At 61.5% G+C, this 113,832-nt stretch carries 106 protein-coding genes and 1 riboswitch (1 of these 107 running past the window's edge); of the genes, 75 read left to right on the top strand and 31 right to left on the bottom strand.

Translation table 11 applies throughout. From position 1 onward, the window contains the following. The 13 genes in view from tssE to HX811_RS22365 are tightly spaced (at most 33 nt apart) and all read left to right on the top strand, a layout consistent with a single transcriptional unit that may run on beyond the window. Positions 1–37: the 3' portion of a type VI secretion system baseplate subunit TssE gene (gene tssE / locus HX811_RS22425; RefSeq protein ID WP_177047463.1), read on the top strand. It extends 389 nt beyond the left edge of the window; 37 of the gene's 426 nt are visible here — the last part of the coding sequence; its start codon lies off the left edge, out of view; its stop codon occupies positions 35–37. Further along, positions 27–1,802 (top strand): type VI secretion system baseplate subunit TssF, encoded by a 1,776-nt coding sequence (gene tssF / locus HX811_RS22420; protein ID WP_177047461.1) that lies wholly within the window; start codon positions 27–29, stop codon positions 1,800–1,802. Before tssE ends, tssF begins: the two co-directional genes overlap by 11 nt. Next, positions 1,766–2,773, top strand: a complete 1,008-nt coding sequence (gene tssG / locus HX811_RS22415) for a type VI secretion system baseplate subunit TssG (protein ID WP_177047459.1) — start codon at positions 1,766–1,768, stop codon at positions 2,771–2,773. Before tssF ends, tssG begins: the two co-directional genes overlap by 37 nt. A gap of 12 nt (positions 2,774–2,785) precedes the next feature. Continuing rightward, positions 2,786–5,350 (top strand): type VI secretion system ATPase TssH, encoded by a 2,565-nt coding sequence (gene tssH / locus HX811_RS22410; protein ID WP_177047457.1) that lies wholly within the window; start codon positions 2,786–2,788, stop codon positions 5,348–5,350. Then, positions 5,350–6,882: a sigma-54-dependent Fis family transcriptional regulator gene (locus HX811_RS22405; RefSeq protein WP_177047455.1), complete on the top strand. Its 1,533-nt coding sequence runs from the start codon at positions 5,350–5,352 to the stop codon at positions 6,880–6,882. The genes tssH and HX811_RS22405 overlap by 1 nt, the downstream gene beginning before the upstream one ends. 33 nt (positions 6,883–6,915) lie before the next feature. Beyond that, on the top strand, positions 6,916–7,047 hold the full coding sequence (locus HX811_RS22400; RefSeq protein WP_003208049.1) for a hypothetical protein: 132 nt from the start codon (positions 6,916–6,918) through the stop codon (positions 7,045–7,047). An 18-nt stretch (positions 7,048–7,065) separates the two neighbouring features. After that, complete coding sequence (gene tagH / locus HX811_RS22395; protein WP_177047453.1) at positions 7,066–8,244, top strand: type VI secretion system-associated FHA domain protein TagH; 1,179 nt, start codon at positions 7,066–7,068, stop codon at positions 8,242–8,244. A 5-nt stretch (positions 8,245–8,249) separates the two neighbouring features. Beyond that, on the top strand, positions 8,250–8,732 hold the full coding sequence (gene tssJ, locus HX811_RS22390; RefSeq protein ID WP_023658927.1) for a type VI secretion system lipoprotein TssJ: 483 nt from the start codon (positions 8,250–8,252) through the stop codon (positions 8,730–8,732). A 1-nt stretch (position 8,733) separates the two neighbouring features. Beyond that, a complete protein-coding gene (tssK, locus tag HX811_RS22385) occupies positions 8,734–10,062 on the top strand; it encodes a type VI secretion system baseplate subunit TssK (RefSeq protein WP_177019434.1) in 1,329 nt (442 codons plus the stop codon). Between the two features lie 4 nt (positions 10,063–10,066). After that, complete coding sequence (gene icmH / locus HX811_RS22380; RefSeq protein WP_177047451.1) at positions 10,067–10,927, top strand: type IVB secretion system protein IcmH/DotU; 861 nt, start codon at positions 10,067–10,069, stop codon at positions 10,925–10,927. Positions 10,928–10,942: 15 nt separating this feature from the next. Continuing rightward, a complete protein-coding gene (tssM, locus tag HX811_RS22375) occupies positions 10,943–14,329 on the top strand; it encodes a type VI secretion system membrane subunit TssM (RefSeq protein WP_177047450.1) in 3,387 nt (1,128 codons plus the stop codon). Continuing rightward, positions 14,326–15,063 (top strand): PP2C family serine/threonine-protein phosphatase, encoded by a 738-nt coding sequence (locus tag HX811_RS22370; protein ID WP_177047442.1) that lies wholly within the window; start codon positions 14,326–14,328, stop codon positions 15,061–15,063. The genes tssM and HX811_RS22370 overlap by 4 nt, the downstream gene beginning before the upstream one ends. Further along, positions 15,051–15,929 carry a serine/threonine-protein kinase gene (locus HX811_RS22365; RefSeq protein ID WP_177008247.1) on the top strand — a complete coding sequence of 293 codons (879 nt, stop codon included), beginning with the start codon at positions 15,051–15,053 and terminating at the stop codon, positions 15,927–15,929. Before HX811_RS22370 ends, HX811_RS22365 begins: the two co-directional genes overlap by 13 nt. Here the strand turns inward: HX811_RS22365 and HX811_RS22360 are convergent. Further along, the gene (locus tag HX811_RS22360) at positions 15,926–16,255 is read right to left on the bottom strand and encodes a DUF6388 family protein (protein WP_087694170.1); all 330 of its coding nucleotides are present in this window, start codon (positions 16,253–16,255) and stop codon (positions 15,926–15,928) included. The genes HX811_RS22365 and HX811_RS22360 overlap by 4 nt on opposite strands. Before the next feature lie 27 nt (positions 16,256–16,282). Next, positions 16,283–17,578 (bottom strand): serine hydrolase domain-containing protein, encoded by a 1,296-nt coding sequence (locus HX811_RS22355; RefSeq protein WP_371132454.1) that lies wholly within the window; start codon positions 17,576–17,578, stop codon positions 16,283–16,285. Positions 17,579–17,832: 254 nt separating this feature from the next. On the opposite strand from HX811_RS22355, the gene HX811_RS22350 reads away from it, so the two are divergent. Further along, entirely contained in the window at positions 17,833–19,926 is a 2,094-nt protein-coding gene (locus tag HX811_RS22350; RefSeq protein WP_102604784.1) for an EAL domain-containing protein, read from the top strand. Here HX811_RS22350 and HX811_RS22345 read toward each other — a convergent pair. Continuing rightward, the gene (locus HX811_RS22345) at positions 19,904–20,770 is read right to left on the bottom strand and encodes a LysR family transcriptional regulator (protein ID WP_177047438.1); all 867 of its coding nucleotides are present in this window, start codon (positions 20,768–20,770) and stop codon (positions 19,904–19,906) included. The two genes, HX811_RS22350 and HX811_RS22345, sit on opposite strands and share 23 nt — an antisense overlap. 92 nt (positions 20,771–20,862) lie before the next feature. Here HX811_RS22345 and HX811_RS22340 point away from each other — a divergent pair, with 92 nt between their 5' ends. Next, positions 20,863–21,417: a DUF4865 family protein gene (locus HX811_RS22340; protein ID WP_177008281.1), complete on the top strand. Its 555-nt coding sequence runs from the start codon at positions 20,863–20,865 to the stop codon at positions 21,415–21,417. 40 nt (positions 21,418–21,457) lie between these two features. Here the strand turns inward: HX811_RS22340 and HX811_RS22335 are convergent, their stop codons facing one another. Then, positions 21,458–22,186, bottom strand: coding sequence for a CbtA family protein (locus tag HX811_RS22335; RefSeq protein WP_177047436.1), 729 nt, complete (start codon positions 22,184–22,186; stop codon positions 21,458–21,460). A 15-nt stretch (positions 22,187–22,201) separates the two neighbouring features. After that, complete coding sequence (locus HX811_RS22330) at positions 22,202–22,414, bottom strand: CbtB domain-containing protein (RefSeq protein ID WP_003208073.1); 213 nt, start codon at positions 22,412–22,414, stop codon at positions 22,202–22,204. A 31-nt stretch (positions 22,415–22,445) separates the two neighbouring features. Beyond that, positions 22,446–22,585: riboswitch (cobalamin riboswitch) on the bottom strand. A gap of 27 nt (positions 22,586–22,612) precedes the next feature. Between HX811_RS22330 and HX811_RS22325 the strand changes: the two genes are divergently transcribed. Genes HX811_RS22325 through HX811_RS22315 form a run of 3 tightly spaced genes read left to right on the top strand, consistent with a single transcriptional unit; the run spans position 22,613 to position 24,722 of the window. Beyond that, on the top strand, positions 22,613–23,176 hold the full coding sequence (locus HX811_RS22325) for a histidine phosphatase family protein (RefSeq protein WP_177047434.1): 564 nt from the start codon (positions 22,613–22,615) through the stop codon (positions 23,174–23,176). 58 nt (positions 23,177–23,234) lie between these two features. Continuing rightward, a complete protein-coding gene (gene cobF, locus HX811_RS22320; RefSeq protein WP_003208076.1) occupies positions 23,235–23,990 on the top strand; it encodes a precorrin-6A synthase (deacetylating) in 756 nt (251 codons plus the stop codon). Positions 23,991–24,002: 12 nt separating this feature from the next. Next, a complete protein-coding gene (locus HX811_RS22315; RefSeq protein WP_003208077.1) occupies positions 24,003–24,722 on the top strand; it encodes an alpha/beta hydrolase in 720 nt (239 codons plus the stop codon). Between the two features lie 145 nt (positions 24,723–24,867). Here the strand turns inward: HX811_RS22315 and HX811_RS22310 are convergent, their stop codons facing one another. Next, positions 24,868–25,446, bottom strand: coding sequence for a hypothetical protein (locus tag HX811_RS22310; protein ID WP_177047432.1), 579 nt, complete (start codon positions 25,444–25,446; stop codon positions 24,868–24,870). Positions 25,447–25,518: 72 nt separating this feature from the next. Further along, positions 25,519–27,327 (bottom strand): monovalent cation:proton antiporter-2 (CPA2) family protein, encoded by a 1,809-nt coding sequence (locus tag HX811_RS22305; RefSeq protein WP_102604789.1) that lies wholly within the window; start codon positions 27,325–27,327, stop codon positions 25,519–25,521. A 359-nt stretch (positions 27,328–27,686) separates the two neighbouring features. On the opposite strand from HX811_RS22305, the gene HX811_RS22300 reads away from it, so the two are divergent. From HX811_RS22300 to HX811_RS22290, 3 genes are all read left to right on the top strand, one after another. Next, positions 27,687–28,052: a type II toxin-antitoxin system RelE/ParE family toxin gene (locus tag HX811_RS22300; RefSeq protein WP_177047430.1), complete on the top strand. Its 366-nt coding sequence runs from the start codon at positions 27,687–27,689 to the stop codon at positions 28,050–28,052. Continuing rightward, a complete protein-coding gene (locus HX811_RS22295; RefSeq protein WP_003208085.1) occupies positions 28,045–28,350 on the top strand; it encodes an XRE family transcriptional regulator in 306 nt (101 codons plus the stop codon). The genes HX811_RS22300 and HX811_RS22295 overlap by 8 nt, the downstream gene beginning before the upstream one ends. Before the next feature lie 119 nt (positions 28,351–28,469). Beyond that, positions 28,470–29,366, top strand: coding sequence for a LysR family transcriptional regulator (locus HX811_RS22290; protein WP_256579771.1), 897 nt, complete (start codon positions 28,470–28,472; stop codon positions 29,364–29,366). Here the strand turns inward: HX811_RS22290 and HX811_RS22285 are convergent. Further along, positions 29,356–29,757 (bottom strand): RidA family protein, encoded by a 402-nt coding sequence (locus HX811_RS22285; RefSeq protein WP_003208087.1) that lies wholly within the window; start codon positions 29,755–29,757, stop codon positions 29,356–29,358. The genes HX811_RS22290 and HX811_RS22285 overlap by 11 nt on opposite strands. Positions 29,758–29,938: 181 nt before the next feature. Between HX811_RS22285 and HX811_RS22280 the strand changes: the two genes are divergently transcribed. Both HX811_RS22280 and HX811_RS22275 read left to right on the top strand, forming a co-directional pair. After that, positions 29,939–31,492 carry a DUF726 domain-containing protein gene (locus HX811_RS22280; RefSeq protein WP_177047428.1) on the top strand — a complete coding sequence of 518 codons (1,554 nt, stop codon included), beginning with the start codon at positions 29,939–29,941 and terminating at the stop codon, positions 31,490–31,492. Between the two features lie 41 nt (positions 31,493–31,533). After that, positions 31,534–32,853, top strand: coding sequence for an Nramp family divalent metal transporter (locus tag HX811_RS22275; protein ID WP_087694160.1), 1,320 nt, complete (start codon positions 31,534–31,536; stop codon positions 32,851–32,853). Positions 32,854–32,863: 10 nt separating this feature from the next. Here the strand turns inward: HX811_RS22275 and HX811_RS22270 are convergent, their stop codons facing one another. The 3 genes from HX811_RS22270 to HX811_RS22260 all read right to left on the bottom strand — a co-directional run bounded on the left by HX811_RS22270 (position 32,864) and on the right by HX811_RS22260 (position 34,680). Then, positions 32,864–33,241: a type II toxin-antitoxin system VapC family toxin gene (locus HX811_RS22270; protein ID WP_003208092.1), complete on the bottom strand. Its 378-nt coding sequence runs from the start codon at positions 33,239–33,241 to the stop codon at positions 32,864–32,866. Beyond that, positions 33,238–33,609: a type II toxin-antitoxin system Phd/YefM family antitoxin gene (locus HX811_RS32070; protein ID WP_003208094.1), complete on the bottom strand. Its 372-nt coding sequence runs from the start codon at positions 33,607–33,609 to the stop codon at positions 33,238–33,240. The genes HX811_RS22270 and HX811_RS32070 overlap by 4 nt, the downstream gene beginning before the upstream one ends. Before the next feature lie 138 nt (positions 33,610–33,747). Next, on the bottom strand, positions 33,748–34,680 hold the full coding sequence (locus tag HX811_RS22260) for a LysR family transcriptional regulator (RefSeq protein ID WP_023658922.1): 933 nt from the start codon (positions 34,678–34,680) through the stop codon (positions 33,748–33,750). A gap of 118 nt (positions 34,681–34,798) precedes the next feature. Here HX811_RS22260 and HX811_RS22255 point away from each other — a divergent pair, with 118 nt between their 5' ends. The 3 genes from HX811_RS22255 to HX811_RS22245 all read left to right on the top strand — a co-directional run bounded on the left by HX811_RS22255 (position 34,799) and on the right by HX811_RS22245 (position 36,007). Next, a complete protein-coding gene (locus tag HX811_RS22255) occupies positions 34,799–35,284 on the top strand; it encodes a DMT family transporter (protein WP_008437061.1) in 486 nt (161 codons plus the stop codon). 4 nt (positions 35,285–35,288) lie between these two features. Further along, complete coding sequence (locus HX811_RS22250) at positions 35,289–35,744, top strand: DMT family transporter (RefSeq protein ID WP_008437062.1); 456 nt, start codon at positions 35,289–35,291, stop codon at positions 35,742–35,744. Positions 35,745–35,836: 92 nt separating this feature from the next. Then, complete coding sequence (locus tag HX811_RS22245) at positions 35,837–36,007, top strand: metallothionein (protein ID WP_008437063.1); 171 nt, start codon at positions 35,837–35,839, stop codon at positions 36,005–36,007. Positions 36,008–36,124: 117 nt separating this feature from the next. Here HX811_RS22245 and HX811_RS22240 read toward each other — a convergent pair whose 3' ends face one another. After that, a complete protein-coding gene (locus HX811_RS22240) occupies positions 36,125–36,367 on the bottom strand; it encodes a DUF6555 family protein (protein WP_003208104.1) in 243 nt (80 codons plus the stop codon). Positions 36,368–36,483: 116 nt separating this feature from the next. Between HX811_RS22240 and HX811_RS22235 the strand changes: the two genes are divergently transcribed. From HX811_RS22235 to HX811_RS22225, 3 genes are all read left to right on the top strand, one after another. Next, positions 36,484–37,248, top strand: coding sequence for a helix-turn-helix domain-containing protein (locus tag HX811_RS22235; RefSeq protein ID WP_177047511.1), 765 nt, complete (start codon positions 36,484–36,486; stop codon positions 37,246–37,248). An 89-nt stretch (positions 37,249–37,337) separates the two neighbouring features. Further along, positions 37,338–37,511, top strand: coding sequence for a DUF1427 family protein (locus HX811_RS22230; RefSeq protein WP_003208108.1), 174 nt, complete (start codon positions 37,338–37,340; stop codon positions 37,509–37,511). A 30-nt stretch (positions 37,512–37,541) separates the two neighbouring features. Continuing rightward, positions 37,542–38,501 carry a zinc-binding alcohol dehydrogenase family protein gene (locus tag HX811_RS22225; protein ID WP_177047426.1) on the top strand — a complete coding sequence of 320 codons (960 nt, stop codon included), beginning with the start codon at positions 37,542–37,544 and terminating at the stop codon, positions 38,499–38,501. Positions 38,502–38,643: 142 nt separating this feature from the next. On the opposite strand, the gene HX811_RS22220 is transcribed toward HX811_RS22225, so the two are convergent. Together HX811_RS22220 and HX811_RS22215 are read right to left on the bottom strand one after the other, a co-directional pair. Then, the gene (locus HX811_RS22220; RefSeq protein ID WP_134326843.1) at positions 38,644–39,681 is read right to left on the bottom strand and encodes a purine nucleoside permease; all 1,038 of its coding nucleotides are present in this window, start codon (positions 39,679–39,681) and stop codon (positions 38,644–38,646) included. A 20-nt stretch (positions 39,682–39,701) separates the two neighbouring features. Then, a complete protein-coding gene (locus HX811_RS22215; protein ID WP_032899590.1) occupies positions 39,702–40,658 on the bottom strand; it encodes a nucleoside-specific channel-forming protein Tsx in 957 nt (318 codons plus the stop codon). Positions 40,659–40,882: 224 nt separating this feature from the next. On the opposite strand from HX811_RS22215, the gene HX811_RS22210 reads away from it, so the two are divergent. Next, complete coding sequence (locus HX811_RS22210; protein WP_177047424.1) at positions 40,883–41,692, top strand: aminoglycoside phosphotransferase family protein; 810 nt, start codon at positions 40,883–40,885, stop codon at positions 41,690–41,692. Here HX811_RS22210 and HX811_RS22205 read toward each other — a convergent pair. After that, positions 41,662–42,609, bottom strand: a complete 948-nt coding sequence (locus tag HX811_RS22205; protein ID WP_177047422.1) for an AraC family transcriptional regulator — start codon at positions 42,607–42,609, stop codon at positions 41,662–41,664. The genes HX811_RS22210 and HX811_RS22205 overlap by 31 nt on opposite strands. 265 nt (positions 42,610–42,874) lie before the next feature. Between HX811_RS22205 and HX811_RS22200 the strand changes: the two genes are divergently transcribed. Together HX811_RS22200 and HX811_RS22195 are read left to right on the top strand one after the other, a co-directional pair. Beyond that, on the top strand, positions 42,875–44,134 hold the full coding sequence (locus HX811_RS22200; RefSeq protein ID WP_371132453.1) for a sugar ABC transporter substrate-binding protein: 1,260 nt from the start codon (positions 42,875–42,877) through the stop codon (positions 44,132–44,134). A 22-nt stretch (positions 44,135–44,156) separates the two neighbouring features. Beyond that, positions 44,157–44,930, top strand: a complete 774-nt coding sequence (locus tag HX811_RS22195; RefSeq protein ID WP_003208119.1) for an L-iditol 2-dehydrogenase — start codon at positions 44,157–44,159, stop codon at positions 44,928–44,930. Positions 44,931–45,093: 163 nt separating this feature from the next. Here HX811_RS22195 and HX811_RS22190 read toward each other — a convergent pair whose 3' ends face one another. Next, on the bottom strand, positions 45,094–45,801 hold the full coding sequence (locus tag HX811_RS22190) for an NUDIX hydrolase (RefSeq protein ID WP_177047418.1): 708 nt from the start codon (positions 45,799–45,801) through the stop codon (positions 45,094–45,096). Between the two features lie 147 nt (positions 45,802–45,948). On the opposite strand from HX811_RS22190, the gene HX811_RS22185 reads away from it, so the two are divergent. From HX811_RS22185 to nadE, 3 genes are read left to right on the top strand one after another with little or no spacing between them, the layout of a single operon-like run. After that, positions 45,949–46,596 (top strand): nicotinamidase, encoded by a 648-nt coding sequence (locus HX811_RS22185; protein ID WP_003208124.1) that lies wholly within the window; start codon positions 45,949–45,951, stop codon positions 46,594–46,596. 10 nt (positions 46,597–46,606) lie between these two features. After that, positions 46,607–47,833: a nicotinate phosphoribosyltransferase gene (pncB, locus tag HX811_RS22180; RefSeq protein ID WP_177047416.1), complete on the top strand. Its 1,227-nt coding sequence runs from the start codon at positions 46,607–46,609 to the stop codon at positions 47,831–47,833. 1 nt (position 47,834) lies between these two features. Then, positions 47,835–48,650, top strand: a complete 816-nt coding sequence (gene nadE / locus HX811_RS22175) for an ammonia-dependent NAD(+) synthetase (RefSeq protein WP_177047396.1) — start codon at positions 47,835–47,837, stop codon at positions 48,648–48,650. On the opposite strand, the gene HX811_RS22170 is transcribed toward nadE, so the two are convergent. Both HX811_RS22170 and HX811_RS22165 read right to left on the bottom strand, forming a co-directional pair. Then, positions 48,630–50,060 (bottom strand): serine hydrolase, encoded by a 1,431-nt coding sequence (locus HX811_RS22170; protein ID WP_177047394.1) that lies wholly within the window; start codon positions 50,058–50,060, stop codon positions 48,630–48,632. The genes nadE and HX811_RS22170 overlap by 21 nt on opposite strands. A gap of 25 nt (positions 50,061–50,085) precedes the next feature. Further along, a complete protein-coding gene (locus tag HX811_RS22165; protein ID WP_003208132.1) occupies positions 50,086–51,000 on the bottom strand; it encodes a LysR substrate-binding domain-containing protein in 915 nt (304 codons plus the stop codon). A gap of 389 nt (positions 51,001–51,389) precedes the next feature. Here HX811_RS22165 and HX811_RS22160 point away from each other — a divergent pair, with 389 nt between their 5' ends. The 9 genes from HX811_RS22160 to HX811_RS22120 all read left to right on the top strand — a co-directional run bounded on the left by HX811_RS22160 (position 51,390) and on the right by HX811_RS22120 (position 63,814). Then, on the top strand, positions 51,390–52,949 hold the full coding sequence (locus HX811_RS22160; RefSeq protein WP_177047392.1) for an ABC transporter substrate-binding protein: 1,560 nt from the start codon (positions 51,390–51,392) through the stop codon (positions 52,947–52,949). 2 nt (positions 52,950–52,951) lie between these two features. Beyond that, positions 52,952–53,893 (top strand): ABC transporter permease, encoded by a 942-nt coding sequence (locus tag HX811_RS22155; RefSeq protein ID WP_177047390.1) that lies wholly within the window; start codon positions 52,952–52,954, stop codon positions 53,891–53,893. Then, positions 53,890–54,768 carry an ABC transporter permease gene (locus HX811_RS22150; RefSeq protein ID WP_102604802.1) on the top strand — a complete coding sequence of 293 codons (879 nt, stop codon included), beginning with the start codon at positions 53,890–53,892 and terminating at the stop codon, positions 54,766–54,768. Before HX811_RS22155 ends, HX811_RS22150 begins: the two co-directional genes overlap by 4 nt. Continuing rightward, positions 54,765–56,408, top strand: a complete 1,644-nt coding sequence (locus tag HX811_RS22145) for an ABC transporter ATP-binding protein (protein WP_023658920.1) — start codon at positions 54,765–54,767, stop codon at positions 56,406–56,408. Before HX811_RS22150 ends, HX811_RS22145 begins: the two co-directional genes overlap by 4 nt. Positions 56,409–56,520: 112 nt before the next feature. Beyond that, complete coding sequence (locus HX811_RS22140; protein ID WP_008437109.1) at positions 56,521–57,774, top strand: OprD family porin; 1,254 nt, start codon at positions 56,521–56,523, stop codon at positions 57,772–57,774. 207 nt (positions 57,775–57,981) lie between these two features. Then, entirely contained in the window at positions 57,982–59,100 is a 1,119-nt protein-coding gene (locus HX811_RS22135) for a succinylglutamate desuccinylase/aspartoacylase family protein (RefSeq protein ID WP_177047387.1), read from the top strand. A gap of 166 nt (positions 59,101–59,266) precedes the next feature. Further along, positions 59,267–60,460 (top strand): ornithine--oxo-acid transaminase, encoded by a 1,194-nt coding sequence (rocD, locus tag HX811_RS22130; protein ID WP_087694138.1) that lies wholly within the window; start codon positions 59,267–59,269, stop codon positions 60,458–60,460. Further along, a complete protein-coding gene (gene acnA, locus HX811_RS22125) occupies positions 60,457–63,108 on the top strand; it encodes an aconitate hydratase AcnA (protein ID WP_177047385.1) in 2,652 nt (883 codons plus the stop codon). The genes rocD and acnA overlap by 4 nt, the downstream gene beginning before the upstream one ends. After that, entirely contained in the window at positions 63,101–63,814 is a 714-nt protein-coding gene (locus HX811_RS22120) for a transporter substrate-binding domain-containing protein (RefSeq protein ID WP_177047383.1), read from the top strand. Before acnA ends, HX811_RS22120 begins: the two co-directional genes overlap by 8 nt. On the opposite strand, the gene HX811_RS22115 is transcribed toward HX811_RS22120, so the two are convergent. Then, positions 63,811–64,173: an NUDIX hydrolase gene (locus tag HX811_RS22115; RefSeq protein WP_032899596.1), complete on the bottom strand. Its 363-nt coding sequence runs from the start codon at positions 64,171–64,173 to the stop codon at positions 63,811–63,813. The genes HX811_RS22120 and HX811_RS22115 overlap by 4 nt on opposite strands. A gap of 141 nt (positions 64,174–64,314) precedes the next feature. Here HX811_RS22115 and HX811_RS22110 point away from each other — a divergent pair, with 141 nt between their 5' ends. Next, complete coding sequence (locus HX811_RS22110; protein WP_177047381.1) at positions 64,315–65,295, top strand: Gfo/Idh/MocA family protein; 981 nt, start codon at positions 64,315–64,317, stop codon at positions 65,293–65,295. A 36-nt stretch (positions 65,296–65,331) separates the two neighbouring features. Continuing rightward, entirely contained in the window at positions 65,332–65,970 is a 639-nt protein-coding gene (locus tag HX811_RS22105) for a ribonuclease T2 (protein WP_003214647.1), read from the top strand. Positions 65,971–65,976: 6 nt separating this feature from the next. Here HX811_RS22105 and HX811_RS22100 read toward each other — a convergent pair whose 3' ends face one another. The 3 genes from HX811_RS22100 to HX811_RS22090 are packed head-to-tail and all read right to left on the bottom strand — an operon-like array spanning position 65,977 to position 69,266. Beyond that, positions 65,977–66,819, bottom strand: coding sequence for a metal-dependent hydrolase (locus HX811_RS22100; protein ID WP_003214649.1), 843 nt, complete (start codon positions 66,817–66,819; stop codon positions 65,977–65,979). 15 nt (positions 66,820–66,834) lie between these two features. Beyond that, positions 66,835–67,734, bottom strand: coding sequence for an SDR family oxidoreductase (locus HX811_RS22095; RefSeq protein WP_177047379.1), 900 nt, complete (start codon positions 67,732–67,734; stop codon positions 66,835–66,837). Continuing rightward, positions 67,731–69,266 carry an NAD(P)/FAD-dependent oxidoreductase gene (locus HX811_RS22090; protein WP_177047377.1) on the bottom strand — a complete coding sequence of 512 codons (1,536 nt, stop codon included), beginning with the start codon at positions 69,264–69,266 and terminating at the stop codon, positions 67,731–67,733. Before HX811_RS22090 ends, HX811_RS22095 begins: the two co-directional genes overlap by 4 nt. A gap of 303 nt (positions 69,267–69,569) precedes the next feature. On the opposite strand from HX811_RS22090, the gene HX811_RS22085 reads away from it, so the two are divergent. From HX811_RS22085 to HX811_RS22040, 10 genes are all read left to right on the top strand, one after another. Next, complete coding sequence (locus HX811_RS22085) at positions 69,570–70,568, top strand: alpha/beta fold hydrolase (RefSeq protein ID WP_177047375.1); 999 nt, start codon at positions 69,570–69,572, stop codon at positions 70,566–70,568. 318 nt (positions 70,569–70,886) lie between these two features. After that, the gene (locus HX811_RS22080; protein WP_087694132.1) at positions 70,887–72,167 is read left to right on the top strand and encodes an alkane 1-monooxygenase; all 1,281 of its coding nucleotides are present in this window, start codon (positions 70,887–70,889) and stop codon (positions 72,165–72,167) included. Between the two features lie 146 nt (positions 72,168–72,313). After that, positions 72,314–72,808 carry an alkane oxidation protein activator PraA gene (gene praA / locus HX811_RS22075; RefSeq protein ID WP_008437144.1) on the top strand — a complete coding sequence of 165 codons (495 nt, stop codon included), beginning with the start codon at positions 72,314–72,316 and terminating at the stop codon, positions 72,806–72,808. A 132-nt stretch (positions 72,809–72,940) separates the two neighbouring features. Continuing rightward, positions 72,941–73,438 (top strand): alkane oxidation protein activator PraB, encoded by a 498-nt coding sequence (gene praB / locus HX811_RS22070; RefSeq protein ID WP_177019416.1) that lies wholly within the window; start codon positions 72,941–72,943, stop codon positions 73,436–73,438. Positions 73,439–73,592: 154 nt separating this feature from the next. Then, positions 73,593–75,008, top strand: a complete 1,416-nt coding sequence (locus tag HX811_RS22065; protein WP_177019415.1) for an outer membrane protein transport protein — start codon at positions 73,593–73,595, stop codon at positions 75,006–75,008. Positions 75,009–75,295: 287 nt separating this feature from the next. Next, positions 75,296–77,833 carry an acyl-CoA dehydrogenase gene (locus HX811_RS22060; protein ID WP_177047372.1) on the top strand — a complete coding sequence of 846 codons (2,538 nt, stop codon included), beginning with the start codon at positions 75,296–75,298 and terminating at the stop codon, positions 77,831–77,833. Between the two features lie 160 nt (positions 77,834–77,993). Then, entirely contained in the window at positions 77,994–79,337 is a 1,344-nt protein-coding gene (locus HX811_RS22055; protein ID WP_177047370.1) for a 3-oxoacyl-ACP reductase, read from the top strand. 2 nt (positions 79,338–79,339) lie between these two features. Further along, complete coding sequence (locus tag HX811_RS22050; RefSeq protein WP_177047368.1) at positions 79,340–80,230, top strand: MaoC/PaaZ C-terminal domain-containing protein; 891 nt, start codon at positions 79,340–79,342, stop codon at positions 80,228–80,230. After that, complete coding sequence (locus HX811_RS22045) at positions 80,227–81,525, top strand: acetyl-CoA C-acetyltransferase (protein ID WP_177047366.1); 1,299 nt, start codon at positions 80,227–80,229, stop codon at positions 81,523–81,525. The genes HX811_RS22050 and HX811_RS22045 overlap by 4 nt, the downstream gene beginning before the upstream one ends. Positions 81,526–81,556: 31 nt before the next feature. Next, on the top strand, positions 81,557–83,260 hold the full coding sequence (locus tag HX811_RS22040; RefSeq protein WP_003214676.1) for an AMP-binding protein: 1,704 nt from the start codon (positions 81,557–81,559) through the stop codon (positions 83,258–83,260). Positions 83,261–83,402: 142 nt separating this feature from the next. Here HX811_RS22040 and HX811_RS22035 read toward each other — a convergent pair whose 3' ends face one another. After that, positions 83,403–84,299 (bottom strand): MurR/RpiR family transcriptional regulator, encoded by an 897-nt coding sequence (locus tag HX811_RS22035; protein WP_003214679.1) that lies wholly within the window; start codon positions 84,297–84,299, stop codon positions 83,403–83,405. Positions 84,300–84,602: 303 nt separating this feature from the next. On the opposite strand from HX811_RS22035, the gene iolC reads away from it, so the two are divergent. From iolC to HX811_RS21960, 15 genes are all read left to right on the top strand, one after another. Next, the gene (gene iolC, locus HX811_RS22030) at positions 84,603–86,540 is read left to right on the top strand and encodes a 5-dehydro-2-deoxygluconokinase (RefSeq protein WP_177047364.1); all 1,938 of its coding nucleotides are present in this window, start codon (positions 84,603–84,605) and stop codon (positions 86,538–86,540) included. 148 nt (positions 86,541–86,688) lie between these two features. Continuing rightward, positions 86,689–87,582, top strand: a complete 894-nt coding sequence (gene iolE, locus HX811_RS22025) for a myo-inosose-2 dehydratase (RefSeq protein WP_177047362.1) — start codon at positions 86,689–86,691, stop codon at positions 87,580–87,582. Then, positions 87,579–88,373, top strand: a complete 795-nt coding sequence (iolB, locus tag HX811_RS22020) for a 5-deoxy-glucuronate isomerase (protein WP_003214687.1) — start codon at positions 87,579–87,581, stop codon at positions 88,371–88,373. The genes iolE and iolB overlap by 4 nt, the downstream gene beginning before the upstream one ends. A 22-nt stretch (positions 88,374–88,395) precedes the next feature. Then, positions 88,396–89,898 carry a CoA-acylating methylmalonate-semialdehyde dehydrogenase gene (locus HX811_RS22015; RefSeq protein WP_177047360.1) on the top strand — a complete coding sequence of 501 codons (1,503 nt, stop codon included), beginning with the start codon at positions 88,396–88,398 and terminating at the stop codon, positions 89,896–89,898. Positions 89,899–89,925: 27 nt separating this feature from the next. Further along, on the top strand, positions 89,926–90,741 hold the full coding sequence (locus HX811_RS22010; RefSeq protein WP_177047358.1) for a TIM barrel protein: 816 nt from the start codon (positions 89,926–89,928) through the stop codon (positions 90,739–90,741). Between the two features lie 10 nt (positions 90,742–90,751). Continuing rightward, positions 90,752–92,683 (top strand): 3D-(3,5/4)-trihydroxycyclohexane-1,2-dione acylhydrolase (decyclizing), encoded by a 1,932-nt coding sequence (gene iolD, locus HX811_RS22005; RefSeq protein ID WP_177047356.1) that lies wholly within the window; start codon positions 90,752–90,754, stop codon positions 92,681–92,683. Positions 92,684–92,702: 19 nt separating this feature from the next. After that, the gene (locus HX811_RS22000; RefSeq protein WP_177047354.1) at positions 92,703–93,713 is read left to right on the top strand and encodes a Gfo/Idh/MocA family protein; all 1,011 of its coding nucleotides are present in this window, start codon (positions 92,703–92,705) and stop codon (positions 93,711–93,713) included. A gap of 161 nt (positions 93,714–93,874) precedes the next feature. Continuing rightward, positions 93,875–94,111 carry a hypothetical protein gene (locus HX811_RS21995; protein WP_177047318.1) on the top strand — a complete coding sequence of 79 codons (237 nt, stop codon included), beginning with the start codon at positions 93,875–93,877 and terminating at the stop codon, positions 94,109–94,111. Positions 94,112–94,237: 126 nt separating this feature from the next. Beyond that, positions 94,238–95,278 carry a Gfo/Idh/MocA family oxidoreductase gene (locus tag HX811_RS21990; protein WP_177047352.1) on the top strand — a complete coding sequence of 347 codons (1,041 nt, stop codon included), beginning with the start codon at positions 94,238–94,240 and terminating at the stop codon, positions 95,276–95,278. 365 nt (positions 95,279–95,643) lie between these two features. Next, a complete protein-coding gene (locus tag HX811_RS21985) occupies positions 95,644–96,579 on the top strand; it encodes a sugar ABC transporter substrate-binding protein (RefSeq protein ID WP_177047351.1) in 936 nt (311 codons plus the stop codon). A 63-nt stretch (positions 96,580–96,642) separates the two neighbouring features. Next, positions 96,643–98,196 carry a sugar ABC transporter ATP-binding protein gene (locus tag HX811_RS21980; RefSeq protein WP_008437161.1) on the top strand — a complete coding sequence of 518 codons (1,554 nt, stop codon included), beginning with the start codon at positions 96,643–96,645 and terminating at the stop codon, positions 98,194–98,196. Positions 98,197–98,255: 59 nt separating this feature from the next. Continuing rightward, positions 98,256–99,293, top strand: a complete 1,038-nt coding sequence (locus tag HX811_RS21975) for an ABC transporter permease (protein WP_003214704.1) — start codon at positions 98,256–98,258, stop codon at positions 99,291–99,293. 402 nt (positions 99,294–99,695) lie between these two features. Next, on the top strand, positions 99,696–100,100 hold the full coding sequence (locus tag HX811_RS21970) for a TraR/DksA C4-type zinc finger protein (RefSeq protein ID WP_003214706.1): 405 nt from the start codon (positions 99,696–99,698) through the stop codon (positions 100,098–100,100). Positions 100,101–100,197: 97 nt separating this feature from the next. Then, a complete protein-coding gene (locus tag HX811_RS21965) occupies positions 100,198–101,868 on the top strand; it encodes a methyl-accepting chemotaxis protein (RefSeq protein WP_371132452.1) in 1,671 nt (556 codons plus the stop codon). A 125-nt stretch (positions 101,869–101,993) separates the two neighbouring features. After that, positions 101,994–102,197: a hypothetical protein gene (locus tag HX811_RS21960; RefSeq protein ID WP_003214710.1), complete on the top strand. Its 204-nt coding sequence runs from the start codon at positions 101,994–101,996 to the stop codon at positions 102,195–102,197. A 4-nt stretch (positions 102,198–102,201) separates the two neighbouring features. Here the strand turns inward: HX811_RS21960 and HX811_RS21955 are convergent, their stop codons facing one another. The 3 genes from HX811_RS21955 to HX811_RS21945 all read right to left on the bottom strand — a co-directional run bounded on the left by HX811_RS21955 (position 102,202) and on the right by HX811_RS21945 (position 103,148). Next, a complete protein-coding gene (locus HX811_RS21955; protein WP_003214711.1) occupies positions 102,202–102,438 on the bottom strand; it encodes a DUF2789 domain-containing protein in 237 nt (78 codons plus the stop codon). A gap of 83 nt (positions 102,439–102,521) precedes the next feature. Continuing rightward, positions 102,522–102,752 carry a hypothetical protein gene (locus HX811_RS21950; protein WP_003214713.1) on the bottom strand — a complete coding sequence of 77 codons (231 nt, stop codon included), beginning with the start codon at positions 102,750–102,752 and terminating at the stop codon, positions 102,522–102,524. Between the two features lie 141 nt (positions 102,753–102,893). Further along, positions 102,894–103,148: a hypothetical protein gene (locus tag HX811_RS21945; RefSeq protein ID WP_083853233.1), complete on the bottom strand. Its 255-nt coding sequence runs from the start codon at positions 103,146–103,148 to the stop codon at positions 102,894–102,896. A gap of 415 nt (positions 103,149–103,563) precedes the next feature. Here HX811_RS21945 and HX811_RS21940 point away from each other — a divergent pair, with 415 nt between their 5' ends. From HX811_RS21940 to HX811_RS21930, 3 genes are all read left to right on the top strand, one after another. Further along, complete coding sequence (locus HX811_RS21940) at positions 103,564–104,013, top strand: hypothetical protein (protein ID WP_003214715.1); 450 nt, start codon at positions 103,564–103,566, stop codon at positions 104,011–104,013. Continuing rightward, positions 104,013–104,210, top strand: coding sequence for a hypothetical protein (locus tag HX811_RS21935; protein ID WP_008437165.1), 198 nt, complete (start codon positions 104,013–104,015; stop codon positions 104,208–104,210). The genes HX811_RS21940 and HX811_RS21935 overlap by 1 nt, the downstream gene beginning before the upstream one ends. 123 nt (positions 104,211–104,333) lie before the next feature. Further along, positions 104,334–105,350, top strand: coding sequence for an ABC transporter substrate-binding protein (locus tag HX811_RS21930; RefSeq protein ID WP_177047350.1), 1,017 nt, complete (start codon positions 104,334–104,336; stop codon positions 105,348–105,350). A gap of 156 nt (positions 105,351–105,506) precedes the next feature. On the opposite strand, the gene HX811_RS21925 is transcribed toward HX811_RS21930, so the two are convergent. Both HX811_RS21925 and HX811_RS21920 read right to left on the bottom strand, forming a co-directional pair. Then, positions 105,507–107,633 (bottom strand): TonB-dependent siderophore receptor, encoded by a 2,127-nt coding sequence (locus tag HX811_RS21925; protein WP_177047349.1) that lies wholly within the window; start codon positions 107,631–107,633, stop codon positions 105,507–105,509. A 95-nt stretch (positions 107,634–107,728) separates the two neighbouring features. Next, positions 107,729–108,118: a DUF2946 domain-containing protein gene (locus HX811_RS21920; RefSeq protein ID WP_177047348.1), complete on the bottom strand. Its 390-nt coding sequence runs from the start codon at positions 108,116–108,118 to the stop codon at positions 107,729–107,731. A gap of 93 nt (positions 108,119–108,211) precedes the next feature. Between HX811_RS21920 and HX811_RS21915 the strand changes: the two genes are divergently transcribed. After that, entirely contained in the window at positions 108,212–108,649 is a 438-nt protein-coding gene (locus HX811_RS21915) for a DUF3995 domain-containing protein (RefSeq protein WP_003214721.1), read from the top strand. A gap of 88 nt (positions 108,650–108,737) precedes the next feature. Here HX811_RS21915 and HX811_RS32290 read toward each other — a convergent pair whose 3' ends face one another. The 3 genes from HX811_RS32290 to HX811_RS21905 all read right to left on the bottom strand — a co-directional run. Beyond that, a complete protein-coding gene (locus HX811_RS32290) occupies positions 108,738–109,148 on the bottom strand; it encodes a hypothetical protein (protein ID WP_371132451.1) in 411 nt (136 codons plus the stop codon). 155 nt (positions 109,149–109,303) lie between these two features. Beyond that, a complete protein-coding gene (locus tag HX811_RS21910; protein WP_177047347.1) occupies positions 109,304–109,939 on the bottom strand; it encodes a hypothetical protein in 636 nt (211 codons plus the stop codon). A gap of 3 nt (positions 109,940–109,942) precedes the next feature. Beyond that, positions 109,943–113,832, bottom strand: a 3,890-nt coding sequence (locus HX811_RS21905; protein WP_177047346.1) for an RHS repeat-associated core domain-containing protein, incomplete at its 5' end; no start/stop codon positions are given.

Below are 113,832 nucleotides of genomic sequence, written 5' to 3'. Positions count from 1 at the left end.
CGGCGCACGGGTCGAGGTCAAACCGGATGTCGTTTAACCGCTACTACCAGGGCGAGCTGAGCGCACTGCGACAGTTGGGGCGACGCTTCTGCGAGCGCAACCCGGCACTCGCGCCGTTTCTTGGGGACGCTGGCCAGGACCCGGATGTAGAACGGTTGCTTGAGGGTTTTGCATTCCTCACCGGTCGCCTGCGGCAGAAGCTTGATGATCAATTGCCGGAGTTGAGTCACTCGTTGATGCATCTGCTGTGGCCCAACTATATGCGGCCGCTGCCGTCGTTCAGCATGCTGCAGTTTGATCCGCTCAAGCGCACAGGGCCGGCCATCAGGGTCGAGCGGGATACACCGGTGGAAAGCATTGCGATCGACGGTGAACGCTGCCGTTTTCGTACCTGTTACCCGACGCAGGTCTTGCCGCTGCAACTGGCCGCCATGGAGTACTCGGTACAGGGTGAGGGCGCTTTGCTCTGCCTGCGTCTGGAGATGACGGCCGAGGGCAACTTCAGTGAGCTGGAACTGAACTGCCTGCGTTTGCATCTCGCGGGGGAGCAGCCCGTCAGCCAGGCGCTTTACCTGGGGCTTTTGCGTCACCTGGACGGGTTCGAGTTGCGGCCTTTCGGGCGCGACGGGCTGCCGGTCATCGGCGCCGACGGCGAGCCTGTTTCATTGCGTCTGTCCAGCAACGATATCAGTCCTGTGGGCTTTTCCGAGGATGAGGCACTGATCCCTTATCCGTTGAATACCTTTCGTGGCTATCGCCATTTGCAGGAGTACTTCGCCTTTCCCGACAAATACCTGTTTGTCGATGTGAGTGGCCTTGGCGCGCTGAGCAGGTTGCCTATTGACGTACTCAAGCAGGTACATGGCGTGACGTTACGCTTCGACATGCGTGGTCGCGGTATTGAGCGAATGGCGCCTACCCTGGACAACGTGAAGCTGTACTGCACGCCCATCGTCAATCTGTTCAAGCACGACGGCGTACCGATTCGCCTGGACGGCAAGCAGGACGAATACCTGTTGTTGCCTGGCGAATACGCCAGGGGGAACTGCGGTGTATTTTCCGTCGACAAGGTCACGGGATGGCGGCCGGGAGGCCTCGGGTACCAGGAATATGTACCGTTCGAATCGTTTGAGCACGATTTTGGCAGCGCCGCGCCCAGCTATGGCGTTCGCCAGCGGCCATCCCTGCAACATGCCGGCCTGGATACCTGGCTGAGTTTCGACCGGTGTCCAGTGCATGAACAGGAAACCCTGTCGATTGAACTGACCTGCACCAACCACAACCTGCCATGCCTGCTGCAGGTGGGCGATATCAATCAGGCGTGCGAACAGACGCCCGAGTTTCTCTCGTTTCGCAACATCACCGCGGCAACCCCCAGCTTTGCGCCACCCCTGGACAGCGACTTCCTGTGGCGACTGATCAGCAATATGTCGCTCAACTATCTGTCATTGACCGATATCAACGCCTTGAGGGTGATCCTCGAAACCTACGACCTGCCGCGTTATCACGACCGCCAGGTGGAAAAGGTCAGCAGGCGAAGGCTGGGCGCCCTCCGTTCGATCAGTCACCAGCCCGTAGACCGGCTGCACCGAGGCCTGCCATTTCGCGGCTTGCGGGTTGACCTCACCATCGATCCTGAAGGCTACCTGGGGGAGGGCGACGTGTTCGTCTTTGCCTCGGTGCTCAACGAGTTCTTCGCGCTTTACGCCAGCCTCAACTCGTACCACGAACTGCGAGTCATCAGCACACAAGGAGACGTGTACCTATGGCCACCCCGGATGGGCCAGCAGCCCCTGCTTTAACCGCACTGTCCCGAGTGATTCGCGAGTACTCGGTGTTTCAGGCGGTTGCGCAGATTATCGAGCGCCTGCGCGAGGCGCATCCCTCGCTGGACGATGAGGCGCTTTACGATCAATTGGAGTTCCAGGCCAACCCAGGCTTTGGCTTTCCCGGCAACGACATTGATCGTGTGGAGTTTTTTGTCGAGCACGGCCATTTGCGGGCACGGCTTCGCCTCAATGTGCTGGGCCTGTTTGGTACAGGGTCACCGCTGCCGGCGTTCTATGGCGAGCAAGCCTTTGCCGAGGTAGCGGGCGGTAATCCGACGCGGGAATTTCTTGATCTTTTTCACCATCGCCTGCACCGGCTGATAGTGCCGATCTGGCGAAAATATCGTTATCAGGCGAGTTTTCAACCGGGCGCCCGCGATCCCTTTTCCGAGCAGATGTTTGCATGGGTGGGCCTGGGTGGCAGCGCGATTCGCAGCGCGGCTCAACTGAACTGGAAACGCCTTTTGCCCTACCTGGGGCTGCTGAGCCTGCGCGTGCACTCCGCCGCGCTGATCGAGACCGTGCTGCGTTATTACTTCAAGCACAACCGGCTGGTCATCGAGCAGTGGGTCGAGCGCAGGGTAGTGATCGACCAGGAGCAGCGCAATGACCTTGGTCGCGCCTATAGCTCGTTGGGTTCGGACCTGGTGCTGGGGGAGTGCCTTATCGACCGCAGTGGCATGTTCAGGGTTCATGTATTGGCACTCGATTGGCAGCGTTTTCACGAGTTTTTGCCCACCGGGGCGGGTTACGAGCCGCTGTGTGCGCTGGTGCGTTTTGCCGCCCGGGACCCCTTGGAATACGACGTGCGACTGGTGTTGGCGGCGGGCGAGGTCCGGCCGTTGCACCTTGGCGAGCACAACGTCTGCCGCCTGGGCTGGACCAGTTGGCTGGGGCATGAGCGGGCAGACGGCGTGGTCATCCTGGCCAGTAAAAATCATTAGGGATTGATGGATATGATGAATGTGGATCTGCAACAACTTATCCAGGCATTGACGGCGTCCACACGGCGCGACCTGGAACGCAGCGCCGAGCGTTGTGTCACCCGGGGCGGCGGCGAGGTGCTGGTGGAAGACTTGCTGCTGACGCTCCTGGAGCATCCCGAGGGTGTTCTTATGCGAGCGCTGCAGGATGCGGGCGTGGATGCCGGGGAATTGCAGGCCGTGCTGCAACCTCGGGTCGACCAGAGCGCTTCCCGCAATCCGGTGTTTTCGCCCGCCCTGGTGCAATGGCTGCAGCAGGCGTTGCTGGTTGCCCATCTGGAGCTGGGCCGACGGGAAGTGGACCATGGCGCCTTGCTGCTCGCCTTGTTGCGCAACCCGATGCAGCACGCTGGCAGCCGTTACCAGGCGGTGATGAGCACGCTTGATGCACCGCGTGTGCTCGGATTTCTCTTGAGTGAAAACGCGCAGGCGGCTCCAGCTGAGGCGGGGAGTTCCTTGCTGGAGCGCTTTACCCATGACCTGACTCGCCAGGCCCGGGACGGGAAACTCGACCCCGTGCTCTGTCGCGATAACGAAGTCCGGCAAATGATCGATACGCTCGCGCGGCGGCGCAAGAACAACCCCATTCTGGTGGGCGAGGCGGGTGTCGGGAAAACCGCGATAGTCGAGGGCCTGGCCCTGCGGATCGTCAGCGCGCAAGTGCCAGAGGTGCTCAGGAAGGTGCGCCTGCTGACCCTGGACATGGGCCTGCTGCAAGCCGGTGCCAGTATCAAGGGTGAGTTCGAGCGCCGCCTCAAAGGCTTGATCGATGAGGTCAACGCCTCGCCGCAACCGGTCATCCTGTTCATCGATGAGGCCCATACCCTGGTCGGCGCAGGCGGCTCGGCCGGCAGCTCCGATGCCGCCAACCTGCTCAAGCCAGCGCTGGCACGAGGTGAGTTGCGTACCATCGCCGCGACGACCTGGTCTGAGTACAAGAAGTACTTCGAGAAAGACCCGGCGTTGGCGCGGCGTTTTCAGCCGGTGCAGGTGCACGAGCCGACGGTTGACGATGCCGTGACGATTTTGCGTGGGTTGGTCCCGGTGTATGAGGCCAGCCACGGAGTCTACGTGCGCGATGACGCCGTGGTCGCCGCCGCGCAGTTGAGTGCCCGCTACCTGGCCGGCCGCCAGTTGCCGGACAAGGCTGTGGACGTGCTGGACACCGCTTGTGCCCGGGTGCGGATCAGCCTGGTCACGGCGCCGGACGAACTGCAGCAGTTGCGCGCCGAACTGGCCGAGGGCACGCGCCAGCAACGTGCCGTGCGCAGGGATGCCGACGCGGGGTTGGCCATCGATGAACAGGTGCTGCAGCACCTCACCCGGAGACTGGAAGAAGTAGAAGTCGCACAGTTCCAGCTTGAACAACGCTGGACCCAACAGCGCGAACTGGCCGAGAAGGTGCTCTCGCTGCGCCAGCAACTGGCCGACGCCGGTAACCTTGGCGAAAGCACTGAGGCTCTCGCTCCGCTCCTGGCCCAGAACCATCAAGCGTTGCAGGCCATACAGCACGAACAGCGATTGGTCAGCTTCGAAGTATGCCCACGGTTGGTGGCGCAGGTTATCAGCGCCTGGACGGGTATTCCCCTGGAGCAGCTTGCCCGCGAACACAGCGCGAAGGTCCTGAACTTTGCGGATGATCTGCGTGGTCGCATCCTCGGCCAGGAAGGTGCCGTGCAGGTCCTGGACCGTTGCCTGCGGGCTGTCGCGGCCGGCGTGAACAGGCCTGATGCCCCCGTGGGGGTATTTCTGTTGGTGGGCCCCAGTGGTGTCGGCAAAACTGAAACTGCCCACGCCCTGGCCGACCTGTTGTATGGCGGCGAGCGCTTTGTCACCACGATCAACATGTCTGAATACCAGGAGAAACACTCACTGTCCCGGCTGATCGGTGCACCACCGGGTTATGTCGGTTACGGGGAGGGCGGGGTGCTGACTGAGGCGGTGCGGCAAAAGCCCTATTCAGTGGTGCTGCTCGATGAGGTGGAGAAGGCGGATCCGGATGTCCTGAACCTGTTTTACCAAGTGTTCGACAAAGGGGTAGCCAATGATGGAGAAGGACGTGAAATCGACTTTCGCAATACCCTGATCCTGATGACTTCCAACCTGGGCAGCGATCTTGTCACCGGGCTGTGCGCCGACAGTCAACGACCGGCTGTCGAAGTACTGCACGCCGCGATCCGGCCGGTACTGACAGCTCATTTCAAGCCGGCGCTGCTGGCCCGTATGCGAGTCGTGCCGTATTACCCGGTGGCAGGCGCGGTGCTGCACCAACTGATTGAACACAAACTTCAGCGACTGGGCCAGCGTCTGCTTCAGCGCAAGCTCGCATTCACTCACGCAGGGGATCTGGTCGCATACATGGCCGAGCACTGTAGCCACAGTGGGAGTGGCGCGCGGTTTGTCGACCAATGGATCGAGGAAAACCTGTTGCCGCAGGTGGTGGATCGCCTGCTGGATGCGATGGCCGTTGGCAAGTCCCTGCAGTTCGTCCATGCCAGGCTGGATGCCAATGGCACCGTAATCTGTGAGTTCAACTGATGGCGGACAATCCGTTTACCCAGTTGCCAAGCCCGCTGGACTACGCCGCTGCCTTGCTGGGATGGTTTACCCGGTTGGGCATCAATAGTGACGAATCGACATTGGCCGATGACTTTGCGGCAGGCGCCGCGCAACTGAGCGGCTGCGAGCTTGGCCAGTTGTACCTGCTCGACCAGGCCACCGGCCGCCTCGAACTGGCTGCCCAGTATTTGCCGGGCCTGTCGCCGCCAGGGGCGGTTGTGAGCTCGGGCGCGGATTTGCGGAACGAGCAACTGTTGCAGTACGTGCTGCAACAGAACCGCGTGTTCAACCTCACCGAGGCAGGCAGCAGTGTGTATGACACGGGGTTTCTGCCAGCGGTCGCGGCGTCCTGGCAATCACTCCTGTGCGTGCCGTTACCGGGGCCGAGCAAGCAGGTATCCGGGATGGTGTTGTGTGCCAGCCTGCGAGCGACGGAGCTGGCTGGCTATGGTGCGTCCCTGGGCCAATTGGGCAGTTTTGTCTTGAGCCAGTTGGCCCTGTTGCGGCGAATGCGCCGGACTCCCGGTGCGTTGAAGGTGGTTCGCAGCACCCGCAGCACCAGCGCCTACGGCTTGATCGGAAACAGCACGGCCATGGACGAGACGTGCCGCCTGATCGGCAAGGTGGTGCATAGCCCCTACACCGTGCTGCTCCGGGGCGAGACCGGCACCGGTAAAGAGGTGGTCGCCCGGGCCATTCATGCTGCCGGCCCGCGCAGCAGCAAGGCATTTGTGGTGCAAAACTGCGCAGCGTTTCCCGAAGGCTTGCTCGAAAGTGAGTTGTTCGGTTACCGCAAAGGCGCGTTCACCGGGGCCGAAAGAGACCACGCCGGCCTGTTTGACACCGCCCACGGCGGCACGCTGCTGCTCGACGAAATCGGTGATATGCCGCTCTCACTGCAGGCCAAGTTGTTGCGGGTCCTGCAGGAGGGCGAGATTCGGCCGTTGGGTGCCAACACGTCCCACAAGGTCGACGTGCGAATCGTCGCGGCGACCCACCGGGACCTCACCAGCATGGTGGCTGAAGGAAGCTTTCGCGAGGACCTTTATTACCGGCTGGCGCAGTTTCCTATCGAGTTGCCGGCGCTGCGCCAGCGGGACGGGGACGTGCTGCAACTGGCCCGGCATTTCGCCGACAAGGCCTGTGCATTGTTGGGGCGAGCCACGGTGGGCTGGTCGAGTGCGGCCCTGGATCAACTGTCCAGCCACCACTTTCCCGGCAACGTTCGTGAGCTCAAATGCATGGTGGAGCGGGCGGTGCTGCTGTGCGACGACGAGGTGATCCTGCCTGCGCATTTATCGCTGCCATCAACCCTGTCCGCGCCCGCTGTCGACGCAACGCTGCGCCAGCGCATGGAGCGAGTCGAGCGGGTAGTGCTGATCGACTGCCTGCGCAAGAACCGTGGCAATCGAACCCGCACCGCCCGTGAACTGGGCCTCGCCCGGCGCACGTTGTTGTACCGCCTTGCACGCCTGGACATTCCGTTTGGCGAAGTCCAGGGAGAGTGCTGAATGGCACACCCTTTCAATTCCGGGAGATACCTGATGCCTGTTAGTCAGTGGCAAGCCCTGGTGCTTGTGTTGTTTTTGCTGAGTGGCTGTAACACCAATCATGTCTTTGACGACGATGACTACCGTCCGCTGGGTGATCCACGGTCCACCGGTCGTGGCCTGTGAGCGCGGAGGAGTCCTGCCATGCAGCTAGTGTTTGAGGTGTGCCCTGCGGGGCCAGCAGAGTCCGCGCCGGCGCTGCGCAAAGTCTTTGACGGAGTGGGGGGCGTCATCGGCCGGGGGGCCGGTTGCGACTGGACCCTGCCTGACACCAGTCGCCAGGTTTCCGGTCGTCACGCGGTGATCAGTTATCGTGACGGCCGGTATTTCCTGACGGATATCAGCAGCAATGGAACCCGCCTGGCAGGCCGCAGTGAGCGTCTGCATGAGGGGCAGCAGCAACCGATAGATGACGGCGCGGTATTTCAGCTGGGGCCGCTGAGTATTCGCGCACGACTGGTCAGCCCACCGCTGGGACAGGGCCAGGACGGATTACACAGGCTGATTCCCGATGATGCATTCCTTGAGCTGGACCCACTGCGGGCAATGGCCAGCGAACTGCAGCGCGAGGACGGGTCGCAAGAGCTGGCGGCCCTGAACATGACCACCTACGAGACATTGCGCTGGACGGACCACGCGGCGGACCGGGATCACCTGACGGTTCCCGAGCTTGTGAAGCCTGCGCGCCAGGTTGCCCCAAGTCCGCAATCGCCCGTTCCAGGTCACGGCTCAGGGCCATTCTGGTTGGGGTTTGCGCAGGCACTCGGTATTGATCTGGGCGACCTCGATGAGTCGGCAAGAGAAGTCCTGGCGATCAAGGCCGCGAGCTTGCTCCGGCAAATGACTGAAGGGTTGCAACAGAGCCTGGGCACCCGTAACGAGCTCAGGCAAGAGCTGAAACTGGCACTCACCCAGACGCCGCTCCAAAGCCCCAACCCACTTAGAGACAGCGCAGACGCCAGTGCGGCCTTGGGGTCGCTGCTGGGTGTCGGGCAGCTGGGGCAGGTTTCCGCCGAGATGCTTGTCATGCGGGCGTACCGCGACATGCAGGCTCACGAGGTGGCCTTGCTGGCGGCCTGCCGCGCGGCAGTACGCGGCGCTCTGGCAGCCTTTGCGCCCGGCCATTTGCTGCTGTGCTTCGAACGCCAGGCAAGGCCGCCGCTGATTCCCCGGTGTGGCGCCCGCTGGCGCGCGTATCAGCGCCATTACCAGGCACTGATCGAGGACGAGCACTTGAGCGAGCGCCTGCTGGGCAGCGACTTCGCCAAGGCGTACGAGGAACAGATTCGTCTGATCTCAACCCTTCACCGTTATCCAGGATGATCTTCATGTCCCGAGTCACCGTTGCTTTGTTGTGCGCTGTAATGGGTTTGCTGGGTGGTTGCTCCCTGTCGCCCTTTTCGAAGTTGACCAAGCTGGACCTGACACTGACCGCCAGCGAACGGGTCAACCCTGATCTCCATGGTCGCCCGTCGCCGATCGTGGTGCACCTGATGGAGCTTCGACACCCCGTGGCTTTTGAAAATGCGGACTTTTTCAGCCTTTATGCTCATGCCGAGCACACGTTGCCCAAGGACCTGGTGAACCTCGAAGAGCTGGAGTTGCGCCCCGGCGATCACTCCACGCTCAAACTCAGCCTCGAGCCAGGCAGTCGTTATGTCGGTGTGCTGGCGGCGTACCGTGATTTGCCTCACTCGCAATGGCGCTATGTGTTGCCGGTGACCGCGCAGCGATTGACCGGCGCTGAACTGATCCTTGATCAGGCCGGCATTCGGTTGGTCAACCCGCAACCCGCGAAGGCGGGCGACTGACATGTACAGCCAAAAAGTCATCTGGCAGGAAGGCATGTTGTTGCGCCCTCAGCATTTCCAGCAAAACGATCGGTACCACGATCAGCAACTCACGCGCCGCACCCAGCTGTTGTGCCGTCACGCCTGGGGCTTCCTGGCCCTGGAAATCGATGTGCAATACCTCAATATGGGCAAGGTCGTTATCAGCCAGGCCAGCGGCATATTGCCGGATGGCAGCCTGTTCGAGCTGGGCGGCGCGATGGAGTCGCTGGTGCTGGAGGTTCCGGTCAATACCGGGAAGCAGTCGATCTACCTGGCCTTGCCGCTGGCCACAGGTAACTGTGTTGAAGCCCGTCGACCCGAGCAGATTGATGTGTTGGCGCGCTACAAGACTCTTGCGGTAGACGTCAGCGACTCCAACGCCGGGGAAGAAGCTCGTCGTCAGGTCAATTGCGGGCAGCTGGATTTTCGCCTGTTGCTGGGGGAGCAACACAGCGACCCGCATTACGTGAAGCTCAAGGTTGCCCAGGTGCTCAGTTGCACTGAGGAGGGCGTCAGCCTGGACCCCGATTTTATCCCGAGCTTCATTCACCTGCATGGCTCCGGCTACCTGCTGTCTTGCCTCAAGGAGGTGATCAGCCTGCTCGCTTACCGGGGGGATGCCATCGCCGAGCGGATTCGCGCCAACGGTACCGCCGCCGGCGCGGAGGTTGGCGACTTCCTGATGTTGCAATTGATCAATCGCACCGAACTGGTCTTGCGTCACTACCTGAGCCTGAGCCAGGTCAGCCCTGAAACGCTGTATCGAACATTGCTGTCGATCCTGGGTGAACTCGCGACGTTTGCCAGCGACAGCAAGCGTGCGCACTTCGAGGGGCATTACCGGCACAGCGACCAGGGCGCCAGCTTTCGTGGATTGATGGAGCCGATTCGCAGCCTGCTGTCGATGGTGCTTGAGCAGCATGCCATTGAGCTGGCGTTGCAGCCTCGCCAGTACGGGGTGCTGGTGTGCCCGGTGAGCGATCTCAACCTGCTGGGTTCGGCGACCTTCATTCTGGCCGCCAGCGCCCATTGTGACGCCGAGGAGCTTCGTCACCGGCTGCCGGCGCACCTCAAGGTCGGCCCCGTGGAGCGGATTCGCGAGTTGGTCAACCTGCAGTTGGCGGGCATCAAGGTCAAGCCGCTGCCGGTGGCTCCCCGGCAGATACCGTTTCATGCCGCCAACACCTATTTCATGCTTGAACTCGGTGCCCGGGACATTGAGCAGTTGAAGCAGTCGGGAGGATTTGCCTTCCACGTCAGCGGTGAATTTGCCGAACTGGAACTGAAATTCTGGGCCATCAGGAACTGAGACCATGGACAGGGAATACCCGCAGGACGAGAAAACCGTCCTGCTTGATCGACAGGGACGCGGACCGGCGCAGGGACCGATGACCGACTTCGCATCGCCGCCGCGTTTCGAACAACTGGAAGACCGGATGATCTACGCGGCCCGCTTGCAGGGCGCGGAGCATTTCGACATTGGCCTGAACAGTTTGGTAGCGCCTGCCTGGGAGCTGTTGTCCGAGGTGGTCCGCCTCAAGCGCAGTACCGCCGAGGAAAGCCTGCGCGCCCTGAATGAACGACTCTCGGCTGCAGTCACGTTGTTCGAGACGCGGGCCCGGCATGACGGGGCCCAGGCCAGCGAGGTCATGGCGGCGCGGTATGTGCTGTGCAGCGTGATCGACGAGGCAGTGGTCACCACCTCATGGGGCAGCCAGAGCGATTGGTCGAAGATGAGCCTGCTGAGCAGTTTTCACAACGAAACCTTCGGCGGCGAGAAGTTTTTCCAGTTGCTTGAGCGCATGTCGAGGGACCCCTTCAAGCACCTGGCGATGCTGGAGTTGATGTACCTGTGCCTGTCCCTCGGGTTTGAGGGCAAGTACCGGGTCATGGAGCGTGGGTTGCTGCAGCTTGAACAGGTTCGGGACGCGCTGTATCGGCAGATCCGGCATGTGCGGGGTGATACGCCTGCGGCGTGTGCGCCGTCGCCCAGGCCGGAACAGCCGCGCCGGAAACGGCTGAGGGTCGTGTCGCTCACCTGGATTGCAGTGTTTGTCGCCGCCAGCCTGTTGAGCCTGTATGCAGGATTTGCCTGGGTGCTGGGCCAGCAGCGTGAAGCGGTGTTGCAACCGTATCAACTCGTGGCGCCGGATATGTTCCGGGCGCCGCTCTAACGCAGGGAGCAACGCATGAACGCATTCTTCAGGAGCGCGGGCGCCGTGCTGGGCAGGGTTTGGGTCTGGAGCCTGCTGCTGGTGCTCGCGGTCGCAATGACCGTGTGGTTCTTCGGGCCACTGCTGGCTGTCGACGACTATCGATTCTGGCAAGCGGCGGCATCGCGCTTGCTGACAATCAGCGGGCTGTTTTTGTTGTGGGGCCTGGCGATGGTGTATGCCAATTGGCGCAGTATGGCCCGGCAATCAACCGTCGATGACGGCGAACCACGCCCGCGCAAAGGCCAGGTTGAAAACGAGCAGCGGCACCTGCGCGGTCGCTTCAAGGACGCTTTGTACACCCTGAAACACTCCCGGATTTATGGTGAACGCAGCCCGCGTTGGCGTAATGCATTGCCCTGGTATTTGCTGATCGGCAAGGAAGGCAGTGGCAAGTCCCGGATGTTGGCCGCCAGTGGCTTGCAGTTGCTCCAGGATCAGGGCGCGTCGGTAGCGACGCAGGGCGGTGCCACGCGGGACTGTAACTGGCATTTCGCCGAGGACGGCGTGTTGCTCGACGTCGCCGGCCGCTACCTTACCCAGCCTGACAGCCAGGTCGATGGCGCGGGTTGGTCGACGCTGCTGGAGCTGCTCAAGGTGCGGCGCCGGACACGCCCGCTCAACGGTGTGGTGGTGGCGCTGTCAACGGACACATTGCTCCATGGCAGCGAGCGTGAGCTGGAGAATGAGGCGCGGGCAGTCCAGAGTCGGTTGCTGGAGATCCGCCAGACGTTGCATGTGGAGGTGCCGATCTACCTGGTGGTGACCCAGGCCGACCGCCTGCCGGGGTTTGCGGAGTTCTTCGACCGGCCGTTGGGCGAAGGCAGTGATGCGGTGTTGGGCGAATCTATCGTCCCAGGCAAAGCGGGTATTGGCATTGCCCAGGTACGACAGGCGTTTGAAGCACTGCTGCAGCGCTTGAGCGGTGAGCTTGTGCAGCGCCTGCACCAGGAACGCAACAGTGATCTGCGCGGACGGATGCTCGACTTTCCCCATCAGGCGGCCCGGATTGGCGAGCGCCTGAGCCTCTATATCGACGTTGCTTTTTGCGGCCCGCGTTATCAGCACACTAACGGCTTTCGTGGTTTCTACTTGACCAGCGCCGACGGTGGCCCACAGGCACTTGAACCACGTTCGCACTTTATCCAGGGCTTGTTCAGCCGGGTGATTCTGGCGCAAGCCGACCTGGCGGACCTCGATAGCCAGGAGCGCCGTCGAATCCGCCGGCACCAGGGGGGGCTGGCCCTGGGCGCACTAGTGGTCGTCGTGGCGGCGGGCTTGCTGTGGACCCACAGTTACTCCTCCAATCATCAACGTCTGGAGCAACTGCAGGCGCTGGCACGACAGCCCGCACCCGTGCAGCCTGGGTCAGACGCTACCCAGGCACTCCTGCCGCTGCTGGACAGCCGCCTGGCGGCCACGCGGATTTTCCCCTTGCCGGGCGAAGCCAGGCTGGTTGAGCGGATGGGGTTGTATCAGGGCAGTATCAGCCGGCCGGTGCTGGAGCAGGCCTACGAGCGTGCCTTGGGCCGGCTGTTGCTGTCCCAGGTCAGCGAGATGCTGCAGGAACAGGTTCGCGGCAGCCTGGAAGATCGTGAGCGGCTGCTGGATAACCTCCGGGCGTACCTGATGCTCAACCTGCGGGAGCGGCGGGATGTCGGCTGGCTGCGTGAGCGGGTGGCGGGGCATTGGTCTGTACGGTTTGCCGGTGAGCCCTCCGTGCAAAACCGGTTGAATGAACATTTCGCGCGCTTGCTTGAGCAGCCGTTCGTGCAGCCGCTCGATGACGAGCTGGTGGCCCGCGCGCGCCACGTGTTGCGGGGCGAATCGCTGGTTGACGTGGTGTACCGGGTGCTGCGCGAACAAGCTCGCGGCCTTGAACCGTTGCGCCTTGCACACGGGCGGGTGTTTGAGGGGGGCGAGCGTTCCATTCCGGGGTTTTATACCCGCACGTACCAACGGCATTTTGAAGCGCAGGGCGCGCGGCTGGTGAATACCATCGTCCAGGACAACTGGGTGCTGGGAGAGGGCGCCGACCTGAGCGCCATGGATTTGCAACGGTTGATGGTGGAGCTTGAACAACGCTACTTCAGCGAGTATGCCGATGCCTGGAGCGAGGCGCTTGGGCAGGTTGGCCTGCGTGAAACTGAAAACTCCAGGCAAGGCGCCGAGCAGCTCGCCAGCTTGACGTCGGCCCAGTCGCCGTTGTTGCAGTTGTTGCAGCAGGTTCGTGACCACACGCGCCTGCCGTCGGCCAGTGAGCGCCTCGACGAGCTGGCTGCCAAGCTGCCTGGGCCTGCGGCAGAGCGGTTGCCGACCGCCGCCGGGCTGGTCAATGCCTTGCCCGACAGCGCACGGCGAGCCATGCAGCGCCGCTTCGAGCCCTTGCACCAGTTGCTGGACAGCCAGGAGAGCCCGGGGGCCGAGTTGACCGGCGTGTTACAGGCGCTCAACGACTTGCACCTGCAGTTGGCGAGCTTGAATCGCGAAGGCGCGCCGGAGCCGGTCGCGTTCGAGATGGTCAAGCGGCGGATCCAGGGGCAACAGGATGCGCTGAGTAACCTGCGCAACGTGGCCGCGCGTTTGCCGCTGCCGCTGGCGGGCTGGTTCGAAAGCCTGGCCGACGAGCATTGGCGCCGCCTGCTCGACCAGGCCTATCGGCATGTGAACCAGCGTTATCAGAGCGAGGTATATGGTTTCTACAGCAGGGCGATCAAGCTGCGTTTCCCGTTCAATGCCCACGCCAGCAGCGACGTTTCCCTCAACGACTTCCAGGAGTTTTTCAAGCCTGAGGGGATCATGGCGCGATTCTTTGACAGCTATCTGAAGCCTTTTGTCAGCGGTGATTCCGGGCGCTACAGGCTGCGTAGCCTGGATGGGCGCAGCTTGCCGATGTCTCGGGCGTTGCTCGACCAGCAGGCGAAGGTGCAGGTGATCAGGCGCGGTTTTTTTGCGGATGAGCCGGGGGACTTGCAGGTTCGTTTCACGCTCGCACCCTATAGCCTGGACCCGTCGGTGAGTCGTGCGGTCTTGCGTTTGGGTGGCCAGCAGATGGAGTACCGGCACGGGCCGATTGTCCCCATGGCGATGCAATGGCCAGCCGAGGCTGAGAATGGTCGCAGCAGCCTGGTGCTGGAGCGGGGCAGCGAGCGGGCGTTGGGGCTCGAAAAAAATACCGGGGCCTGGTCCCTGTTTCGCTTGTTCGACTTGATGCAGAGCGAACCCTCCAGCGGGCAGGATGAGCTGATCCTCAAGGCTGACCTGGCAGGCTTGCGCGCCAACTACCTGCTGACCAGCCGACGCACACCCAATCCATTCCAGATGGCGCAGTGGCGAACTTTTCGCCTGCCGGAGCAGTTGTGAGCCAACCTCGCGACCGCTGGCACAGCGCCGGTCGCACAGACCGTGGAAAGGTCCGTTTACGCAACGAGGATGCCTTTCTCGATTGCCCCGGGACGCGCTGCTGGGCCGTGGCGGACGGGATGGGCGGGCATCAGGCGGGGGATATCGCCAGCCAGCTGGTGGTCGATGGCCTGGCGTCATTGCCCGGCCAGGGCAGCCTGGATGAACGCGTCGAGGCGACCCGTCGTTGCCTGCAATGGCTCAACCGGCGGCTGGGCGATGAATTGACGCTGGCCTCCGATGGCGCCGAGGCCATCATGGGAAGCACGGTCGTGGCGTTGTTGCTTCAGGGCGATCGCGCTGCGTGTGTCTGGGCCGGTGACAGTCGTTGCTATCTGTGGCGCGGGCAGACGCTGTACCAGCTGTCGCGAGACCACTCGCTGTGTGAGCAATTGATTGACCAGCAGGTGAGCCCGGAACAGGCCAGGGCCCATCCAGACGCACGGGCCTTGACCCGGGCCATCGGCTCGCGGGCACCACTGAGCCCGCAGGTCCTGGAACTCGGTACCTTGGCAGGGGATGTGTTTCTGTTGTGCAGCGACGGCCTGTACCAGGCGCTTAGCCACTCTGAGTTAGGCCAGGCCTTGAGCCAGGGAAATCCGCAACGTGTCCTGGACCAGCTGTTTGCAGGTGTCTTGCGCGGCACGGCCGGCGACAACCTGACCGCTGTGGTGGTGCAGTCATGCGCGACCTGACCCACTTTGCCTTTGCCAAGGCCCCGGTAAACCCACCGCGCGACGGAGCCCCCGAGTTGCTGGCCGGGCGATACCTGATCGAGCGCGTGTTGGGCGCAGGCGGCATGGGCGTGGTCTATCGTGCGCGGGACCTGCTGCACGAACAGTTTGGCGAACCCTGCTCCAGTGTCGCGATCAAGGTGTTGGGCGAAGCCATCCGCGAGTCTGCGGATGCCCACGTGTTGCTGTACAACGAGTTTGCCCTGACCCGCAGCCTGCGGCATGAGCAGGTGGTGCGTGTGTATTCATTTGAAGTGGATGCTCCCGGCCAGATCGCATTCTTTACCATGGAACTGCTCCAGGGCATGACTCTGGACCGGTTGCTGCTGGAGTGCCCCGGCGGTTTACCCTGGCAAGCGCTGCAAGGCATCGCCATGCAATTGCTCGACGCGTTGCGCCATAGCCATCAGCAGGGTGTGCTGCACGGGGATGTGAAACCCGCCAATGTCATGGTGGGAGACGGCGGGTTGCGCTTGTTCGATTTCGGTCTGGGCGAGGCTTGCGGGCAGGCCCCGGCGGGTTCTCCAGGCTTGAGTCGCAGCCGCTTCAATGCCTGGACGCCCGCGTACGCCGCGCCGGAGTTGCTGGCTGGCGGAGCACTGTCGGCCAGCGCCGACCTGTATGCAGTGGCCTGTGTGTTGTACGAATTGGCACAAGGCCGGCGCCACGCCAGTGACAGGCCGGCCCGGCCCAGGCAACTGCCTCGTCATTGCTGGCCTGTATTGCGTACGGCGTTGACGGCTGACCCTGAACGCAGGGCCGTTACCCTTGATGAATTACGCGCGGTGCTCGCTGATCGCAGGAAGGGCCTGGGCCGCTGGTTCTAGACGGGCAAGTCGTGCAGCTGGCAATACTCGAACCAACTCAGGCCTGCCATTTGCGCCACCTCCTTGTGCACCTCAAGGCGTTGCGCCTCGAACTCCGCCGGGGAATGCGCCGTCAATTTCAGCGTCAGTTCCCAGGCGAACAAGCCCTGTTGCTCGGCTTCTGCCTCGAAGGCTTCATGCAGGCGCTCGGCGCGGTACTGCTCCATGGTTTCCCCTTTGGCCTGGGCCGCCAGGGGGTTCAATGTATTCAGTTCCGCGGCCAGGGCCGGGTGTTCACTCAAGAATCGGTCCAGGGCTAGCTGGTGGTTTTCGCCGGGTTGGGACAAAGGTTTACTCCACGGTAAGAGAGACGGTCAGTGTGGCTTGGACATTAAAAAAGCCGCCATGGCTGCATAGGCGGGCAAGGTCACCCCATCATTGGCGGCGTTGCCGGCCACCGGGTGGGAGGCATAGCGAACAATCACCATTTCGGCCTTGGGGTCGATGTAGATGCTCTGGCCATGCACCCCGCGGGCCATGAAGGCGCCGTCGGGATTGTGGGTTACCCACCACATGTTGCGATAGCTCCAGCCCTTCAATTGAGCGTAGCCGGCCTGGGCGAACGCCTGCTTGTCGCCGCCCTGGCGAATATCCGTCACCACGTTTTCGGGCACGATCTGCTGGCCATTGAAGCGCCCGCCGTTGCGCAGCATCTCGGCAAACCGGGCCAGGTCCCGCAGCCCGGTGTTCAGGCCGCCACCGGCGAAGGGTGTGCCGATGGAGTCAACGGTGAAGTAGGCGTCCTGTTCGGCGCCAAGCCGACTCCAGATGCGTTCGCTGAGCAGTTGCGCGACATTGCGCCCGGTCGCGCGGGCAATCACCCAGCCGAGTACGTCGGTATTGACGGTCTTGTAGCCGAAGGCACGCCCGTGTTCGCCGCGCTGCTTAACCGTTTGCAGGAACTCGTAGTAGCTGCGCGGCCCGGTGTAGTCCTTGGGTTTGGGCAGCGGGTTGCCGGCCTGAGCGTGGGCCCAGACTTCGGCGTTGGGGTCGGCATAATCTTCGCTGTAGTCCAGGGCGGTGGTCATGTCCAGCACCTGGCGCAAGGTGGCGCTGCCAAAGGCCGAACGGCCGAGTTCGGGCACATAGTCGACGATCTTTTTCTGTGGGTTCAGGGTGCCATCGGCCACCAGCATCGCGCCCAGGGTACCGATCACCGATTTGGTGACCGACATGGCCGCGTGTTGCCCATCCTCCTTGAGCACCCCGAAATAACGCTCATAAACCACCGTGCCGCGATGCATCACCACGATGCCATCGGTGTAGGTGGCGTCCAGGGCCTGGCGCCAGGTCAGCGGCTGGGCTGCACCCACTGGCTGCACGGGGATTGCATCGAGTGCCGGGTCGAGTTTGCGTGGCAATGCCAGCGGTGCGCCGAGCCCGCGGGAGACGTTCACCGTGGGCATCAATTGGCGAAAGTTGGCGACACTCCAGCGCATCGCCGGGAAGCGGAAATAGCTGCCGTCTTCAAAGCGTACGGTGCGGTCGGCCGGCGGCGGTGCGCCGACCATCCATTGCAGCCTTGCCGGGTCGCTGGCCTGGGCATCGGCGAAGGTCGGGGTGGCGGCGCCGGCCAACGGGCTGGTCAGCCCAAGCAGCGCACAGGCCATGAGGGGAGTGAATCGCAGCATCAGTCGAGTCCGTTCGAGGGGTGCGTCGTTTTTTACGACAACCAGTGTGCCAAAGGATGGGCCAACCCGAGCCAATCGACAAGCAGCAAGCCCCTGCGGTGATTCTGAATAAATGCGCCAGGGGCGGCAAAAGCCTTTCGCTTGCGGTGTCAGGGCGTGTAGCGTTACCCCGTGATAAGGCGACAGCCAGGTGTTATTTTGCGACCCTGGCATCAGGGACCGAGGGACAGGTGATGGCGCAAACGCTGTTCAAGCTTTTCTTCACCCAGCGGCTGGCGGCCCTCGCCAGTACCGAGTCGTTGCGGGCCATACGCGAGGGGCTGTTGTGGATCCTGCCGTGCCTGCTGGTATCGGCCGGTTTCCTGATCCTGTCCGAATGCGCCCGAGTGCTGGGTTTCGACCCTCAGGTGGTGGCCTTCCTGGCGGGGTTGCACAACCAGATCAGCTCGGTGATCCCGCTGCTGGTGGCAGCCTCCATCGGTTACATGCTCGCGATCCAGCACCGCCTGCCGCAACTCCCGGTAGCGTTCCTGTGCCTGGCCCATGTAGTGATCGCCACGTTTGTGCTGCGGGATTTTCCCCGAGCCTCGGCGACCTTCGTGTTGTTCATCGCCATCGCCTCACCGCTGATCAATGTGCCCGCCATCGCCTGGCTGCATCGGCGTCGCTGGACGCGGTTGATCAACGAAGACCTGGTGGGGCACAACCTCAAGGGCACCCTCAATATGGTGGTGCCGGGGGCGATCACGGCGCTCGGGCTGGTGCTCGTGCTGTCGTTGCTGTTGCAGATTCCGCAGGTGGCACAGCTTCAGGGGCCGCAGGTGCTCGATGCACTGGAGACGCCCTATGGCAGCGGCCTGTTTGTGACCCTGATGAATTCGCTGCTGTGGTTTTTCGGGATCCATGGGGTCTACGCCATGCAGCCGTTTTTTGATGTGCTGGACCAGGCGGTCGGGCTCAATAATGCGGCGGTGGCCGCGGGCGAGCCGGTCAAATATCTACTGAATGGCGGCTTGCTGGGTAGTTTCGCGTTTATCGGCGGTTCGGGTGGTGCCCTGTGCCTGCTGCTGGCGATCCTGCTGTTTTCCAAAAGCCGGTCCATGCGATTGGTGGCGATGGCGAGCCTGCCGTTGTCATTGTTCAATGTCAGTGAAGTGCTGTTGTTTGGCTTGCCGATCATTCTTAACCCGCGGCTGTTCATTCCCTTTCTGGTGGTCCCGGCGTTCAACGTGATACTGGCGTTGATGGTGGTGCAGATTGGCTGGGTGTCGCCTGCGGTGGTGAGCGTGCCATTTACCGCGCCGGTGTTGCTCAACGCCTACCTGAGCACCCACGGCGATCTCGCGGCAGTGTTGCTGCAGGTGGTGTTGCTGGGGGTTGGCATGCTGATCTATGCGCCCTATGTGCGCGCGATCAACCGCCAGGCCACGGAGGGCGGCACGGTGTATTTGAAGTCGCTGGACATGACCTTTCGCGGCCTGGAAGAAAAAGGCCGCTTGCTGGAGCTGGACCCGGTGATGGCGTCCCACAAGGCCCAGGCGCGCCAGGTCAGCGAGTTGAGCCATATCCAGCAGATCAGCGACTACGAGTTCTACCTCGAATTCCAGCCGCAGATTTCCACCCGGACCGGGCTATGCACCGGTTGCGAAGCGTTGATGCGGGCCCGGGACGCCGAAGGTACGGTGCATTCACCCTGGGAGTTCCTGCAATGGCTGGCCCATGCCAGGTTGATGCCCGACGTGGATGTGTGGGTGGCATCCCAGGCTGTGCGCCAGTACCAGAAGTGGCAGAAGGTCGGGTTTACGTTGCCGATGACGATCAATATCTCCAGCGCCACGCTGACTACCCCGGCGTATGGTGATCGGCTGGTGGAGATACTGGCCCAGGCCCACGGGCAGGTTTCGGTGGAGATCACCGAGGATGCGCTGGTGGGCGATATCCAGGGCACGCGGCAGATGATCGAGAAGCTCCAGGCGATTGGTGCCAAGGTGTATATCGACGACTTCGGCACCGGATTTTCAGCGCTGAGTTACCTGCACCAGTTCCCCGTGGATTTCATCAAGATCGATCGCAGTTTCGTGGTCGCCCAGCATGATCCAAAGGGCGCCCAGGTGTTGACCGGGATGCTGCGGTTCTGTGAGGCGTTGAACCTCGGGGTGGTGGTGGAGGGCGTGGAAACCGCCGAGCAACTGGCGTTTTTGCAGTCGGGCTCGGAGCTGATCATCCAGGGCTGGTACTTCAGCAAGGCGCTGCCGGGCGATGAACTGGAGCGGTTCGTGCGCGGGCGGTATACCCAGATGCAATCTAACGCTCCAGAACCCCTCTGAAGGTTGCGCTCAACGCCCGCAATGTCTCGCGGGAGCGGCCGTCGCTGATGCGGCTATGCAGCACGATTTCACTGACGGGCAATGCCGGTAATCCGTACTGTTCGCTGACGTCCACGGCGCCCGCCGGCGCCACTCGCCGGGCCAGCGCCGCCACACCCAGGCCGGCGCTGACTGCCGCACCCACCGCCATTACGCCGCCGCCGACAAACACTTCGGTCCAGTCAATCCGCGCCTCATCCAGCGCGCGTACCGCCAGGTGTCGCACGCCGCAGGGCGAGGCCATGGTTGCCATGCGCAGGGGCGTGCCGGGCGTGTGCTGCCAGGTAGGCGCGGCGAACCAGCCAAAGCGCTCCACCACCAATACCTCACCGTCCTGGCGATCGCCTTCGTTGCGCACGATCACCGCGTCCAGTTCGTTGCGGTCGAACGCCGCCACCAGGTCGCGGGACGATGCAATCCGCACCTCCAGGATCACCAGCGGGTCATAGGCGGCCAGGCGGCTGAGCCACAGTGGCAGGTCCGGCCCGGCCACGTGGTCGCTGATGCCGATCACCAACCGTCGCGGGGCGCCATTGCCCATGTCACCCAACGCCCGTTCGTGGGCATTGAGCAATGCGCGGGCGGCGACGATGAACTGCTCGCCCTGGGGCGACAGACGCACATGCCGCGGTGTACGCACCAGCAGGCGATAACCGAGGCGTTCTTCCAGGCGCTTGAGCTTGAGGCTGATGGCTGCCTGCGAGGTGTCCAGTGCCTGGGCCGCGCGGGTGAAGCTGGCGAAATCGGCGACCAGGACGAAGGCGTGCACGGTGTCGATATCCAGCGGCTTGAGTGTGTCGCTCATTTCAGTTCCTTATCACACCTATATCTGGTGATATCTTGCTGAAATCATGGGCACTGCGCAAGCTGGGCACTCATCTGAACAGGAGCGCCATGATGTTTGCCAAACAGTATTCACACCGCTTGCCAGCCGATTACGACATGGGTGTCATCCGTGAGCGGGCCGCTCGCCTGGGGCCGTTGTGGGATCATGCCGAGGGTTTGCTGTTTAAGGCGTTTATCGCCCAGGAGCGAGGGCAGGGGCCGGGGGTGGGTAACCTGTATTCGTCGGTTTATCTGTGGTCGGATCCTTTGCAGGCTGCGGATTTCTTGCTCGGCGAGCGCTTCCAGAAGGTCCTCGACAGTTTTGGCCAGCCGCACATTGAGTCCTGGTTACCGCTGGATGTGCAGCGAGGTCCGGCGCAAGACGCCTTGAGCCTGTATCGGGAGGAGTGGGCGCTGGCGCCGGGGGCGGACCGCGGGCAAATCCTCGCCGCAGAAAAGGCCCGCAACCAGCAGCTCGCGGACAGCAGCGATAACTTCGCGGTGTTTCTGGCGCTGGATGTGCAGGCGTGGAAGCTGGTGCGAATTACCTTGTCGGGCAAGGCGCTGGATGTGAACCATCCGGGCAATGGCTACGAGGTGTTCTACCTGGCGCGGCCCGGGGTGTGAATGCCGGTAGCCGCCGATGTGTCGGCGGCTACCTGTACCGTCAGGAGTTGAGACGCGCCCGAGGCTGGCTCAGTTTGCGCTCGGCCACGGCGCCGAACACCAGGCCCAGGGTGGTCCACAGCACCAGTTGAATCCCCAGGGAGGCCACGCGGAATTTCCACAGCAACACTGCCGAGAACTGTTCCGGCACTTCGTTGATGGTCGGGAACAAGCTGCCGGCCACCGACACGATCACGATATACAGCGCCACACCGAGGATCGCGCCTGCCCATAGGCCACGGCTGGCAATCAGCTTGCGCGCCGCGTTGATCCCAATCACCGCAGCCGCCACCGACACCAGCAGCATCAGGAAGAACAGCTTGGTGCGTTGCGCGATGGTGGCGGGGTCGCCCACCGATGGCGGGTTGGCCGGATACTTCAGCCCCGGCACCACGATGATCGTCACAAACGCCGCCAATGCCAGCAGCGCTGCCAAGCCACGGGGGCCGACCTTGCCGATGCGGCCCAGGGAGTAGGCGAACACCAGGGCGAAAATGCCACCCAGGGAGACGCTGTACACCACCACGCCGGTGAACAGGCCGAAGGTGCTTTGTACTTCGCGGCTCACCAGTTCTTCTTCCGGCGCGTCGCCGTGCATCTGTGCCATCTGATCTTCGAAGGCGATGGCCTTGTCGATCTGCGGCTCACCAAAGGTCTTGGCGAAGCCGAAGGCCAGGATGCCGGCGAGCAGGCCCACCAGCATCCCGCGAACGAGTAAATGCCCTGTCATGTCGTCACGCTCCAATCAATGGCAGGGGAAACCCAGCAGGTGGCGACCGTCATGCACAAACTCATGCACGTACATGCCTTTGAACACGGCCGTCGCGCCTTGCTCGGCGCCGACGAAGTAAATCGCGAGCAACAGCAGCAGGCCGCCGAAGATCGCCCAGGGCAGGATTTCGCCCAGGGGAATGGACGGTATTGAAACGTCGGAGCCAGTTGCAGCGGTATAAGCCATGAGAACCTCCAGGGATGACGCGTCCCGAAATGGATAGCGAGTTGGCTGAAACAGGGTCTGGCTTACGGCTAAAAGGCCGAATACAGTGGCGCGACCGCGCCGGCATTGAACCGGCTTCCTGTTGCAGAATAGTTGAAACATGTTGAAACAACTTCGCAAGTCTACGCTGACTGCACCTTAAAACCAGAGCGATTTGTCATGCAGGCCACCCGTTTGACCCTTGTTGCCCACGCCAGCACCCGTGCCCAGAAACAGGCACGCTTTGCGCTGGATGAGTCGGTGGAGATGGACTGGCAGCAGGCGGCGCGTTCCCAGGCGCAACGCTTCAAGCGTGCACCCCGGGTGCTGTGCGGCCCGGAGGCGCGTACCCGGCAGACGGCGGCGCTGTTTGCCGACGATGCTTTGGTTGAAACAGCCCTGCGCGATTGTGATTTTGGCCGCTGGCAAGGGTTGGCGATCGAGGAGGTTCAGCAGGCCGAACCCGAAGCGCTTCAGGCCTGGTTGACCGACAGCACCTCGGCGCCCCACGGCGGCGAGTCGGTAGTGCAACTGTGTGAGCGGATAGGGCAGTGGTTGCAGTCCCTCGAGCAATCCCCGGGGCATGTCGTGGCGGTGACGCATCCATTTGTGATCCGCGCAGCGCTGCTGCATGTCATGCAATGCCCACCCGCCATGTTCAACCTGATCGACGTGGAACCGCTGTCATCCACCGAGTTGCGCTTCAATGGGCGTTGGCGCCTGCGCCTGGAAACTCACGCCTGACGTCCCGAACATGGCAAAATCCGTTCCCCGCACCGAGACCCCCCATGAAGACTTTCCCATGAAACGCATCCTGATCATCGGCATTGGCGCCGGCAACCCTGACTACATCACGATGCAGGCGGTCAAGGCGCTCAACCGCACCGACGTGTTTTTCCTGATGGACAAGGGCCAGAGCAAGGACAAGCTGATCGACCTGCGCCGGGAAATCTGCGAGACCTACATCACCGATCACGCCTACCGCTTTGTCGAGGCCGATTGCCCCGAGCGGGTGCGTGGCGATATCGACTACACCACCGCCGTGAAGGACCTGAACCGCGACAAGCAGCAGACCTTCGAACGGATGATCAATGAAGAAATGGCCGACGGCGAAGTGGGCGCATTCCTGGCCTGGGGCGACCCCGCACTGTACGACAGCACCATTCGTATCCTGCAGGCGATCCTTGCCAGCGGCAGCTGCGAATTCGAATTTGAAGTGATCCCCGGGATCACCAGCGTCCAGGCCTTGGCGGCGCAGCACAAAGTGCCGCTGAACCGCATCGGTCGCTCCATCGAAATCACCACCGGGCGCCGGTTGGCGGCGGGGCAGGCGAGTGATGCCGACACCCTGGTTGTCATGCTCGATGCCGAAGATTCCTACCGCACCGTGGCCGATCAGGACCTGGATATCTACTGGGGCGCCTACCTGGGCACACCGGATGAAATCCTGATCAGCGGCAAAGTGGCCGAGGTTGCCGAAGAGATTGAACGTGTGCGCAAGGCGGCGCGCCAGGCCAATGGCTGGATCATGGATACCTATTTGTTGCGCAAACCCTAGAGGTTGATGCTCATGCTCAAACTGATTGCCCTGACGGTGGCGCTGTTTACCGGCGCCGCACAGGCCGAAGACGTATTGCACACCGACCTGCCGCTGCCTTACCTGGAACAGACCCAAAGCGATGCCCGCAACGAGCCGCTGGTGATCTTCCTGCACGGTTATGGCAGTGACGAGGCCGACCTGTTCGGGCTCAAGGACCGCTTGCCGTCGACCTGGACCTACCTGTCTGCACGGGCACCGATGCCGGTGGAGGGCGGTGGTTATCGCTGGTTTCGCAAGAAGCCGGGCGATGGCGATTTTGATGGCGAGACCGCCGACCTGCAGAGCAGCGCCAAGCTGATCGAAGCCTTCGTCGCCCAGGCCACCACCAAGTACCACACCCAACCTGAGCGGGTGTTTCTGGTGGGGTTCAGCCAGGGTGCGATCATGTCGTACGAAGTCGGGTTAAGACATCCCGAAACCCTGCGCGGGATTGCGGCGTTGAGCGGCAGCCTGCTGCCGGTACTCAAGGCCGAACTCAAGCCGGATGCGCCACTGGGCAAGCTGGCGATTTTCATCGGTCACGGGACGCTGGACCAGGCGCTGCCGTACTACTCGGCAACGCGGGCCAACGAGGTATTGCAGGGGATTGGCCTCACCCCGGAATTCCACGGCTACCCGGGGATGATTCATACCGTCGGTGAGGCGGAGTTGCTGGACTTGAAGCAGTGGCTGGAAAAGAGCCTGCGCTGAGTCCTGCGATGTGGACGCGATAAAAAATGTGGGAGCGGGCTTGCTCGCGAAGGCGGTATTTCAGTCAGCACATGTATTAACTGACCCACCGCATTCGCGAGCAAGCCCGCTCCCACATTGGATTTTCATTGCCAGATAAATCGGGTTATTTACCGCCGATAATTTGCTTCACCAACAGTGCATGACCGGCTTCATCATCCGCCCGGGAAATGGCCTGCACCACCAATTGGTGGCTGCCAGCGCCCGTCAGGAAGGTGGAACTCAGTGTCTTGCCACCGCCCATGGTCGCGGTGCTGTCGACCTGGCGCAGGGCCAGGCCTTTCACGGTGAGTTTCTTCTCGGCGCCTTTCTTGAAGTCCGGCAGGGCGGCGCTTTGTTCCTTGACGAAATCCGCCACGGCACCGTCGAGGAACTGCGGGTCGTTGTCCTTGATCAGGCCGGCGACACTCGGTTTTTCGACGACGAAGATCACGCTTTTGGTGGCCTGGTCACTGTACATCGTGCCGCTGGCGCCTGCGGTGCCGTGCTCGGCATCACCGGCCGGCAGTGGGTCGGCCAGGTAGGACTTGGGCAGGTTGAAGCTGAACTTGCCATCCAGGGTGGAGATGGTCTGGGTGGCGGTCTTCTGCGCCGCTGGCTTGCTGGCGGCGAGGACTTGGCTGGCGCCGAAGCCGGCGGCCAGCGCTAGGGCCAAGAGGGCTGCGGTCTTGCTGAGGGTGGCCATGAAGCTCTCCAGGGATGAACGAAATTGCGCCGTATTCTGTCAGAAAACTCGCAAGATCGTTCATCTCCATCCCTACACCTTGTCGGACTCTTCCTCGATCCGGTCCATCTCAAACAGCCGTGCCAGTTCCGTCCGGGCTTCCTGGGCAGACTGCATCACCTTGGCCGCGTCGTCATACACGGCGTGTTGGGCCGCCAGCAATTGCAGGTCATGGTTTTTGAAGCGGCTGATGCGCGCGTCGGCCTGGGCCTGGGTCAAGCCAAGGCCCACCAGGGTGCGGCGGCTCATTTCCAGGCTGGAGTAAAACGTCTCGCGCACCGGTGACGCGTCGAGGTCCACCAGGCGGTGCACATGCTGGCGGTTACGGGCGCGGGCGATGATCTTCATGTGCGGGTAGAGGCTGCGTACCAGCGCGGCGGTCTTGATGTTGATCTCGGGGTCGTCCATGGCGATCACGAAAAACTCGGCCTGGTCGACTTTCGCTGCGTGAAGGATTTCCGGGCGCTGCGGGTCGCCGTAGAACACCGGCATGCCGCCGAAACTGCGGGTCAGTTCGATGGTTTCCACTGAGGTGTCGAGGGCAATGAACGAGATGTTCTGTGCCCGCAGGATCCGCGCCACGATCTGCCCCATGCGGCCCATCCCGGCGATCACCACCCGTGGCGCATCGCTTTCGATGGCACGGTATTCCTCGGGCACTTCCACCGGCTTGGCCTTGGGCTTGAACAGCTTCGGGCAGAGCAACAGCAGCAATGGCGTCACGGCCATGGACAGGGTGATGGTCAACACCAGGATGTCGTAGAGGTGCGGCTCGAACAGGCCTTGGTCGCGGCCGATCTTGAACACCACGAATGCGAACTCACCACCGGCTGCCAGCACCACGCCCAGGCGCAGCGCGCTTTCAGGGTTCAGGCCGCCTGCCAGGCGACCCACGCAAAACAGCAGCGGCAACTTGATGGCGATCAGCAGCAGGGTCAGCCCCAGCACGATCACCGGCGCGCTGAACAGCAGGCTGATATTGGCGCCCATGCCCACGCTGATAAAAAACAGACCCAGCAGCAGGCCCTTGAACGGTTCGATCTGCGATTCCAGCTCATGCCGGTATTCGGAGTCTGCCAGCAGCAACCCGGCGAGGAAGGCGCCGAGGGCCATGGATACGCCCACCAATTCCATCAGCCATGCGGTGCCGATCACCACCAGCAACGCGGTGGCGGTGGAGACCTCCCGCAGGCCGGTCTTGGCGACGATGCGAAACACCGGCCGCAACAGATAGCGCCCGCCGATGATCACCACGGCGATGCTGCCCAGTACTTCCAGGCCGTGTCGCAGGCCCTGGGAGGTGGTGGCGGGATGATCGCTGCCCGCGAGCAGCGGCACCATGGCGATCAACGGGATGGCGGCGATGTCCTGGAACAACAGAATCGCAAAGGCCAGTCGCCCGTGGGGCTGGTTGAGTTCCTTGCGCTCGGCGAGGCTTTGCAGGCCAAACGCGGTGGAGGAGAGCGCCAGGCCAAGGCCCAGCACAATCGCGCTGTTCCATGATTGGCCAAACACGAACAGCGCGACCACGCCGATCACGGTGCCCGTCAGCAACACCTGCGCCAGGCCTACACCGAACACTGCCTTGCGCATCACCCACAGACGCTTCGGTGACAACTCCAGGCCAATGATGAACAGCAGCAATACCACCCCAAGTTCGGAAAACTGGCTGACGCTTTGCGGGTTGCCCACCAGGCCCAGCACCGATGGGCCGATGATCACTCCGGCCAGCAAGTAACCCAGCACGGCACCCAGTTGCAGGCGCTTGGCCAGGGGCACGGTCAGGACGGCAGCGAGCAGGAATACAACGGCCGCTTGTAACAGGTTGCCTTCATGGGGCATTGGGGACTCCGGGATCGTTTTGCTGAATCAACAGGTTTTACTGTAGGAGCGAGCTTGCTTTGCAGGTCCCAAGGCCTTCGCCTCCGGGTTCATTGGATGTCGTCCGGTTCCTTCGCGGCACTCTCCAAACTATTAATACCATTTATTTCAATGAGTTTTATGCACGTGGCGGTCGGCATCATCCGTGGTGCCGGCGCTGTGGTCGTGTCTTCAGCCGCGCGAAAGGGTGGTTTTTTATGGGCTGAGCATTGTGCGGGAATAATCTACAAACACTTTTCCGGGACAAACGGAAGCCTGTACACGCCAGGAACTCCTACAGTTATGCCCTTGAGTTTATATTCCATGGATGGCATATTTGCATGAGTTGGGACGTTGAATACACGGACGAGTTTGGAATCTGGTGGGGCGGTCTGGATGCAAAGGAGCAATCCTCAGTATCGGCCAGTGTGGATTTACTGGGCCTTCTGGGGCCAGGCCTTGGCTTCCCCCACAGCAGTGACATCAAGGGCTCCAGGCATGGCTGCCTGCGAGAGTTGCGGGTGCAACATGCCGGGCGGCCTTACCGCGTTCTGTATGCATTTGATCCGCGCCGGTGTGCCTTGTTGCTGATTGGCGGGGATAAAACCGGTCGAGGCCGGTGGTATGACGAATACGTCCCGCTGGCTGAGAAGTTGTATGACGAATATTTGGAAACACTGCTTAAAGAGGGCCGTCACCATGGCTAAAAAATTCAGTGAGCTGCAGGCTCGCATGACACCGCAAGCCCGGGCCGATGCAGAGCGCATCTTCCAGCAACACCTGAAAGAAATGCCCCTGCATGAACTGCGCAAGGCGCAACAGATGAGCCAGGATACGCTGGCCAAGGCGCTGAATATCAATCAGGCGGCAGTGTCCAAAATGGAGCGGCGCACCGACATGTATATCAGCACGCTGCGTAACTACATTCGCGCCATGGGAGGAGAACTGGAGATTGTCGCTACGTTTCCTGATGGCCAGGTAAAGATCGAGAACTTTGCCCACTGAGTCATCCGCTCCGTCAAAAGCCCGGCCATGCGCCGGGCTTTTTTGTTCGCTGAATGCCTGTCGTCATTGTGCAGCTTAATGGACAATACTCGCCATTCTTGCCCTCATCGGACATCAACGTGAACCAGCTCCTCGCCATGCGTGCCTTCGTCCGTGTCGTCGAAACCGGCTCCTTCAGCCGCGCATCCGACCAACTGGCACTGCCGCGTTCCACCGTCAGTAAACTCATCACGGACCTGGAGAAGCACCTTGGCGTCAAGTTGATGCATCGCACCACCCGTGCGCTGGCGGCGACGCCGGAGGGGTTGGAGTACTACAGCCACGCGCTGTGCCTGGTGGCGGAACTCGATGAACTGGACAATGCCCTGCGCGGGCAGAAGCTCAAGCCCGGCGGCCACCTGAAAGTGGATGCGCCGGCGTCCTTTGCCAATTGCCTGCTGATCCCGGCGCTGGTGGATTTTCATCGTGAGTACCCTGAGATCACCATCGCCCTGGGCATCAGCGACCGCGCCGTGAATATCGTGGGGGAGGGTGTGGATTGCGTGCTGCGCGCTGGCAAGCTCGATGACATGGCAATGATCGCCCGCAAGGTTGTCGACCTCGAGTACGTCACGTGCGCGGCGCCCGGTTACTTGGAGCGCATGGGTACGCCCGTGTCTCCCGAAGACCTCGAGAAGAACCACCTCAAGGCGGGGTATTTCTTTGCCGGGTCGGGTAAGCCGGAGCCGTTGATTTTCGAGAAGGGCGCGACTCGGTATGAGGTAGGCAACTGCGCGTTTTCCACCAACGAAGGCAACGGCCTCAAGGAAATGCTGCTCGCCGGCCTGGGCGTCGGGCAGCATTTCAAGACCATCGTTGACTACTACGTAGAGGCAGGCCAGTTAGTCCCGGTACTCGAAGACTGGACCCGGCCCGCCACGCCCTTGCACATCATCTATCCACCCAATCGCCATCAGAACGCCCGGCTGAAGGTGTTTATCGACTGGGTGATCGAGCGGTTCGGCGTCAGGCAATAATCGCTGTCACGCGGATTTCAATGCGCATTGCCGGCAGCCCCAGGGCTTCTACTCCCAGCTCAGTCCAGATGGGGGCGTGATTGGGCATGTAATGGCGGTACCACTTGACCATCTGCTCGTTCACCTCCGGCGGGAAACCTCCCACGTGGTAGGAATTGACGTGTACCACATGCTCCCAGCCGGCGCCGGCTGCCGCCAGGGTGCGTTCGAGGTTTTGAAAGGCCAGGGCGATCTCGTCGGTGAGGGATTCGGGAATCTGGAACTCGTCATCCCAGCCGCCCTGGCCCGAGGTTTCGACGCGGTTGCCGATTTTTACCGCCTGGGTGTAATGCAGGGTCTCGCGTGCAATGTCGCCGTAACCGGGTGTGATGAAAAACTCGGGCTTGCTCATGGTGTTCCTCGGTTTCAGTGGTTGACCCGACAAAGGTTAATGGACTGAATCTGCGAACAAAATCCGCGTTTCTTGTCATCACTGTGCAGGGATGTGGATAGTCCGAGTATCAGTTTTTCACATTCCCGTAGCCCGCCCTTTGTTACTATCGCCCTCCGTCGTCGCCAGGAGTCACCGTCACATGCAACACCAGTGGGATGAAATGCACCGCACCCGCAAGCCCACGTTTGTGTTGTGTGGCGAGCCCCAGGGGGATGTGCTCAATCTCTACGTGCATGGTTATTCGGCGTTCTTCAACCAGCAACAACTGGGTAGTTTCTCCCGGCAACTGGCAACCATCGAAGGCTCCACCAACCTGATGCTGTTCTGGCCGGCAGGGCATTTCCTGGAAAACCTGTTTGCGCCGTTCAAGGATGTGATTACCTCGATGCTGGGTGGCGGTAGCCTGGGTGCCGCAACCATCGGGGTGGGCAAGGCGATTGCCTATTTCCTCGACCACTACAAAAGCGTCGAGGCGCGGGTGGATGAGGTCGCCAAAAGCCTGCTGCCCGAATTGGCCAACTACCTCCATGGCGAGTCGATCAAGGTGCGGCAGATCAACCTGATCGGCCACTCCCTGGGCGCGCGGATCCTGGTCAAGAGCCTGCTGGCCAGCCCTGAGGTGGCCCGTGAGTTGCCGCTGAACAACCTGCTGCTGATGGGCGGTGCGATTTGTACCTCCAGCCCCTGGGACCTGGTCTCGGCGCCGCTCAGCGGTCGGGTGATCAACTGCCACTCGAGCAAGGATTGGGCGCTGGCGCTCAAGCCGGACACCGAGCGCTGCATCGGTCGTTATGCGATCCCGCTGACACCGGCGCTCAAGGCCAAGGTCGCCAACGTGCACCTGGCCACGTTCGACCACGCCGCGTATTGGCCGCAACTGAAGACGGTGGTGCAGTACACCGACCTGCTGCAGGAACGCCGGGGCATGATCCGCGCCGATCAACGCAGCAGCGAAGTGCGCTTTGCGCAAGAGGATGTCGAGCTGTTCCCGCTGCTGGTGCAGGCGCGGCCGGAGGAATTGCAGTTTTTCGCCGAGCTGATGGCGCAAAAGCGCAGTGCCTCTATCGACGCCACCGTGCGCGAGCCCTTGAAGCTGGCCATCGAGTTGCAGCGCATGGGCGGCGACACCTTTATGAACCTGGCCCGTGGTCATGGCGTGAGCTATCGCGAAATCGCCCAGGACGTGGCGCAGCGGGTGGGTATCAAGTTTGATCAACCGATCGAGAAAGTGGCCCTGGCGGATCTGGAGTTACAGGTTGCCGAGCGGCTGATCGAGCAATACAAGGACAAGCTCAGCCAGGCTGATCGCCAAGTGTTCGAGGCAGAGTTGAAGGCTGCGGCACAAAAGGAGCAGGGTTTTTTCAATCGTTTCGATGTCGGGCGCTCAGCCACCACTGCCCTCAGCGGGACCGCGCTGGCCGGGTTGACCGGGTTTATCCTGCGCCGGGGCGCGGCCACGGCCATTCCGGTGGTGGGGCAGGCGCTCGCGGCGGCGATGCTGCTGGTGACCGGCGTGCGGGCGTTTTCCGGCCCCGCGTATTCCATCACCACCCTGGCGGTGCTGGTGATCGGGGTGATTCGCGAGCGCCTGGAGCGTGAAGCACTGAACCAGGAGATGGATCTGGTGGTCCAGGTGGTAGAGGCATTTGATCTGCCCCGGGAGACGGTGATGCGTACCGTTGCGTCTGACTGATAAGCTGCGTTCACGTCTTGTGTGAAAGCCTGGTACCCCGCGTGAAATTCAGCCTGCCCAAAATCGCTACCGCCCCGTTCTGCCCGCCGGAAGTCGCCGGCTCCATCGTCGTTGATCCCCGTGCCTCGTTTTTCAAACGTGCGCTGATGTTTGCCGGCCCTGGCTTGCTGATCTCCATCGGCTATATGGACCCGGGCAACTGGGCAACGGCCATCGAGGCCGGTTCGCGCTACGGCTACAACCTGTTGTTCGTGGTGCTGCTGGCGAGCCTGGCGGGGATGGCGGTGCAGTGCCTGTGCTCACGGCTGGGCATCGCCACCGGCAAGGACCTGGCGCAACTGAGCCGCGAGCGCTACAGCCGGCGCTCGTCGTTCGTGCAGTGGATCCTTGCGGAAATCTCGATCATCGCCACCGACCTCGCCGAAGTCCTCGGCTGCGCCCTGGCGTTTCACCTGTTGCTGGGCGTGTCACTGACCACCGGGATTGTCATCACTGCCTTCGATACCTTGCTGATCCTGGCCCTGCAAAATCGAGGTTTCCGCCGGCTGGAAGCGATCATGCTGGCACTGGTGGCGACCATCGGCGTGTGTTTCTTCATCGAGCTGGTGCTGATCAAGCCTTACTGGCCCGACGTGTTTCGTGGTTTCACCCCGTCGTTGTCCGCCATCAGTGATGCCGCACCGTTGTACCTGGCCATTGGCATACTGGGGGCCACGGTGATGCCCCATAACCTCTACCTGCACAGCTCCATTGTGCAAACCCGGCTGGTCGGCAAGGACCTGGCCAGCCGCCAGGACGCGGTGAAACTGGCGCGTATCGATACCATCGGTTCCCTGTCCCTGGCACTGCTGGTCAACGCGGCAATCCTGATACTGGCCGCCGCCGCGTTCCACCAGACTGGCCACACCGATGTGGTGGAAATCCAGGACGCCTATCACTTGCTCGACCCGCTGGTGGGTGGCGCGTTCGCCAGCGTGCTGTTCGGTGTTGCGCTGTTGGCTTCGGGCCAGAGCTCCACGTTCACCGGCACCATTGCCGGGCAAGTGATCATGGAAGGCTACCTCAACCTGCGCATTCCCTGCTGGCAGCGACGCCTGATCACCCGTGGCCTGGCGTTGATCCCGGCGTTCCTCGGGGTGTGGCTGATGGGGGATGATGCCATCGGCAAGCTGCTGATCCTCAGCCAGGTGGTGTTGAGCCTGCAGTTGCCGTTTGCGTTGTTTCCGCTGATCCGCATGACGGGTGACAAGCGCCTTATGGGGCCGTTCGTCAATAGCTTGCCTACGCGGCTGCTGGCCTGGAGCTTGTTTGTGGTGATCAGCGGGGCGAATGCCTGGCTGATCGGGCAGTGGTTGTTTTGAGCGAAGTGAATTAAGTCAAAACGGCCAATGATGTGTATTTCGCCACCATCGGGTCGGCTGTCACTAACTTCATCGGCTCAATGATAGCCGTTGCAATGATGAGCCGATCAAACGGGTCCCTGTGATGGTGTTCAAGGTCCTTGACCGCGATGGCGTGCTCCGAGGTGATGGGCAGTTCCACGTAGCCGCTTTCCAGGCAGTATTCGCGAATTTCGTCCAGGTTTACGTTGAGCTTCCCGAGCCCGACCTTTATCGCCAGCTCCCAGAATGTGGCGGCACTGACGTAAATTTCAGCCGCGTTCTCGATCAGCTTTCTGGCCTTCGCTGGCAGTTTTGGATCATCGCTCAGGGCCCAAAGCAGGATGTGGGTATCCAGCAGTATTCTCATGGGTGGTTTCCCTCAAACGCATCCAGCATGTCGTCTGGCAATGGCGCATCGAAGTCATCCGGCACCACCAGTTTGCCCTTCATCGCGCCGATTCGCCGGCCTGTCGGTTTCCCGACAGGAACAAGGCGAGCCATCGCGCGCCCATGCTTGGCTATGGTGATGATTTGGCCGGCGGCGGCATCATCGACCAGTTTTGATAAATTATTTTTTGCTTCACCCAACGGTACGGTAATCATTTGGTCTTCTCGAGGTTTTGGCCAAATATAGCCAAAATTTCGTAAGCAGGCAAAGATCAACCGACTGCTGGCGGAGGGTGATTTTTGCGGGGACGATTGCAGGTTTCCGAACGGGTAATGACTGGCATCCATGACGTCTCTCCTGAAGGAATTCCTCGAAGTCTGCCCGAGTGCAAGCGGTTTTTGACCCGTGTTGTGGAAAATCAGATCGGACTTACTTGAAGGGGGATTTTTGCCGACAGTGCGGGCCGAATAGTTTCCCACAGTTGCTCAACGGTCCCAGTAAGGCACTGCCCCAAAACACTCGACGAAGTAATCAATCACGGTCCGCACCTTCAACGACAGCCGCCGGCTACCCGGCCACAGCGCAGCAATCTGTTGCGGCTCCAGGGTCGTCGCCACTTCATAGTCGCTGAGCACCGCCTGCAGCGTGCCGGCGCGCAGGCCTTCACCGATCAACCATGACGGGAACACCACCAGCCCCAGGCCTTGTTCGGCAGCGTGGGTCAGGGTGTCGGCGTGGTTGCCGGTGATCGGGCCCTTGACGCTGTAGGACGTCCAGTCGCCCTGGTCCCGGCGGAAGAACCAGCGCTGCTGGCCGGTGACGCCCTTGTAGGCCAGGCACTGGTGGTTCACCAGTTCGTCCGGATGCCGGGGCGTACCGAAACGCTCCAGATAGCCGGGGCTGGCAGCGAGACGAAAGCGCTGGGGGGCGAAGATTCGCGCCTGCATGCCGGAATCGTTCAGCACGCCGATGCGAAACAGCAGGTCTGTGCCGTCTTGCAACGGGTCGACGTAGGTGTCGGTTTGCTGGATATCCAGTTGCAGCTTCGGGTAACGCCGACACAGCTCCCCAAGCCACGGCGAGAGGTGGCGTTGGCCAAACACCATCGGCGCATTGATGCGCACCAGGCCGCTGGGTTCGCTTTCCTGTTCCTGCAGCGCCTGGCCGGCGGCTTCCAGTTGCTCCAGCATCAATCGCGCATGCCGGCCCAGCAGGCGACCGGCTTCGGTAGGGCTGACCGCACGGGTATGGCGGTACAGCAACTGTTGGCCCAGGGCCTGCTCCATCAACTGGACCTGCCGGGAAATGGAGGAGGGCGCCAGGCCTTCGCGGCGTGCGACTTCGGAAAAGCTGCCGTAGTCCAGTACCGCGACAAACAGGCGAAGCGCCTTGAAGCTCAGTTCGTTCAAACCCTGCATCATCACTCCATGCTGTGCGTATTGCGCAAAGGTGTTGTCGGCATGCTCCCATTTATCGCACAGCAGTGCCACCGGATAATACGCGCCATTGTTCCTCTCTCTAACGCGCAGGTGATGTATGCAGGCTTCTTCAGTGGCGGGTGTGGCTCAGGCCAAGCCCAAGACGTTTCTTCGGTTGTTGCTATTGCCGCTGGTGATCTTCGCCGGCATGGGCTTGTCGGTGGAGGCCGGCTTGCTGGGCCCGCTGGGTGTGCAGGTCGGCCACTTGTGGGCGACCTTGAGCATCTTCGGCGTCGGCTCGGCGATCCTGTTTTTGCTGTTGCTGTTCAGCGGCCCGCAAAAGGGTCCGGCGTTGACCGACCTGCCGCGCTGGCAATTGATCGGTGGCTTCCTGGGGCCGATGTACGTGGTGGTGCTGACCCTGGCGACCCCGCATATCGGGATCGCGATGACCATGATTGCGATCTTGTCGGGCCAGGTGGGCAAGAGCGTGCTGATCGACCACTTCGGCTGGTTTGGCACTGCCCGCAAGCGGGTCAACGTGGAGCGCTGGATTGCACTGGCGTTGATTGTGGTGGCACTTGTTCTGATTGCGCGAGGTTAAGGCGATGAACCTGTTTCTGTTGTTGGTATTGGTAGTGGCCGCCGGTGCGGTATTGAGTGTGCAGGCCGCCATCAATGGCCGCCTCGGGCAGGCGGTGGGCGTATTGCGCAGCAGCCTGCTGACCTTTGTCGTGGGCGCGATCAGTACCGGGTTGCTGATTCTGTTCTTTGAGCCCGCCCACGCGGTCAGCCTGCTGGACGTGCCGAAGTGGCAACTGACCGGGGCGTTGTTCGGGGTGGTGTACATGATGGTGATGGTCGGCGCGGTCCCGATTGTCGGCACGGCAGTGGCGACGGTGGCGGTGATTGTCGGGCAGTTGGGCATGGGCATGCTGATCGATAACTTCGGCTGGCTCGGCAACCCGGCGATCGAACTGTCCGGCAGCCGCATCGTGGCGATGCTGTGCCTTGCGCTGGCCCTGGTGTTCATGTACCGCAGCAACGCTCGTCGGGCTGACTGACGGGCCTTTGAACCTTGAATCGTTGCCTATAGTCATTGCTTGAGGTGTCGGCGTTCGCCGCACCTGGACGACCACGAAAAAGGAGTCTGACCATGCAAGAGAAAACATGTGCCTGCCCCCACTGCAACTGCCAGTTGGGGAAAAACGCGGTGATGAAGGATGGCAAGGGCTATTGCTGCCAAGGCTGCGCCGAGCATCATGCCCATGGCGAGCCTTGTGCTTCGGCGACCGGGTGCGAGTGTGCCAAGTCGGCGCACGGCTAACGCAGGCTGCCTTCTGTAGGAGCGAGCTTGCTCGCGAAACACCCGAGAGCGACGCGGGGCACCAGGTGCCCCGCGTCATCGTTAACGACCTTCGCGAGCAAGCTCGCTCCTACTGTTTCACGCGCTGGGGCGCGCATCCGAGCGGCGCCATTGCACGTTTTCGATGCCGAATTTCTCGGCCTGGGGCTGGCTCGTCTTCTTCACCTGCTCACGGGCAAAGCGCCCGATGCGGCCTACGCCGGCGTCGCAGCTCGCCCAATGCCAGGCTTCGGCGTTGTCGAGTTTTTCCAGGCGGATGATGAATGACTTGGGCTGGCCATGCAGCGTGTAGTCGATCACGAAAAGTTTTGCGTTAGTCATGGATCCGTAAACCCTCCTTGTGTCTTTAAGTGACCCTGCGCAGGCAGTAAAAATTCACTCGGATTGTCCGGTTCACGTCTTATCATGGCGTTCCATCCTTGAACGATGTGTCTTCCATGGCCCTTGCCGCGCCTCCCGACCTCAGTGATCACGCCGTCCCCGTGCAACCCTTGGCGCGCACCTACCCGCGTGGGTTGTATGTCGAGCCCCATCAACACGATTGGGGCCAGTTGCTGTATGCCATGAGCGGCGTGATGTGGGTCGAGACACCCCAGGAAGCGCTGGTGGTGCCGCCCCAGCGCGCGGTGTGGCTGCCGCCGGGTGTCGAGCATGGGATTCGCGTGGTGTCGGACTTGCAGATGCGCAACATTTACCTGCGCCCGGCGCTGGCAGCGACCCTGGACAGCCAGGTGCAAGTGATCGAGGTCGGCGGGCTGCTGCGCGAACTGATCGTGGCGCTGGTGGAGCAGGGCGACAAGGGGGACCAGGCCTATTACGAGGCCGTGGTCGGCCTGGCCCTGCTGGAATTGCAACGGGCCCGGCGCTCACCGATCCGCATCGCCTTGCCCGTGGGCGCCGACCGACGCCTGACCAGCGCCTGCCAGGCGGTGATGGCGTCACCGTCCCTGGACATTCCCTTTGAACAGCACGCCGAAGCCGCCGGCGCCAGCGTACGCACCCTGGCCCGGCTGTTCCAGAACAGCCTGGGCATGGGCTTTGCCGAGTGGCGCCGCCAGGTGCAGTTGGCCACCGCCGTGGCCGAGTTGATCCAGGGCCAGTCGGTCAGCGCGATCGCCCGTTCCCTGGGTTATTCGCCGAGCAGTTTCAGCGACATGTTTCGCCGTGAACTGGGGATGGCGCCGTCGCTGTATCCCGTCTGAGGCTTGGCCGAAATCCTGAAGCACTTGGCCGATGCTTCGGTTTCAGGCCCCCTACACTGACCGCCTCAACCCTTGCTGCGGAGTGTTCCATGAATTACCTGATTTCCTTGGCCATCGGCCTGTTGGTCGGCGTGATTTACGGTGCCCTGGACTTTCGCTCGCCTGCGCCTCCTGCCATCGCCCTGATCGGGCTGATGGGCATGCTGATGGGCGAGAAGCTCTGGCCCATGGGCCGGCAAATGGTCAGCGCCTGGTTCTCCTGAAACCCTTTTTAACCTCGATGGATATTGGTCATGAAAGCACTGCAATTTTCCGCCACCGGCGATCTCGCTGCCCTTGCTTGCGTTGATGTCGCCACGCCGGTGCCGGCGGCCGGTGAAGTCCTGGTGCAGATCAAGGCTGCCGGGCTGAACCCCAGCGACGTGAAGAACGTGCTCGGGCGTTTCCCCTACACCACCTTGCCACGCATTCCCGGGCGGGACTTTGCCGGGGTGGTGGTGGAAGGTCCGCAGGAACTCGTTGGCCAGGAAGTCTGGGGCACCGGTCGCGACCTGGGCTTTTTCGCCGACGGTTCCCACGCCCAGTACCTCACCGTGTCGGCCAAGGGCGTGGCGCACAAGCCCAGCCACCTGAGCTTTGCCCAGGCCGCCAGTCTCGGCGTGCCGTACACCACGGCGTGGGATGCGCTTGAGCGCAGCGGTGTAACCAAAGGCACGCGCTTGCTGGTGATGGGTGCCAATGGGGCTGTAGGCAGCGCGGCTTTGGCCCTGGCGAAGATTCGTGGGGCCCAGGTGCTCGGGGCCGTGCGTCGGCCGGAACAGGTCGAGGCCTTGCGCGAGCTGGGTTTCGAGGGGCTGTTACTGGGCCAGCCGGAAGCGCTGGGAGGGCAGGTCAATGCGCTGTTCGGTACGGGCGCCGATGTGATCTTTGACACCACCGGCTTCTGGTTGCCGGCAGCGGTGGCGGCGCTGGCACCTTTTGGCCGTATCGCGATCATCGCCGCGCCGGTTGACGGGCACGTGCAATTGCCGGCCCTGGCGTTGTACCGCAAGGGTGGTTCGGTGGTGGGGATCAATTCGCTGCTCTACAACTGCGAGCAATGCGCCGTGATGCTGGAGCAGTTCGGGCGGTTCTTCGATGAGGACTTGTTGCCGCTGCCGACCGGTTTGCGGGAAGTGTCGCTGGCCGACGGTGTGAAGTGCTTTGAGCAAGTGAACCAGGGCAGTGCCGACAAGATTATCTTCCTGCCCTGACCCGCTTATTGTGGGCGCGGGCTTGTGTGGGAGCGGGCTTGCTCGCGAATACGGTGTGTCAGCCAGTACATTCGGCACTGACCCACCGCTTTCGCGAGCAAGCCCGCTCCCACACAAGCCCGCTCCCACATTTGATCTTTGTTCAGGCTTCGGGAACGCCTTTTTCCCACGCCGACCAGTTCTTCAGAATTGCCTGCACCAGCGGATTACCGGTGCGATACAGGTTCTCCAGCGCCGGTACAAATCCGCCCTGGTCCGCATACTTCAGCAGGTTGTCCACTTCGCTGTAGCCCGGGTACGGCCGATCAAAGTCGGAACCGGCCCGCACCACCGCCAGGCGATTGATATCCACCAACCCTTCACGGCTGGCCCGCAGCAACGCTTCATAGGTGGAGTTGTCTTCCTGCTGGGTGGTGCAGTACGCGCCTTTATTGTCCGTCAGCAATTTGGTCCAGACCTCGGCGCGCTCACTCAGGCGCGTCCCGGAGAACCAGGTATTGCCCGCCAGGGTGTCGCACTGGGTGACCTGCGGCGGCTGATTGGCCGGCGCGTACGGATAGTGTTTGCGCCAGGCCGTGGACTCCTTGCTTTCACTGAGCTCGACTTTTTGCGACAGCGCAAACGCCTTGGCTTGCAGCTTGGGATTGAGCTCGAACACTTCGGTCTTGTAGTCCAGCGGCGGCTTCTCGTTCGGCCCCTTGGTATTGATGCCGATATAGCCGGTCGGCCAGTCCTTCGGCGCGTCCCGTGAATCCAGCTCCCACTGGGTACCGAATTCCACCAGGTAATGCGCCCACGCGGCGGTGCCGATGGTGCCGTGGTGCGGGTTGATCCCGGCAATCCCGGCGATCAGGAAGTAGCTCTGGCGCAGGTCGAACTTGGGCGACAACGCCAGTGCCAGGGTCGAGGCGGCGGCGTTGGTCTGGCCCATGCCGGTCACCAGCAGGCACACGTCCTGGGTGTTGCAGCGAATCACCGGATACTCGGCCGACAAGCCCGGCACGCGCACTTCCTGCTTGAGCTCCAGACGGTCGATCCAGTTCTGCGCCTCGGGGGCAAACATGGTGATCAGCATCACCTTGGGCTTGATCGGGGCCGGTGTATCGGCCAGCACGACCTGCGGCAACAGCGCCCCGGCGGCCAGGCCGATGGCGATTGAAAGGCGGGTAAAGGTCTTCATCTACTGCTCCTTGTTCACACTCAGAATTGATAGCCCACACCGGCGTAGTAACCCCAGCCGTTGGAGCGGGCGCGGAAATTGCCGTCGCCAAAGTTCAGCTCGCTGCCGTCTTCCCAGTTGCCGCCGTTGTGGAAGTAACGGCCTACCAGGGTGAAACGCAGGTGAGTGAACGAATACAACAGCACGTTTGTTGCAACCAGGGAGTTGGCGGTGCGCGCGGGGTTGTCTTTGTGCAGATCCGAGCCGAAATCGTAGTTGGTGAAGCCGATATAGGTCAGCGACGCACCATTGTCGAAGCTGCCGATGGGCACGATGTATTTCATCTGCGCACGGTAGCCGTCCCATGAGTATTCGTTGCTGGCGCCGTAGTTTTCCCACTGGTAACGGCCATAGAAGTTGGCCGACAGGTTGACCCGCGAGTGGGTCTCGATGTCGGTGCCCAGGCCGCTGTACAAGGTGTTGGCACGGTTGTCCTTGTTACTGCCGTGGTCGTAGATCCAGTCAAACGCCACATACCATTCCTTGAACGGGCCGATGGCCAGGCTGCGACCGGCCAGGTAGTCGATGGAGATGCGCGGTTCGTGCTCCATGAACACCGGCGAGCCGTGGTCCCACGCGCCTTTGTCATTGCTGTTGCCGATCCCGAAGATCTTCGGGATGTCGACGTAGCCATACAGTTCGAACGGGCCCTTGCGGCCGAAGTATTCGTACTCCAGGTACACGTCATCGGCGGGTTTGGGGCCGAAGCTGATGTCTTTGCTGCCGATCACCGTCAGGTCCTGGTTGAACCAGTCCGACAGGTACACGCCTTTTTTCGACGGGCTGGCTTCCGGGGCCAGGGCTTCGCCCTGTGCTGAGTCATCGGTGGGTTTTTCCTGCGCCAAAATGGGTCCGCTGAGTACTCCCGTAACGGCAGCCAGTAGCAGGGAAACAGCAAAAGGGGTAGCCGACGCGGATCGTCTGGAAGTGGGTTGCATTGAAAATCCCTGTTCGTACGCGGTTGGGGCCCGATTCTTCGGGTTGAGGTGAACCTGGTTGCCAAGTTCGTTCCGCAAACGTTTGCACAGGTTGTACCAATTTGTGTCAATTGCATGAAGGAATTGAGAAAAGTGGGAAATAGTCGGCCTTTTGGTCAGAAACGTAACGGACCGGGTAAAGGCGTGTGTGGCATCCTGCAGGACCTCGCACTGGGAGTCGCCCGATGTTCGATCACTATTTGAAACGCTGGAACCTGACACCCGAGGGTGACGCCATCATCACCCCCGGCAGCGACCTGCTGCCGGTGCGCTGGGATGGGCAGCCGGCGATGCTCAAGATCGCCCGCGAGCCCGAGGAAAAGCTCGGCGGCGAGTTGATGACTTGGTGGGCCGGCAAGGGAGCCGCCCGCGTGTTTTTCCATGACGGCGATGCCGTGGTGATGGAGCGCGCAACCGGCCCGGGTTCGCTGATGCACATGGCCCTCAACGGTCAGGACGATGAAGCCAGCCGCATTGCCTGCGCCACCGTGGCGTTGTTGCATGCGCCGCGCCCGTCGCCACCGGCGGGCTTGCACTCATTGGAGCTCTGGTTCCGCTCCCTGTGGCTCGCCGCTGAGGGTAAAGGCGGGCGGATACGCGAGTGTGCCGCCACGGCGCGCAGCCTGCTGGCGTCACCTCAGGAACCGGTGGTGCTGCACGGTGATGTGCACCACGACAACATCCTCGATTTCGGCCCCCGGGGCTGGCTGGCGATTGATCCCAAGCGGGTGGCCGGCGAGCGTGGCTATGACTACGCGAATTTGATCTGCAATCCGGATTTGCCCACTTGCACCGATCCGGCGCGATTTATACGCCAGGTCGAGCTCATCGCCGGGGCTGCGGGCCTGGAGCGCCAGCGCCTGTTGCAATGGGTGGTGGCGCACGCCGGTTTGTCGGCGGCGTGGTTTCTGGAGGATGACCAGCGACACCGCGCCGATAGGGAGCTGGAAGTGGCACGCCTGGCTCAATGTGCCTTGGTAAACGGCAGCGCCTGATCACCATTGCGGTTGAACAGGTACATCGCGGTTTCCCGGCGATATTCGCTGGGCGTCTGGTTCATCTCGATGCGAAAGTGCCGGTTGAAGTTGGAGAGGTTGGCGTAACCCACTTCAAAACAGATATCGGCCACTGACATCTCGCTTTGCAGCAACAGGCGGCAGGCGCGCTGCACCCGGAACTTGCGCATCAGGTCGATAAAGCCGTGGCCGGTGACGCGCTTGAAGAACCGCGAGAAGCCCGGTTCGCTCATGTCCAGCCGTTGGGCGATCACCGACAGCCGCAGGTCGCCGGTCAATTCCGTCATCAGGTATTCGAAGGCCTTGTGGATACGCTCCGAGCTGCGCGCATCCAGGCTTGGCGTGTAGCAGGCACTGGCCAGGCAATGGGCTTCCCCGGAGGGCGCCTGCCCCAAGGTATGCAGTAACTGGATGAACAGAATCAGGCGCGCCAAGCCCTCGGCGGGGCCGATGGACTCCAGCAGGTGCGCAGCCTTCAGGGCGGTTTCACCGGTGAATTCCAGGCCGCGCCGGGCCCGGTCAAACAGGCCTTGCAGGTCGCCCAGCTCGGGCAGCGTGGTGCGCAGGGCCAGCAATGCGGCGCCGTCGAACTGCAACACCACATCGCGCCCCGTCAGGTACTCGCCGGGGGCCAGGTCGCCGATCCAGTCGTGGGGCAGGTCGGGGCCGATCAGTGCGACATGGCCGGCGCCAAACGCACCGATATAGTCGCCCGCCACCAGCTTGCCGCTACCCTGGCGGATCAGGTGGATTTCAAATTCGGGGTGATGGTTCCAGCGGGCCAGCTCGAACGGATAGTCATGTTCGTACCAGCGAAAGCCATGCTCGGGCTCGGCCAGAATCACTTCCAGCTCGGCGGGGCGTTGCTCGAAAAGGGCGGATCGGCTTGCTGGCATGGGCTTGGCCCTTCTGGGCTTTTTGGAATGGGACCAAAATACGCCCTTTGCCCGGGCAGCCGCTACCCTGGGTTTTGTCGGTCACTGATACTTTTTTGATCCTGGCTGCGGGGTTAAAAAAGTATCAGCCAGGCATCCGCCATTCGTTTGTTCGGCTCCGGGCAAGCTGCTGTAATCGGGCCGTCAACAACAAAAACAATAAGTGGAAACCGCCATGTTCAAGCTTCCGAAAGCGCTGTTCCTGCTCTCCGGCCTCACTCTGGCGATGGCCAGCCACGCGGCCGAAACCGTGACCATCGCCACGGTCAACAACAGCGACATGATCCGCATGCAGCGCCTGTCCAAGGTGTTCGAAGAGCAGCACCCCGAGGTGAAACTCAACTGGGTGGTGCTCGAAGAAAACGTCCTGCGCCAACGCCTCACCACCGACATCGCGACCCAGGGCGGCCAATTCGACGTGCTGACCATCGGCACCTACGAAACCCCGCTGTGGGGCGCCAAGCACTGGCTGGAACCGATCACGCCGCTGCCCGCCGACTACGACGTGGAAGACATCTTCCCCGCGGTACGCCAGGGCCTGTCGGTGAACAACACCCTCTACGCGTTGCCGTTCTATGGCGAAAGCACCGTCACCTATTACCGCACCGACCTGTTCAAGCAGGCCGGCCTGGCGATGCCCGAGCATCCGACCTGGACCCAGCTGGGGGAGTTCGCCGCCAAGCTCAACCAGCCCGCCAAGGACCAATACGGCATGTGCCTGCGGGGCAAGGCCGGCTGGGGTGAAAACATCGCGTTGCTGAGCACCATGGCCAACGCCTTTGGTGCACGCTGGTTCGACGAACAATGGAAACCCGAGCTGACCAGTCCCGAGTGGACGGCGGCGGCGAACTTCTACGTCAACACCCTGAAAAACTATGGCCCGCCGGGCGTCTCCAGCAACGGTTTCAACGAAACCCTGGCGCTGTTCAACAGCGGCAAATGCGCGATCTGGGTCGACGCCAGCGTTGCCGGCTCGTTCACCACCGACAAAACCCAAAGCAAAGTCGCCGACAGCGTGGGTTTTGCCGCCGCACCCACCGAGGTCACCGACAAGGGTTCGTCGTGGCTGTACGCCTGGTCCCTGGCGATCCCGGCCACCTCCAAACACAAGGATGCCGCCAAGGCCTTCATCACCTGGGCCACCTCCAAGGAATACATCCAGCTGGTAGCGGATAAGGACGGCATCACCAACGTACCGCCGGGCACGCGCCAGTCCACCTACAACGCGGCGTACCTGGCCGCAGCGCCGTTCGCCAAGGTGACCTTGCAGATGATGCAACACGCCGACCCCGCGCACCCGTCGGCCAAACCCGTGCCGTACGTGGGCATCCAATACGTGACGATCCCCGAGTTCCAGGCCATCGGCACCTCGGTGGGCAAGCTGTTTTCGGCAGCGCTCACCGGCGGCATGACGGTCGACAAGGCACTGGCCGAGGCGCAGTCCACCACCGAGCGTGAAATGAAACGCGCCGGCTACCCGAAATAATCACCTCAGGGACACTGCATTGATGAAACGACTGGAAGGTAAAAGTGCGCTGGTCACCGGCAGCGCGCGGGGCATTGGCCGGGCGTTTGCCCAGGCCTACATCAACGAAGGCGCGACCGTCGCCATCGCCGACATCAACCTGGAGCGGGCGCGGGCCACCGCCACGGAGCTGGGCCCGAAAGCCTACGCGGTGGCGATGGATGTCACCGACCAGGCGTCCATCGATGCCGCGATTGCCGCCGTGGTGGCGCAGGCCGGCAAGCTCGACATCCTGATCAACAACGCCGCCTTGTTCGACCTGGCGCCCATCACCGATATCACCCGCGAGAGCTTCGACCGGCTGTTCTCGATCAACGTCGCCGGTACGTTGTTCACCTTGCAGGCGGCGGCCCGGCAGATGATCAAGCAGGGGCATGGCGGCAAGATCATCAACATGGCCAGCCAGGCCGGGCGCCGGGGTGAGCCTCTGGTGGCGGTGTACTGCGCGACCAAGGCGGCGGTGATCAGCCTCACGCAATCGGCGGGGCTGAATCTGATCAAGCAGGGCATCAACGTGAACGCCATCGCGCCGGGAGTGGTGGACGGCGAGCATTGGGACGGGGTGGACGCGATGTTTGCCAAGCACGAAGGGCTGCCGCTGGGCGAGAAGAAAAAGCGCGTAGGAGCAGAGGTACCGTTTGGGCGGATGGGGACTGCCGAGGATTTGACCGGAATGGCGGTTTTCCTCGCGTCCAAAGAAGCCGACTACGTGGTTGCCCAGACCTACAACGTCGACGGCGGCAACTGGATGAATTGAGCGGGACGCAGCTCCTTGAGCCACCGGGGATCAAAAAATGTGGGAGCGGGCTTGCTCGCCAAAGCGGTGTATCAGTCAATCTATCCGGCGACTGACAGTCCGCATTCGCGAGCAAGCCCGCTCCCACAGTTGATCTTCATTGCCCCGGGAAGGGGGCTTGGTCTTATTCGGCAAAGCTGCGATCAAAGAAGTACACCGCCCCAGGCTTCAGATTCTCCACTGTCGCCTGCGGCCGTCCGCCCTCGCCATGCTTCTTGCGCCCCGTCTCCCGCAAAAAACCGGCCTCGGTCAACTTCAGCAACCGCTGGCGAATACTGGTCTTCAGCACCGGCCGCGCCAATACCAGCGAAAAGATCGTAGTCGCCTCCGGCGCACTGAACTCATTGCCCAAAAACATCAATGGCAAGCTGCTGTACAGCGACTTGGAAAACAGCCTTTCCTGTACCGCTGCCGCAATCGCGTTGTGATCGAAGGGCAGCTTGACCCCGCCAGTCGCCACGGCATCAACAGAGCACCACTTTTGATGCCCCCCCAGCTCCACCTCATCTGCCACGATCGCCAGGTAATAGGTCGACGACGACCAGCAGCGCGGATCGCGAAACGCATCGCCCACCGTGCCCACTTGCTCATACCAGGCCAGCGGCAACCCAACCTTGTCACTGGCCCGCAACCGCTCCACGGCATCCTGCAGGCTCAGATCTTGCACGCCGCCATTCACCACTACACCGGGCAAGGCCCAGTGCCCGGCGAAGGGCTCGGCGTCGCGCTGGTTGAGCAATATCTTCAGTTCCCCGGATGCACGGCAATAGAACAGCACGCACAAGTCCACGGTGTGCAGGTAGGCGCTAAGGGTTGGGGCGTGGTCTGGCATGTCGGGTCCTGTGGGCAGCGGTGGGGCACAGTCTAACGGATCAAACGGGTATGTCGTGTACTTGATCCAGCATAGATAACAAAATGTTTCTTGCCATGAAAGTACATGACGTGTACTTTTATATCCAGGCCACAGGAGAACACGACCATGACCGTCTCTAAGAACGCTATCGCCTCATTCGACGTTGACGCCCAGAAGAGCTTCACACCGCTGTGCCCCAACGAATTGCCGGTCGCTGGTGGTGACCAGATCGGCGCCGAGCTCAATTACATGGCCAGCCTCGCCGCGCGCCGTGTCGGCAGCAAGGACGCCCATACCCCGCACGCGCCCTGGGTGGTGCAACAGCACAGCGAGATGCTGCAACCCACCGGGCTGGTACATGCCGATGTCACCTGGGTCGCCCACTGCGTGCCCGGCACCGAAGGTTTCACCCTGTTGGACGAATTGCCCACGCCCTATGACTACGACTACTTCATCTGGAAGGGCGTCGAACCCGACCTGCATCCCTACGGCGCCTGCTACCACGACCTCCACGACAAACTCTCCACCGGCGTTATCGAATACCTCAATGCCCAAGGCATCCAGCGTGTGATTGTCGGCGGCCTGGCCCTGGACTACTGCGTCAAGACCACCGCCTTGCAACTGCTCAAGGCCGGTTTCGAGGTGATCCTGCACCTGCCGGCATGCCGTGGCATCAGCGAGGAGGGCGGTGTGCAGGCGGTCAGCCATCTGCAACAAGCAGGCGTTGTAATTACCCGCAATCGGGAAGAACTGGCCGCGATGGCCGCGCGTTAAGGAGTACCTCATGGAAAGTGCATACGACTACGAAAACGCTGTGATCCAGGGGCTGCTGGACACCGACTACTACACCTTCACCATGATGCAGGCCGTGTTGCACCAGCACCCGAACGTCGATGTGGAATACCAGTTCATCGTCCGCTCCAAAGAGAAACTCGGGCACCTGATTCCCGAACTGCGGGCCGAGCTGGAAAAACTCGCCGGCCTCAACATGCGCGAAGGTGAACTGCGCTTTCTGTTCAACCAACGCCGGGAATACCTGACCCCGGATTTCGAGCGCTTCCTGGGCTTGTTCCGCTTCAACCTGCGCTATATCCACGTCAGTGAAGTCGACGGCCAACTGAACGTCCGCGTGGTCGGCCCGATGCTGCACTGCATCATGTTCGAACAGCCGGTATTGGCCCTGGTCAGCGAGCTGCGCAACCGCGACAAATACCCCGACGTCAGCCTCGAAGACGTCACCCGCAAGCTCTACCAGAAATTCGACTGGCTGGAGAAAAACCTCACCCGCGACGAACTGGCCGACCTGCGTGTCTCGGACTTCTCCACCCGCCGGCGGTTGTCGTTCAAGGCCCAGCGTGAAGTGGTCGACATCATGCGCCGCGACTTTCCCGGCCAGTTCATCGGCACCAGCAATGCGCACCTGGCCTACGAATTCGACCTGCCGCTGATCGGCACCATGGCCCACCAGTGGCTGATGGTGCACCAGCAACTGGGGCGGCTGCGGGAAAGCCAGAATGCGGCGCTGGAAAACTGGGTGCGCGAATACCGTGGGCGCTTGGGTATCGCCCTGACCGACTGCATCAGCACCGACTTTTTCCTCAAGGATTTCGACCTGTACTTTGCCAAACTGTACGACGGTTTGCGCCAGGACTCCGGTGACCCGATCGTCTGGGCCGACAAGGTGTTGGCCCGCTACAAGGAGCTGGGCATCGACCCGATGACCAAGGACCTGATGTTCTCCGATGGCCTGAATTTCGAGAAATGCCTGCCGATACTGCGGCACGTGCGGGGCAAGGCCAAGTTCGGCTTTGGCATGGGCACCAGCCTGGCCTGTGATGTCGACGGAGTGGAGCCGCTGAGCATCGTGATGAAACTGGTGCGGGTGCACGGCGAGCCGGTGGTGAAATTCTCCGATGACCCGATCAAGAACGTCTGCGAAGACGCCTCGTTCCTGCAGTATGCGGCGCAGGTGTTCAACGTCGGCAACGTCAATCCGCAACTGGGGGTGTGACATGGACACTCAGGCACGTATCGCACAAGAACTGAAGATCAACCGGCTGCTCGGCAAGGGAGGCGAGGGCGCTGAGCTGCAACGGCGCATCGACTTCATCAAGGGCACCTTGCGCCAGTCCGGCTGCCATGCGCTGGTGCTGGGCATCAGCGGCGGTGTCGACTCACTGACCGCCGGGCGCCTGTGCCAACTGGCAGTGGAACAACTGCGCAACGAGGGCTACGAGGCGCGGTTTATTGCCATGCGCCTGCCCTATAAAATCCAGGCGGACGAGCGCGACGCCCAGGCTTCCCTGGACTTTATCGCACCGGACCGGATCGAGACGCTGAACATCGCCGCCTGCGTCGACGGGCTGATGGGCAGCCTGTCTGCCGCGCAAGCCAGCGCCGAACGCATCGACTTTATCAAGGGCAACGTCAAGGCCCGGGCGCGGATGATGGCGCAGTACGCCGTGGCGAACCTGCACAACGGCCTGGTGGTGGGCACCGACCATGGCGCGGAGGCGCTGATGGGGTTTTTCACCAAGTTCGGTGACGGCGCCTGCGACCTGGCGCCGCTCTCAGGGCTGACCAAGACCCAGGTGCGCCTGCTGGCCAGCGCCCTTGGCGGGCCACGGCAGTTGGTGGCCAAGGCACCGACCGCCGACCTGGAAGAACTGGCACCGGGCAAGCCGGATGAGTTGGCGTATGGCTGCAGCTATGACGAGATCGACCGCTACCTGATCGGCGAGGCAGTGAGTGAGCGGGTGAGGGCGATTGTCGAGAGCGCCTACCTCAAGACCGCCCACAAGCGAGCATTACCGGCTGTTCCCGACTAAGACTTCCTGTTCCTTCCCGGCACTGTTGACGTTGACCGTACGCGCCACACTCACGCGGTCACCGTCAAACCCGCACACTACCCGATCGCGAAACGCGGTTTGCGGGTAGATCCAGGTCATCTCCAGCGTCCTGGTATCCAGCCAGCGCGCGCCGGCAACGATCTGCGCATCCTTGAACTCATAACCGTGGTGCAACGCCCGGCCCGGCATGTTGGTGGTGCCGGCGATCCAGTGATCAATCCCCACCTCTAGGGCATGAGTCGCCTTGCTGTCGGTCAGTTGGAAGCGCAGTACATTGCCTTCGACGGCGAACGCCAATTGCTGCACATCCAGCCCGTTGGGCTCTACCTGATACACGCCCGTGAAATCTCTCGGCCCTGCACACGCTGAAAGCAACTCAGGCCGCTGTGCCATGCTCGCCAGACGTTGCTGCAACCGTGAATCCGCTTCGGGTTTGACCGTGCAATCATCGCCAAACGCCGCCGGAAAATGCCGCTCGACAAACGGAATCAGCTCCGCCGAATTCTTCATCCCGCCGATCACCACCAGCGTTGCACCGTACTCGCGGAACACCATCGCCATCTGCACAAACACCCCGACAGCGCTGAAGGCGTGTGCCGGTTTCATCATCCAGTGATAACCGTAGCGGCTGTCCGGCCCGCCTTGTGGTCGGGTGGCCGCTGCAACCCAGGCCGCCGGTAGAACCTGCTTGCCATCCCACACGCCGCCTTGTGCATGCAGCACACCCAGCTTGAGCATGGCCGAGGTCGGCGCCTTCAAGCCATTGCCGCCGGGATTCACGCCATCGGGGCCGATGTCCCAGCTTTCATTATGGATATCCAGCGGTACAAACAGCCGGGGCTTGAGGTACGCGTGCAAGGTTTGCCCGGTGACCTTGTTGATCAGCGCCGAGAGCATGTAGCTGGCCGCACTCGTATAGACGTAGGTGGTGCCCGGTGCATAGGCCAGCGGTATCTTGAAGAACTCGGCAATCCAGCTGGTCTCGATACCCCGCCACACTGAACCCGAGGTATTGGCGGCGTGGCCGGTGCGCATGGTCAGCAGGTGTTCTACGGTCATGTCCGCCAGGCGCGGGTCGGCATCCATCGGCACACACTCCGGAAAGAACGCCACCAGCCGGTCATCCAGGTTCAGCAAGCCTTCATCCACGGCCAGGCCAATGGCGCAGGCGGTGAAGCTCTTGGCCACCGAGTGCAATACCCGCGGCTCGTTGGGGTCCACCGGCCAGCTCCAGCCTTCGGCGACCACGTGGCCGTGGCGGTGCAGCATCAGGCCTTGCAGGTCGAGGCCGGCCGCTTTCACTTCATCGAGAAAGGCAATCAGGTGCTCGGGATCAACGCCGACGCTGCTGGCGCTGGCGCGGGACAAACCATCGTAGGACATGGGCATAAACAGGCTCGTAGGGGGAGGGAAATCAACGGCTGCGGTGCACCAGCCGCGAATAGGAAATCAGCATGCTGGTCAGTTCCTGGCTGACGCTGGTGAGCGGCGACGAACGGCGGCTGATCAGGCATACATCGCGGGTCGCCAGCGGTTCTTCGATGGCGATGGTGGTCAGGGCGCTGGAGAACAGCTTCATCCCCGGCAGCATGCGCGGTTCGATGGTCAGGTAATCGGTTTCCGATACGATGTGCAGGGTTTCCAGCAACGAATCAGTGGTGATCGCAATCTTTGGCGGCGCCAGGCCCTGGGTACGGAACAGCTCGATCAAGCGGTTCTCCGCGCCGCCCACTACGCCGGCCGGGCGTACGCTGATCCACTGGCAGTCGGTGAGGGCTTGCACGGATTTTGCGTGGGCCTGCGGGTGGCCCTTGCGCGCAATGATGCCGGCGTTTGAGCTGTAGAGGCGGTCGATGGCCAGGTCGATATCGGCCACGTTGGGCGCCAGCGGGCACAAGACGAAATCCAGGCGGCCATCGCGGACTTTTTCCACCAGGCCCTTGGTGGTGCCGCTAGCCACGTGCACCTGCATGCGCGGGAAGCGCTGGGTGAAGTTGCTCAGTACCGGCAGCAGCAATTCGGCCAAGGGTTCGGAGGTGACGCCCAGGGCGATATGGCCTTCGGGCTCGCCTTTCCAGGGTTGCAGATCGAGCAGGGCACGTTCGCAGTCGAGAGTGATGGAACGGGCACGGGCCAGGAACACCTCGCCGGCCGGGGTCAGGTTGATGCCTTGGTTGGAGCGTTGCAGCAACACCACCCCGAGTTCCTTTTCGAGGGTCTGGATTGACTGGGTCAATGTGCTTTGGGCCACATCCAACTGGCGTGCGGCCGAGCGGAAGCTGCCTTTTTCAACCACGGAGCAGAACGCGCGAAGATGGGTGAGGGTCATGACGGTGGGCTCGCTCAGTGCTGCATTTAAACCATTGAATGCCAGCCAGCTTATCTGATGACTATAGGTGAGCACAGATCGGTCTGGATGATCGCGATCATTATTTCTGATCAAGAAAACCCCATCTTTTCCAGCTCAAGGCCCTGATTTCTCGGTACGGTAACGCCAGGGCAACTCACGGATGGTTGATGATCGGATAAACCGAGCCCGATCACTCGGAGCGTTCTTCTCAAGTTGATTGGGTGGCGAATAAGATCGGTCCAGGAACATTCGCAAACCGTAATCAGCGACTAAAACAACAACAACTATTCAGGTGTTCGGCCGTGCCTCTTTTTGGGTCCTGCCAGCGTCCGAACCCAAGCGTAAGGATCATTCAAGGTGCATTTATCATGAACAAGACTTTATTCCTGGCTGGCGCCTTGTCCGCCGCGCTGGTGGGCACTGCCCACGCCGAGAATCTATTGAAAGTCGCGTTGAACGCCGACATTCGCAGCACCGAGCCAGGCGTCAACCGTGACACCAATTCCGACGCCGTCATCTTGCACATTACCGAAGGACTGGTGGCCTTCCGTGAAGATGCCACCGTCGGCCCGCTGCTGGCCAAGGACGTGCAGGTGTCCGACGACGGCCTGCGCTACACCTTCCACCTGCGCAACGGGGTCAAGTTCCAGAACGGTGCGCCACTGACCTCCGCCGAAGTGCTGTGGACCTGGAAACACTACCTCGACCCGAAAACCCAATGGCGCTGCGCCCCTGAGTTCGACGGCCATGGCGGCGCGAAAATCGTCGACATGAGCGCCCCGGACCCACTCACCGTGGTGTTTACCCTGGACAAGCCCAACGGCCTGTTCCTCACCAGCACCGCGCTGCCGGAATGCGGTGGCAGCGGCATCCTGCACCCCGACTCGGTGGTCGACGGCCAGTGGAAAGCCCCCATCGGCACCGGCCCGTTCCGCCTGGGCGAGTGGAAGCCCGGCCAATACATCGACCTGCTGCGCAACGCCAACTACACCCCGCGGGACGAGAAAGAGCCGGATGGCTACACCGGCAATAAAAACACGACCCTCGACCGCGTGCGCCTGCTGGTGATCCCGGACCCGGCGGCGGCCAAGGCGGCCTTGCTGTCGAAGAACGTCGACCTGCTGATTGACGTCACGCCGCTGGACGCCACCGAACTGGCTGCCAACCCCGGCATCAAGGTCACCTCCAGCGGCACCATGTCGGTCAACGCGTTGCTGTTCCAGACCCGCGACCCCTTGCTCAAAGATGTGCGCCTGCGCCAGGCCATCGCCCATTCGCTGGACGCCGCACAAATCGTCGCCGCCCTGACCGGTGGCCGTTCCCAGGCCAACAATTCGATGGTCGCCAGTGGCAGCCACTACCACCAGGCAATCGAGAACCAGGGCTTCGATTTCGACCCGGCCAAGACCGCCCAACTGCTGCGGGAAGCTGGCTATAAAGGCCAGCCAATCAAACTGATCGTCAACAAGCGCTACGCCGCGATCTTCGACATGGGCGTGTTCGTGCAAGCCATGGCCAAGGCCAGCGGCATCAACCTGGAACTGGAAACCCTGGAGTGGGGCACCCAGCTGGAGCGCTACCAGACCGGCAACTACCAGATGATGGCGTTCCCGTATTCCGAACGCCTTGACCCGGCCCTGAGTTTCGACTCGATGACCGGCGACAAGGACAAGGAAGCGCGCAAGGTCTGGGACAACCCCCAGGCCCAGGAATGGCTGCGTGAAGCCCAGCGCGAAGGCGATATCAGCAAGCGCCAGGCGCTGTTCGACCAACTGCATCAGCAGATGCTCAAGGACGTGCCGATGATCCCGATGTACAACGGCAATGCCATCGCCGCCAGCCGTGATTACGTCAAAGGCCTGCGCACCTGGCCGGTGTCCAAGCCGCGCCTGTGGACCGTCAGCGTGCCTGCGACCGGGAGTAACTGAGGATGTTGCGTTTCATCTTTCAACGGCTGGCGATGTCGATCCCGACCTTGCTGCTGATCTCGCTGATGGTGTTCGCGATCATCCGCCTGGTGCCCGGTGATCCGGCGCTGCTGATGCTCGGCGACATGGCCGATGCCCACAGCCTGGAGGTCGCCCGTGCGTCCCTGGGCCTGGACCAGCCGCTGCCGCTGCAGTTTGTGGTCTGGCTCAAGGCGGTGCTCAGCGGCGACCTCGGGCATTCCATCACCACCAATGAAGCGGTGTTGCCGCTGATCCTTGACCGCTTCCAGGTGAGTGCCGGGATCGTGCTGGTCTCGGTGTTGCTCGCGGCGTTGATTGCGGTACCGGCAGGCTTGCTCTCGGCGTGGAAACAGAACAGTTCCCTGGACTTTGGCGTGGTCTCCACCGCGACCCTGTTGCTGTCGATCCCGAGTTTCTGGCTGGGCCTGCTGTTGCTCTACGCGTTCGGCATCAAGCTCGGCTGGCTGCCGGTAGTGGGTTACGTGTCGTTCGGCCAATCGCCGTGGCAGGCCTTGAGTTTTATCGTGCTGCCGATTGTCACGCTGACGTTGGTGGAACTCGGCGCGATCACCCGCATGGCGCGGGCCAGTGCAATTGAAGTGCTGCGCCTGGAATACATCACCCATGCCCGCGCCAAGGGTTTGTCGGAGCGGGCGGTGTTGTGGCGCCATGCGCTGCGCAACTCGTTTGCACCGACCCTGACCCTGATCGGCCTGATCCTCGGCAACCTGCTCAGCGGCATCGCGGTGCTCGAAACCGTGTTCACCCTGCCAGGTATCGGCCGGCTGATGGTCGACGCCATCTACGCCCGGGACTACCCCGTGCTGCAAGGCTGCCTGCTGCTGGTGACCTTTGTTTATGTGCTGGTCAACCTGTTGGTGGACCTGCTGTACCCGCTCTTCGACCCCAGGGTTAAGTTATGAATAAGCCTCTACCTGCCGCACCCGAGGTGCTGTTGCCGGCACCGGCGCGTGCCCCCAGGGCCTGGCGTATGCCGCCGCTGAACGCGCTGATCGGCGCGCTGCTGCTGGCCTTGTTGTTGATCATGGCCTTGCTGGGCCTGGTCTGGACGCCCCATGACCCGTTGGCCTTGAACCTGCTGGCGCGCTTGCAGGCGCCCACCGCCGCGCACTGGCTGGGCACTGACGAGTACGGTCGCGACGTGCTGAGCCGCCTGATGATCGGCGCGCACACCAGCCTGTGGGTGAGTGTGTTGACGGTGACGCTGGCGATCACCGCCGGCACGGTACTGGGCCTGCTGGCCGGGTTCCTGCGGGGCTGGGTCGACCGGGGCTTGATGATGGTCAACGATGCATTGCTGGCGTTTCCCGGGATCCTGCTGGCCCTGGGCTTGATGGCGATCATCGGCCCGAGCCTGTACGGCATCGTGTTTGCCTTGAGCCTGGCCTACACACCGTCGGTGGTGCGGGTGGTGCGCGGCACGGTGTTGTCGTTGCGCGAGAAAGAGTTTGTCGAAGCCTCGCGGGTGATCGGTAACTCCGAGCTGTACACCATGCTGCGGCACATCGCGCCGAACTGCGTGGCGCCGGTGTGCGTGCTGGCCACCAGTATGTTCGGCTGGGCGATCCTGGCGGAAAGCTCCCTGAGTTTCCTCGGCCTGGGCGTCCCGCCGCCGGCCGCCACCTGGGGCAACATGCTCGCCGCCAGCCGGCCGTATATCGCCACGGCCAGCTGGCTGGGGCTGTTTCCCGGTGTCTGCATCGCCATGGCGTTGCTGGCGTTCAACCTGTGTGGCGATGCCTTGCGCGATCGTCTCGACCCGCGGATGAGTAAATGACCATGACTGACATCCTTCTGGCAGTCGACAAGCTGAAAATCCGCGTGGGGGCCAACGGCCCGCTGGCGGTCAACGACCTGAGCTTCACCATCGCCCCCGGCGAAATCGTGGCGCTGGTGGGCGAGTCCGGCAGCGGCAAGACCATGGCCGCCCGCGCCGCCATCGGCCTGCTGCCACCGCCGCTTGAGCAATGCAGCGGCCAGGTGCGTTTCCAGGGCCATGACCTGGGCAGCCTTGCGCCGGAGCAATTGCGCCAGTTGCGCGGGGCGAAGATCGGCATGGTGTTCCAGGAACCCATGGTGTCCCTCAACCCGTCCATGAGCATCGGCGAGCAAATGGCCGAGGGCCTGCGCCTGCACACCAGGCTGAGCGATGCGCAGATCCGCGAGCGCAGCCTGGAGATGCTCGGGCATATCGGCATCAAGGACGCCGAGCGTTGCCTGGCGGCGTTTCCCCACGAGTTCTCCGGCGGCATGCGCCAGCGCATCATGCTCGCCTCGGTGATGCTGCTGCGCCCGGCCTTGCTGATTGCCGACGAGCCCACCACGGCCCTGGATTGCCTGGCGCAACTGGACGTGTTGAAACTGATGCTCGACCTTACGCGCGAGCAGGGCACGGCGATCCTGTTTATCAGCCACGACCTGTCGCTGGTGGCGCGCTACGCCGACAAAGTGGTGGTGATGCGCGAAGGCCGCGCGGTGGAGCAGGGCACCATCGAGCAGATCCTGCTGGCGCCCAAGGCCGAGTACACCCGGCAACTGCTCGAGGCCCTGCCGCGGCGCGGCACCCTGGCAGCCTTGCCCAAGGCGGACCGGCCGTTGCTGACGGTCAAGGACGTGTGCATCGAGCACCCGGGGCCGCGCAGCCTGTGGGGCCGCAGCCAGTTCAAGCGGGTGGTGCATTCGGCAAACCTGTCCATCGCCCCGGGGGAAACCCTGGCGCTGGTGGGCGGCAGCGGCTCGGGCAAGACCACCCTCGGCCGGGCGATTGTCGGCCTGAACAGCCCGTGTTCCGGTGCCATCGAGTTTGAGGGCGTGGATATTCTCAAGGCTGGCAACCGTGACCATCGCCTGCAATGCCAGATGATTTTCCAGGACCCGTATTCGTCCCTCGACCCGCGCATGAAGATTGGCGACATCCTCGCCGAACCCCTGCGCCATGTGCCCGGCATGACGCCCGCGCAGCGTCGTGAGCGGGTGGCGAAAACCCTGGTGGACATCGGCCTGGCGGAACAGTTTGTCGACCGCTTCCCGCACCAGTTGTCCGGTGGCCAGCGTCAACGGGTGGCCATTGGCCGGGCGCTGGTGCGGCACCCGCGACTGGTGATTGCCGATGAGCCGATCTCGGCGTTGGACATGACCATCCAGAAGCAGATTCTTGAGCTGTTCGAGCGCCTGCAGGCGCAGTACGGCTTTGCCTGCCTGTTCATCTCCCACGACCTGGCGGCGGTGGAACGCATCGCCCACCGGGTGGCGGTGATGAGCGAGGGCAGGGTGGTGGAAATGGGTGCCCGCGACGAGATCTTCGACCGCCCGCAGCACCCCTATACCCGCAAGCTGCTGGCCGCCGCCAGCCCCTTGGAGAAACTTGAAAACGGTGGCTACCGCATCCGCCAGGGCCCCGTACCGCTAGCGCTGTAACCCAGGACTGACGTCACCCGCCGCGCAAATCGCCGATTTGCGCGAACGGCGAAGCCATGCCCGAAGAACAATAAAAACACCAACCCCCACCCCACTGCCAGGAGCTAAAAAAATGAAAAAATCCCTGACTCAACTCATCACCGGCGTCGGCGTTGTCAGCAGCGGGCTGGTCCCGTCACTGGCCCATGCAGACTTCATCAAGGACAGCAGCGGTACGCTGGACTTGAAGAACTACTACTTCAACCGTGACTACCGCGAGGCCGCTTCCCAGTCGATGCGTGCCGAGTGGGCCCAAGGTTTTATCCTCGGTATCAAGTCCGGTTTCACCGAAGGCACCGTGGGCTTCGGCCTGGACCTGACCGGCATGCTGGGGGTGAAACTCGACTCCAGCCCGGGGCTGTCCGGCACCGGTTTGCTGCAGCGTGACAGCGACAAGAATGTCTCCGACGAGTACTCCAAGCTTGGGGTGACCGCCAAGGCCCGCTTCGCCAAAAGCGAGCTGCGTGTGGGCTACCTGGTGCCGGACCTTCCGATCCTGCAACCCAACACCAGCCGTCTGTTTCCGCAGTCCTTCAGCGGCACCCAGCTGGTGTCCAACGATATCAGCAACCTGAAAATCACCCTCGGGCAGATCGACCAGGCCAAGGACCGTGACTCCACCAACTACGAAGACATGAAGCTGACCACGGTGAGCAAGGTCTACAAGAGCACCGCCCTGAGCGACCAGTTCCGCTTTGCCGGTGGCGACTACTCGCTGACCCCCAACACCTTGCTCAGCTACCACTTCGCGGCGCTGGACAGCATCTACCAGCAGCAATACGTGGGCTTCAAGAACAACTTCGGCCTGGGGCCGGGCACGCTGAAAACCGACGTGCGCTACTTCAAGTCGGACAAGGACGGCGCGGGCCTGGCGGGCAAGGTCGACAACAGCGCCTTGAGCAGCCGCCTGACCTACCAGTACGGCGGCCACAGCATCGGCGGCGGCTTCCAGCAGCAATACGGCACCACGCCGTTTACCTACCTGGACGGCTCCATCACCTACCTGTTCACCGAGTACCAGTTCAGCAACTTCACCCAAACCAGGGAGCGAGCCTGGCACGCCCGCTACGACTACAACTTCGCCGATCTCGGCTTGCCCGGCCTGTTGTTTGGGATCAAGTACGCCAAGGGTGATTCGGCTGAAGTGCTCGGCTTCAACCGCGAAGGCCGCGAGTGGGAGCGCGACCTGGACCTGGGCTACGTGGTGCAGAACGGGCCCTTCAAGGGCGTGTCGATGCGCTGGCGCAATGCGCTGAGCAAAGGCAACTACTTCAACGACGTTAACGAGAACCGCGTGATGCTGGGTTACACCCTGGCGCTCTGGTAACCACCCACTGTGGGAGCGGGCTTGCCCGCGATGGCGGTGGGTCAGTCACGGAATAGGCTGGCTGACCCACCGCCATCGCAGGCAAGCCAGCTCCCACACTGATCGGATTACCAGATCAAGATAGTGTGGGCCGCCCTTACAGACGATCACGCCGGCTCGTTAATATTTCTTCAGCGTTCATCACTCGAATATCGAGATTTCCGGTTTATGAAACTTAAATCACACCCCTTGCTGCAAGCGACACAAGGCACCCACAGGCACGTGGACAGTGAGCATTACGGTGCAATGGGTGCAAGTCGAAAAATCTATATCCAGGCGGCGCTGCATGCCGACGAAACCCCGGCGCTGCTGGTGGCCGCGCACCTGCGCCGGCAATTGGCAGAACTGGAAAATGCCAACCGGCTGAATGCGCAAATCGTGCTGGTGGCCGTGGCCAACCCCACCGGGCTGAGCCAATACATCATGGGCGCGCCCAGCGGGCGTTTCGAACTGGGCAGCGGGCGTAATTACAACCGGGGCTTTCCGGTGCCGTACCAGGCAATCGCCGACAGGATCGAGCACCTGCTGGGCCAGGACATCGACGCCAACCGCCAACTGATCCGCCAGGCCTGGGGCGAATGTCTGCTGGACGCGGCGCCGCTGGACGAATTCCAGTCGCTGCAACGCACCCTGATGCTGCTGGCCCACGATGCCGACATCGTGCTGGACCTGCACTGCTCCCGCGAAGCGGCGATGCATGTGTACACCGGCGAGGCAGTGTGGGCGACCGTGGAGCCGCTGGCGCGCTACATCGGCTCTGAAGCCTCGTTGCTGGCCACCGATTCCCAGGCCAACTCGTTCGATGAGGCGCTGTACCTGCTGTGGGTCAACCTGCGTGAGCGGTTTGGCGATCGGTTTCCGATTCCGGACAGCAGCGTGGCGGTGACCGTCGAGCATCGTGGCCAGCGGGATGTGTCCTATGAACTGGCAGAACATGACGCCACGGCGATCATTGATTACCTGACCCACCTGGGCGCGGTTGAAGGCGCGCCACGGCCATTGCCGGCCCTGCGCAACCCGGCGACGCCGTTGGCCGGCAGCGAACAGTTTTATGCGCCGTGCGCCGGGGTGCTGGTACACCGGGCGGCGGTGGGCAGTCGCATCGAGGCCGGGCAGGCGTTGTTCGATATCGTTGATCCCCACAGTGGGCAGGCCACCACGGTTTGCAGCCACAACACCGGCGTGTTGTACATGCGCCGTGACGTGCGCTTTGTGAAGCCGGGGGATCCGCTGGGCCGGGTGTCCGGTGCCACGCCGATTCGCAGCGGCAAGCTACTCAGCGCCTGATTTGCCAGCTATGGAATACGGTCAAAATGTGGGAGCGGGCTTGCTCGCGAATGCGGAGGGTCAGCCAACATCTCCGGCGACTGACCCTCCGCATTCGCGAGCAAGCCCGCTCCCACATTGGGTCTTTGTTGTTCATTCATTATTTATTCGGCAGGACATCCCCACCATGCACCCCAACCCGGCAATCACCCTCGAAAACCAATTCTGCGCCCACAACTATTCCCCCTTGCCGGTGGTGATCGTCAAGGGCGAGGGCGTCTGGGCCATTGGCGATGATGACAAGCGCTACCTGGACATGATGTCGGCCTATTCCGCCGTCAGCCACGGCCATGTCCACCCGCGCATCCGCGCCGCCGCCGTGGCGCAGATCGACAAGATCAGCGTGGTGTCCCGGGCGTTCTACAGCGAACCCTTGGGCAACTTCCTCAAGACCTTGTGCCGCATCACGGGCTTCGACTCGGCCCTGCCGATGAACAGTGGCGCCGAAGCTGTGGAAACCGCGATCAAGGCGGCGCGACGCTGGGGCTACCGGATCAAAGGCATCCCGGCCAATCAGGCCAACATCGTGGTGGCCGACAACAATTTCCACGGCCGCACCTCGACCATCGTCGGCTTCTCGTCGGAGGCGGACTACAAGGCCGACTTCGGCCCATTCTGCAACGGTTTTACCGAGGCGCGCTTCGGTGACATCGAGAGTTTCCGCCAGGCCATTACCGCCGACACCTGCGCGGTGCTGATCGAGCCGATCCAGGGCGAGGCCGGCATTCGCGTGCCGCCCGCAGGTTTCCTGCGGGAACTGCGCCAGCTGTGCGACCAGACCAACACCTTGCTGATCCTCGATGAGATCCAGTCCGGCCTGGGCCGTACCGGCAAGTGGTTCGCCTTCCAGCACGAAGGCATTCGCCCCGATGCATTGATCCTCGGCAAAGCCCTGGGCGGCGGGATCATGCCGGTGTCGGCGTTCGTCGCTGATCATTCGATCATGGACCTGTTCGACGCCGGCAGCCACGGCTCGACCTTCGGCGGCAACCCGTTGGCGGCGGCCATTGGCCTGGAAGCGTTGAAGGTGCTGGAAGAGGAGGGCTTGATCGATAACAGCGCGCAACTGGGCCACTACCTGGTGGAGCGCCTGAAGGCCATGCACTCGCCGGCCATCCGCGAGATTCGCGGGCGTGGCTTGTGGGTCGGCGTGGAACTGGACCGCGATGCGCGGCCCATCTGCGAAGCGCTGCTGGCCGAAGGGCTGCTGACCAAGGAAACCCACGAAAACGTACTGCGCATCGCACCGCCGTTGTCCATTACCCGCGAAGAACTGGACTGGGGCCTTGAGCGTATCGAACGGGTATTCAAACAGCTATGAGTGAGTATCTCAGTCACCTCGACATCGACGGCCAGCGCTTTGCCTGGATCGACCTGCACCAGTTGCTGACCCCGGCGCAACTGCAGCGCCTGCCGTATTCCGTGCGCATTCTCCTGGAAAACATTGCCCGCTGTGCCCCGGCTTCATTGCCACAGGTAGCGGCGCGGGCCATCGGCGAAGGGCCGGATTGCGAGGTGCCGTTCCAGCCCAACCGGCTGATGTTCCACGACACCACGTGCCTGCCGGCCCTGGCGGATTTCGCCGGCATGCGCGATGTGGTGGCCGAACTGGGCGGTGATCCACGGGCGGTGAACCCCTCGATCCCGGCGGTGCTGACCATCGACCATTCGGTGATCGTCGAGCACTACGCCGAGGCGGGCGCGGTGGATGCCAACCTGGACATCGATTTTCGCCGCAACAGCGAGCGCTACCGTTTTATCAAGTGGGCCCAGGCCAGCCTGGATAATTTCAAGGTGATCCCGCCGGGCACCGGGATCATCCACCAGATGAACATGGAGTCCATCGCCCAGGTGGTGTGGGAAAGCGCGCCGCGCAACGGCCACGTGCTGTTGCACCCCGACTGCATGGTCGCCACCGACAGCCACACGCCGATGATCAATGCCATCGGCGTGCTGGGCTGGGGCGTTGGCGGGCTGGAAGGGCAGGCGGCGATGCTCGGCGAACCGGTGCCGATTCCTTATCCGCAGGTGGTGGGCATTCGCGTCACCAATGCGTTGCGCGACGGCGTGACGGCCACTGACCTGGCACTGACGGTGACTGAACTGCTGCGCCGGCGCAGCATGGTCGGCAAGTTTGTCGAGTTCACCGGGCCGGGCCTGGCGTCCCTGAGTTGGGCGGCGCGGGGCACCGTGGCGAACATGGCGCCGGAATACGGTGCCACCGTGGTGTTTTTCCCGTTTGATGACGAGACGCTGGCGTACCTGACCCTGAGTGCGCGCCCGCAGGCCTTGATCAACAAGGTCTCGGCCTACATGTCGGCGCAATCTCTGTGGCGCCGGGACGACGACCCCGAGCCGGTGTTCGATGAGTTGATCGAGCTGGATCTGGCGCAGGTTGAACCGAGTGTCGCCGGCCCGCATCAGCCCCATCAGCGCCAGTCCCTGGCCCACGCCGGGGCGTCGTTTCATCAGCATGTAAGCGCGCAAAAGCAGGATTTCTTCGAGCCGTCATTCCAGGTGCCGATCACCCATGGCGCGGTGGTGATGTCGGCCATCACCAGTTGCACCAACACCGCCAACCCGGCGCAGATGATCCAGGCCGGGCTCTTCGCCCGCAACGCCCGCGCCCGTGGGCTGACGCGCAAACCGTGGGTCAAGACGTCGCTGTCGCCAGGCTCACGGGTGGTGGCCGATTACCTGGAAGCCGCCGGCTTGCTGGAGGATTTCGCCGAGCTGGGTTTCGACCTGGCGGGCTTTGGCTGCATGACCTGCATCGGTAATTCCGGCAGCCTCGAACGCCATGTCGAGACCTTCGCCGAGCAGGGCTTGAAAGGCGTGGTGGTGCTCTCGGGCAACCGCAATTTCGAAGGTCGGGTCAACCCGAAAGTCCCTGCCGGCTACCTTGCCTCGCCCGCGTTGTGCGTGGCCTATGCGATTGCCGGCAGCATCGACACTGACCTGTCGGCCCAACCGCTGGCGATGGATGCCCACGGCCAGCCGGTGTTCCTGCATGAGTTGATGCCCAGCGAAGCCGAGGTGGCCGCGCAAGTGGCGGCGGTGGTGCGCCCGGCGCTGTTTCACCAGCGCCAGGCACTGCTGTGGCAAGGCACTCACCATTGGCAGGCGCTGGAAGCCGACGCCAGCGTGCAGTTTGCCTGGCACCCGGCCTCCACTTACCTGCGCCGCCCGCAGTACCTTGCCGGGGTAACGCCGGTGCCGGCCGCGTCCTTGGCCATCAGCAACGCCCGGGCTTTGGTGGTGCTGGGGGATAACATCACCACCGACCATATCTCCCCGGCGGGCACGATTCCGGCCGACAGCCTGGCCGGGCATTGGCTGCGGGAGCGCGGTGAAGCGCTGGCGGACCTCAACCAGTATTCGACCCGGCGCAGCAACCACGAAGTGATGGTGCGCGGCGCGTTTACCAACCCGCGCCTGAACAATCTGCTGTCCTGCGACCAGCCCCCGCGCCAGGGCGTCTGGGCCTGGAATGCCGACCGCAGCGACTACCTGCCGCTGTACCTCGCCGCGCAAAGCTACGCCGGTACACCCACCGTGTTGTTCGCCGGGATCAACTACGGTGCCGGCTCCAGCCGCGACTGGGCAGCGAAGGTCCTGACCCTGCTGGGGATCAAGGTGGTGGTGGCCCGCAGCATCGAGCGAATCCATCGCAGTAACCTGATCGGCATGGGCGTGTTGCCGCTGGTGTTCGACGAAGGCGCATCGGTGCAGGACTTGAACCTCGACGGCAGTGAGTCCCTGAGCTTCCTCGGCCTGGACGCGTTGCAGGTCGGCGAGAACCCGATCACCTTGCAGATTGACCGCGCCACCGGTGAGACCACGCGTACCCCCCTGACCTTGCGCCTCGACTCGTTGCAGGAGGTTGGTTACCTTGAACACGGCGGCGTCTTGCCCTTCGTCATTCGCAAGACCGTGCAAAGAACCGTTCAAGGAGCGCGTAATGATTGACCCGCAGGTACTGCAACAACTGGCCCCCGAGGGTGTGCTCAGGGCTGCCATCAACTTTGGCAACCCGGTGCTGGCCCAGCGCGGCGAGGACGGCCAGCCCCAGGGCGTGTCGGTGGCGCTGGCCAGGGCCCTGGCCGATGAGTTGGCGGTCGGCCTTGAGTTGATCACTTTTGATGCGGCGGGCAAGGTCTTCGCCGCGCTGGGCGATGACCGCTGGCGCGTGGCATTCCTGGCGATCGAACCGGTGCGCGAGCAGGAAATCGCCTTCAGCGCGCCCTACGTGATCATCAAGGGTACGTACCTGGTGGCGGTGGATTCACCCCTGGGCAGCGTGTCCCAACTCGATGCTCCGGGCCAACGCATCGCTGTCGGCCAGGGTGCCGCGTATGACCTGTACCTGAGCCGCACGGTGCAGCATGCCGAACTGGTACGCAAGCCGACCTCGGCGGCTGCCGTGGACCTGTTTATCGAGCAAGGCCTGAACGCTGCGGCCGGGGTTCGGGATTACCTGCGAACCCGGCTGGATGAGCGCTGGCGCCTGCTGGAGGATGACTTCATGAGTATCAGCCAGGCGGTCGCAGTACCGGTAGCGCACGCAGCCGCTGCCGCGTTCGTCAAATCCTTTGTCGAACGGCAGAAAGCCAATGGTCTGGTAAGACAGGCGTTGTTGCGCAGTGGGCAAAGCCCGGAACTGGCGGCGCCTTAGAGACGGCGCAGGAAGGATTTGACGATTTGCTGGGTGGCCTGGGTGGTATCCAGGTCTTCCAGGCGTGTGTAGGGATGCCACTGGCATTCCTTGATTTCGCTCAGTGGCCGGGCTTCGTCGATATTCACCACCGACGCCTCGAACACATGGTGCAGGGTGTCGCTGGCCTTCAGCTCCTGCAATAACAGCAAACCGTCCACGTTCAGCCCGGTTTCCTCTTCCAGTTCTCGTGCGGCAGCGCCTGCCGGGCGCTCATGGCGCTCGACCTTGCCGCCGGGCAATGCCCATTTCGAGCGGGCTTTACGCACGAACAGGATGTGCCCGTCGTGCTCGCAAATCACCGTGGCCCTTATTTTCATCGTCTGTGCCCCCGCAGCTGGATGATTGTCATAAAAGTGTAATGCAATTGTCATGCTCAGTCTTTATCCGGCAGGGTGGAGAGGGGGCCGGAAAACACCGATACTGCCCCATCGAAAAAAACTCACCTGAAGGAGATGCAGATGAACACCGTACGCTGGGGCATGATCGGCTGTGGCAGTGTCACTGAACTCAAGAGTGGACCCGCCTTCTACAAAGCGCCAGGTTCTGCGCTGGTGGCCGTGATGGGGCGGCGCGAGGAGGCCGTGCGCGATTATGCGGCACGCCACGGCATTGCCCGTTTCTACACTGACGCCCAGGCGCTGATCGACGACCCGGAAGTGGACGCGGTCTACATCGCCACACCGCCCGACAGCCACCTCGAATACAGCCTGATGGTGGCCGCTGCCGGCAAGCATTGCTGCGTCGAGAAGCCCATGTCCCTGAATGCCGAGCAAAGCGCGCTGATGCAGCGCACCTTCGAACAGGCCGGGCTGCACCTGTTTGTCTCCTATTACCGGCGTTCCCTGCCACGCTTCCAGCAGGTGCGGGACTGGCTGCAGGACGGGCGCATCGGCGAATTGCGTCATCTGACCTGGACCCTGTGCAAGCCGCCTTCGGAAGACGATGCCAGCAGTGCCAACTGGCGCACCGACCCGGCGATTGCCGGCGGCGGGTATTTTGCCGACCTGGCCAGCCACGGTTTTGACCTGTTCCAGTACCTGGTCGGGGATATCGTCGAGGTGGCCGGGTTTACCGCGCGCCAGGCGGGGCGCTATGCCGCCGAAGATGCCGTCACCGCCTGCTGGACGTTCGCCTCGGGCGCGCTGGGCATGGGCTGCTGGAACTTTGTCGCCGACCGGCGCGAAGACCGGGTGGAGATGATCGGCAGCAAGGGCCGCATCACGTTTTCGGTGTTCGATGAGGCGCCGTTGCGGCTTGAGGGCGAGACCAGCGAGGTGCTGGAGGTGCCCAACCATGCACATATCCAGTGGCATCACGTGCTGGGGATGAATGCGCATATTCGCGGCGAGAGCAAACACCCGGCACTGGCGATCGAGGCGTTGAAGACCGACCGGGTCATGGACCGGGTGCTACAACGTAACCCCAACCTGGCGGTCTAGCGGTGCTTTAATTTTGTCTTTTTAAGGAATGAACGGATGAAAATGAAAGCAGCCTGGATTGTGCTTTGCCTGGCGTTGGCCGGGGCCGCGACAGCAGCGCCACGGGCCCAGGGGCAGGCCGGGGAGTTTGACTTTTATGTGTTGTCGCTGTCCTGGTCGCCGACCTTCTGCCTGACGCACCCGGACGACCAGCAGTGTTCGGGCAAGGGCTACGGGTTTGTCCTGCATGGGCTGTGGCCGCAGTACGCGAAGGGCGGCTGGCCGGCTTCGTGTGAGCCGCAGTCGCGCTTGTCGGATGCAGACTTCGCCCGGGGCAGAACGCTGTTCCCGTCGCCCAAACTGCTCAGGCATGAATGGGCCAAGCACGGCACCTGCAGCGGCCTTGAGGCGTCGGCTTACCTGGACAAGACCGATGCAGCGCTCAGCGTGGTCAAGATCCCGCAGCAGCTTGAGCCCTTCAATGTCCGAAGCGGCCTGGGCGCGCGGGACATCGAAGCGCTGTTTCGCGAGAGCAACCCGGCCATGGGCAACCATGGCCTTGCGGTGATCTGCAAGGGTGCCGTGCTGACCGAGGTGCGGGTGTGCCTGACCAAGGACCTGGCGTTTGCCGGCTGCCCGCGCAGCGTCAAGAGCCAGTGCCGGGATGGCGATATTCGGATCCCGACCCAGCGCTAAGCGGACTCAGGCGGGCCCATAACCTTTATGGGCCTGCTCGATCTCCTCCACCAGGCGGTCAATACCCGCCAGGCGTGCCCGGTTGTCGTGGTCCCAGGGATGGAACCCGGGCTTGAAGTAATGCAACCAGGGCAGCGCCATGCGCGGGAACACGCCCTTGGGCCCGTACAGAAACTTGAGCATCCGCCAGAAGCCCTTCAAATGCCCGCCCGAACGCCGGTCGGCAAACAACAGGCGCAGGTGAAAGTCCAGGATCGTCAGCCAGAACAGCCCCGTGGTGATGAGCATGGTGGAAGTGCGCAGCAGATAACGCTTGGGCCCGGGCTTGATCACGCTGTTCCACACATCAAACGCCACCGCCTTGTGCTCGGTTTCTTCCAGGGCATGCCAGTACCACATCTGCTGGTAACCCTTGACCGAATCCCCGAACCGCGACGGGTCGCTGAGGAGGATTTCCGCGAGCATCGCGGTGTAGTGCTCCAGGGCAATGGTCACCGCCAGGTTGAAGGAGGCGGGCAGGTATTTCTTTTGCGCGTCGAGGATCATCTTCAGCCGACGGTCGAGGGTATTCGCCGGCAGCCCTGCGGCTTGCAGCAGGTCGTTGTAGGCCACGTGCTCGCGGCTGTGCATGGCTTCCTGGCCGATGAAGCCCTGGATTTCTTTCTTCAGCTCCGGGTCTTCGATGCGCTGGCGGTAGTGACGCACGCTGTCCATGAAGAACAGTTCGCCCTGGGGAAACAACAACGACAGTGCGTTGAAAAAGTGGGTAATGAACGGGCCTTGTTCATGCCAGTCCTTGATGCGTTCGGCCGGCAGGGCAAAACGGAGGTCGCGGCGAATCGGCAGCATGGTCGGTACTCCAGTTCAGAGACGGTGCTCTTCGTTGGTTTCAAGGACGGGCGAGGGCGCACTGCGTTGCTTGGGCGCCATGCGTTTGCTGGCCAACACCACCAGCGCTTGATAGGCGGCAGGCAGGCAGCGCGCGAGCAGGTCCAGAAAATAGGCGTCGCGGCCAATCAGCACGCGGCGTTTGTTTTTGCGTACGCCTTGCAGGATCACTTTGGCGGCCTGGTCGGCGTCGGTGATGAACAGCTTTTCGAAGTCGGCCCGGGCCTGCTGTTCGCTGTGAATCAGGAAGCCGGTCATGTTGGCGTCGATCCGGCTGCTGCGGCAGATGTCGGTGCGGATCCCGCCAGGGTGCACGCAGGTGGCCGAGACCCCGCTTTTTTGCAGGTCGAGTTCCTGGCGCAAGGACTCGGTAAAACCACGCACGGCGAACTTGGTGGCGTTGTAGCCGCTCATGCCCGGCTGGGCGAACAGGCCGAACACGCTGGAAGTGTTGACCACATGCCCATCGCCGCTGGCCTTGAGGTACGGCAAAAAGGCCTTGGTGCCGTACACCACGCCCCAGAAGTTGATCCCGACGATCCATTCCAGGTCGGTGTAGTCCACGCCTTCGACGGTGCTCGACAGCGCGACGCCGGCGTTGTTGAAGATCAGGTTGATCTGGCCATGTTCGGCGGCGCATCGGGCGGCCCAGTCTTCCACGGCCTGGCGCTCGGAAACGTCCAGCACCTGCGAGGTGACCAGCACCGGTGCAAGCACCTGGGCCTTGATCAGTGCGACAGTCTGCTCCAGGCCCTGGCTGTTTTTATCCGCCAGCGCCAGGTGGCAGCCTTCACGCGCCAACGCCAGGGCCAACGCGCGGCCCATGCCGGAAGCGGCGCCGGTAATGGCCGCCACGCGGCCGTTGAATGACTTCATGACAGGCTCCCTTCTGCGGTGGTGTGGGGCGTTGCGGCCGGGCGCGCGGTGGACGGTATCGGCACCAGGCTGGCGACGTAGTCCTTGAGGGCAAAATGCCGGGTGACCTGCTTGAAACGCCAGGTGGAGCCGGGCCACAGCGTGGTGTTCTTGCCGGTGCGAGGGTCGAGGTACCAGCTCTTGCAGCCGCCGGTGGACCAGATGGTGCCGTTGAGTTTTTCCTGCAGCCTGGCGTTGTAGGCCAGTTCCACCGTTGGCTTGACGTCCACCGTGGCGATGCGATGACGCTGCATTTGCTGCAGGGCATCGAGGATGTAGGTGACCTGGGCCTCGATCATCAGAATCATCGAGTTATGCCCCAGCCCGGTGTTGGGGCCGACGATCAGGAACAGGTTCGGATAACCCGGCACCGTGGTGCCCAGGTAGGCGTGGGCGCCGTCTTGCCAGGTGTCCATCAGGTCGATGCCGTGGCGCCCGATGATGCAGTTGCGGGGCAGCGGATCGGTGGCCTGGAAGCCGGTGCCGAAGATGAGGCAGTCAGCCGGGTGCTTGATGCCGTCGGCGGTGATCACCCCGTCCGCCTCGATGCGCAGCACGTTGTCGGTTACCACCTGCACATTGCTGCGGGACAGGGCCGGGTAGTAGTCGTTGGAGATCAGCACGCGCTTGCAGCCGATGGTGTAGTCCGGCGTCAGGGTCTTGCGCAGGGAAGGGCGGGCCACTTGTTTGTGCAGGTGGCGCACGGCGATTTTCTGCACCATTTTCATCAGGCGCGGGTGCAGGGCAAAGCCCACCACGCGACCTTCCAGTGCCCAATAGAACGCGCCGCGTACCAGGCGCTGGGTGAACGGCAGGTGCTTGAAGGCCCAGCGCTCGAAGCGTGAAATCGGCCGGTCGGGCTTGGGCATGATCCACGGCGGGGTGCGCTGGAACAGGTCCAGGTGGGCCACCTGCGGCGCAATCTGCGGCACGAACTGAATGGCACTGGCGCCGGTGCCGATCACCGCCACGCGCTTGCCCTTCAATGAATACTCGTGGTCCCACTGCTGGGAGTGGAAGCGCTTGCCCTTGAAGCTGTCCAGGCCCGGAATATCCGGCAGTGCCGGGCGCGACAGGCCGCCCATTCCCGACACCAGCACCCGCGCACTGACCTGGCGGCCATTGCTGAAGCTCAGGCTCCAGCGCTGTTGCGCCTCATCAAATACCGCCTTCTCCAGGCCCATGCCAAAGCGCAGGAACGGCGCCAGTTCGAAGCGCCGGGCGCACTGCTCCAGGTAGGCGCGAATCTCCGCCTGTGGCGCAAATTGCCGGGTCCAGTCCGGGTTGGGCGCAAAGGAAAACGAATAGACATGGGATTGCACGTCGCAGGCGCAACCGGGGTAGTGGTTGTCCCGCCAGGTGCCGCCGAGAGCATCGGCCTGTTCGGCAATAAAGAAGTCGTGGAACCCGGCTTCCTTGAGTTTGATCGCCATGCACAGCCCGGCAAATCCGGAACCGATGATGGCGATGTCGATGGTGTCATGGGCATTCATAGGCTGTCCCTCGTGGGCCGGTGGCGCCTTACGGGTGTCGACATCGGATGTGCTCCTTGTTTTTGTTTTGGCTTTTTAGATAGAACACCATTGCAAAGGAAAATTGAATTATTTATTTTAAAAAAGATTTTAAATAATCTACCTGAAAATATCGTCTAGGCTACGACCCAGTTCCTCATGTGCGACTTATCCGACGGACGAGAGCTTGTACGCACACAGTTAAGGTCCAGGGTGGACGATGGCTGAGGCCTTGACCAATACCGGTCGGGCCGCCAGCAACGCAGGGATGCAGAGGACCGAGCTATGGCTGTCGAGTGGGTTGTCGCTGCGGGTGTGTGTGTAGGGTTAAGCGTAGTGTTGTGGGCCTTCAGTGCCCGGATGACACGGCGAATAGAGGCTGCTGTTCCGATCAACGGGCGCTTTCTGGAGATCAACGGCGAGCGCTTTCATTATGTAGACGAGGGCAAGGGCCCACCGCTGGTGATGATCCACGGGCTGATGGGCAGCAGTCGCAACTTGACGTACGCCTTGTCTGCCCAATTGCGTGAGCACTTTCGAGTGATCACCGTGGATCGTCCGGGGTCGGGTTATTCCACCCGGCATTCCGGCACGGCCGCGGACCTGCCTGGCCAGGCCCGGCAAGTCGCCAGCTTTATCCAGACGCTGGACCTGGATAAGCCGCTGGTGCTGGGGCATTCCCTCGGCGGGGCGATTTCCCTGGCCCTGGCCCTGGACCATCCCCACGCGGTGTCCGGATTGATCCTGGTGGCGCCCCTGACCCATCCCCAGCGCCTGCTGCCGCTGGTGTTTATGTCGTTGGCGATACGCCCGGGATGGCTGCGACGCTTTATGTCGCACACCCTGACCATGCCGATCGGATTGCTGACCAAAGGCTCGGTGGTCAAGGGCGTGTTTGCCCCCGACCCGGCCCCGGAAGACTTCGCCACCCGTGGCGGCGGCTTGTTGGGCATGCGGCCGGAGAACTTCTATGCCGCCTCCACCGAGATCAACCTGGTCAACGATTTCCTGCCGGACATGGTCAAGCGCTACCCGCAGCTGACGTTGCCGATCGGGCTGATTTATGGCGCGCAGGACAAGGTGCTGGATTTCCGCAAACACGGGCAGGCCCTGGCCAGCCTGGTGCCGGGCCTGAAGCTGCAGCTGGTGGAAGGGCGCGGGCATATGTTGCCGATCACGGCCACCGAGCGTGTCGCGGCGGTGGTCGAGCAGATAGCCAAGCGCGTCCGGCCGCCGGAAAGCGCCACGGTGTTGCACCCGCCGTTTGCGTTGGCGAGTAAATAATTGTGCGACTGAACTCGCGGTTCGAACTCGTCAATGCTTGCCCTAGACACCTGACCAAACGGCTGAAAAAGAGACTGCCCGGTCACGTTCAAAAGGGTTCAAGAAACTAGTTGACGACCTAACGATTCCGCGCTATTTATTTAAAAAAATTATTTCAATGTCTAATTTGAAACAATTTTTGAAATGCCTAAGAGCGAATAAAATAATGAAAAAAACGCCTTTTATCGCATGGTTGAATTCTCGGGGCAGTCACCGCTCCGTGTACCTGTCCAGTGTTGATTTTTGCTCCCTGCCTACCTGCCTCGTGCGGAGGCTGCCATGAATCAGACCCTGGCTGCCCCGAACGTCTGGACCGACGGCAAGCGCCACCTGTGGTGGCTCGGCATCATGCCCCTGGCAACCCCAATTCTCTCTGGCGCCCTGGCCATCACTACCGGCGTGCAACAACTGTGGTGGGTCGGTGTGCTGGTGATCTTCGGCCTGATCCCGCTGATCGACGGCCTGCTGGGTGAAGACGTCAGCAACCCGCCCGAGTCCGCCGTCAGCAACCTCGAATCCCAAAGCTACTACCGCTGGATCGTCTACACCGGCGTGCTGTTTGTCATCTCATCCCTGGTGGTCACCGGGTGGCTGGCCGCAGGCGGTATCGACTGGATTATCAATGGCGGCCTGTTGCATGCCACCGCCACCCTGGACCCGTCGAGCTGGCTGGCGAAAACCGCCGCGTTCATCACCGCGCGCACCGAGCTGCATGGCGAGGTGAGCTGGTTCACCTACCTGGGCATGGCAATGTCCACTGGCGCCGCCACCGGCATCGCCATCAACACCGCCCATGAGCTGGGGCACAAGCCGCGCCTGCTGGAAGTCGTGCTGGCCAAGATCACCCTGGCGCCGACCTTCTACGGGCACTTCTACACCGAACACAACCGTGGCCACCACGTGCGCGTCGCCACCCCGGAGGACCCGGCCAGTTCGCGGTTGGGGGAGAGCTTCTGGGCCTTCCTGCCGCGCTCGGTATGGTTCAGCGCCCGCTCGGCGTGGAACCTGGAACGTGAACGCCTGCGCAAACTCGGCCTGCCGGCCTGGCACTGGAAGAACGCCGTACTCAGCGCCTGGATGTACAGCGTGGTGTTGTGGGGCGCGATGATTGCCTGGCTGGGCGCGGCAGTGATTCCATTCCTGATCATCCAGGGCATCTACGGTTTCTCGCTGCTGGAAGTGGTGAACTATGTCGAGCACTACGGCCTGAAACGCCAGAAGTTGCCCAACGGTCGTTATGAGCGTTGCTCGCCACGGCATTCCTGGAACAGTAATCGGATTGTCACCAATATCTTTCTGTTCCAACTGCAGCGGCACTCCGACCATCACGCCAACCCAACCAGAAGTTATCAGTCACTGCGTCATTTTGATGAATCGCCGCAACTCCCATACGGTTATGCCAGCATGATTGTCTGGGCGTATGTGCCGTACTTGTGGCGACGACGCATGGATCACCGGGTACTTAATCATTACGCCGGGGATATTACCCTGACCAATCTTCAACCTTCACAGCGTTTGAAGTACCTGGAGAAGTACAGCAACACCACCAGACCCTTCTAACGAAAGCAGTCAGTTGTAGGGCGTACTCGGGATCTGTGCATCGCGCAGGTTTTCATCGCCCAGGCTTTACCGGTTTCGAGTACGGCTTAGTTGCAAGACAGTTGTTTGACCCGAACAAAAATAAAATTAAGGGAAGGACGTACACCATGCAAACCCCTGCCAAGTTCACCACGCACATTGTATTGGCTGCCCTGGGCCTGATCGTTTACCACCAGGCCCAGGCCGCCCGTATCGAACCCGCCGGCAGCGCGTTTACTGCCCAGGGCCCCATCAGCTTTTCCAAAGGCGCGTTGATCAGCGCGGATTGCACCATCAAGGTCGCCGGCAAAGTGGCGGCGGATGGCTCGTCGGTGAATGTCGACAAAGTTGAATTCGACGGCGGGCTCAAGTGCAGCCGGGTCGAAGCCATCAACTTGCCGTGGGTATTGGTGGCTAAAGATACCAGGAGCGGCTCGATGTCGAAGATCGCCGTGGATGTGCATGCCTTTGGTTTGGGCGGCAAGTGCGGGCCTTCTACTGCCGATGGAACCTGGGATAACGCCACCGGCAAGCTGGAAGCGTCGAATGTGCCTATCGGCGAAGACTGCAAGATCAAGACGGTGTCGATCAAGATGCCGCCGAGTTTCAAAGTTGTTGAGTAACAGTGGGATGTTACAGCGGTAATTGAATTGAGATTTGGCTGGAAAGGGAAGTTCTGCTTGTTTCACCGTGACCTCTCGATCATGGCCATTACCCCGGCGAAATGATTCGCCATAACATGTGAGGAAAAAACAATGAAAAGCCTTAAAACCCTCGTTTGTGTAACTTCGTTTGCTCTGTGCTTCGGCGCTGCTTCGATGGCCACCGCGGCGACTATTGGCCCGGTAAATACAAACTTCACCACCCCTGGCGGTACCATCACGGTTAAGTCTCCTTCTTCGCTACAGGCGCCGGTTACTTGCACTATTAACTTCGCCGGGAAGGTAAATGCCAACGGTACAGCCTCGATTACTAACGCAACTGTTTCGGGTTCGAGCCCACTGTGCAGCCTGCCGAAAATGAAATTCCCTGCAGGCGGCTGGCTGTTAACTGCCACCAGTACTTCTGCCGGTAATGTGCAAAGCGTGGGTTATACCATCGACTCTGCGATCGACACCGACTGCGGGCCTAGCACTATTCAGGTCGGTTGGACGGGTACTGCCTTGACTGCAACCAACCAGGCTCTGGCGCCTAATTGCACTGTGACCAATCTGTTGGTGACACCAACTCCTGCACTGACCATTACGCCATAAGAGTTACCGGAACACCGGGCTGATCACCCGCAAAAAGGCAGGCGCCTGAATAAGGCGCCTGTCGTTCAAAACTGGTCTGAACCACGCGCGGACGAGAACTTGCTTTAAAGGGCAAGCCGGTTATGCCGGGGCTAAAAATAATAAGGAGTGGTAAATGAATAATAAAAAACAACACGCTCGCACATTATTGGGGTTGGCAATACTGGGGGGATTGATGGGTGCCGGATCCGCCCAAGCTGGTGGCTTTGCCACGCCAACGTTTGGGGCCGAAGGTTGGGGGCGTGCGTTCGGCGGTGGTTCGATGTTCAAGGACGATCCGTCAGCGGCGTATAACAACCCTGCGGCCATGGCGTTCATTGATCACAATATCGCGCAGTTCAACATCGACTACGCGCGCATCAACATCAAATATAAAGGGACCGCGAAAGATTACATGGGGAAAGACCCCTCCGTAACGACGTTTGATCCAGACGGTAATACGACCTCCGTTCCCCGCACAGGCGATGGTGGCCAAGGTGGTTTCACTGCATGGCTGCCCACTGGCTTCATGGTGATGCCTATCGGCGATCGCTTCGCGTTTGGTCTCAGCCAGGTCGTCCCGATGGGCGCACGCACCACTTGGGATGATGATTGGATCGGCCGGGATTTTGCCGTTGATACACGCATCGAAACCGTTGGCGTGACCGGCTCGCTTTCGTTCAAGGTCAACGATCAGTTCTCCATCGGTGGTGGTGCCATCGTTCAGCACACCAAAGGTTTCGTCAGCCAGAACATCGACCTGTATGCCGCTGCAGGCAGCGTTCCGGACATTGGTGTTCCGTTTCCTTCGGGGGTGGGGCATTCGTTGATGCGAGTCAAAGTGGACAATACTTCGGTTGGATGGTTTGCCGGCCTGGCCTGGAAGCCCACGCCGCAAGATACCCTTGGCTTGAACTATCACGCCAAGATCAAGAACAAGCTCGAAGGTAAATACAGCATCTATTCAGACCCGGGATCCAAGGCGCTGATTGACTCCGGTCTACCAGGCCTTTTGTATCCTGGCCTGAGCCTCAATTCCGACGGCGCCAACGCCAGTACCCAGCTGGACATTCCTGCCAATGCGTCGTTTGACTGGGTACACCAGTTCAATGATCGCCTGACCCTCGGTGCCAGTGTTACCTGGACCCAATGGTCTTCGTTCAAGGACCTGACGTTGAAGTCCGAGGGCTCGACAATCGTTTCGATTCCTTACAACTACAAGGACGCGTGGATGGTCTCCCTCGGCGGCGACTACAAGTTGACCGACGATTTCACCCTGCGTGCCGGTGTGGCCACCGACCAGACGCCGACTCGTAACTCCACCCGGGACCCGCGTATTCCGGATGGCGACCGGATCTTCACGTCCCTGGGTTTTGGTTACAAGATTCGGGCGATTCCGGGCTTGGGTATCGACGGTTCCTACTCTCACCAGTTTGTTGAAAAGGCCAAGCTGCAAACCCACAACCAGGACCGCCTGGGCGGTGCAACCCTGGATGGCAAGGCCGATGCTTATGGCGACGTGGTTAGCCTGGGCATGACCTACGAGTTCTGATCCGCTGCGGCAACGCCAAGAGTGGTCGGCAGTCAGCGCATCTTTCTGGCCGGCCTGATACTGGTGTTGCATCGACGGGTCGCCCACGCGACCCGTTCCGATCCCTTTTTCCACTAACCCACCCGGCTGACCCATTCAGCCCGCTTTTTTTTCGCCCAAGCATTAAATAAAAATTTCAAAACAAAATTTGAATTTATCTTTTCAAGTTTGTAGTGTGGCTTTACGTCACAGGTCATTCCGATCTGCTCGGGCGTTGGCCGTACCCTGAATTGAGTAGAGGTATCCCCATGGTTATCTGGTTATTGGCGGGACTCGCAGCAGCGATTGCCCTGGCGTATCGACAAGCCGTTGCCACCCTCTGGCTGGGTGCCGGCCTGGCCTGGCTGGCGGTCGGTTACCTGTTCAACGCAGTCGCCGGTTTCGGCGCCAGTGTGGTGGCGGTGCTGGTGGTGTTGCCCGCGTTGCTGCTGACAATCAAGCCCCTGCGCCGCGCGCTGTTGACCAGCAAGGCCCTGGGCCTTTTTCGCGGCATCATGCCGGCGATGTCCGACACCGAGCGTGCTGCCATCGAGTCCGGCACCGTGTGGTGGGACGCCGAGCTGTTCAGCGGCAAACCCCGCTGGGAACGCCTGCTGCAAGCCGCACCCGCCAGCCTCAGCGCTGAAGAACAGGCCTTCCTCGACAACGAAGTCGAGACCCTGTGCGACATGTCCAACGACTGGGAAACCACCCAGGTCTGGCAGGACATGTCCCCCGAAGGGTGGCAGTACACCAAGGATGCCGGTTTCCTCGGCATGATCATTCCCAAGCAATACGGCGGCAAAGGCTTCTCCCACTATGCGCATTCGCAAGTGGTGATGAAGCTCTCTACCCGCTGCTCGGCGGCGGCGATTTCAGTGATGGTACCCAACTCCCTGGGCCCGGCCGAACTGCTGCTGCACTACGGCACCGACGCCCAGCGCAACTACTACCTGCCACGCCTGGCCCGTGGCGAAGACATCCCGTGCTTCGCCCTGACCAGCCCGTATGCCGGCTCCGACGCCGGCGCGATTCCAGACCTGGGCATCGTCTGCAAGGGCATGCACGAAGGCGAGGAAGTACTGGGTTTCCGTGTGACCTGGGACAAGCGCTACATCACCCTCGGCCCAATCGCCACGGTGCTCGGCCTGGCCTTCCGCGCCGAAGACCCGGACGGTCTGCTCGGCCAGCCGGGTTCCCTGGGCATCACCTGCGCGTTGATCCCCACCACCCATCCGGGGGTGAACAGCGGCCGGCGTCACTGGCCACTCAATGCCGTATTCCAGAATGGTCCGACCACCGGCAAGGATGTGTTTATCCCGCTGGAATGGGTGATCGGCGGCCGCGAGCAAGTCGGCAACGGCTGGCGCATGCTGATGGAATGCCTGGCGGCTGGCCGGGCGATTTCCCTGCCGTCGGCCAACGTCGGCCTGGGCAAGGTGGCTGTGCGCGGCACCACCGCTTATGCGGCGATGCGCAAGCAATTCGGCCTGCCCATCGGCAAGTTCGAAGGCGTGCAGGCGCCCCTGGCGCGCATGGCCGGGCATCTGTATGCCTGCGACGCGGTGCGCAAAGTCTCGGTAGCGTCACTGGATGCCGGTGAAAAACCCTCGGTGATCTCGGCCATCGCCAAATACCACGTTACCGAGCGGGCGCGGATCATCGTCAACGACGGCATGGACATCGTGGCCGGCAAGGGCATCTGCATGGGGCCCAACAACTTCCTCGCCCGGGCCTACCAGCAAAGCCCCATCGCCATCACGGTGGAAGGCGCGAACATCATGACTCGCTGCCTGATCATCTACGGCCAGGGCCTGATCCGCTGTCATCCGTATGTGTTCCGCGAGATGGAAGCGGCGCGCAATACGGACCGGCGCAAGGCCCTGGTGGACTTCGACAGCGCGATGTTCGGTCACCTGAGCTTCGTGCTGGCCAATACCGTGCGTGCCGCAGTGTATTCGCTGACGGGCGGACGGCTGATTTCCGTGCCGGGCAAGACCGATCCGGCGTTGGCGTCCTACTACCGCCAGGCCAATCGGCTGTCGGTGGTGTTGGCGTTGATCTCGGACATTTCCATGGGCGTGCTGGGCGGTGCCCTCAAGCGCAAGGAAAGCATCACCGGGCGGCTGGGAGACATTCTGTCCCAGCTGTACATCCTGTCCTGCGTGCTCAAGCGTTTTGAGGATGATGGCCGGCCACAGGCAGATTTGCCGCTGGTGCATTGGGCGGCCCAGGACGCGTTGCTGCGCGCCCATGAAGCCCTGGCCGAAGTGCTCGACAACTACCCGTCGAAAGCGGCGGCGGCGGTGGTGCGTGGCTTGACGTTCCCGTTCGGTATTCCACAGCGCAAACCGTCGGATCGCCTGTTGGCGCAAGTGGCGGAACTGGTGCAGGTGCCGGGGGAAACCCGCGACCGCTTGCTGGGCAATTCCTACATTCCTCGGCCGGAAATCGACAAGCTGGCTTACGGCGAGCTGGCCTTGCGCCTGTTGCCGCAAGTGGAGCTGATCGAGGCGCGGCTCAAGGGGGCGATCAAGCAAGGCCTGATCGAGCCAATGCCGATTTCCAGTGCGGCGTTTACTCCGTGGCGAGTCAAGGCGCGGGCGCTGGACCTGATCAGCGAGGAAGACGACAGCTTGCTCGCGCGCTATGTGGAATATGGCGATCACGCGATCCAGGTGGACGACTTCCCGCAGGACTTCGGTTTGCTGGAAGCCTTGCAACAGCGCCAGCAGGCGTTGGAACAGGCCGCCAAACCGAGCGCAAGACGCCGCGCCAATCAAAGCGAAAACGCGCCGGTCAACTGATTGGAACTGGAAGGAACACGGTCAATGTGGGAGCTGGCTTGCCTGCGATGCAGACGCCGCGGTGTATCCGTTACACCGAGGTGATCCCATCGCAGGCAAGCCAGCTCCCACAGGGGATCGGGTTTCCATGGCAACACCGTGTTTGTGAGTGAGTTTATCCATGAGTGACAGCTACCTTTCTTTCGTCAATTCCCCCTGGGGAGCCTGGCTGGCCCGCACTGCCGGGCTGCCCCAACCCCTGGCATTGCAACGTCACCGCAGCGGCCAGCAAGGCCTGGCCAACCCGGTAATCGTCGCGGGGGTAGGGCGCCTGGGGGCGCAAATCCAGCGCATCTTCACCGCCACCGACACAGTGACCGCCACCGCTGCGACCCTCAAAGCGCCCTCCACGGTCAAGGTCCAGGGCGCGGTGTTCGACGCCAGCGACATCGCCGACCTCAAGCAGTTGGACGAGCTCTACGAATTCTTCCACGCCAACGCCAGGCGCCTTGGGCAGCACGCCCGGGTGGTGGTGCTCGGCACCGCGCCGGAGTTGTGCAAGGACCTGCCCCAGGCCATTGCCCAGCGTGCCCTTGAGGGCCTGGTGCGTTCGTTGGCCAAGGAGTTGCGCCGGGCGATCACGGTGCAGTTGATCTACGTCGCACCGGGTGCCGAGGACGGGCTGGAAAGCAGCCTGCGGTTCTTCCTGTCGCGGCGCTCGGCCTATGTCTCGGGGCAGGTGGTGCGCCTCGAAAAAACCGTCGATAGCCCAACCGAAATCAACTGGGACAAACCCCTCGGCGGCCGCCGTGCCCTGGTCACCGGCGCCTCCCGTGGCATCGGCCTGGCAATCGCCCAGGTGCTGGCCCGCGATGGAGCCCATGTGGTCTGCGTGGATGTGCCCCAGGCCCAGGATTCGCTGCGACAGGCGGCCGGCAGTGTCGCAGGCACCGCACTGGCGCTGGACATCACCGCCACCGATGCCGCGCAGCAGTTGCACGCCCATGTCAGCCAACACGGTGCATTCGACGTGGTGGTGCACAACGCCGGGATTACCCGCGACAAGACCATCGCCAAGATGACTGAGACCGCGTGGCGCAGCGTACTGGCGGTCAACCTGGAAGCACCGTTGCACCTGAGCACAGCGCTGCTGGAAAGCCAGGGCCTGAATCCGGGCGGGCGGATCGTGTGTGTCTCATCGATTTCCGGTATCGCCGGCAACCTCGGGCAAAGCAACTACGCCACCTCCAAGGCCGGGGTGATTGGCCTGGTACAAGGCCTGGCCCCGCAGGCGGCGGCGCAGCAAGTGACGGTGAATGCCGTGGCACCGGGCTTTATCGAAACCCAGATGACCGCGAAGATCCCGCTGATGATTCGCGAAGCGGGGCGGCGGATGAACTCGATGTCCCAGGGCGGGCAACCCATCGACGTGGCAGAAACCATCGCCTGGCTGGCGCATCCGGCATCCGGCGGGGTCAATGGCCAGGTGGTGCGGGTCTGCGGCCAAAGCCTGTTGGGAGCCTGAGCATGGACTATGTGACGCAGATTATTGACCCGCCGCCCTCGCGCTCGCGGCTGTTGCTGGACGGGGTATTGGGGCTGCGCAAACCGAAGCTGGAAGGCGAGCCGACGTTGCCGAAAGAACGCCTGGTGCGTTCGGCCGTCGAGCTGTCTGCCCAAGGGATCGCGGCTTACGGTCGGGCCTGTGGTTTCCGCCGTGAGCAAGGCGTGCCGCTGTCCTATCCCCATGTGCTGGCGTTCCCCTTGCACCTGATGTTGCTGACCCGCCCGAGTTTCCCGTACCCGGCCAGCGGCATGGTGCATTTGGCCAATCGCATCCGCCAGCATCGACGGCTGGAGGCGGGCCAGGCCTTGCGCCTGGAGGTGTATTGCGAACGCTGGGTCGCCCATCCCAAGGGCCAGGCCCTGAGCATCGCCACCCGTGCCTACAGCGCGGGCGCCCTGATATGGGAGAGCGACAGCCTGTACCTGCGCCGTGACGTAAACGCGCCGGTTGGCGAGCCGTGGGACGACGCGTTGCCCTTGCAGGAAGAAGGTTTGCTGCGCACTCAACGCTGGGTGCTGCCGGCGGATCTGGGGCGGCGTTTCGCCAGGGTCTCGGGGGATTTCAATCCGATTCACACCTCGGTGATTGGCGCCAAACTCTTCGGCTTTCGCCGGGCCATCGCCCACGGCATGTGGACCCTTGGCCGCGCCCTGGCCGCCCAGCAACCGCCCGGCGGACTGGACCAGGCCGAGGCCCATTGCGACTTCAAGCTGCCGATCTTCCTGCCCGGCCAGGTGGCGCTGTGGAACGTTCCGCCAACCGGCCCGCGCCGTGAGTTTGAAGTGCGTAATTTCGCCGGCGACAAACCCCATATGCGTGGGCTGTTTATCTGGAATGAGACCGATCGATGAGTGACTACAGTTTCAACCCGGCCCCGACGCGCCGCGTGGCGATTATCGGCGGCAACCGTATCCCGTTCGCCCGCTCCAACACCGTGTACGCCCATGACAGCAACCAGGATCTGCTGGTCGCCGCCCTGCAAGGCCTGGTGGACCGCTACAACCTTCACGGCCTGCGCCTGGGCGAGTTTGCCGCGGGTGCGGTGATCAAGCACTCCCGGGATTTCAACCTGGCCCGGGAAAGCCTGCTGTCTACCACACTGTCTCCCGAAACCCCGGCCTACGACCTGCAACAAGCCTGCGGCACCGGCCTGGAAGCGGCGTTGCTGGTGGCGAACAAGATCGCCCTTGGGCAGATCGAAGTGGGCGTTGCCGGTGGTTCCGACACCACCTCCGACGCGCCCATCGGCATCAACGAGTCCCTGCGCCGCACTTTGCTTTCAGCCAACCGCGCCAAGGGCACCGGCGCCAGGTTGAAGGCCTTGATGGGTGTGCGCCCGTCGATGTTCTTCAAGCCGCTGCTGCCGCGCAATGGCGAGCCGCGCACCGGCTTGTCCATGGGTGAACACTGCGAGGAAATGGCCAAGCGCTGGAAGATCAAGCGCCTGGCCCAGGACGAGTTGACCCTCACCAGCCACCAGCGGCTGGATGCGGCGTACAAGCAGGGTTTCTTCGATGATTTGATCAGCCCGTATCGCGGCCTGGCCCGGGACAACAACCTGCGGGCCGACGCCAGCCTGGAGAAACTTGCCGGCCTGTCACCGGCCTACGACCGCCAGAACGGCACGCTCACCGCCGGCAACTCCACGCCCCTGACTGACGGCGCGTCGGTGGTGCTGCTGGCCAGCGAGGAATGGGCCGCCGAGCGCGGCTTGCCCGTATTGGCGTACCTGCGAACCGGTGAAACTGCTGCGGTGAATTTCGTCGACGGCACCGAAGGCCTGCTGATGGCGCCGGCCTACGCCGTGCCACGCATGCTCAAGCGCGAGGGCCTGACGTTCGCCGACTTCGATCTGTTCGAGATCCACGAAGCCTTCGCCGCTCAGGTGCTGTGCACCCTCAAGGCCTGGGAAGACCCGGATTACTGCCGCGACCGCCTGGGCCTCGATGCGCCGCTGGGCAGCATCGACCGCAGCAAGATGAACGTCAACGGCGGCTCCCTCGGCTGCGGCCACCCCTTCGCCGCCACCGGTGGCCGGCAACTCGCGGCACTGGCCAAGGCGATCCACCAGCGTGGCGGCGGCCGCGGCCTGATTTCGATCTGCGCGGCGGGTGGGTTGGGCATTACCGCTATCGTCGAAAAGTAGTTCCCACCATAAAAACAACAAGGAGACTGCCATGAACGCTGTAAGCCTGGAACAGACCGAACGCCTCTGGTTGAACGCTTACCTGCCCGGCGTACCGGCAGACATCGATGCGGGCATCGAGGATTACCCGTCGTTGCGCGAGGTGTTCCTGGAGCACCTGCACAAATTCCGCGACCGCGTGGCCTACGTCAGCATCGGCACCGAAATGACCTACGCCGACTGGGAGGTGCAGGGCATCGCCTTTGCTGCGTGGCTGCAAGCCCAGGGTGTGAAGAAGGGCGACCGGGTGGCGCTGATGATGCCCAACTGCTTGCAGTACCCGATCTGCCTGCTGGGCACGATCCTCGCGGGTGCGGTGGTGGTCAACGTCAACCCGCTGTACACCGCCCGGGAGCTGCAGCATTTGCTCAAGGACAGTGGCGCAGAGACCCTGGTGATCTTCGAAAACTTCGCCCACACCCTGGAGAAGGTGGTGGCCGCCAGTACCGTCAAACGTGTGGTGATCGCGGCCATCGGTGACCTGCTCGGCACCTTCAAGGGCGCGGCGATGAACTTCATCCTGCGCAGCGTGCAGAAGCAGGTGCCGCGTTTCAACCTGCCGGGGGCCGTGCGTTTCAACCAGGTGTTGAAACAGGGACGCGGGCAAACCCATCTCGCCGTGCCGATGAACCGCGAAGACCTGGCCTTCCTGCAATACACCGGCGGCACTACCGGCGATGCCAAGGGCGTCATGCTCAGCCATCGCAATATCATCGCCAACCTGTTGCAGGCCAAGGCGTGGGTCGGTGATCAGCTCGATCAGAACCAGCAGGAAACCAACGTCACCCTGCTGCCGCTGTACCACATTTTTTCCCTGACGGTGAACTGCCTGATGTTCATGTGCCTGGGCGGGCGCAACATCCTGATCGCCAACCCACGGGATGTGAAGCGGGTGCAGATGATCCTGCGCAAGGAGCGTTTCAACGGGATTGCCGGGGTGAATACGCTGTTCAACGGCCTGCTGGAAAACAAGGAGTTCTGCGCCCGGGATTTTTCCGATTTGCGCATGGTGATCGCCGGCGGCATGGCCACCCATACCGCTGTGGCCAAGCGCTGGAAGGAAGTCACCGGCTTGCCGATCATCGAAGGCTACGGCCTCACTGAATGTTCGCCGGTGGTGAGCATCAGCCCCATCGACATCTCACGCATGCGCGAGATGGAATTCACCGGCAGCATCGGCGTACCGTTGCCGTCGACCTGGGTGCGGTTCATTCGTGAGGACGGTGAGTTGGCGGAACTGGGCGAGCAGGGCGAACTGCAAGTACGCGGCCCGCAGGTGATGCAGGGTTACTGGAAACGCCCGGCGGAAACCGCCGAGGTGCTGGATGCCGAAGGGTGGCTGTCTACCGGGGACATCGGGGTGATGAATGAGCAGGGCTTCATCCGCCTGGTGGACCGCAAGAAAGACATGATCCTGGTGTCCGGGTTTAACGTGTACCCCAACGAGATCGAAGACGTGGTGGCGTTGCATCCGGGCGTGGCGGAAGTGGCGGCGATCGGGGTTGAGGATGGGGTGACCGGCGAGCGGGTGAAAATCATCGTGGTGCGCAAGGACCCAAGCTTGACCCAGGAGCAGATTCTGGCGCATTGCCGGGAGTATTTAACGGGGTACAAGGTGCCGCGGTTTGTCGAGTTTCGTACTGAAGAGTTGCCCAAGACGACGGTGGGCAAGGTGTTGCGCCGGGCACTGCGCTAAGCCTGAGTGAACGCGGTCAAAAATGTGGGAGCGGGCTTGCTCGCGAATGCGGCGGAACAGTCGATGGAGATGTTGACTAACAGACCGCATTCGCGAGCAAGCCCGCTCCCACATTTGATCTTTGGTGGCTGAACGGTCGCAGTCAGTCGTCGAACCCCACCTGCTCATGAATCTCATCGACCTTCAATTCCAGCCGATACGCCACGGCAATAAACAACGCCTGGCACAGGCACAGCGTCGCACTCAGTGACCTGAACGCAAACGACGAGCCCTCATTCACCAGCAATACCGTGCTCGCCCGCTTGGCCAGGGGCGACAGGTTGCTGTCGGTAATGATCAGGGTCTTGGCCTGATGGTGCTGGGCAATCCGCAGGCAGTGCTGGGTTTCCTTGCCGTACGGCGTAAAGCTGATGGCAATCACCAGGTCGTTGGCCCGCACACTGCGCATCTGCTCGCGATAGCTGCCGCCCAACCCCGAGACCAGATGGATGCGCTTGTTGGTGTGCTGCAGGTTGTACACCAGGTAGTCCGCCACGGCGAACGAGCGGCGCACGCCCACCACGTAGATATTGTCGGCATTCACCACCAGGTCCACGGCCTTGTCGAAGGCTGCGTCATCCAGTTCCAGCCCCAGGCGCTCGATCCCGGAGAGGGTGGCATTCACGCACTCACGCGCCAGGTCGCCGCCGCTGGCTTTCTGCGACTTGTTGGCGATCATGCTGCGGATGCGTTGCTGGTAGTTCTGCACCGGCGTGGTCTTGTGGGTGTAGGCCTCGCGGAACAGCGCCTGCATTTCACTGAAACCACTGAACCCGAAACGCTGGGAAAACCGCACGATGGCCGACGGGTGCACTTCGCATTCACGGGCGATGTCGCTGATGCGGTCGACCATGATCCGGTCGCTCTGCTGGCTCATGTAGCTGGCGATGCGCTTGAGCTGGCGCGGCAGGCTCTCGTATTCATCGGTGATCAGCTGCAACAACCGCTCGGCGTTCAGCGGCGGGCTGGCGAGTGCGTCTTCCGGGGCGCTCTGGGACATAGGGAATCCTTCTGGCTTGTTCTTATAGGACGCGTCGAGGCGCCCCTGACAATAAGTCGATGTGCGCAAGTCTACAGCGTAGGCGCAAAAAAATACCTCGGCATCCCGCCCCACGGTGCAGCTGAAACGATGCACTGCGGCTGGAACATACCGATGATGGCGTATTGGAAAATATATTCCACAAAAAATATTTATAGAATAAATATTGATTGGTGTCACCAGACGTTCTAGTCTGCTTGCACCAAGAGCGTATGCCGCCACCGCGACGGCACACGCAGGCTGATAAAAATAACAGGAGCCAGCATGGGCCAGACTCGTTTTGCCAGTGGGCGTCAATTGGATCTGATTTGCCTGGGACGCCTGGGCGTCGACCTTTACGCACAACAAGTGGGTGCACGGCTGGAGGATGTCTCGAGCTTCGCCAAGTACCTCGGCGGTTCCTCCGCCAACATCGCGTTCGGCACTGCGCGGCTGGGGCTCAAGTCGGCGATGTTGAGCCGGGTAGGGGACGACCACATGGGGCGTTTCCTGCTGGAGTCCCTGGCCCGCGAAGGCTGTGACGTCAGCGGCATCAAGGTCGACCCGGAACGCCTCACCGCCCTGGTGCTGCTGGGCCTCAAGGACCGCGAAACCTTCCCGCTGGTGTTCTACCGCGAGAACTGCGCCGACATGGCCCTGCGCGCCGAAGACATCAGTGAAGCGTTCATTGCTTCCAGCAAGGCGTTGCTGATCACCGGTACCCACTTCTCCACCGACGGCGTGTACAAGGCCAGCATCCAGGCCCTGGACTACGCCGAGAAGCACAACGTCAAACGCGTGCTCGACATCGACTACCGCCCGGTGCTCTGGGGCCTGGCCGGCAAGGCCGATGGCGAAACCCGGTTTGTGGCCGACCAGAATGTCAGCCAGCACGTGCAGAAAATCCTCCCGCGTTTTGACCTGATCGTCGGCACCGAAGAAGAATTCCTGATTGCCGGTGGCAGTGAAGATTTGCTCACGGCATTGCGCACGGTGCGTGGCCTGACCTCGGCCACCCTGGTGGTCAAGCTTGGCCCCCAGGGCTGCACGGTGATCCACGGCGATATCCCGGCCCGCCTTGAAGACGGCGCGATTTACCCCGGGGTACGGGTGGAAGTACTCAACGTGCTGGGCGCCGGCGATGCCTTCATGTCCGGCTTCCTCAGCGGCTGGCTTGAAGACGCCAGCGACGAGCGCTGCAGCCAGTTGGCGAATGCCTGCGGCGGCCTGGTGGTGTCGCGCCATGCCTGCGCGCCGGCCATGCCGACCCGCGCCGAACTTGATTACCTGTTCAACAGCCCGGTGCCGATTACCCGCCCGGACCAGGACGCAGTGCTGCAACGCCTGCACCAGGTCAGCGTGCCGCGCAAGGTCTGGAAGCAGCTGTTTGTATTTGCCTTCGACCACCGCTGGCAGTTGGTGGAACTGGCACAAAAGGGCGGCCAGGACCTGGCGCGCATCAGCGCCCTGAAGCAACTGTTCATCCAGGCCGTGGAACGGGTTGAAAGCAAACTGGCGGAGCAGGGCGTTGAGGCTGACGTCGGGATTCTGGCCGACCAACGCTTCGGCCAGGACGCGCTGAACGCTGCCAGCGGTCGCGGCTGGTGGATCGCCCGCCCGGTGGAAGTCCAGAACTCACGGCCGCTGGCCTTTGAACACGGGCGCTCGGTGGGCAGCAACCTGATTGCCTGGCCCCGGGAACAGATCATCAAGTGCCTGGTGCAATTTCACCCCGATGACGAGCCATTGCTGCGCCTGGAACAGGAAGCGCAACTCAAGGCCCTGTATCAGGCGTCCCTGGTCAGCGGCCATGAACTGCTGCTGGAAGTCGTGCCCCCCAAGGATCACCCGTCCACCTACCCCGACGTGCTCTATCGCAGCCTCAAGCGCCTGTACAACCTGGGCATCTACCCGGCGTGGTGGAAGATCGAGGCGCAGTCGGCCTCAGACTGGAAAAAGCTCGACGAGCTTATCCAGGAGCGCGATCCCTACTGCCGGGGCGTGGTGCTGCTGGGCCTGAACGCTTCCGCCGAATGCCTGGCCGATGGCTTCCAGCAAGCCAGCCAAAGCCAGACCTGCCGCGGGTTCGCCGTGGGCCGCACGATCTTCCAGGAACCGAGCCGAGCCTGGCTGGCGGGGGAGATTGACGATCAAGCCTTGATTGAGCAGGTGCAGTGCATCTTTGAGCAATTGATTAATGCTTGGCGCAGTTCTCGAAGTTAAACACGGTCAAATGTGGGAGCGGGCTTGCTCGCGAAAGCGGAGTGTCAGTCGACTGATACACCAACTGAACCACCGCCTTCGCGAGCAAGCCCGCTCCCACATAAAGCAGATCTCAGGCAACTCTGAAAAAACAATAATAGGTGCAGCCATGCCCGCTATCCGAATTGGCATCAACCCGATCTCCTGGAGCAACGACGACCTGCCGGCCCTGGGCGGTGAAACGCCGTTGAGCACGGCCCTCAGCGAAGGCAAGGACATCGGCTACGAAGGCTTTGAACTCAACGGCAAATTCCCCAAGGACGCCAAAGGCGTCGGCGATGTATTGCGCCCCTACGACCTGGCACTGGTCTCCGGCTGGTACTCCAGCCGCCTGGCCCGGCGCTCGGTGGCGGAAGAAATCGAAGCCATCGCCAGCCACGTCGAACTGCTGCGTGAAAACGGCGCCAACGTGTTGGTGTACGGCGAAGTCGCCGACTCGATCCAGGGTTCGCCGGTGCGCCTGATCGAACGCCCGCGTTTTCACAGCGAACAGGCCTGGCAGGAATACGCCGACAAACTCACCGAATTGGCGCGTTTCACCCTGTCCCAGGGCGTGCGCCTGGCGTACCACCACCATATGGGCGCCTACGTCGAATCCCCGGAAGACATCGACCAACTGATGCGCCGCACCGGCCCGGAAGTCGGCCTGCTGTTTGATTCGGGCCACTGCTACATGGGCGGCGGCGAGCCTATCGAGGTGCTGCGCAAACACATCGCCCGCATCTGCCACGTGCACTTCAAGGATGTGCGCAAGCCGGTGGTGCAACTGGCGCGCAACCAGATGTGGAGCTTCCCGGACTGCATCGTCAACGGCACCTTCACCGTGCCCGGCGACGGCGATATCGACTTCGCCGCGCTGCTGGACGTGCTGCTGGCTGCCAATTACCAGGGTTGGCTGGTAGTGGAGGCCGAGCAGGATCCTGCCGTGGCGCCGAGCTACATCTATGCGAAGAAGGGTTACGACACCCTGCGCGCACTGTTGGGCGAGAGGACTGGACAATGAGCCTGTTGGTCAAAAGCAGCAAGCGCGGGCAAACCATGGTGGCGCTGGAAGAAGGGCGCCTGGAATACGTGGGCTTCGCCGCCTACCGCCTGAGCCTGGGTGAAACCTTGCCAGTCACCGCCGGCGACAAGGAACTGTGCCTGGTGCTGCTCAGCGGCCGGGTGACTATCCAGGGCGAAGGCTTCAACTGGGAAAACCTCGGTGATCGCCACTCGGTTTTCGAAGATAAATCTCCCTTCGCCGCCTACCTGCCACCGGGCACCGACGCTCAGGTCACCGCGTTGAGCGACGTGCAAATCGCCGTCTGCGCCGCTCCCGGCTCAACCGACGCAGGTCTGGCACCCCGTCTGATTCGCCCCGAGCAATGCAAGCGCAGCGTACGTGGCAAGGGCGCCAATACCCGCTACGTGTGCGACATCCTGCCCGACAGCGAGCCTGCCCATTCGCTGCTGGTGGTGGAAGTGCGCACACCGTCCGGTCACTCGTCGAGCTACCCGCCCCACAAGCACGACACCGACGATCTGCCGCACCAGAGCTTTCTCGAAGAAACCTACTACCACCAGATCAACCCGCCCCAGGGCTTCGTGTTCCAGCGCGTCTACACCGACGACCGCAGCATCGACCAGGCCATGGCCGTGGAAAACAGCGACCTGGTGGTGGTGCCCAAGGGGTATCACCCGGTCAGCGTGCCGTATGGCTACGAGTCCTACTACCTGAACGTGATGGCCGGCCCCAAGCGCGCCTGGCATTTCCATAACGACCCGCAGCACAGCTGGCTGCTGGATCTTTAAGCACTTTCGACGGAGAACAATAATGAGCAACGCCCCGGTAATCGGCCATTACATCAACGGCCAGGTGCACGACAGCGCCAGTGAGCGTTTCAGCAATGTGTTCAACCCGGCTACCGGCGAAGTCCAGGCCCGCGTCGGGCTGGCCAGCCAGAAGACCGTCGATGAAGCCGTCGCGTCGGCACTGAAAGCCTTCCCGGCGTGGTCCGAGCAATCGTCCCTGCGCCGTTCGCGGGTGCTGTTCAAATTCAAGGAATTGCTCGACCAGCACCACGATGAGCTGGCTGAAATCATCAGCCGCGAACACGGCAAAGTGTTCTCCGACGCCAAGGGCGAAGTCACCCGTGGTATCGAGATCGTCGAGTTCGCCTGCGGTGCGCCAAACCTGTTGAAAACCGATTTCAGCGACAACATCGGCGGCGGCATCGACAACTGGAACCTGCGTCAGCCACTGGGCGTGTGCGCCGGCATCACCCCGTTCAACTTCCCGGTGATGGTGCCGCTGTGGATGATCCCGCTGGCGCTGGCCACCGGTAACTGCTTCATCCTCAAGCCGTCGGAGCGCGACCCGTCCGCCAGTTTGCTGATGGCCCGCCTGCTGACCGAAGCCGGTCTGCCCGACGGTGTGTTCAACGTGGTGCAGGGTGACAAGAGCGCGGTAGACGGCCTGTTGCAGCACCCGGATATCGAGGCGATTTCGTTCGTCGGTTCCACCCCGATTGCCGAGTACATCCACCAGCAGGCCACCCAGCGCGGCAAGCGTGTGCAGGCATTGGGCGGGGCGAAGAACCATATGATCGTGATGCCCGACGCCGACCTGGATCAGGCGGCTGACGCCTTGATCGGCGCGGCTTACGGCTCGGCCGGCGAGCGCTGCATGGCGATCTCGATTGCCGTGGTGGTGGGCGATGTCGGCGACAGGCTGATCGAAAAACTGCTGCCGCGTATCGACCGGTTGAAGGTCGGCAACGGTATGCAAAAAGACAGCGAGATGGGCCCGCTGGTTACCGCCGAACACAAGGCCAAGGTCGAAGGGTTTATCGACCTGGGCGTGGCCCAGGGCGCGAAGCTGATCGTCGACGGTCGTGGCTTCAAGGTGCCGGGCGCGGAGGGTGGTTTCTTCGTCGGTGCGACCTTGTTCGATAACGTCACCACCGAAATGAGCATCTACCAGCAAGAGATTTTCGGACCGGTGCTGGGCATCGTGCGGGTGGCGGATTTTGCCAGCGCCGTGGCTTTGATCAACGCCCATGAGTTCGGCAACGGCGTGTCGTGCTTTACCAGCGACGGCGGCATTGCCCGTGCCTTTGCCCGCACCATCAAGGTCGGGATGGTCGGCATCAACGTGCCGATTCCGGTGCCGATGGCCTGGCATTCGTTCGGTGGCTGGAAGCGCTCGCTGTTCGGCGACCACCACGCCTATGGCGAAGAAGGCATTCGTTTCTACAGCCGCTACAAGAGCGTCATGCAACGCTGGCCCGACAGCATCGCCAAGGGCCCTGAATTCAGCATGCCAACTGCCAAGTAACGTTTTCGAGTGTGGAGCACAACAATAATGAAGTCGCCTCTACGTTTTGCCCTGAACCGCATGGTCGCCCCCAGCCTTTCCCTGGCGGATTTTATCCAGCTGGCGGTGACCCTGAAATGCGACGCCATCGAGATCCGCAACGACCTCAAGGGCATCGAGATTGAAGACGGCACCCCTGCCAGCCGCGTGCGCGAATTGTGCGCGGTGCATGGCATCACGGTGCTGTCGATCAACGCGCTGTACCCCTTCGATGTGTGGAATGACGAACGCCGCGCCCAGGCCATCAAGCTGGCGGCCTATGCCCGCGAATGCGGCGCGCAGGCGTTGGTGATGTGCCCGTTGAACGACCGCGCCGACTCGCGCAACGAAGCCCATCGCTCGGCCGGTTTGCGCACCGCCTTGAGTGAACTGGCGCCGATCCTGCGGGAATACGGGATTCTCGGTTTTGTCGAACCCCTGGGGTTTGAAGAATGCTCCCTGCGCCGCAAGCGCGTGGCAGTGGATGCGATCAAGGCCATCGGCGGGCTGGATGTGTTTCGCGTGGTGCACGACACCTTCCACCACCACCTGGCCAGCGAACATGAGTTCTTTCCCGAGCTGACCGGGCTGGTGCACATCTCCGGTGTGGAAGATGCCGACGCACCGCTGAACTCGATCCGCGACGGCCACCGCGTGCTGGTGGGCGAGGCCGATATCCTGGGCAATGCCGCGCAGATCGACACCTTGCTCAGCACCGGCTACAGCGGCCACCTGTCGTTCGAACCGTTCGCCGAAAGCGTGCACGGCCTGGCAGATATCAAGCAGGCGTTGGGGGCGAGTATCGCCCACCTGCAGAAACGATAAGGGGCACCTCATGACCACAACCCGATTGACCATGGCCCAGGCCCTGGTGAAGTTTCTGGATAACCAGTACATCGAAGTCGACGGTGTGCAGAGCAAATTTGTCGCGGGCATCTTCACGATTTTCGGCCACGGCAATGTGCTGGGCCTGGGCCAGGCCCTGGAGCAGGACAGCGGCGACCTGGTGGTGCATCAGGGCCGCAACGAACAAGGCATGGCCCACGCGGCGATTGGTTTTGCCAAGCAGCATTTGCGCCGCAAGATCTACGCGTGCTCCTCCTCGGTGGGGCCGGGTGCGGCGAATATGTTGACCGCCGCGGCGACCGCGACCGCCAACCGGATTCCGTTGCTGCTGTTGCCCGGTGATGTCTACGCCAGTCGCCAGCCCGATCCGGTACTGCAACAAATCGAACAGTTCCACGACTTGAGCATCAGCACCAACGATGCCTTTCGTGCGGTCAGCAAATACTGGGACCGCATCAACCGCCCGGAACAGCTGATGACGGCGGCGATCCACGCCATGCGCGTGCTCACCGACCCGGCGGAAACCGGCGCCGTGACCCTGGCCCTGCCGCAGGATGTACAGGGCGAAGCTTGGGATTACCCGGATTACTTCCTGCAAAAACGCGTGCACCGTATCGACCGTCGCCCGGCGACCGAAGCGATGCTGGGGGATGCCGTGGCGGCGTTCAAGGGCAAGCGCAAACCGCTGATCGTGTGTGGCGGCGGGGTCAAATACTCCGGGGCGAATGCCGCGCTGCAAGCCTTTGCCGAACGCTTCGACATTCCTTTCGCGGAAACCCAGGCGGGCAAGAGCGCGGTGGTGTCCAGCCATCCGCTGAACCTCGGCGGCCTTGGTGAAACCGGCTGCCTGGCAGCGAACCTGCTGGCGCCGGAAGCCGACCTGATTATCGGCATCGGCACGCGCTATTCCGATTTCACCACCTCATCCAAATCCTTGTTCAAGCATCCCGAGGTGCAGTTTCTCAACCTGAACATCAGCCCCTGTGACGCACTGAAGCTTGATGGCGTGCAGCTGCTGGCGGATGCCAAGGTCGGCCTGGAAGCCTTGGCTGAGGCTTTGGGCGACTACCGTTCCAGCTGGGGGGATCAGCCACGGGATGCCAAGGCGCAATTGGACGTCGAGGTCGACCGGATCTACCAGGCGGAATACCAGACTGAAAACTTCGTCCCCGAAATCAACGACCACATGGACCCGGCGGTGCTGCGTGAGTTTATCGAGCTGACCGGTTCCTGCCTGACCCAAAGCCGCGTACTCGGTGTGCTCAACGACACCCTGGCCGACGACGCAATCATCGTCGCCGCCGCCGGCAGCCTGCCGGGTGACTTGCAGCGCAGCTGGCGCAGCAAGGGCGTCAACACCTACCACGTCGAATACGGTTATTCGTGCATGGGCTATGAGGTCAACGCCGCATTGGGCGTGAAGCTGGCCGAGCCCGAGCGCGAGGTGTACGCACTGGTGGGCGACGGCTCGTACATGATGCTGCACTCGGAGCTGGCTACCTCGATCCAGGAGCGGCGCAAGATCAACGTGGTGCTGCTGGACAACATGACCTTCGGCTGCATCAACAATTTGCAGATGGGACACGGCATGGACAGCTTCGGCACCGAGTTCCGCTTCCGCAACCCCGAGACCGGCAAGCTCGACGGCAGTTTTGTGCCGGTGGACTTCGCCATGAGTGCGGCGGCCTATGGTTGCAAGACCTACAAGGTCAACACCGTGGAGCAGTTGCAGGCGGCGCTGGCCGATGCGCGCACGCAAACCGTGTCGACGCTGATTGATATCAAGGTCCTGCCGAAAACCATGATCCACACATACCTGTCGTGGTGGCGCGTCGGTGTGGCGCAGGTGTCCACCAGCGCGCGCACCGACGCGGCGGCCAAACAACTCAATGAGCGCCTGGCCAAGGCCCGGCAGTACTAATAACAAGAGGAGTGTTTTCATGTCTTTGAAGTTGGGTGTTATCGGTACTGGCGCCATCGGCCAGGATCACATTCGTCGCTGCAGCCAGACCTTGCTCAACAGCCAGGTGGTGGCCGTGACCGACATCAACCTTGAGCACGCGGCCAAGGTCGTCGCTGACCTTAAACTCACCGCCGAGGTGTACCCGGACGGCCACGCGCTGATCAATTCGCCGCAGGTCGAGGCGATCCTGGTGACCTCCTGGGGCCCGAGCCACGAAGAATTTGTGTTGGCGGCGATTGCGGCCGGCAAACCCGTGTTCTGCGAGAAACCCTTGGCGGTGACTGCCGAAGGCTGCCGCAAGATCGTCGAGGCCGAAGTGGCCCACGGCAAGCGGCTGGTGCAGGTGGGCTTCATGCGTCCGTATGACCAGGGTTATCGCGCCTTGAAAGCCGTGATCGACAGCGGCCAGATCGGCGAGCCGTTGATGCTGCACTGCGCGCACCGTAACCCGAGGGTGGGTGAGAACTACAAGACCGACATGGCGATCACCGACACGCTGATCCACGAGCTGGATGTGTTGCGCTGGTTGCTGGCCGATGACTATGTGTCGGTGCAAGTGGTGTTCCCGCGTAAATCGAGCAAGGCGCTGGCGCACTTGCGTGACCCGCAGATCGTGCTGCTGGAAACCGCCAAGGGCACGCGCATCGATGTGGAAGTGTTTGTGAACTGCCAGTACGGCTACGACATCCAGTGCGAAGTGGTGGGGGAGACTGGCATTGCGAAATTGCCGGAGCCGTCCCAGGTGCAGATGCGCAGCGGGGCCAAGCTGTCGAACGCGATCCTGATGGATTGGAAAGACCGGTTCATCGCGGCGTATGACGTTGAGCTGCAGGCGTTTATCGACGGTGTGAGGGCAGGGCAAGTGGGGGGGCCGTCGGCGTGGGATGGTTTTGCAGCGGCGGTGGCGGCGGATGCGTGCATTGAGGCGCAGAACAGTGGGCAGATTGTGAAAGTGGGCCTGCCACCCCGTCCGCATTTCTACGGCTAACCACCTGTTCCACTGGAGGACCCCGGTCAGTGTGGGAGCTGGCTTGCCTGCGATGACGGCGGCACATTCAACATCACTGTCGCCTGATACACCGCTATCGCAGGCAAGCCAGCTCCCACATTTGATCGAATTCCACCCTCAGATTCGGGAGAGCTTCTGACATGCGCATCGCATTAGACCCCTACATGTACCGCCACCTGCCCCTCGGCCAAATGGTCGACAAGGCCGCCGAATTCACCGGCCAGTCCGACAACCCGTTGGTGTGCGAAAACCGGTTCATGCGCTCCATGGATGAGCTGATGCCGGAGTTTGAGGGCGAAGGCATCAAGCTGGAACACCGGCCGGATGAGTCCAACCGGATGATGCTGGAGCGGGTGACCCGCGAACTTTGCTCTTAGATAGATCGTTCCCACGCTCTGCGTGGGAACGCCTCGCTGGACGCTCCGCGTCCGCTCTTAATGTGACGCAGAGCGTCACGGGCTACATTCCCACGCAGAGCGTGGGAATGATCAAGGAATCGACCCATGCGAATCGGACTGGTTGGATACGGCAAAGGCGGCCGTGTATTTCATGCACCCCTGATAGCCAGCCTGTCGGGGGCGACCTTTGTCGGCGTGGTGACACGGTCACCCGAACGTCGCCAGCAACTGGCGACGGATCACCCCGGAGTGAAGGCCTTCGACAGTATCGGGCAGATCACCGAGGCCGGTGTCGACGTGCTGGTGATCTCCACCACCCTCAAGGGCCGTCCGGCCCTGGTGCTGGAGGCCATCGAACACGGTGTGGCGGTGGTCAGCGACAAACCCTTTGCCAGCAATGCCGAACAGGCCCAGGCCTTGATCACCGCCGCCGAGCGCCAGGGCGTGCTGCTCAGCGTCTACCAGAACCGGCGCTGGGATTCGGACTTCCTGACCCTGCGCAAGCTGATCGACGCCGGAGCCCTGGGCACCGTCACCCGCTTTGAATCCCGGGTGGAGCGCTACAACCCGGGCTCGGTGGGCAATGCCAGCGGCGGCGGCTTCCTGCGGGACCTGGGCAGCCACCTGGTGGACCAGGCCATGCAACTGTTCGGCCCGGTGGACCGGGTCTTCGCGCAGTTGCACTACACCGCCGATGAGCGGAGCTTGGACCACGGCTTCTTTGTATCGCTGACCCACGCCAACGGGGTGATTTCACACCTGTGGGGCAGCGCCCTGCAAAACAGCCAGGCCCCGCGGTTTCGGGTGAATGGTACGGCCGGTTGCTACACCATCGAAGGGCTGGACGGCCAGGAAGAGGCGCTGCTGGCCGGCAAGACCCCGAAAACCGAAGGCGAGCACTGGGGCGCTGAAGAACATCGACGCTGGGGCTGGTTCGAGCAGGGGCCGGATCGTGAGCGGGTGCCGTCGGAAAAGGGCCGTTGGAATCAGTTCTACAGTCAGCTGCAAAGCGCGGTGGAAGGCCACGGCGAGTTGCCGGTGAACGTCCTGGATGCGCTGGCAACCACCCGCGTACTGGATGCCGCGCGCCTGAGTTCAGAGCGCCAGCAGGTAGTGGAAATGGCGGCTATGGAGCCCCATGGATGAAAAATAGAATAAAATTCTAAAACAGGTTGATATGGAAATTATTTTCCAATAAAGTCATTCCAGGTTGCATAAAGTACGTTCGGACTCGATTCGGGCGACTCGACAAAAACAAGATCAAAACAACCAGGTACCGTCAGATGAAAATCTTCAACGCTGTACTGCGAGTTTTACGTCCTGCCCTCCAGCCACGCGGTCTGCCCCGCGCCCGGCCGTTTTACTTTTCCCTCCTGAATGTCCTGTGCGTCGAAAGCAAGGGTTCCCTGGTGTGCTGCATTCCGGGGGCGCCGATCGTTCGACTGCCGACCGCTTCGCTCTGAAAAACGCAACGTCCACAAAACCAACAAGAAATTGGAGACAGACCGTTCATGAAGACCCCGATCCGTTTTACCGCGCTGACCCTGTCCATGATGCTCGCCAGTGGTTTCGCCACGGCGGCCGATATCAAGGTGGGCGTGAGCATGTCGGCGTTCGATGACACCTTCCTGACTTACCTGCGTGAGGACATGGACAAGCAAGCCAAGTCCTACCCCAAGGGTGACGGCGTGCAGCTGCAGTTCGAAGACGCCCGCGCCGATGTGGTCAAGCAACTGAGCCAGGTCGAGAACTTTATCAGCCAGAAAGTCGACGCCATCATCGTCAACCCGGTCGACACGGCGTCTACCGCCAATATCAGTAAAGCGGCCCTCGCAGCGGGCATTCCGCTGGTGTACGTCAACCGTCGTCCCGACCAGACGGATCTGCCCAAAGGCATCGTGGCCGTGACCTCCAATGATGTCGAGGCGGGCCGCCTGCAAATGCAGTACATCGCCGAAAAGCTCGGCGGCAAGGGCAAGATCGTGATCCTGCTGGGTGACCTGGCGAACAACTCCACCACCAACCGCACCAAGGGGGTGAAGGAAGTCCTGGCCAAATACCCAGGCATCACTATCGAGCAGGAACAGACCGGCATCTGGCTGCGTGACAAGGGCATGACCCTGGTCAACGACTGGCTGACCCAAGGCCGTGAATTCAACGCGGTGCTGGCCAACAACGACGAGATGGCCATCGGTGCGTCCATGGCGTTGAAGTCGGCTGGCACCAAGCCGGGCACCGTGTTGATCGCCGGGGTGGATGGCACACCGGACGGTTTGAACGCGATTACCAAGGGCGACATGGCCGCGTCGGCGTTCCAGGACGCCAATGGCCAGGCCGTGGGTTCGGTGGAAGCGGCGCGCAAGATGGCCAGGCACGAGCCGGTCGAGCAGAACGTGGTGATCCCGTTCAAGCTGATCACCCCGGACAACGTCAAAGACTTCAAGTAGCCCTAAATAACAACAATAAACCGGCAGGGCAGCCACGGCGGCCCTGCTGACGGAGTACCCGATATGTTTGCTCAAGCGACTGCTTCCCAGCCTCCCGGTATCCAGCCCTTGGTACTGGAAGAACCCTATCTGCTGGAGATCTCCAACATCAGCAAAGGCTTTCCCGGCGTCGTGGCCCTGGCCGATGTGCAGCTGCGGGTGCGCCCCGGCTCGGTGCTGGCGCTGATGGGCGAGAACGGTGCGGGCAAGTCGACACTGATGAAGATCATCGCCGGCATCTATCAGCCCGACGCCGGTGAAATCCGCTTGCGTGGCAAGCCGATCAAATTCGAAACACCGCTGGCGGCGCAGAAGGCCGGGATCGCGATGATCCACCAGGAACTCAACCTGATGCCGCACATGAGCATCGCCGAGAACATCTGGATCGGCCGCGAACAGCTCAACGGCCTGCACATGGTCAACCATCGGGAAATGCACCGCTGCACCGCCGAACTGCTGGCGCGGCTGCGGATCAATCTCGACCCGGAGGAACACGTCGGTAACCTGAGCATTGCCGAGCGGCAGATGGTCGAGATTGCCAAGGCGGTGTCCTATGACTCCGACATCCTGATCATGGATGAACCGACCTCCGCCATTACCGACAAGGAAGTGGCCCACCTGTTTTCGATCATTGCCGACCTCAAGTCCCAGGGCAAAGGCATCATCTACATCACCCATAAAATGAACGAAGTGTTCGCCATCGCCGATGAAGTGGCGGTGTTCCGCGATGGCGCCTATATCGGCCTGCAGCGGGCCGACAGCATGGACAGCGACAGCCTGATCTCGATGATGGTGGGGCGTGAGCTGAGCCAGCTGTTCCCAGTGCGCGACAAGCCCATCGGCAATCTGCTGCTGTCGGTGCGCGACCTGCGGCTGGATGGGGTATTCCAGGGCGTGTCGTTCGACCTGCACGCCGGCGAAATTCTCGGTATCGCCGGGCTGATGGGCTCCGGGCGGACCAATGTGGCCGAAACCATTTTCGGCATCACCCCAAGCTCCGGCGGCGAGATCCAGCTGGACGGCAAGACCGTGCGCATCACCGACCCGCACATGGCCATCGAGAAGGGCTTCGCGCTGCTGACCGAAGACCGCAAGCTCAGCGGCCTGTTCCCCTGCCTGTCGGTGCTGGAAAACATGGAGATGGCTGTGCTGCCGCATTACTCCGGCAATGGCTTTATCCAGCAAAAAGCCCTGCGTGCCCTGTGCGAAGACATGTGCACCAAGCTGCGGGTGAAAACCCCGTCGCTGGAGCAGTGCATCGACACCTTGTCCGGTGGCAACCAGCAAAAAGCCCTGTTGGCCCGCTGGCTGATGACCAACCCACGGCTGCTGATCCTCGACGAACCCACCCGCGGTATCGACGTGGGCGCCAAGGCCGAGATCTACCGGCTGATTTCCTACCTGGCCAGCGAAGGCATGGCGGTGATCATGATTTCCTCGGAGCTGCCCGAGGTGCTGGGCATGAGCGACCGGGTGATGGTGATGCACGAAGGCGACCTGATGGGCACCCTGGACCGCGCGGATGCGACCCAGGAAAAAGTCATGCAACTGGCTTCCGGTATGACGGCGGTCCACTAACGAACAGACGGCGCCGGCCCGTTGTGGCCGGCGCAACGCGATAAAAAAGGTGAGTGGTTATGAACGCGATACTGGAAAGCAAACCCGAGGAAAAGAAGCCCGCTGCGGCGCCGGTCAAGCACCGTCGACGCATGCCCACCGAGCTGAGCATCCTGCTGGTGCTGATTGGCATCGGCCTGGTGTTTGAGTTGTTCGGCTGGATCGTGCGCGACCAGAGCTTCCTGATGAACTCCCAGCGCCTTGTATTGATGATCCTGCAAGTTTCGATCATCGGCCTGCTGGCGATTGGCGTGACCCAGGTGATCATCACTACCGGTATCGATTTGTCCTCGGGCTCGGTGCTGGCGTTGTCGGCGATGATCGCCGCCAGCCTGGCGCAGACTTCCGACTTTTCCCGTGCGGTGTTTCCGTCATTGACTGACCTGCCGGTGTGGATACCGGTGGCGATGGGCCTGGGCGTGGGGCTGCTGGCGGGGGCGATCAACGGCAGTATCATTGCGGTCACCGGGATTCCACCGTTTATTGCGACCCTCGGCATGATGGTCTCGGCCCGTGGCCTGGCGCGTTACTACACCGAAGGCCAGCCGGTGAGCATGCTCTCGGACTCCTACACGGCCATCGGCCACGGCGCGATGCCGGTGGTGATCTTCCTGGTGGTGGCGGTGATCTTCCATATCGCCCTGCGCTACACCAAGTACGGCAAGTACACCTACGCCATCGGCGGCAACATGCAGGCGGCGCGCACCTCGGGCATCAACGTCAAGCGCCACCTGATCATCGTCTACAGCATCGCCGGCCTGCTGGCAGGCCTGGCCGGTGTAGTGGCGTCGGCACGGGCAGCTACCGGGCAGGCGGGCATGGGCATGTCCTATGAGCTGGACGCGATTGCCGCCGCGGTGATCGGCGGCACCAGCCTGGCGGGCGGAGTAGGGCGCATCACCGGCACCGTGATCGGCGCGCTGATCCTCGGGGTGATGGCCAGCGGGTTTACCTTCGTCGGCGTGGATGCCTACATCCAGGACATCATCAAGGGCCTGATCATCGTGGTGGCGGTGGTGATCGACCAGTATCGCAACAAGCGCAAACTCAAGCGCTGACACGGTCCTCAAGGCCGCATCGGTCAAAATGTGGGAGCGGGCTTGCCCGCGAAGACGGTGTATCAGTTGAACATTCAGTGACTGACACACTGCCTTCGCGAGCAAGCCCGCTCCCACATTTAACCGTTTGTCTTCTATATAGCTCCACAACACTGAATTTCTTGCTATAAACGCACTCCGATGACCATTCGCCGAGCCCGTCCTGGTGCCTTTGCGGGTTATCTTGGAAAAAATGCCTGTCATTTCAGTTGCTGAGCCCTCAAGTCGGCCTTAGACTGCCGCCCCTCGTAAATTGAGTGCCGGGTGGCGCTTGAAATGGACGGCGCCTTTCCGAGACCTGCAGAGGTCGGCCGGAACGCTCCCTTATTCGCCTTAATGCACGTATTTTTTATAGAGAAATCAATGACAAAGGAAAAGTTGCTGGCCATGCCGGCGGATGACTACATGAATGCCGAGCAGCACGCTTTTTTCGAGAAGTTGTTGCAGGACATGAAAGTGGAACACCACGAGCGCATCGAGCAGAACCGCATCGCCATTGAAAGCCTGGACACCCCGGCAGACCCGGCCGACGCTGCTTCTGTCGAAGAAGAGCGCACCTGGCTGGTGAACGCCATCGACCGCGACCAGCGCATGCTGCCGCAACTTGAGCAGGCCTTGGGCCGTATCAAGGAAGACTCCTTCGGCTGGTGCGATGACAGCGGCGAGCCTATCGGCCTCAAGCGCCTGCTGATCAGCCCGACCACCAAGTACTGCATCGAAGCGCAAGAGCGCCACGAGCAAATCGACAAGCACCAGCGTCAAGCCTGATGCGGTGAACTGCTGGAGCCGGGTTACCCGGTTCCCAGCAGAAAACAGCCGTTTCCCCCCGTTTATTGATCTGCTGCAAGCCCCCCACTAAAGGCCCATGGATAATGGCCACATAGTGGCGTCTAATGCAGTCACAATAACGACAAGCAGCGGGGTAACGAACATGGCTGGAGACGGATCTCTCATGGGCGCAGCAGTGTCACCACCCGTGGTGGCGCGACAGTTGCCCGGCTGGTTGACGCCGCTCCTGCAAAGTACCGCCCTGGTGCTGTTGCTGTTGGGCCTGGCGTTCGCCCAACTCTCGATTTACCTGTGCCTGCCGGTGGCCCTGCTGCTGATCTGGCTGCCCCGCCTGAAACATCGCACCCACAATGCCGCACCGGCCGAAGCCACCGATGCAATCGGCGAGCTGACCCGCGACCTGTCCTACACCACCAGCCATAACGCACTGTCTGCTGCCGGCGTGGCCTATTCGGTCAAGCAACTGGCGGCCAGGCTGCAATCTCAATTGGGCGCGGCGAAGCAGATCGTCAGCAGTGCCGAAGTGATGATCGGCACCGAGCAGGTCACCTCGCAACTGAGCCGCCAGGCCCTCGGTGCGGCCAGCCAGGCCCATCAGCGCAGTACCGAAGGGCGCGAGGTGCTGGCGCAATCCATCACCCGTATGCATCAGCTCAGCCAGCGCGCCAACGACAGCCGTCAATTGATCGAGGCCTTGAGCCAGCGCAGCGAAGAAATCCAGCGCGTCACCCTGGTGATCCAGTCGATCGCCAGCCAGACCAACCTGCTGGCCTTGAACGCGGCGATTGAAGCCGCGCGGGCCGGTGAGCATGGTCGCGGGTTTGCGGTGGTCGCCGACGAGGTGCGTGGCCTGGCCGGGCGAACCGCCACGGCGACCGATGAAGTCGGGGTGATGGTGGCGGATATCCAGCAGCGTACCGCCCAGGTGGTGGAGCAGATCCGGCAATTGTCGGCGGATTTGCAATCCGGTGTAGAGCAGGTGGAGCACGCCGGCGAGCAACTGGACAGCATCGCCAGCCTGGCGGCGGATGTCGAAGGCCAGGTCAATGAAATCGCCCAGGGCACCGACACCAACCGCGCCCAACTCGACAGCTTGTTCCATGCAGTGGAGCAGATGCGCAGCGATTTGACCGTCAGCGACCAGCAGACCCAACAGTTGGCCGCCGCCGCCGTACAAATGGAAGGCCAGGCTGAAACCATCAGCGAGCGCCTTGCCGAGGTCGGCCTGGACGACTACCACCAGCGCATCTATGACCTGGCACGCGAAGGCGCGAGCCGCATTGCCGCGCAGTTTGAAGCCGACGTCCTGCAAAACCGCATCAGCCTCGATGACCTGTTCGACCGCAGCTATACCGCCATTCCCAACACGCGGCCAAGCAAGTACCACACGCGTTTTGACGGCTACACCGACCAGGTGCTGCCCGCCATCCAGGAAGCCCTGTTGCCCCGGCATGAGGGCCTGGTATTCGCCATCGCCTGCACGCCACAGGGTTATGTGCCGACCCACAACAAGGTGTTTTCCCAAATGTTGACCGGCGATGCCCAAGTGGACGCGGTACAAAATCGTACCAAGCGCAAGTTTGAAGACCGCACGGGAATCCGCTGCGGCAGCCACCAGCAGGCGGTGTTGTTGCAGACCTATACCCGCGATACCGGGGAGTTGATGCACGACTTGTCCGTGCCGATCACGGTCAATGGCCGGCATTGGGGTGGCTTGCGCCTGGGCTACAGGCCTGAGGGCCGCTGACCCACGAGGGCGATTGTTGCAGGTAATGCAAGGGAGCTATTCCGGGGATAGCTTTTTCCAACTGGAAGAAAACCGTAGCATGGCGAACATTGTTAGCCAGCTAACTAATTTTCCGGAGGCGCTCCATGCAAACCAAAGTCGATGTGGCTGTGATGATTGGCAGTGGCGTACCGCCCACCCTGCGTGCGCTGGGGCAAAAGGCCTGTTGGGTAGTGTTGCTCAATGGCGAGCAGCGCGGCACGGCGTTCGCCAGTCGCGATGAGGCTGAAGAGTGCAGGGCTGCCTGGGAGGCGCTGTTGCACCTGGAGCAGTCAGACAGCCTGCATTGAAGGCTCAGGGTTGCTGGTGCAGGCGCTGGTTCAGTTCGTCGACCGCGATCGCCCAGACTGCGTCTTCACGCAGTTCATCCTTAAGGAATTGGGCTTGTTGCGGTGACCAGAAATCCGCGTCAATCAGCTTTACGTCATTGGGCAGGGTGTGTTTGCCGATAAAATCGTCAATCCCTTCGGGTGACGAATCTTCTCCAAGTTGTTCAAACAGGTCTTCGAGGGTGTAGGTCTGCGCTTCCATATCGTTCTCCATGCGGGCTGATCATCGTATGCATGGGAGGGTTGTTGCGGGACAGAGTTCGATCGGATTGTCGCGCCGGGTAATCAGGAGGTCAGCGCGCCGGAATCAACGGCGGCCTTAAGGGCTTTTGCGGCTTCCTTGGCAGCCGTGTTGGCAGCGTCTACGGTTTTGAACCAGCGGTCCTTTTCTACCTGGTGAGTCGTCACGGTGGTCAGGGGAGCCTTGGCTCGCATCACAATCACGGCCTGGAACTCACCGTCTACTTCCCTGGCTTCGCCATGGATGAAAAATTCGCCAATATCAAATTCCGTCACGTATAGCCTTCCCTTGGAGGTAATTGCGCTGATGAAACCTGAACCGCAAGGGCACAAATCTCAATGGACGGACCAGTATGGCAGTTGTTACGCGCTGGCGGCGCAGTAAAGTCAACCAGATGACGAAACGCCAGCCGCGCCTCAGCCGTGCGGCGCTTGCAGGATGGCTTCCAGCTGTCGGGCCAGTTCGCAGGCCTGGCTATGGCCGCTGCGAAAACCTTTGATCCGCCCACTGGGCACTTCAAGGATATGGAAAAAGTTTCTCCCGGCGGGGACTACCCGATAGAGCGCCGAATGCAGGCAACTGTCGTGGGTGTATAGGGAGTAGAATTGCCCGTCATCGATAAAAGATGAACCTGTGTTCGAAGGTGTGGCAATCGGTTGAGGTCGTTGCATAATCAGCTCCTGTCGATCGACATTGCGTACCCGCTTGCAGTATTTCGAGTGGTTTTGACCCGTGTTGCTGTTTTAGTATTGTCGTCAGTGTCCGGCGTCCGGTTCCATCCAAAGCATTAGTTTCTGTGTTGGATGTCGGAAACTGCATTTTTTAAAGGGTTATTGTCTGAAGTGGGTCGGCCAGTATTCTCTGGTCGTTAAACCTGTGATTTCCTGCAACGCCTGGCGACCTGCGTAAGGTGCGTCGGGCACGCCTGTACTAGTCTCATGGCCTGGCAGCGTGATCTTCTTCAGTTTTTATCAGTGGATTTGTTGTGTGATCGTGCCGTTTCCGGCCGTTTTTTTGTGCTGCCCGCTTGGGCGGACAGCACCCTTTTGATGTGGGGGCGTTTCCTTGGCAGTCAGTAATCTGGATATGCACGCGTTATTCGTGCTGGGTGATTTGCGCGCAAAGTTGGTCAAGCAGTTTCAATCCCGTTTCGTCTACGTCACTGAGCAGACACCTGAAGGTATCTACATCGCCGAGATCGATACCGAAGCGGCATTGGTGGTGGACGACAAGCCGCGCCTGGAACTCAAGGTCGGTGATCATTTCCGGGCCGCTGTATTGCCCAGCCGCGAAGGCGGCAAGTTCGAACTGAAGTTTCGCGATATCAAGTTGACGGTGTATGGCCTGGGCGATTACGCCTTTGTGTCCTCGGCCGAAGGCCAGGGCATCGTGTTCAAGGAAGGCCACAGCGTGATGCTGGTGTTTGCCGCCAATGAGCAGTTGGTAGAAGGCCTGACCAAGACCCTGAAGGCCGTCACCGGCAAGGCCGCCAAATGGCGCAAGGGTGAACTCGTGACCTTCAAGGCCAGCGAGTAATGAGCCAGGGTAGGGCACAGTTCCACGAGCAGCACCTGCTCGATGCCCAAGCCACGGCGGCTCAATTGTTTGCCCGCAAGGCCGAGTTGCAGGGCGCCTGGTTGAGCTGGGTCGCCGGCCAACTGTATGAACTCAAGCCCGCCGAATTCGCCAGCATGGTGCGCCGCGAGTTGCAGCGGCTGAACAATCCTGCGTAAAAACCGGCAACCTGCCATGTTCCCCGGAACCTCTACTACAGTTGAGTTGACTTAAGTATTCAGAGGCTTCGCGGTGTTACAGCAAAGCCATTCGCGATTGCTGTAAGGCATGAGGTGCAAAGCATGAAAGGAATTCGAGCACTGTTGGCAGCCTCACTGACGACCCTGAGTCTGTCGGTGGCGTCGCTGCCGGTATCAGCGGCCCAGGCGCCGATTCATTTTGCCGACCTGAACTGGGAAAGCGGCAGCCTGATCACCGAGGTGCTGCGGGTGATTGTCGAAAAGGGCTATGACTTGCCCACCGACACCTTGCCCGGCACCACCATCACCCTGGAAACCGCCCTGGCGAAAAACGACATCCAGGTGATCGGCGAAGAATGGGCCGGCCGCAGCCCGGTGTGGGTCAAGGCCGAGGCCGAAGGCAAAGTGGTGGGCCTTGGGGATATCGTCAAGGGCGCCACTGAAGGCTGGTGGGTGCCCGAGTACGTGGTCAAGGGCGACCCGGCCAAAGGCATCAAGCCCCTCGCGCCGGACCTGCGCAGCGTGAAGGATCTGGCGCGCTACAAGGACGTGTTCAAGGACCCGGAAGCACCGAGCAAGGGCCGTTTCCTCAACAGCCCGATTGGCTGGACCTCGGAAGTGGTCAACAAGCAAAAGCTCAAGGCCTATGGGCTTGACGACAGCTATGTGAATTTCCGCAGTGGTTCGGGTGCTGCGCTGGATGCCGAGATTGCTTCCTCGATCCGTCGGGGCAAGCCGGTGCTGTTCTACTACTGGTCGCCTACACCGTTGATGGGGCGCTACAAGCTGATCCAGCTGGAAGAGCCGCCATTTGATGCCGAGGCGTGGAAAACGCTGACCGATGCAGACAATCCTGACCCGAAACCTACACGTTCCCTGGCCTCCAAGCTGAGCATCGGTGTGTCCACGCCGTTCCAGAAGGAGCATCCTCAGATCGCCGAGTTCTTTGCCAAGGTCGACTTTCCGATCGAGCCGCTGAACAAGGCGCTGGCCGAAATGAGCGAGAAGCACAGCCAGCCGCGAGAGGTCGCCCAGGCATTCCTCAAGGATCATCCGGAAGTCTGGAAGACGTGGCTGACTGAGGATGTGGCGCAGAAGGTCGAAGCCAGCCTGAAGTAACACCGATATAACAGCCCGATTGCGATCAAAAATGTGGGAGCGGGCTTGCTCGCGAAAGCGTTTTTTCAGCCAACATTTGTATTGACTGACTCACCGCTTTCGCGAGCAAGCCCGCTCCCACACTGACCTCATTCTTGCCTTGAAACTTGCTGGGCTTTAGAACTTCGTCTGCACCGCCAGCTCAAACGTCCTCGGCGACCCCAGGTAATACGCCGGCGACACATGGGCAAACTCGGCATACACCTCATTGGTCAGGTTACGCACCCGGCCCGTCACGGAGGTGTGTTGATCCACCTTGTAAGTCAAAAACGTCCCGAGCAAGGTATAGGCCGGCACCGTCAGGGTGTTGGCGTTATCGGCATACACCGACGCCACATACCGCGCATCCACACCTCCCTGCCAATCCTCCGCAAAGTCATAGGTCAGCCACAGATTACCCACCTGCCTGGGCACATTGGTCGGCGTATTGCCCTTGCGCGACACCACAGCACCGCTGGCGGTTTTCTCGTTGAAGTCCTCGTATTCGGCATCGACCCAGGCGTAGTTGCCCTCCAGCAATAGCTTGGGCGTGACCCGCAACGAACTGGCCAGCTCGATACCCTTGGACGTCTGCGCGCCCACCGGAATGCTATTGGTCGGGTCCAGCGGGTCGGTGACGGCGAAGTCCTTGCGCTCGATCCGGTAGGCGGCCACCGTGGCGGAGCCGCGACCGTCCATGTAATCGAACTTGCTGCCCACTTCCCATTGCTTGCCGGTGGACACATCGAACACCTGGGTGGTGCTGCTCGGCTGTTCGGCAGCGGTGCTGTATTGCACGTAGACATTGGCTTGCGGGATGAACTGATACGTCAGGCCAATCCGCCCGGTCACCGGCTCCCAACTGCGTTTGACATGCCGCGGATTGCTGGCGGTGATATCCCGGTGGTTGGTGACTTCCAGGTCAATCGCGTCGTAGCGCAGGCCGGTGAGCAACGACAGCTTGTCAGTCAGGCCCAGGCGGTTCTCGAGGAACAATGCCTTGGTGGTGACGGCGTTGGTCTTGTCCGGATCGAAACCGGGCTTGGTGCCCGGGATGTCATAGAAATGCCCGGGATCATAGTTGTTCGGGTCCACCGTACTGTTGCCTGCCACATTCAACGGATTGTTGGTGGTGCTGTTGACCCTGTACTCAAAGCCGCCCGACCACGTGGTACTCAAGCCGAAGAACGTGTCGTCATGGCGCAGCTCGAACTGGTTGCCGTTCTGCTCACCCTGGTGCCGTACCTGATAGGCCGTCGAGCGATTCACCGCGCTGTTATCAGCGTTGTACTGGTAGGTTTCCAGGTTGCGATAGTCGCGCTGGCTGTCGAGGTGATAGAGGGTATTTTTCAGCGTGGTGCTGTCATTGATCCGGTAGTCGATGATCGAGCGCACCCAGATCGTGCGTTGCTCATAACGACCGTCGGCCACGTTGTAGTTGTTGAAGCGGTTGTGTTTGTCGATCTTCAACTCGCCCGACTTCGGGTTGAGCACCGGTGTGCCCCAGTAGGGGCTGTCCTCGTGTTCGTCCTGATATTCCAGGGCCAGGGTGTGGGACAGGTTCGGGGTGAAATCACTCAGCAGGGAAAACGCCACGCTCCAGGCATCGCGCTGTTGGCGATCGATATAGGTGTGGTTGGTGTTGCGGCTTACGTCCAGGCGCGCGTAATGCTGGACCTCGGCGCCCGGCTCGGTCAGGGCGTGGTTCAGGCCGAAGGCCATTCCGGCAGTGTCGTAGCTGCCATAGGTGAGCTGACCTTCGGCGGCCTGTTCCTCACGGGTGGCCAGCTTGGTCACGTAGTTCAGCGAACCACCGACGGAGCCGGCGCCGTTGATCAGCGAGGAGGGCCCGCCCACCAGTTCGACCCGGTCATAAATCCACGCATCCACGGGGCGAGCCAGGCCGCCGGACACCGCGACGCCATTGAACATCTGGGTAATCTGGCTGCTGGTAAACCCTCGATAGGAAATGAAACCGCCAAACCCCGGCGGCGCGCTGGCGTTGACCCCGGGCAGGGTATTGGCCGCGTCCTGGAAGGTCTTGGCGCCTCGGCGCTCGATGTCATTGCGGTTGGCAATGCTGATGGACGCCGGGGTTTCCCGCACGCTCAGCCCCAGGCGCGAGGCCATGCCACTGGACTGATCCAGCGCCAGGCCGGCATCACCGGTTTGCTCGCCTTCAATGGTGGTCGTTGCCAGCTCAATCGCCCAGGTGCTGACAGGCAGGCAGCCGAACAGGCCCGCCAAAAGGGGTAAATGTTTCATGGTTGAATCCTGAAAAACTTGGCTTGAAAACAACCCAGTGCCGTCCGCACTCCCGGGGGAGGCAGCCGCGTGGGCCAATCAGAAAAGCGCAGGTATCAGGCGAAGGCGGGCGGGGCGCGCGGATTAGCCGCAGGCCAGCTGAAGCGGGCAGGGATGTCGGCACTGGCAACGATGGCGGGCGGCGGCGCATGGGGTTGCGGAAGCACCACCACATTGAGGCTGGAGTTGAGCGCCGGGCCCATGCCGCCGGTGGAGCACAGCGGGCAACCGAAGGCTTTCGAGAGCGTGGGCAGGGATTCATCGGTGGACTTGTAAGGCGCCGGCGCCTGGGTGCGCGGGTCCACCGTACAGAACTGGCCGCCGATGCCGTTGAGCTGCATCCCGACCATTTGCCCGTGGCCGATGCTGCAGGCGAACACATTGAACAGGACGCAGCAGTAGAGCATCCAGGCAATGAGCGAGCGGTCGGTACGGGCGAGTTTCATGGGGCGGCACTTTACCATCAGCCGCCGACGAATTGCCTGCAAAAAATCTCAAGAGGGCTATCCTCTCTCGGACTTTTCCAAGGATATCCAGCCATGAGCTTTTTAGTCGCGCGATGGATCGTCGGGGTTTTTGGCTTTATCAGCCTGGTGCATTTGTACTGGGCGGCCGGCGGCAAATTGGGTGTGACGGCGGCTATTCCGCAGCTGCCGGGTGAATTCGCCAGCGGGCCGCGACCGGCGTTCAAGCCATCGGCACTGGGAACGTTGCTGGTGGGTGTGGGGTTGGTGGCGATTGCGGTGCTGGTGTGTTTGCGGGCCGGGCTGTATTTCGAGCCGGTGTCCAACCATGCGTTGCAGTGGGGGATTAGTGCAGTAGCACTGGTGATGTTTGCCCGGGCGATTGGGGATTCAGAGCTGGTGGGTTTTTTCAAGAAGGTCGGCGGGTCGCGGTTTGCGCGGCTGGATACGTTTTTTTACTCGCCGCTGTGTTTGGTGTTGGGGGCGGGGTTGTTGGTGGTGGCGTGGAGTTGAGGGGGAGTGTTTACCGCGAAAGAGTGAGTTTTACGCTGGGTAAACTCGAATGTTGGCCTGGCGACAGCTGGTCAGGGGGTGAGCAGGGTCAAGGATTCAGGAAGTATAGGTTGGACATGGAGTCAGTGATTTTTTGTGCTTTTCCTTGCGCTACATAATTATTGAATTCTAGTTTGAGAGTGTTCTGGTTGGTGTACTTTTTGTACCGGTGTGGTACTTCGCATGCGTAAATGTAAAGCCGCCACGGGTCGAAGCCGTCCACTCTTTCATTTGGGCCGTAGTCGAAATCAATACATACTCCGGAAAAATCGACTCTGCAGCCAATTCCGTGTAGTTCGTAGGAGATGTTGTCAGTGATCCTCCCGCGTTGCGGGATTTCTTTGCTGCGCCATAGCTGGAGGATGTTTTTCGTTCCGAATATTTGTTCAAGTAAATTAGTCGCCTTTTTTACTTGAGTTAGGTACTCATGAATTAGGTTTTCTAGATTTTGACTTTTCATGTTGTTGATTTTGTTATAGAGCGCTGCGTGTTTATATAGGTGTTTTTGTTGTTTTGAATTTGATGAATGGTGTGGCACAGCTGTATTTTTGCTCTAGCATATTTTTTGACGGGTTTAATGCTTGGGGAAGCGTTTCTGCTTGATGGGTCTTATAGTTATGGAGGACTCTGCATATAATTGTAAATTTCGCTTCTTGTTATTTCTTTTGTTTCTATTTCATTTACTTTGGACAGAATGAGGCTTTTATGTTTTGAGTGACATATTAACTGAATAGCCCCGTAAGTCTCGCCATTGAAGAATCGGATAGATAAAGTCGAACTGTCGAATAGTATTAGTCTGAAATCATCTATGGTTGATATGTAGTCGAGAGCGCTTAATTTTTGCGAGAGTTCATCGGTTCTTTCGTTTTGTATCATCAGCCGTATTGAGTTGCAAGCGCTTCCCAGCGTTGATGGGTCCGTTTCCGTAGAGGGCGTGTTTAATTGCTTTATGTAGGAATATACCGACGATACTTTATTTTTCAATAAAGTATCGTTAGGTCCCGCTTTTTTTGAAAACTCCTTTATAGTCACATATTCCATAGTCTTGCTGTATGGCTTTATTCCATACGTGCCCCATCTTACCGTGAATGGCCACTTTTCCTTGAGTAAAAACTCAAGCTTGCACCACGAAGGCCAAGCTTCTCTGATTTCGTGATTAAGTAAGGTGAGTGTCAGGAAGTCCTTGTCGTCACTGTGGATGACCTGATCCCAAGGATAAATGCCGTCCTCACATATAAATACCGTGTTCATTCATTATCTCTTGAAATATGTGTGCGAGTCGTCGCCAATGGCTAGAGGCGCTTTACGTTCATTTATGAATATCTCAGTGTTGAAGTGTGGACCATGATTTCCTTTTGTATGACCTAAAGAGTGCTCGCGAATCTCGATTATCTGATTCTTTAACTCAAAAATATATACCCGTCCTTGAACGTAACGGCCTTGATCCGTAATTGTTTCTCGACGCACACGTTTAGGGATTTGATTTTTTTGAATTCCTGCAATTTTTTTTGCCCTCCTGAATGCCCCATTTCTTGAGAGTTTAGTATCGGATCCTTTAGGTGGCTCTACGTCCCCTTCGTTTACCTTGGCCTTGCTCGTGGGATCTTCAGCGCGGTGCGTCGGCTTACATCCATCCCCACCCGGACAGGTATTCAAGCCTAACGGATCCACCCACCCCGTAGGGTTGGGCACGTACTGGTATCCGTTCAGCCCACCCGCCAGTTTCACCGGATCAGGTGTCAGATAACGACCAATATCCGGATTGTAGTAGCGATGTCGGTTGTAGTGCAGCCCGCTTTCCGGGTCGAAGTACTGGCCCTGGAAGCGCAGTGGGTTGGTAACGGTGTTGACGTCCAGCTTCGCGATTTGGCCGTAGGCGCGGTAGTGCGCAGACCAGACGATTTCGCCATCGGGCGCGGTGAGTTCTTGTGGCGTGCCCAGGTGGTCGAGTTGGTAGTGGAAGGGGTTTACGTCTTCCGGGCCGTAGCCTGTGAGCAGCGCTAACGGGCGAAAGCTGTTGGGTTCGTAGATATAGCTTTGGTGGTGATCAGCACTGTGTTCGGCGATCAGCGTGTCGCCTTGCCAGAAGAACTCGGTAGTCTGACCGTTGAGGGTTTTGGCGATACGCCGTCCAAACGGGTCATAGCGGTAGCTGGCCCGTTTGCCGTCTGGTTGGGTGACGGCGATCAGTCGGTGCTGGCAGTCGTAGCGGTATTCGGTAACCAACAGCTGCGCCCGGCCCCGGCGTTCGCGCAGCAGGTTGCCGAAGGCGTCGTAGTCGTAATGACGGTCACCTTGCATCAACAGGCGATTGCCTTTGACTACGCTCGGACCGACGCGGTCTTGCATCAGCAGGTTGCCCGCCGGGTCGTGGACGAAGCGTTCCTGCAGGTCGTGCGAGTGGTCGGCGCGGGTCAGGCGGTCGAGCGGGTCGTAGTGGTAGTCGTGCTGGCCTTTGCGGGTGTCGAGGATGCGGGTCAGGTTGCCGCGTTTGTCGTAGTCGTATTGGCGGCGCTGGTGGCGTTGTTCCTGTTGGGTGATCGCGTGGGCGTGCAGGCGGCCCTGGTCGTCGTAGTGGTAGTGGCTGAGGAGTTGGCCTTGCTGGCGCTGATGTTCGCGGCCGGATTTGAACAGGTGCGAGGTGAGCAGGTTGCCGTTGAGTTCGACGGTGGCGAGGTCGCCGCCTTTGTCGTGGTGAAAGGTGAGGCGGTTGTTATCCGGAAGGCGTAGTTTTTCGAGCTGGCCGCATTCGTCGTAGCCATAGCGCAAGGTGCCCCAGCCCTGGTGTTCGGCGGTGAGGCGGTTTTGCAGGTCGTATTCGTAATGCAGCGGCCAATGACCGTCGTCGACGCTGAGAAGGTTGCCGAGGCGGTCGTAGGTGTAATCGACAACGCTGCGGTCTGGCAGGGTTTTTCGTACCAGACGACCGGCGCTGTCCCGCTGATAACCGGTAACCAACTGACTGCCGTCATCGCCGTATTCGGTCTTTTCCAGCAGATGCCCGGCGAGGTCGTAGACATAGGCAGTACGCCGGCCATCAAACCCGGTTTCCTGCTGGATCAGGCCGTTGGCGTGATAGTCGAGCCGATAGGTTTCGCCGACCTCGTTTTCAATCTCGGTCAGTAACAGCCGAACATTGTCATAACGGTATTTAAGCTGCGTGCCGTCCGGATTAATCCGACGGCTGATCAGGTGCAAACCATCGGCGTATTCGTAGCGGGTGACGCGGCCCAACTCGTCGAGCTCAGCAGTGATTTTTCCGTACGGGTTGTAGCTGAATTCGCGTGCGGCCCCGTCAGGCTGAATCACTTTCAGCAAACGACCTACGGCGTCCCACTGATACTGGGTCAGCGCACCATGCTCATCCTCGCAAGCCACCTGCCGCCCCAGCTCGTCATAGTGATAACGCCGCACACCGCCATTCGCCAGTTTTTCCTCAATGAGCTGGCCGCGTTCGTTCCAGATAAAGCGTTGGCTGCTGTTATCCGGATACCAAACACCCGTGAGCTTTCCGTGTTGGGTGTAGGTGTATTCGGTGTAATTGCCGTCCGGATCAGTCTTGCGAGTGATATCGCCTTGACCGTTACGCTGGTATTTCCACACCGCGTCACCACGGCGCACAACCCGTACGAACCCGTTGTCATGCTCGTAGGACGTCGGCGTATCGTCCCCGGGAAACAGCGCAATCAACCGACCGGCTTCGTCGTACTGATAGGCCGTCACCGCTCCCAGCGGATTCTGCTCGACCGTCAGCCGGCCTTTTTCATCGTAGGATTTGAAGTGCTGCGCGCCGTCCGGATCAATCTGCTGCACCAACCGTGCGCGCTGGTCGTGGACATAGACTTCCTGGCTGCCATCGGCGTTGTGCACGGTGACCGTGCCGTTGTCGTCCCACACATACCGCGTGTCCATCTGCGAAAAACTGGCCCAGTGCCGGACGCACCTTGCCGCCTTGCCGGACCGTTCCCACTCCCAGAAGAAACTCGCCCCACCGGCCAGTTCCCGCTCCAGGATCACCTGCTGATCGTCGTACCGATAACGCTCGCTTTCTCCTACAGCGTTGGTCGCTTCGATCAACCGCCAGGCATCGTCGTACGTGTAGGAAACAACGTTCTGTTCGGTGACCCAGCCCGGCTCCCGCTGCACCTGATAGTCGACGGCAACGATATGGCCGCGCTCATATCGCAGCAGCAATCCCTGGCCAACGTGGTTATCGATCCGCTGGATCCGCCCGGAATAGTCTCGGGAAATACGCAGTCGGTTGTCGTACGCGTCGCTGATCGACGTCAGCACACCGTCGCGGAAGTGGTAGAAAAGGGAGGCTTGAGCCAGCACCAGTTCATCGGGCAACGAGCCCAGATAAATCGCCGCTTCCGCCAGGCTATTGGTGATGGCCGGCCGTGCAGCAGAGGGCAGGGGAAACGTCGTACTGCGGTTCTCGTGATCGGTCCACACCACCGATTCACCGCTCACCACCAACCGCTGCGCCAGCGCATGACTCCAGCCAAACCCCAGCCCGCAATCCACTTCCACCGCACTGCTGCGATACAACCGCGTCCAGGCAAACGGCAGCACACCCTCCAACGAGCCGTCAGTGAGAGTCAAAAGCTCCTCACCAGTAACCATCGAAACCGGGCAGCCATTGGTACAGGTATTCGCCGAACAGACCGAAGCATCCCCATTGGGGTTTTTCGCCGAAGCCGGGGCATCATCCACAGGCTCCTGCTTCACCAACGCCGTGCGTGCCGTCTTCGGCTCCCGCACCATCGGTGCCGGATTGGAAATCTCGTCCACGCCAGCCTTCAACGGCGCCGCCGCAGCTTTCACCGGCACTGCATGACTCTGAAGCGATAACGGCTTAAGCACCTCCGCATGCCTATCCAGCGGGGCCGTACCGCCCAACTTGGCAATCTGCTCCAACCACTCCCGTGCCCGCTCGGACCTGACCTTGCCCAGTACCTGCGCGCCCAGCCGTACCGCCACACCCATACCGCCGGTAGCCCACAGCAACAGCAGGTTGAGCAACACCTCGGTGGTGATTTCCCCGAGCAACTCGAGCATGTAATGCGGCGGCAGCATGCGCATCCAACTGACCATCGCGGACAGGTAGATGAACAGCAGTGGCTCGTCGCTGAGAATCAACA

The sequence above is a fragment of the Pseudomonas sp. F8002 genome (assembly GCF_013385495.1).
Taxonomy (GTDB): Bacteria; Pseudomonadota; Gammaproteobacteria; order Pseudomonadales; family Pseudomonadaceae; genus Aquipseudomonas.
Note: the sequence above shows the minus strand (reverse complement) of the source record. Positions and strands in the feature narration are given on the sequence as shown.

Excerpts from the sequence above, each read along its gene's own strand:
- tssF (WP_177047461.1), top strand. The coding sequence starts at position 27 with ATGTCGTTTAACCGCTACTACCAGGGCGAGCTGAGCGCACTGCGACAG.
- tssG (WP_177047459.1), top strand. The coding sequence starts at position 1,766 with ATGGCCACCCCGGATGGGCCAGCAGCCCCTGCTTTAACCGCACTGTCC.
- tssH (WP_177047457.1), top strand. The coding sequence starts at position 2,786 with ATGATGAATGTGGATCTGCAACAACTTATCCAGGCATTGACGGCGTCC.
- HX811_RS22405 (WP_177047455.1), top strand. The coding sequence starts at position 5,350 with ATGGCGGACAATCCGTTTACCCAGTTGCCAAGCCCGCTGGACTACGCC.
- HX811_RS22400 (WP_003208049.1), top strand. The coding sequence starts at position 6,916 with ATGCCTGTTAGTCAGTGGCAAGCCCTGGTGCTTGTGTTGTTTTTGCTG.
- tagH (WP_177047453.1), top strand. The coding sequence starts at position 7,066 with ATGCAGCTAGTGTTTGAGGTGTGCCCTGCGGGGCCAGCAGAGTCCGCG.
- tssJ (WP_023658927.1), top strand. The coding sequence starts at position 8,250 with ATGTCCCGAGTCACCGTTGCTTTGTTGTGCGCTGTAATGGGTTTGCTG.
- tssK (WP_177019434.1), top strand. The coding sequence starts at position 8,734 with ATGTACAGCCAAAAAGTCATCTGGCAGGAAGGCATGTTGTTGCGCCCT.
- icmH (WP_177047451.1), top strand. The coding sequence starts at position 10,067 with ATGGACAGGGAATACCCGCAGGACGAGAAAACCGTCCTGCTTGATCGA.
- tssM (WP_177047450.1), top strand. The coding sequence starts at position 10,943 with ATGAACGCATTCTTCAGGAGCGCGGGCGCCGTGCTGGGCAGGGTTTGG.
- HX811_RS22365 (WP_177008247.1), top strand. The coding sequence starts at position 15,051 with ATGCGCGACCTGACCCACTTTGCCTTTGCCAAGGCCCCGGTAAACCCA.
- HX811_RS22355 (WP_371132454.1), bottom strand. The coding sequence starts at position 17,578 with ATGGCCTGTGCGCTGCTTGGGCTGACCAGCCCGTTGGCCGGCGCCGCC.
- HX811_RS22350 (WP_102604784.1), top strand. The coding sequence starts at position 17,833 with ATGGCGCAAACGCTGTTCAAGCTTTTCTTCACCCAGCGGCTGGCGGCC.
- HX811_RS22345 (WP_177047438.1), bottom strand. The coding sequence starts at position 20,770 with ATGAGCGACACACTCAAGCCGCTGGATATCGACACCGTGCACGCCTTC.
- HX811_RS22340 (WP_177008281.1), top strand. The coding sequence starts at position 20,863 with ATGTTTGCCAAACAGTATTCACACCGCTTGCCAGCCGATTACGACATG.
- HX811_RS22335 (WP_177047436.1), bottom strand. The coding sequence starts at position 22,186 with ATGACAGGGCATTTACTCGTTCGCGGGATGCTGGTGGGCCTGCTCGCC.
- HX811_RS22330 (WP_003208073.1), bottom strand. The coding sequence starts at position 22,414 with ATGGCTTATACCGCTGCAACTGGCTCCGACGTTTCAATACCGTCCATT.
- HX811_RS22325 (WP_177047434.1), top strand. The coding sequence starts at position 22,613 with ATGCAGGCCACCCGTTTGACCCTTGTTGCCCACGCCAGCACCCGTGCC.
- cobF (WP_003208076.1), top strand. The coding sequence starts at position 23,235 with ATGAAACGCATCCTGATCATCGGCATTGGCGCCGGCAACCCTGACTAC.
- HX811_RS22315 (WP_003208077.1), top strand. The coding sequence starts at position 24,003 with ATGCTCAAACTGATTGCCCTGACGGTGGCGCTGTTTACCGGCGCCGCA.
- HX811_RS22310 (WP_177047432.1), bottom strand. The coding sequence starts at position 25,446 with ATGGCCACCCTCAGCAAGACCGCAGCCCTCTTGGCCCTAGCGCTGGCC.
- HX811_RS22305 (WP_102604789.1), bottom strand. The coding sequence starts at position 27,327 with ATGCCCCATGAAGGCAACCTGTTACAAGCGGCCGTTGTATTCCTGCTC.
- HX811_RS22300 (WP_177047430.1), top strand. The coding sequence starts at position 27,687 with ATGAGTTGGGACGTTGAATACACGGACGAGTTTGGAATCTGGTGGGGC.
- HX811_RS22295 (WP_003208085.1), top strand. The coding sequence starts at position 28,045 with ATGGCTAAAAAATTCAGTGAGCTGCAGGCTCGCATGACACCGCAAGCC.
- HX811_RS22285 (WP_003208087.1), bottom strand. The coding sequence starts at position 29,757 with ATGAGCAAGCCCGAGTTTTTCATCACACCCGGTTACGGCGACATTGCA.
- HX811_RS22280 (WP_177047428.1), top strand. The coding sequence starts at position 29,939 with ATGCAACACCAGTGGGATGAAATGCACCGCACCCGCAAGCCCACGTTT.
- HX811_RS22270 (WP_003208092.1), bottom strand. The coding sequence starts at position 33,241 with ATGAGAATACTGCTGGATACCCACATCCTGCTTTGGGCCCTGAGCGAT.
- HX811_RS32070 (WP_003208094.1), bottom strand. The coding sequence starts at position 33,609 with ATGGATGCCAGTCATTACCCGTTCGGAAACCTGCAATCGTCCCCGCAA.
- HX811_RS22260 (WP_023658922.1), bottom strand. The coding sequence starts at position 34,680 with ATGCAGGGTTTGAACGAACTGAGCTTCAAGGCGCTTCGCCTGTTTGTC.
- HX811_RS22255 (WP_008437061.1), top strand. The coding sequence starts at position 34,799 with ATGCAGGCTTCTTCAGTGGCGGGTGTGGCTCAGGCCAAGCCCAAGACG.
- HX811_RS22250 (WP_008437062.1), top strand. The coding sequence starts at position 35,289 with ATGAACCTGTTTCTGTTGTTGGTATTGGTAGTGGCCGCCGGTGCGGTA.
- HX811_RS22245 (WP_008437063.1), top strand. The coding sequence starts at position 35,837 with ATGCAAGAGAAAACATGTGCCTGCCCCCACTGCAACTGCCAGTTGGGG.
- HX811_RS22240 (WP_003208104.1), bottom strand. The coding sequence starts at position 36,367 with ATGACTAACGCAAAACTTTTCGTGATCGACTACACGCTGCATGGCCAG.
- HX811_RS22235 (WP_177047511.1), top strand. The coding sequence starts at position 36,484 with ATGGCCCTTGCCGCGCCTCCCGACCTCAGTGATCACGCCGTCCCCGTG.
- HX811_RS22230 (WP_003208108.1), top strand. The coding sequence starts at position 37,338 with ATGAATTACCTGATTTCCTTGGCCATCGGCCTGTTGGTCGGCGTGATT.
- HX811_RS22225 (WP_177047426.1), top strand. The coding sequence starts at position 37,542 with ATGAAAGCACTGCAATTTTCCGCCACCGGCGATCTCGCTGCCCTTGCT.
- HX811_RS22220 (WP_134326843.1), bottom strand. The coding sequence starts at position 39,681 with ATGAAGACCTTTACCCGCCTTTCAATCGCCATCGGCCTGGCCGCCGGG.
- HX811_RS22215 (WP_032899590.1), bottom strand. The coding sequence starts at position 40,658 with ATGCAACCCACTTCCAGACGATCCGCGTCGGCTACCCCTTTTGCTGTT.
- HX811_RS22210 (WP_177047424.1), top strand. The coding sequence starts at position 40,883 with ATGTTCGATCACTATTTGAAACGCTGGAACCTGACACCCGAGGGTGAC.
- HX811_RS22205 (WP_177047422.1), bottom strand. The coding sequence starts at position 42,609 with ATGCCAGCAAGCCGATCCGCCCTTTTCGAGCAACGCCCCGCCGAGCTG.
- HX811_RS22200 (WP_371132453.1), top strand. The coding sequence starts at position 42,875 with ATGGCCAGCCACGCGGCCGAAACCGTGACCATCGCCACGGTCAACAAC.
- HX811_RS22195 (WP_003208119.1), top strand. The coding sequence starts at position 44,157 with ATGAAACGACTGGAAGGTAAAAGTGCGCTGGTCACCGGCAGCGCGCGG.
- HX811_RS22190 (WP_177047418.1), bottom strand. The coding sequence starts at position 45,801 with ATGCCAGACCACGCCCCAACCCTTAGCGCCTACCTGCACACCGTGGAC.
- HX811_RS22185 (WP_003208124.1), top strand. The coding sequence starts at position 45,949 with ATGACCGTCTCTAAGAACGCTATCGCCTCATTCGACGTTGACGCCCAG.
- pncB (WP_177047416.1), top strand. The coding sequence starts at position 46,607 with ATGGAAAGTGCATACGACTACGAAAACGCTGTGATCCAGGGGCTGCTG.
- nadE (WP_177047396.1), top strand. The coding sequence starts at position 47,835 with ATGGACACTCAGGCACGTATCGCACAAGAACTGAAGATCAACCGGCTG.
- HX811_RS22170 (WP_177047394.1), bottom strand. The coding sequence starts at position 50,060 with ATGCCCATGTCCTACGATGGTTTGTCCCGCGCCAGCGCCAGCAGCGTC.
- HX811_RS22165 (WP_003208132.1), bottom strand. The coding sequence starts at position 51,000 with ATGACCCTCACCCATCTTCGCGCGTTCTGCTCCGTGGTTGAAAAAGGC.
- HX811_RS22160 (WP_177047392.1), top strand. The coding sequence starts at position 51,390 with ATGAACAAGACTTTATTCCTGGCTGGCGCCTTGTCCGCCGCGCTGGTG.
- HX811_RS22155 (WP_177047390.1), top strand. The coding sequence starts at position 52,952 with ATGTTGCGTTTCATCTTTCAACGGCTGGCGATGTCGATCCCGACCTTG.
- HX811_RS22150 (WP_102604802.1), top strand. The coding sequence starts at position 53,890 with ATGAATAAGCCTCTACCTGCCGCACCCGAGGTGCTGTTGCCGGCACCG.
- HX811_RS22145 (WP_023658920.1), top strand. The coding sequence starts at position 54,765 with ATGACCATGACTGACATCCTTCTGGCAGTCGACAAGCTGAAAATCCGC.
- HX811_RS22140 (WP_008437109.1), top strand. The coding sequence starts at position 56,521 with ATGAAAAAATCCCTGACTCAACTCATCACCGGCGTCGGCGTTGTCAGC.
- HX811_RS22135 (WP_177047387.1), top strand. The coding sequence starts at position 57,982 with ATGAAACTTAAATCACACCCCTTGCTGCAAGCGACACAAGGCACCCAC.
- rocD (WP_087694138.1), top strand. The coding sequence starts at position 59,267 with ATGCACCCCAACCCGGCAATCACCCTCGAAAACCAATTCTGCGCCCAC.
- acnA (WP_177047385.1), top strand. The coding sequence starts at position 60,457 with ATGAGTGAGTATCTCAGTCACCTCGACATCGACGGCCAGCGCTTTGCC.
- HX811_RS22120 (WP_177047383.1), top strand. The coding sequence starts at position 63,101 with ATGATTGACCCGCAGGTACTGCAACAACTGGCCCCCGAGGGTGTGCTC.
- HX811_RS22115 (WP_032899596.1), bottom strand. The coding sequence starts at position 64,173 with ATGAAAATAAGGGCCACGGTGATTTGCGAGCACGACGGGCACATCCTG.
- HX811_RS22110 (WP_177047381.1), top strand. The coding sequence starts at position 64,315 with ATGAACACCGTACGCTGGGGCATGATCGGCTGTGGCAGTGTCACTGAA.
- HX811_RS22105 (WP_003214647.1), top strand. The coding sequence starts at position 65,332 with ATGAAAATGAAAGCAGCCTGGATTGTGCTTTGCCTGGCGTTGGCCGGG.
- HX811_RS22100 (WP_003214649.1), bottom strand. The coding sequence starts at position 66,819 with ATGCTGCCGATTCGCCGCGACCTCCGTTTTGCCCTGCCGGCCGAACGC.
- HX811_RS22095 (WP_177047379.1), bottom strand. The coding sequence starts at position 67,734 with ATGAAGTCATTCAACGGCCGCGTGGCGGCCATTACCGGCGCCGCTTCC.
- HX811_RS22090 (WP_177047377.1), bottom strand. The coding sequence starts at position 69,266 with ATGAATGCCCATGACACCATCGACATCGCCATCATCGGTTCCGGATTT.
- HX811_RS22085 (WP_177047375.1), top strand. The coding sequence starts at position 69,570 with ATGGCTGTCGAGTGGGTTGTCGCTGCGGGTGTGTGTGTAGGGTTAAGC.
- HX811_RS22080 (WP_087694132.1), top strand. The coding sequence starts at position 70,887 with ATGAATCAGACCCTGGCTGCCCCGAACGTCTGGACCGACGGCAAGCGC.
- praA (WP_008437144.1), top strand. The coding sequence starts at position 72,314 with ATGCAAACCCCTGCCAAGTTCACCACGCACATTGTATTGGCTGCCCTG.
- praB (WP_177019416.1), top strand. The coding sequence starts at position 72,941 with ATGAAAAGCCTTAAAACCCTCGTTTGTGTAACTTCGTTTGCTCTGTGC.
- HX811_RS22065 (WP_177019415.1), top strand. The coding sequence starts at position 73,593 with ATGAATAATAAAAAACAACACGCTCGCACATTATTGGGGTTGGCAATA.
- HX811_RS22060 (WP_177047372.1), top strand. The coding sequence starts at position 75,296 with ATGGTTATCTGGTTATTGGCGGGACTCGCAGCAGCGATTGCCCTGGCG.
- HX811_RS22055 (WP_177047370.1), top strand. The coding sequence starts at position 77,994 with ATGAGTGACAGCTACCTTTCTTTCGTCAATTCCCCCTGGGGAGCCTGG.
- HX811_RS22050 (WP_177047368.1), top strand. The coding sequence starts at position 79,340 with ATGGACTATGTGACGCAGATTATTGACCCGCCGCCCTCGCGCTCGCGG.
- HX811_RS22045 (WP_177047366.1), top strand. The coding sequence starts at position 80,227 with ATGAGTGACTACAGTTTCAACCCGGCCCCGACGCGCCGCGTGGCGATT.
- HX811_RS22040 (WP_003214676.1), top strand. The coding sequence starts at position 81,557 with ATGAACGCTGTAAGCCTGGAACAGACCGAACGCCTCTGGTTGAACGCT.
- HX811_RS22035 (WP_003214679.1), bottom strand. The coding sequence starts at position 84,299 with ATGTCCCAGAGCGCCCCGGAAGACGCACTCGCCAGCCCGCCGCTGAAC.
- iolC (WP_177047364.1), top strand. The coding sequence starts at position 84,603 with ATGGGCCAGACTCGTTTTGCCAGTGGGCGTCAATTGGATCTGATTTGC.
- iolE (WP_177047362.1), top strand. The coding sequence starts at position 86,689 with ATGCCCGCTATCCGAATTGGCATCAACCCGATCTCCTGGAGCAACGAC.
- iolB (WP_003214687.1), top strand. The coding sequence starts at position 87,579 with ATGAGCCTGTTGGTCAAAAGCAGCAAGCGCGGGCAAACCATGGTGGCG.
- HX811_RS22015 (WP_177047360.1), top strand. The coding sequence starts at position 88,396 with ATGAGCAACGCCCCGGTAATCGGCCATTACATCAACGGCCAGGTGCAC.
- HX811_RS22010 (WP_177047358.1), top strand. The coding sequence starts at position 89,926 with ATGAAGTCGCCTCTACGTTTTGCCCTGAACCGCATGGTCGCCCCCAGC.
- iolD (WP_177047356.1), top strand. The coding sequence starts at position 90,752 with ATGACCACAACCCGATTGACCATGGCCCAGGCCCTGGTGAAGTTTCTG.
- HX811_RS22000 (WP_177047354.1), top strand. The coding sequence starts at position 92,703 with ATGTCTTTGAAGTTGGGTGTTATCGGTACTGGCGCCATCGGCCAGGAT.
- HX811_RS21995 (WP_177047318.1), top strand. The coding sequence starts at position 93,875 with ATGCGCATCGCATTAGACCCCTACATGTACCGCCACCTGCCCCTCGGC.
- HX811_RS21990 (WP_177047352.1), top strand. The coding sequence starts at position 94,238 with ATGCGAATCGGACTGGTTGGATACGGCAAAGGCGGCCGTGTATTTCAT.
- HX811_RS21985 (WP_177047351.1), top strand. The coding sequence starts at position 95,644 with ATGAAGACCCCGATCCGTTTTACCGCGCTGACCCTGTCCATGATGCTC.
- HX811_RS21980 (WP_008437161.1), top strand. The coding sequence starts at position 96,643 with ATGTTTGCTCAAGCGACTGCTTCCCAGCCTCCCGGTATCCAGCCCTTG.
- HX811_RS21975 (WP_003214704.1), top strand. The coding sequence starts at position 98,256 with ATGAACGCGATACTGGAAAGCAAACCCGAGGAAAAGAAGCCCGCTGCG.
- HX811_RS21970 (WP_003214706.1), top strand. The coding sequence starts at position 99,696 with ATGACAAAGGAAAAGTTGCTGGCCATGCCGGCGGATGACTACATGAAT.
- HX811_RS21965 (WP_371132452.1), top strand. The coding sequence starts at position 100,198 with ATGGATAATGGCCACATAGTGGCGTCTAATGCAGTCACAATAACGACA.
- HX811_RS21960 (WP_003214710.1), top strand. The coding sequence starts at position 101,994 with ATGCAAACCAAAGTCGATGTGGCTGTGATGATTGGCAGTGGCGTACCG.
- HX811_RS21955 (WP_003214711.1), bottom strand. The coding sequence starts at position 102,438 with ATGGAAGCGCAGACCTACACCCTCGAAGACCTGTTTGAACAACTTGGA.
- HX811_RS21945 (WP_083853233.1), bottom strand. The coding sequence starts at position 103,148 with ATGCAACGACCTCAACCGATTGCCACACCTTCGAACACAGGTTCATCT.
- HX811_RS21940 (WP_003214715.1), top strand. The coding sequence starts at position 103,564 with ATGCACGCGTTATTCGTGCTGGGTGATTTGCGCGCAAAGTTGGTCAAG.
- HX811_RS21935 (WP_008437165.1), top strand. The coding sequence starts at position 104,013 with ATGAGCCAGGGTAGGGCACAGTTCCACGAGCAGCACCTGCTCGATGCC.
- HX811_RS21930 (WP_177047350.1), top strand. The coding sequence starts at position 104,334 with ATGAAAGGAATTCGAGCACTGTTGGCAGCCTCACTGACGACCCTGAGT.
- HX811_RS21925 (WP_177047349.1), bottom strand. The coding sequence starts at position 107,633 with ATGAAACATTTACCCCTTTTGGCGGGCCTGTTCGGCTGCCTGCCTGTC.
- HX811_RS21920 (WP_177047348.1), bottom strand. The coding sequence starts at position 108,118 with ATGAAACTCGCCCGTACCGACCGCTCGCTCATTGCCTGGATGCTCTAC.
- HX811_RS21915 (WP_003214721.1), top strand. The coding sequence starts at position 108,212 with ATGAGCTTTTTAGTCGCGCGATGGATCGTCGGGGTTTTTGGCTTTATC.
- HX811_RS32290 (WP_371132451.1), bottom strand. The coding sequence starts at position 109,148 with ATGAAAAGTCAAAATCTAGAAAACCTAATTCATGAGTACCTAACTCAA.
- HX811_RS21910 (WP_177047347.1), bottom strand. The coding sequence starts at position 109,939 with ATGAACACGGTATTTATATGTGAGGACGGCATTTATCCTTGGGATCAG.